The 112,417-nt window shown below is 57.7% G+C and carries 118 protein-coding genes and 1 pseudogene (1 of these 119 cut by a window edge); 35 read left to right on the forward strand and 84 right to left on the reverse strand.

What is annotated here, in order from left to right:
• Nucleotides 1–273: 273 nt before the first annotated feature.
• From KDX37_RS08425 to KDX37_RS08445, 5 genes are all read right to left on the reverse strand, one after another.
• Nucleotides 274–702 (reverse strand): hypothetical protein, encoded by a 429-nt coding sequence (locus KDX37_RS08425; RefSeq protein ID WP_231652218.1) that lies wholly within the window; start codon nt 700–702, stop codon nt 274–276.
• Nucleotides 695–1,594, reverse strand: a complete 900-nt coding sequence (locus tag KDX37_RS08430) for an endonuclease/exonuclease/phosphatase family protein (RefSeq protein WP_231652436.1) — start codon at nt 1,592–1,594, stop codon at nt 695–697. Before KDX37_RS08430 ends, KDX37_RS08425 begins: the two co-directional genes overlap by 8 nt.
• Nucleotides 1,595–1,663: 69 nt before the next feature.
• Nucleotides 1,664–2,638 (reverse strand): hypothetical protein, encoded by a 975-nt coding sequence (locus tag KDX37_RS08435; RefSeq protein WP_231652219.1) that lies wholly within the window; start codon nt 2,636–2,638, stop codon nt 1,664–1,666.
• Nucleotides 2,611–3,315: a hypothetical protein gene (locus KDX37_RS08440; protein ID WP_231652220.1), complete on the reverse strand. Its 705-nt coding sequence runs from the start codon at nt 3,313–3,315 to the stop codon at nt 2,611–2,613. Before KDX37_RS08440 ends, KDX37_RS08435 begins: the two co-directional genes overlap by 28 nt.
• A gap of 749 nt (nt 3,316–4,064) precedes the next feature.
• Entirely contained in the window at nt 4,065–4,691 is a 627-nt protein-coding gene (locus KDX37_RS08445; RefSeq protein ID WP_231652221.1) for a hypothetical protein, read from the reverse strand.
• A 552-nt stretch (nt 4,692–5,243) separates the two neighbouring features.
• On the opposite strand from KDX37_RS08445, the gene KDX37_RS08450 reads away from it, so the two are divergent.
• The gene (locus KDX37_RS08450) at nt 5,244–5,519 is read left to right on the forward strand and encodes a hypothetical protein (protein ID WP_231652222.1); all 276 of its coding nucleotides are present in this window, start codon (nt 5,244–5,246) and stop codon (nt 5,517–5,519) included.
• Between the two features lie 518 nt (nt 5,520–6,037).
• On the opposite strand, the gene KDX37_RS08455 is transcribed toward KDX37_RS08450, so the two are convergent.
• From KDX37_RS08455 to KDX37_RS08585, 27 genes are all read right to left on the reverse strand, one after another.
• Nucleotides 6,038–7,411, reverse strand: coding sequence for a hypothetical protein (locus KDX37_RS08455; protein WP_231652223.1), 1,374 nt, complete (start codon nt 7,409–7,411; stop codon nt 6,038–6,040).
• A gap of 87 nt (nt 7,412–7,498) precedes the next feature.
• On the reverse strand, nt 7,499–8,473 hold the full coding sequence (locus KDX37_RS08460; protein ID WP_231652224.1) for a hypothetical protein: 975 nt from the start codon (nt 8,471–8,473) through the stop codon (nt 7,499–7,501).
• Nucleotides 8,458–9,156, reverse strand: coding sequence for a hypothetical protein (locus tag KDX37_RS08465; protein WP_231652225.1), 699 nt, complete (start codon nt 9,154–9,156; stop codon nt 8,458–8,460). Before KDX37_RS08465 ends, KDX37_RS08460 begins: the two co-directional genes overlap by 16 nt.
• Entirely contained in the window at nt 9,153–9,692 is a 540-nt protein-coding gene (locus tag KDX37_RS08470; protein ID WP_231652226.1) for a baseplate complex protein, read from the reverse strand. The genes KDX37_RS08465 and KDX37_RS08470 overlap by 4 nt, the downstream gene beginning before the upstream one ends.
• Nucleotides 9,689–10,630: a hypothetical protein gene (locus KDX37_RS08475; RefSeq protein ID WP_231652227.1), complete on the reverse strand. Its 942-nt coding sequence runs from the start codon at nt 10,628–10,630 to the stop codon at nt 9,689–9,691. Before KDX37_RS08475 ends, KDX37_RS08470 begins: the two co-directional genes overlap by 4 nt.
• Entirely contained in the window at nt 10,627–11,052 is a 426-nt protein-coding gene (locus tag KDX37_RS08480; protein WP_231652228.1) for a hypothetical protein, read from the reverse strand. The genes KDX37_RS08475 and KDX37_RS08480 overlap by 4 nt, the downstream gene beginning before the upstream one ends.
• Complete coding sequence (locus KDX37_RS08485; RefSeq protein ID WP_231652229.1) at nt 11,052–12,185, reverse strand: hypothetical protein; 1,134 nt, start codon at nt 12,183–12,185, stop codon at nt 11,052–11,054. The genes KDX37_RS08480 and KDX37_RS08485 overlap by 1 nt, the downstream gene beginning before the upstream one ends.
• Complete coding sequence (locus KDX37_RS08490; RefSeq protein WP_231652230.1) at nt 12,185–12,490, reverse strand: hypothetical protein; 306 nt, start codon at nt 12,488–12,490, stop codon at nt 12,185–12,187. Before KDX37_RS08490 ends, KDX37_RS08485 begins: the two co-directional genes overlap by 1 nt.
• 10 nt (nt 12,491–12,500) lie before the next feature.
• A complete protein-coding gene (locus tag KDX37_RS08495) occupies nt 12,501–13,424 on the reverse strand; it encodes a phage tail protein (RefSeq protein WP_231652231.1) in 924 nt (307 codons plus the stop codon).
• 9 nt (nt 13,425–13,433) lie between these two features.
• Nucleotides 13,434–13,958, reverse strand: coding sequence for a phage tail protein (locus tag KDX37_RS08500; protein ID WP_231652232.1), 525 nt, complete (start codon nt 13,956–13,958; stop codon nt 13,434–13,436).
• On the reverse strand, nt 13,951–15,126 hold the full coding sequence (locus tag KDX37_RS08505) for a baseplate J/gp47 family protein (RefSeq protein WP_231652233.1): 1,176 nt from the start codon (nt 15,124–15,126) through the stop codon (nt 13,951–13,953). Before KDX37_RS08505 ends, KDX37_RS08500 begins: the two co-directional genes overlap by 8 nt.
• Nucleotides 15,123–15,440, reverse strand: a complete 318-nt coding sequence (locus tag KDX37_RS08510) for a DUF2590 family protein (RefSeq protein ID WP_231652234.1) — start codon at nt 15,438–15,440, stop codon at nt 15,123–15,125. The genes KDX37_RS08505 and KDX37_RS08510 overlap by 4 nt, the downstream gene beginning before the upstream one ends.
• Nucleotides 15,437–17,464, reverse strand: coding sequence for a phage tail tape measure protein (locus KDX37_RS08515; protein WP_231652235.1), 2,028 nt, complete (start codon nt 17,462–17,464; stop codon nt 15,437–15,439). Before KDX37_RS08515 ends, KDX37_RS08510 begins: the two co-directional genes overlap by 4 nt.
• A 6-nt stretch (nt 17,465–17,470) precedes the next feature.
• Complete coding sequence (locus KDX37_RS08520; protein ID WP_231652236.1) at nt 17,471–17,614, reverse strand: DUF6890 family protein; 144 nt, start codon at nt 17,612–17,614, stop codon at nt 17,471–17,473.
• Between the two features lie 20 nt (nt 17,615–17,634).
• Complete coding sequence (locus KDX37_RS08525; protein WP_231652237.1) at nt 17,635–17,937, reverse strand: putative phage tail assembly chaperone; 303 nt, start codon at nt 17,935–17,937, stop codon at nt 17,635–17,637.
• Between the two features lie 26 nt (nt 17,938–17,963).
• On the reverse strand, nt 17,964–18,449 hold the full coding sequence (locus KDX37_RS08530; RefSeq protein WP_231652238.1) for a lysis system i-spanin subunit Rz: 486 nt from the start codon (nt 18,447–18,449) through the stop codon (nt 17,964–17,966).
• Nucleotides 18,446–18,970 carry a lysozyme gene (locus KDX37_RS08535; RefSeq protein ID WP_231652239.1) on the reverse strand — a complete coding sequence of 175 codons (525 nt, stop codon included), beginning with the start codon at nt 18,968–18,970 and terminating at the stop codon, nt 18,446–18,448. Before KDX37_RS08535 ends, KDX37_RS08530 begins: the two co-directional genes overlap by 4 nt.
• On the reverse strand, nt 18,967–19,173 hold the full coding sequence (locus KDX37_RS08540; protein ID WP_231652240.1) for a hypothetical protein: 207 nt from the start codon (nt 19,171–19,173) through the stop codon (nt 18,967–18,969). The genes KDX37_RS08535 and KDX37_RS08540 overlap by 4 nt, the downstream gene beginning before the upstream one ends.
• Nucleotides 19,170–19,382, reverse strand: coding sequence for a TraR/DksA C4-type zinc finger protein (locus tag KDX37_RS08545; RefSeq protein WP_231652241.1), 213 nt, complete (start codon nt 19,380–19,382; stop codon nt 19,170–19,172). The genes KDX37_RS08540 and KDX37_RS08545 overlap by 4 nt, the downstream gene beginning before the upstream one ends.
• Complete coding sequence (locus KDX37_RS08550; RefSeq protein ID WP_231652242.1) at nt 19,382–19,834, reverse strand: phage protein; 453 nt, start codon at nt 19,832–19,834, stop codon at nt 19,382–19,384. The genes KDX37_RS08545 and KDX37_RS08550 overlap by 1 nt, the downstream gene beginning before the upstream one ends.
• A 3-nt stretch (nt 19,835–19,837) precedes the next feature.
• The gene (locus KDX37_RS08555) at nt 19,838–20,956 is read right to left on the reverse strand and encodes a DUF2586 domain-containing protein (protein ID WP_231652243.1); all 1,119 of its coding nucleotides are present in this window, start codon (nt 20,954–20,956) and stop codon (nt 19,838–19,840) included.
• Between the two features lie 9 nt (nt 20,957–20,965).
• Nucleotides 20,966–21,646 (reverse strand): phage virion morphogenesis protein, encoded by a 681-nt coding sequence (locus KDX37_RS08560; protein WP_231652244.1) that lies wholly within the window; start codon nt 21,644–21,646, stop codon nt 20,966–20,968.
• A complete protein-coding gene (locus KDX37_RS08565) occupies nt 21,633–22,079 on the reverse strand; it encodes a phage tail protein (RefSeq protein WP_231652245.1) in 447 nt (148 codons plus the stop codon). Before KDX37_RS08565 ends, KDX37_RS08560 begins: the two co-directional genes overlap by 14 nt.
• Entirely contained in the window at nt 22,076–22,540 is a 465-nt protein-coding gene (locus KDX37_RS08570; protein ID WP_231652246.1) for a head completion/stabilization protein, read from the reverse strand. The genes KDX37_RS08565 and KDX37_RS08570 overlap by 4 nt, the downstream gene beginning before the upstream one ends.
• Nucleotides 22,541–22,640: 100 nt before the next feature.
• Nucleotides 22,641–23,471 carry a phage terminase small subunit gene (gene gpM / locus KDX37_RS08575; RefSeq protein WP_231652247.1) on the reverse strand — a complete coding sequence of 277 codons (831 nt, stop codon included), beginning with the start codon at nt 23,469–23,471 and terminating at the stop codon, nt 22,641–22,643.
• Nucleotides 23,468–24,496, reverse strand: a complete 1,029-nt coding sequence (locus KDX37_RS08580) for a phage major capsid protein, P2 family (RefSeq protein WP_231652248.1) — start codon at nt 24,494–24,496, stop codon at nt 23,468–23,470. The genes gpM and KDX37_RS08580 overlap by 4 nt, the downstream gene beginning before the upstream one ends.
• 1 nt (nt 24,497) lies before the next feature.
• A complete protein-coding gene (locus KDX37_RS08585) occupies nt 24,498–25,442 on the reverse strand; it encodes a GPO family capsid scaffolding protein (protein ID WP_231652249.1) in 945 nt (314 codons plus the stop codon).
• A gap of 162 nt (nt 25,443–25,604) precedes the next feature.
• Here KDX37_RS08585 and KDX37_RS08590 point away from each other — a divergent pair, with 162 nt between their 5' ends.
• The 4 genes from KDX37_RS08590 to KDX37_RS08605 all read left to right on the forward strand — a co-directional run bounded on the left by KDX37_RS08590 (nt 25,605) and on the right by KDX37_RS08605 (nt 29,829).
• Complete coding sequence (locus KDX37_RS08590; protein ID WP_231652250.1) at nt 25,605–27,677, forward strand: terminase large subunit domain-containing protein; 2,073 nt, start codon at nt 25,605–25,607, stop codon at nt 27,675–27,677.
• The gene (locus KDX37_RS08595) at nt 27,604–28,458 is read left to right on the forward strand and encodes a phage portal protein (protein WP_231652437.1); all 855 of its coding nucleotides are present in this window, start codon (nt 27,604–27,606) and stop codon (nt 28,456–28,458) included. The genes KDX37_RS08590 and KDX37_RS08595 overlap by 74 nt, the downstream gene beginning before the upstream one ends.
• A gap of 77 nt (nt 28,459–28,535) precedes the next feature.
• The gene (locus tag KDX37_RS08600) at nt 28,536–28,796 is read left to right on the forward strand and encodes an ogr/Delta-like zinc finger family protein (protein ID WP_231652251.1); all 261 of its coding nucleotides are present in this window, start codon (nt 28,536–28,538) and stop codon (nt 28,794–28,796) included.
• A 274-nt stretch (nt 28,797–29,070) separates the two neighbouring features.
• Nucleotides 29,071–29,829, forward strand: coding sequence for a hypothetical protein (locus KDX37_RS08605; RefSeq protein ID WP_231652252.1), 759 nt, complete (start codon nt 29,071–29,073; stop codon nt 29,827–29,829).
• 748 nt (nt 29,830–30,577) lie between these two features.
• Here KDX37_RS08605 and KDX37_RS08610 read toward each other — a convergent pair.
• The 3 genes from KDX37_RS08610 to KDX37_RS08620 are packed head-to-tail and all read right to left on the reverse strand — an operon-like array spanning nt 30,578 to nt 32,366.
• Nucleotides 30,578–31,483 carry a hypothetical protein gene (locus KDX37_RS08610; RefSeq protein ID WP_231652253.1) on the reverse strand — a complete coding sequence of 302 codons (906 nt, stop codon included), beginning with the start codon at nt 31,481–31,483 and terminating at the stop codon, nt 30,578–30,580.
• Between the two features lie 5 nt (nt 31,484–31,488).
• Nucleotides 31,489–32,112, reverse strand: a complete 624-nt coding sequence (locus KDX37_RS08615; RefSeq protein ID WP_231652254.1) for a hypothetical protein — start codon at nt 32,110–32,112, stop codon at nt 31,489–31,491.
• Complete coding sequence (locus KDX37_RS08620; RefSeq protein ID WP_231652255.1) at nt 32,109–32,366, reverse strand: Cro/CI family transcriptional regulator; 258 nt, start codon at nt 32,364–32,366, stop codon at nt 32,109–32,111. The genes KDX37_RS08615 and KDX37_RS08620 overlap by 4 nt, the downstream gene beginning before the upstream one ends.
• Here KDX37_RS08620 and KDX37_RS08625 point away from each other — a divergent pair.
• The 3 genes from KDX37_RS08625 to KDX37_RS08635 are packed head-to-tail and all read left to right on the forward strand — an operon-like array spanning nt 32,248 to nt 33,836.
• The gene (locus KDX37_RS08625; protein ID WP_231652456.1) at nt 32,248–32,514 is read left to right on the forward strand and encodes a hypothetical protein; all 267 of its coding nucleotides are present in this window, start codon (nt 32,248–32,250) and stop codon (nt 32,512–32,514) included. The two genes, KDX37_RS08620 and KDX37_RS08625, sit on opposite strands and share 119 nt — an antisense overlap.
• 32 nt (nt 32,515–32,546) lie before the next feature.
• Nucleotides 32,547–33,266, forward strand: a complete 720-nt coding sequence (locus tag KDX37_RS08630; protein WP_231652256.1) for a S24 family peptidase — start codon at nt 32,547–32,549, stop codon at nt 33,264–33,266.
• 18 nt (nt 33,267–33,284) lie between these two features.
• Entirely contained in the window at nt 33,285–33,836 is a 552-nt protein-coding gene (locus tag KDX37_RS08635) for a hypothetical protein (RefSeq protein ID WP_231652257.1), read from the forward strand.
• 38 nt (nt 33,837–33,874) lie between these two features.
• On the opposite strand, the gene KDX37_RS08640 is transcribed toward KDX37_RS08635, so the two are convergent.
• The 4 genes from KDX37_RS08640 to KDX37_RS08655 all read right to left on the reverse strand — a co-directional run bounded on the left by KDX37_RS08640 (nt 33,875) and on the right by KDX37_RS08655 (nt 37,040).
• On the reverse strand, nt 33,875–34,171 hold the full coding sequence (locus tag KDX37_RS08640) for a hypothetical protein (RefSeq protein WP_231652258.1): 297 nt from the start codon (nt 34,169–34,171) through the stop codon (nt 33,875–33,877).
• A 258-nt stretch (nt 34,172–34,429) separates the two neighbouring features.
• Complete coding sequence (locus KDX37_RS08645) at nt 34,430–34,969, reverse strand: hypothetical protein (RefSeq protein ID WP_231652259.1); 540 nt, start codon at nt 34,967–34,969, stop codon at nt 34,430–34,432.
• Between the two features lie 129 nt (nt 34,970–35,098).
• Entirely contained in the window at nt 35,099–35,356 is a 258-nt protein-coding gene (locus tag KDX37_RS08650) for a DUF1654 domain-containing protein (protein ID WP_231652260.1), read from the reverse strand.
• Between the two features lie 64 nt (nt 35,357–35,420).
• The gene (locus tag KDX37_RS08655; RefSeq protein WP_231652261.1) at nt 35,421–37,040 is read right to left on the reverse strand and encodes a recombinase family protein; all 1,620 of its coding nucleotides are present in this window, start codon (nt 37,038–37,040) and stop codon (nt 35,421–35,423) included.
• A 34-nt stretch (nt 37,041–37,074) separates the two neighbouring features.
• Here KDX37_RS08655 and rimO point away from each other — a divergent pair, with 34 nt between their 5' ends.
• From rimO to tsaA, 5 genes are all read left to right on the forward strand, one after another.
• Nucleotides 37,075–38,406 (forward strand): 30S ribosomal protein S12 methylthiotransferase RimO, encoded by a 1,332-nt coding sequence (gene rimO / locus KDX37_RS08660; RefSeq protein WP_231652438.1) that lies wholly within the window; start codon nt 37,075–37,077, stop codon nt 38,404–38,406.
• Between the two features lie 102 nt (nt 38,407–38,508).
• The gene (locus tag KDX37_RS08665; RefSeq protein WP_231652262.1) at nt 38,509–38,952 is read left to right on the forward strand and encodes a GNAT family N-acetyltransferase; all 444 of its coding nucleotides are present in this window, start codon (nt 38,509–38,511) and stop codon (nt 38,950–38,952) included.
• Nucleotides 38,953–39,045: 93 nt separating this feature from the next.
• Nucleotides 39,046–39,756: an rRNA pseudouridine synthase gene (locus tag KDX37_RS08670; RefSeq protein WP_231652263.1), complete on the forward strand. Its 711-nt coding sequence runs from the start codon at nt 39,046–39,048 to the stop codon at nt 39,754–39,756.
• 66 nt (nt 39,757–39,822) lie between these two features.
• On the forward strand, nt 39,823–40,284 hold the full coding sequence (locus tag KDX37_RS08675) for a YehS family protein (protein ID WP_231652264.1): 462 nt from the start codon (nt 39,823–39,825) through the stop codon (nt 40,282–40,284).
• A gap of 13 nt (nt 40,285–40,297) precedes the next feature.
• Nucleotides 40,298–41,005, forward strand: a complete 708-nt coding sequence (gene tsaA / locus KDX37_RS08680; protein ID WP_231652265.1) for a tRNA (N6-threonylcarbamoyladenosine(37)-N6)-methyltransferase TrmO — start codon at nt 40,298–40,300, stop codon at nt 41,003–41,005.
• Nucleotides 41,006–41,051: 46 nt separating this feature from the next.
• Here tsaA and fpr read toward each other — a convergent pair whose 3' ends face one another.
• Nucleotides 41,052–41,831: a ferredoxin-NADP reductase gene (gene fpr / locus KDX37_RS08685; protein ID WP_231652266.1), complete on the reverse strand. Its 780-nt coding sequence runs from the start codon at nt 41,829–41,831 to the stop codon at nt 41,052–41,054.
• Between the two features lie 123 nt (nt 41,832–41,954).
• Between fpr and KDX37_RS08690 the strand changes: the two genes are divergently transcribed.
• A complete protein-coding gene (locus KDX37_RS08690; RefSeq protein ID WP_231652267.1) occupies nt 41,955–42,881 on the forward strand; it encodes a LysR family transcriptional regulator in 927 nt (308 codons plus the stop codon).
• 12 nt (nt 42,882–42,893) lie between these two features.
• On the opposite strand, the gene KDX37_RS08695 is transcribed toward KDX37_RS08690, so the two are convergent.
• The 3 genes from KDX37_RS08695 to KDX37_RS08705 form a co-directional block, all read right to left on the reverse strand.
• On the reverse strand, nt 42,894–43,259 hold the full coding sequence (locus KDX37_RS08695; protein WP_231652268.1) for a diacylglycerol kinase: 366 nt from the start codon (nt 43,257–43,259) through the stop codon (nt 42,894–42,896).
• Nucleotides 43,260–43,343: 84 nt separating this feature from the next.
• Nucleotides 43,344–43,991, reverse strand: coding sequence for a response regulator transcription factor ErdR (gene erdR, locus KDX37_RS08700; protein ID WP_231652269.1), 648 nt, complete (start codon nt 43,989–43,991; stop codon nt 43,344–43,346).
• A 239-nt stretch (nt 43,992–44,230) separates the two neighbouring features.
• Nucleotides 44,231–44,941: a tRNA-uridine aminocarboxypropyltransferase gene (locus KDX37_RS08705; protein ID WP_231652270.1), complete on the reverse strand. Its 711-nt coding sequence runs from the start codon at nt 44,939–44,941 to the stop codon at nt 44,231–44,233.
• A gap of 227 nt (nt 44,942–45,168) precedes the next feature.
• Here KDX37_RS08705 and KDX37_RS08710 point away from each other — a divergent pair, with 227 nt between their 5' ends.
• Together KDX37_RS08710 and KDX37_RS08715 are read left to right on the forward strand one after the other, a co-directional pair.
• On the forward strand, nt 45,169–45,585 hold the full coding sequence (locus KDX37_RS08710) for a quorum-sensing-regulated virulence factor family protein (protein ID WP_231652271.1): 417 nt from the start codon (nt 45,169–45,171) through the stop codon (nt 45,583–45,585).
• A gap of 341 nt (nt 45,586–45,926) precedes the next feature.
• Nucleotides 45,927–47,048: an LOG family protein gene (locus tag KDX37_RS08715; protein WP_231652272.1), complete on the forward strand. Its 1,122-nt coding sequence runs from the start codon at nt 45,927–45,929 to the stop codon at nt 47,046–47,048.
• Nucleotides 47,049–47,050: 2 nt separating this feature from the next.
• Here the strand turns inward: KDX37_RS08715 and recX are convergent, their stop codons facing one another.
• The 3 genes from recX to KDX37_RS08730 form a co-directional block, all read right to left on the reverse strand.
• Entirely contained in the window at nt 47,051–47,518 is a 468-nt protein-coding gene (gene recX, locus KDX37_RS08720) for a recombination regulator RecX (protein WP_231652273.1), read from the reverse strand.
• A 27-nt stretch (nt 47,519–47,545) separates the two neighbouring features.
• On the reverse strand, nt 47,546–48,610 hold the full coding sequence (gene recA, locus KDX37_RS08725; RefSeq protein ID WP_231652274.1) for a recombinase RecA: 1,065 nt from the start codon (nt 48,608–48,610) through the stop codon (nt 47,546–47,548).
• 93 nt (nt 48,611–48,703) lie between these two features.
• Nucleotides 48,704–49,204 carry a CinA family protein gene (locus tag KDX37_RS08730; RefSeq protein ID WP_231652275.1) on the reverse strand — a complete coding sequence of 167 codons (501 nt, stop codon included), beginning with the start codon at nt 49,202–49,204 and terminating at the stop codon, nt 48,704–48,706.
• A gap of 492 nt (nt 49,205–49,696) precedes the next feature.
• Here KDX37_RS08730 and mutS point away from each other — a divergent pair, with 492 nt between their 5' ends.
• Together mutS and fdxA are read left to right on the forward strand one after the other, a co-directional pair.
• Nucleotides 49,697–52,264 (forward strand): DNA mismatch repair protein MutS, encoded by a 2,568-nt coding sequence (gene mutS, locus KDX37_RS08735; RefSeq protein WP_231652440.1) that lies wholly within the window; start codon nt 49,697–49,699, stop codon nt 52,262–52,264.
• Between the two features lie 244 nt (nt 52,265–52,508).
• Nucleotides 52,509–52,832, forward strand: coding sequence for a ferredoxin FdxA (gene fdxA, locus KDX37_RS08740; protein WP_043305397.1), 324 nt, complete (start codon nt 52,509–52,511; stop codon nt 52,830–52,832).
• Between the two features lie 562 nt (nt 52,833–53,394).
• Here the strand turns inward: fdxA and rpoS are convergent.
• The 8 genes from rpoS to KDX37_RS08780 all read right to left on the reverse strand — a co-directional run bounded on the left by rpoS (nt 53,395) and on the right by KDX37_RS08780 (nt 60,624).
• Entirely contained in the window at nt 53,395–54,405 is a 1,011-nt protein-coding gene (rpoS, locus tag KDX37_RS08745) for an RNA polymerase sigma factor RpoS (protein ID WP_231652276.1), read from the reverse strand.
• A 103-nt stretch (nt 54,406–54,508) separates the two neighbouring features.
• Nucleotides 54,509–55,375, reverse strand: coding sequence for a peptidoglycan DD-metalloendopeptidase family protein (locus KDX37_RS08750; protein WP_231652277.1), 867 nt, complete (start codon nt 55,373–55,375; stop codon nt 54,509–54,511).
• Nucleotides 55,376–55,581: 206 nt separating this feature from the next.
• Nucleotides 55,582–56,217 carry a protein-L-isoaspartate(D-aspartate) O-methyltransferase gene (locus KDX37_RS08755; protein WP_231652441.1) on the reverse strand — a complete coding sequence of 212 codons (636 nt, stop codon included), beginning with the start codon at nt 56,215–56,217 and terminating at the stop codon, nt 55,582–55,584.
• Nucleotides 56,218–56,258: 41 nt separating this feature from the next.
• On the reverse strand, nt 56,259–57,008 hold the full coding sequence (gene surE, locus KDX37_RS08760) for a 5'/3'-nucleotidase SurE (protein WP_231652278.1): 750 nt from the start codon (nt 57,006–57,008) through the stop codon (nt 56,259–56,261).
• Nucleotides 56,996–58,054 carry a tRNA pseudouridine(13) synthase TruD gene (gene truD / locus KDX37_RS08765; protein ID WP_231652279.1) on the reverse strand — a complete coding sequence of 353 codons (1,059 nt, stop codon included), beginning with the start codon at nt 58,052–58,054 and terminating at the stop codon, nt 56,996–56,998. The genes surE and truD overlap by 13 nt, the downstream gene beginning before the upstream one ends.
• Entirely contained in the window at nt 58,051–58,524 is a 474-nt protein-coding gene (gene ispF, locus KDX37_RS08770; protein WP_231652280.1) for a 2-C-methyl-D-erythritol 2,4-cyclodiphosphate synthase, read from the reverse strand. Before ispF ends, truD begins: the two co-directional genes overlap by 4 nt.
• 53 nt (nt 58,525–58,577) lie before the next feature.
• A complete protein-coding gene (gene fghA, locus KDX37_RS08775) occupies nt 58,578–59,423 on the reverse strand; it encodes an S-formylglutathione hydrolase (RefSeq protein WP_231652281.1) in 846 nt (281 codons plus the stop codon).
• A gap of 88 nt (nt 59,424–59,511) precedes the next feature.
• Nucleotides 59,512–60,624 (reverse strand): S-(hydroxymethyl)glutathione dehydrogenase/class III alcohol dehydrogenase, encoded by a 1,113-nt coding sequence (locus tag KDX37_RS08780; protein ID WP_231652282.1) that lies wholly within the window; start codon nt 60,622–60,624, stop codon nt 59,512–59,514.
• A 104-nt stretch (nt 60,625–60,728) separates the two neighbouring features.
• Between KDX37_RS08780 and KDX37_RS08785 the strand changes: the two genes are divergently transcribed.
• On the forward strand, nt 60,729–61,625 hold the full coding sequence (locus tag KDX37_RS08785) for a LysR substrate-binding domain-containing protein (RefSeq protein WP_231652283.1): 897 nt from the start codon (nt 60,729–60,731) through the stop codon (nt 61,623–61,625).
• Nucleotides 61,626–61,667: 42 nt separating this feature from the next.
• Here KDX37_RS08785 and ispD read toward each other — a convergent pair whose 3' ends face one another.
• The 23 genes from ispD to rpsB all read right to left on the reverse strand — a co-directional run bounded on the left by ispD (nt 61,668) and on the right by rpsB (nt 87,928).
• Complete coding sequence (gene ispD, locus KDX37_RS08790) at nt 61,668–62,378, reverse strand: 2-C-methyl-D-erythritol 4-phosphate cytidylyltransferase (protein WP_231652284.1); 711 nt, start codon at nt 62,376–62,378, stop codon at nt 61,668–61,670.
• An 11-nt stretch (nt 62,379–62,389) separates the two neighbouring features.
• Entirely contained in the window at nt 62,390–62,668 is a 279-nt protein-coding gene (ftsB, locus tag KDX37_RS08795; protein WP_002554710.1) for a cell division protein FtsB, read from the reverse strand.
• Between the two features lie 187 nt (nt 62,669–62,855).
• On the reverse strand, nt 62,856–64,142 hold the full coding sequence (gene eno / locus KDX37_RS08800; RefSeq protein WP_231652285.1) for a phosphopyruvate hydratase: 1,287 nt from the start codon (nt 64,140–64,142) through the stop codon (nt 62,856–62,858).
• Nucleotides 64,143–64,282: 140 nt separating this feature from the next.
• The gene (gene kdsA, locus KDX37_RS08805; RefSeq protein ID WP_231652286.1) at nt 64,283–65,128 is read right to left on the reverse strand and encodes a 3-deoxy-8-phosphooctulonate synthase; all 846 of its coding nucleotides are present in this window, start codon (nt 65,126–65,128) and stop codon (nt 64,283–64,285) included.
• Nucleotides 65,129–65,143: 15 nt separating this feature from the next.
• Nucleotides 65,144–66,775, reverse strand: a complete 1,632-nt coding sequence (locus tag KDX37_RS08810) for a CTP synthase (protein WP_231652287.1) — start codon at nt 66,773–66,775, stop codon at nt 65,144–65,146.
• Nucleotides 66,776–67,038: 263 nt separating this feature from the next.
• Nucleotides 67,039–68,376 (reverse strand): tRNA lysidine(34) synthetase TilS, encoded by a 1,338-nt coding sequence (tilS, locus tag KDX37_RS08815; protein WP_231652288.1) that lies wholly within the window; start codon nt 68,374–68,376, stop codon nt 67,039–67,041.
• A gap of 149 nt (nt 68,377–68,525) precedes the next feature.
• The gene (gene accA / locus KDX37_RS08820) at nt 68,526–69,473 is read right to left on the reverse strand and encodes an acetyl-CoA carboxylase carboxyl transferase subunit alpha (protein ID WP_231652289.1); all 948 of its coding nucleotides are present in this window, start codon (nt 69,471–69,473) and stop codon (nt 68,526–68,528) included.
• Between the two features lie 128 nt (nt 69,474–69,601).
• Nucleotides 69,602–73,123 (reverse strand): DNA polymerase III subunit alpha, encoded by a 3,522-nt coding sequence (gene dnaE / locus KDX37_RS08825; protein WP_231652290.1) that lies wholly within the window; start codon nt 73,121–73,123, stop codon nt 69,602–69,604.
• Nucleotides 73,124–73,187: 64 nt separating this feature from the next.
• Nucleotides 73,188–73,838 carry a ribonuclease HII gene (gene rnhB, locus KDX37_RS08830; protein WP_231652443.1) on the reverse strand — a complete coding sequence of 217 codons (651 nt, stop codon included), beginning with the start codon at nt 73,836–73,838 and terminating at the stop codon, nt 73,188–73,190.
• Nucleotides 73,839–73,849: 11 nt separating this feature from the next.
• Nucleotides 73,850–74,992, reverse strand: coding sequence for a lipid-A-disaccharide synthase (gene lpxB / locus KDX37_RS08835; RefSeq protein WP_231652291.1), 1,143 nt, complete (start codon nt 74,990–74,992; stop codon nt 73,850–73,852).
• A gap of 2 nt (nt 74,993–74,994) precedes the next feature.
• Nucleotides 74,995–75,771 carry an acyl-ACP--UDP-N-acetylglucosamine O-acyltransferase gene (lpxA, locus tag KDX37_RS08840; protein ID WP_231652292.1) on the reverse strand — a complete coding sequence of 259 codons (777 nt, stop codon included), beginning with the start codon at nt 75,769–75,771 and terminating at the stop codon, nt 74,995–74,997.
• Nucleotides 75,768–76,208 (reverse strand): 3-hydroxyacyl-ACP dehydratase FabZ, encoded by a 441-nt coding sequence (gene fabZ, locus KDX37_RS08845; RefSeq protein ID WP_231652293.1) that lies wholly within the window; start codon nt 76,206–76,208, stop codon nt 75,768–75,770. Before fabZ ends, lpxA begins: the two co-directional genes overlap by 4 nt.
• 109 nt (nt 76,209–76,317) lie before the next feature.
• Entirely contained in the window at nt 76,318–77,373 is a 1,056-nt protein-coding gene (gene lpxD / locus KDX37_RS08850; RefSeq protein ID WP_231652294.1) for a UDP-3-O-(3-hydroxymyristoyl)glucosamine N-acyltransferase, read from the reverse strand.
• Nucleotides 77,374–77,375: 2 nt separating this feature from the next.
• Entirely contained in the window at nt 77,376–77,879 is a 504-nt protein-coding gene (locus KDX37_RS08855) for an OmpH family outer membrane protein (protein WP_002554721.1), read from the reverse strand.
• A gap of 45 nt (nt 77,880–77,924) precedes the next feature.
• The gene (bamA, locus tag KDX37_RS08860; protein WP_231652295.1) at nt 77,925–80,312 is read right to left on the reverse strand and encodes an outer membrane protein assembly factor BamA; all 2,388 of its coding nucleotides are present in this window, start codon (nt 80,310–80,312) and stop codon (nt 77,925–77,927) included.
• A gap of 74 nt (nt 80,313–80,386) precedes the next feature.
• Nucleotides 80,387–81,739 carry a sigma E protease regulator RseP gene (gene rseP / locus KDX37_RS08865; RefSeq protein WP_231652296.1) on the reverse strand — a complete coding sequence of 451 codons (1,353 nt, stop codon included), beginning with the start codon at nt 81,737–81,739 and terminating at the stop codon, nt 80,387–80,389.
• 108 nt (nt 81,740–81,847) lie between these two features.
• On the reverse strand, nt 81,848–83,038 hold the full coding sequence (gene ispC, locus KDX37_RS08870; protein ID WP_231652297.1) for a 1-deoxy-D-xylulose-5-phosphate reductoisomerase: 1,191 nt from the start codon (nt 83,036–83,038) through the stop codon (nt 81,848–81,850).
• The gene (locus tag KDX37_RS08875) at nt 83,035–83,850 is read right to left on the reverse strand and encodes a phosphatidate cytidylyltransferase (protein ID WP_231652298.1); all 816 of its coding nucleotides are present in this window, start codon (nt 83,848–83,850) and stop codon (nt 83,035–83,037) included. Before KDX37_RS08875 ends, ispC begins: the two co-directional genes overlap by 4 nt.
• On the reverse strand, nt 83,850–84,605 hold the full coding sequence (gene uppS, locus KDX37_RS08880; protein WP_231652299.1) for a polyprenyl diphosphate synthase: 756 nt from the start codon (nt 84,603–84,605) through the stop codon (nt 83,850–83,852). The genes KDX37_RS08875 and uppS overlap by 1 nt, the downstream gene beginning before the upstream one ends.
• A 16-nt stretch (nt 84,606–84,621) precedes the next feature.
• Nucleotides 84,622–85,179 carry a ribosome recycling factor gene (frr, locus tag KDX37_RS08885; RefSeq protein ID WP_231652300.1) on the reverse strand — a complete coding sequence of 186 codons (558 nt, stop codon included), beginning with the start codon at nt 85,177–85,179 and terminating at the stop codon, nt 84,622–84,624.
• Complete coding sequence (pyrH, locus tag KDX37_RS08890; protein WP_231652301.1) at nt 85,176–85,919, reverse strand: UMP kinase; 744 nt, start codon at nt 85,917–85,919, stop codon at nt 85,176–85,178. Before pyrH ends, frr begins: the two co-directional genes overlap by 4 nt.
• A 205-nt stretch (nt 85,920–86,124) precedes the next feature.
• The gene (gene tsf, locus KDX37_RS08895; protein WP_231652302.1) at nt 86,125–86,994 is read right to left on the reverse strand and encodes a translation elongation factor Ts; all 870 of its coding nucleotides are present in this window, start codon (nt 86,992–86,994) and stop codon (nt 86,125–86,127) included.
• A gap of 190 nt (nt 86,995–87,184) precedes the next feature.
• Nucleotides 87,185–87,928: a 30S ribosomal protein S2 gene (gene rpsB, locus KDX37_RS08900; RefSeq protein WP_231652303.1), complete on the reverse strand. Its 744-nt coding sequence runs from the start codon at nt 87,926–87,928 to the stop codon at nt 87,185–87,187.
• 303 nt (nt 87,929–88,231) lie between these two features.
• Between rpsB and map the strand changes: the two are divergent.
• The 4 genes and pseudogenes from map to KDX37_RS08920 all read left to right on the forward strand — a co-directional run.
• Nucleotides 88,232–89,023: pseudogene (gene map, locus KDX37_RS08905) on the forward strand (type I methionyl aminopeptidase); the annotation flags it as partial.
• A 66-nt stretch (nt 89,024–89,089) separates the two neighbouring features.
• The gene (locus tag KDX37_RS08910; RefSeq protein WP_231652305.1) at nt 89,090–91,789 is read left to right on the forward strand and encodes a [protein-PII] uridylyltransferase; all 2,700 of its coding nucleotides are present in this window, start codon (nt 89,090–89,092) and stop codon (nt 91,787–91,789) included.
• Between the two features lie 51 nt (nt 91,790–91,840).
• Nucleotides 91,841–93,034, forward strand: coding sequence for a succinyldiaminopimelate transaminase (dapC, locus tag KDX37_RS08915; protein WP_231652306.1), 1,194 nt, complete (start codon nt 91,841–91,843; stop codon nt 93,032–93,034).
• 146 nt (nt 93,035–93,180) lie between these two features.
• A complete protein-coding gene (locus KDX37_RS08920) occupies nt 93,181–94,008 on the forward strand; it encodes a matrixin family metalloprotease (RefSeq protein ID WP_231652307.1) in 828 nt (275 codons plus the stop codon).
• Between the two features lie 106 nt (nt 94,009–94,114).
• Here the strand turns inward: KDX37_RS08920 and KDX37_RS08925 are convergent, their stop codons facing one another.
• Nucleotides 94,115–94,345: a hypothetical protein gene (locus KDX37_RS08925; RefSeq protein ID WP_231652308.1), complete on the reverse strand. Its 231-nt coding sequence runs from the start codon at nt 94,343–94,345 to the stop codon at nt 94,115–94,117.
• Nucleotides 94,346–94,575: 230 nt separating this feature from the next.
• Between KDX37_RS08925 and KDX37_RS08930 the strand changes: the two genes are divergently transcribed.
• Genes KDX37_RS08930 through KDX37_RS08945 form a run of 4 tightly spaced genes read left to right on the forward strand, consistent with a single transcriptional unit; the run spans nt 94,576 to nt 97,672 of the window.
• Nucleotides 94,576–94,923 carry an ArsC family reductase gene (locus tag KDX37_RS08930; protein WP_231652309.1) on the forward strand — a complete coding sequence of 116 codons (348 nt, stop codon included), beginning with the start codon at nt 94,576–94,578 and terminating at the stop codon, nt 94,921–94,923.
• 46 nt (nt 94,924–94,969) lie between these two features.
• Entirely contained in the window at nt 94,970–96,004 is a 1,035-nt protein-coding gene (dapD, locus tag KDX37_RS08935; RefSeq protein ID WP_231652310.1) for a 2,3,4,5-tetrahydropyridine-2,6-dicarboxylate N-succinyltransferase, read from the forward strand.
• 58 nt (nt 96,005–96,062) lie between these two features.
• The gene (locus tag KDX37_RS08940; RefSeq protein WP_231652311.1) at nt 96,063–97,268 is read left to right on the forward strand and encodes an aminotransferase class V-fold PLP-dependent enzyme; all 1,206 of its coding nucleotides are present in this window, start codon (nt 96,063–96,065) and stop codon (nt 97,266–97,268) included.
• Entirely contained in the window at nt 97,265–97,672 is a 408-nt protein-coding gene (locus tag KDX37_RS08945; protein WP_231652312.1) for a SufE family protein, read from the forward strand. The genes KDX37_RS08940 and KDX37_RS08945 overlap by 4 nt, the downstream gene beginning before the upstream one ends.
• Here the strand turns inward: KDX37_RS08945 and tcdA are convergent.
• Nucleotides 97,663–98,493 carry a tRNA cyclic N6-threonylcarbamoyladenosine(37) synthase TcdA gene (gene tcdA, locus KDX37_RS08950; RefSeq protein ID WP_231652313.1) on the reverse strand — a complete coding sequence of 277 codons (831 nt, stop codon included), beginning with the start codon at nt 98,491–98,493 and terminating at the stop codon, nt 97,663–97,665. The two genes, KDX37_RS08945 and tcdA, sit on opposite strands and share 10 nt — an antisense overlap.
• A 187-nt stretch (nt 98,494–98,680) precedes the next feature.
• Between tcdA and dapE the strand changes: the two genes are divergently transcribed.
• The 6 genes from dapE (at nt 98,681) to KDX37_RS08980 (ending at nt 105,011) form a co-directional block, all read left to right on the forward strand.
• A complete protein-coding gene (gene dapE / locus KDX37_RS08955; RefSeq protein ID WP_231652314.1) occupies nt 98,681–99,832 on the forward strand; it encodes a succinyl-diaminopimelate desuccinylase in 1,152 nt (383 codons plus the stop codon).
• Entirely contained in the window at nt 99,832–100,641 is an 810-nt protein-coding gene (locus tag KDX37_RS08960) for a putative RNA methyltransferase (protein WP_231652315.1), read from the forward strand. Before dapE ends, KDX37_RS08960 begins: the two co-directional genes overlap by 1 nt.
• 19 nt (nt 100,642–100,660) lie before the next feature.
• Complete coding sequence (locus KDX37_RS08965; protein ID WP_231652316.1) at nt 100,661–101,038, forward strand: hypothetical protein; 378 nt, start codon at nt 100,661–100,663, stop codon at nt 101,036–101,038.
• 250 nt (nt 101,039–101,288) lie between these two features.
• Nucleotides 101,289–103,781: a glycerol-3-phosphate 1-O-acyltransferase PlsB gene (plsB, locus tag KDX37_RS08970; protein WP_231652317.1), complete on the forward strand. Its 2,493-nt coding sequence runs from the start codon at nt 101,289–101,291 to the stop codon at nt 103,779–103,781.
• A gap of 62 nt (nt 103,782–103,843) precedes the next feature.
• A complete protein-coding gene (locus tag KDX37_RS08975; RefSeq protein WP_231652318.1) occupies nt 103,844–104,248 on the forward strand; it encodes a YbaY family lipoprotein in 405 nt (134 codons plus the stop codon).
• A 73-nt stretch (nt 104,249–104,321) separates the two neighbouring features.
• Nucleotides 104,322–105,011, forward strand: a complete 690-nt coding sequence (locus tag KDX37_RS08980; RefSeq protein ID WP_231652319.1) for a DUF4197 domain-containing protein — start codon at nt 104,322–104,324, stop codon at nt 105,009–105,011.
• A 79-nt stretch (nt 105,012–105,090) separates the two neighbouring features.
• Here KDX37_RS08980 and KDX37_RS08985 read toward each other — a convergent pair whose 3' ends face one another.
• Both KDX37_RS08985 and KDX37_RS08990 read right to left on the reverse strand, forming a co-directional pair.
• Entirely contained in the window at nt 105,091–108,156 is a 3,066-nt protein-coding gene (locus KDX37_RS08985) for an efflux RND transporter permease subunit (RefSeq protein ID WP_231652320.1), read from the reverse strand.
• A gap of 3 nt (nt 108,157–108,159) precedes the next feature.
• Nucleotides 108,160–109,260, reverse strand: coding sequence for an efflux RND transporter periplasmic adaptor subunit (locus tag KDX37_RS08990; protein ID WP_231652321.1), 1,101 nt, complete (start codon nt 109,258–109,260; stop codon nt 108,160–108,162).
• A 91-nt stretch (nt 109,261–109,351) separates the two neighbouring features.
• Here KDX37_RS08990 and KDX37_RS08995 point away from each other — a divergent pair, with 91 nt between their 5' ends.
• Entirely contained in the window at nt 109,352–109,990 is a 639-nt protein-coding gene (locus tag KDX37_RS08995; protein WP_231652322.1) for a TetR/AcrR family transcriptional regulator, read from the forward strand.
• Between the two features lie 30 nt (nt 109,991–110,020).
• On the opposite strand, the gene KDX37_RS09000 is transcribed toward KDX37_RS08995, so the two are convergent.
• Complete coding sequence (locus KDX37_RS09000) at nt 110,021–110,815, reverse strand: class I SAM-dependent methyltransferase (protein WP_231652323.1); 795 nt, start codon at nt 110,813–110,815, stop codon at nt 110,021–110,023.
• A gap of 96 nt (nt 110,816–110,911) precedes the next feature.
• Here KDX37_RS09000 and KDX37_RS09005 point away from each other — a divergent pair, with 96 nt between their 5' ends.
• Nucleotides 110,912–111,535 (forward strand): energy transducer TonB, encoded by a 624-nt coding sequence (locus KDX37_RS09005; RefSeq protein ID WP_231652324.1) that lies wholly within the window; start codon nt 110,912–110,914, stop codon nt 111,533–111,535.
• A 74-nt stretch (nt 111,536–111,609) separates the two neighbouring features.
• Here the strand turns inward: KDX37_RS09005 and KDX37_RS09010 are convergent, their stop codons facing one another.
• Together KDX37_RS09010 and KDX37_RS09015 are read right to left on the reverse strand one after the other, a co-directional pair.
• Nucleotides 111,610–112,299, reverse strand: a complete 690-nt coding sequence (locus KDX37_RS09010; RefSeq protein ID WP_231652325.1) for an extensin-like domain-containing protein — start codon at nt 112,297–112,299, stop codon at nt 111,610–111,612.
• A 2-nt stretch (nt 112,300–112,301) separates the two neighbouring features.
• Nucleotides 112,302–112,417: the 3' end of an isocitrate lyase/PEP mutase family protein gene (locus KDX37_RS09015; protein ID WP_231652326.1), read on the reverse strand. 718 nt of this gene lie beyond the right edge of the window; 116 of the gene's 834 nt are visible here — the last part of the coding sequence; its start codon lies off the right edge, out of view; the stop codon is at nt 112,302–112,304.

Here is a 112,417-nt window from a genome sequence, read left to right on the forward strand (position 1 = left end):
TGAACGTTTGCCAACGGCGACATCGGTAGAGGATTACGAAGCCTTGCTGCCGTGGAACTGCGAACCTCGACTTCACAGCTAAGCGCTTTACCTATCTTTTGCCAGGTGGGGTTTATGGAGCGCTTACGATGGTTACTTTCCTGCAGGCAAAAAAACCGCCTCAGTGGGCGGCTTTAAGATATTGAAAACCTGATCGCTCAGCTCCGGGTCCACAAATATCCAAACCAAAAGTGGAAAAACCCTTTATTCATCTGTATGTTCTTGCTCAACTCTTCATTTTTGATTCATAACTGCTAACAGTTTTTTCCCTACATCCGGTGTACCGAGCATAAAGTTAAAAGCTTTCTCCAGAGCAATTTTATCTTCACAATAAACATCCCCAGCATCCGTGATTATTTCGCAGGGATAGCCGTTTGGATCAGACTTCCAACGTGCAAGTTCTTTTGGCGAAGAACTTTCAGCTAAGGGATTGTACGCTACAACTGCCCAATAGCTTCCTTTAACTGGAGTCTTTGCAGCAGACGCAAAGAAGTCAGCAAGCGGATTGGTCTTTAACTTTATTTCCACTTTAACTTTTCCTGCACTAACATTGCCAAGCTGCACATTCATAGCTTCAATGACAGAATCGATCTCATCTTTGTTGTGCTCTGCCTTTTTGGCGGCTTCTATACCTTTATTAAACGAATCTATAAAATCAACCATTTTGAATAACCTTTTCTACAATTCCATAAACAGGAAGGTGATCGAATATAAAATTAGGATTTTTCACCAATTCTACTAGTTCTGGAATTTCCAGAATCAAATCACAATCGTGATTATAGACCCAATTATCGGAAGTGAGAAATGCTTGAGAAAACATAAGCTGGTCAAAGGTATGCCATTTAGTAACTGCTCCACCTTTGTAGAAATAGCTACCCGACCCATGGTGTCCGACGGTCTGTTTACAGAGGTACCGCCAGAAAGGGTTATACAGAAGATGCTTTTTTCGACGTACCAAATCCACATCCCGACTTCCCATGACTTGCTCGCTGAGAGACTCATCAAAGGGTTCGTCGTTATAGTCGCCCAACATAATCACGTATGGAGTTGGCTCGTCTTCTACGCACATGCTATCAAATGTATCTCTTAGCCTCAGGCCGAAAATATGCCGCCTTGCATCGTGCTGCTCGCACCATAGTCGACTAGGCCAGTGCGAGACTAAAATATGGAATATTGAACCATCCTCTAACACTCCGAGATCTACTCTTTTTGCAATTTTTAAGGTGGAGTTTCCCTTGAGTGAAATGACATCCTTCTCTGAAAGCACTGTGATTTTCAGCTCATTACAGATATAGCAAATATCGAAACTTGATTTTCCAGCTCTAGTTATCCCAGAATGAAAACTATACGAAGGGTGATCACACTCGCCAGCAATGAAATCAAAGTCGTCTTGCGACATCTCACCGAGAGCAATAAAGTCGGCACCTGCTTGATTTATCAAATTGATAATAACCCTACAAGCTATCATCCTTTGCTCAGCGGTGGATCTGCTTTTACCGGAGGGCGCTAAGCTAGTATTCCACCAGGCAAACACAATTTTATTTTTAGAAAACACCAACAAGCAATCCTCCATGAGCCTGCCCAGTAAATAGGAACATCCAACTCAGTCTAAATATACGAAGAATTAGAGAGTAACGCTACCAAGCATCGCTGACATGAGCGCAGCTTTCGCCGCATCTGCCGCGAATGCCCCAGCCTGCGTCGGCACCGGCGACGGCCCGTGCGTATGTGACGCCAGTTCTGTCGCCATCTGTTCGATTAGATCGAGCGTGTCGCACAACACCCGGAAAATGTTCACCCCCTCAGACCCTACGTGGTTTTTCGGCGCGACGAGGCGCTGGCTCATCCCCGCCACACTCTTGCGCAGGCCGGCGATCTTCTCCTGCATGTTGCCGCCCACAGTGACGTTGTGGGTTTTGCCCACGGCCAGGTTGAGGTCACGGCCGGTCGCTTGGTGCATATCGTCCAGGGCGGCCAGCGTGGCGGTACCCGCTGAATTGAGCTTGAGCGCGCCCAGGGCATTGATACGCTTGATGCCCCCCCCAACTTCCTCGGTCGAGTGGTGTTGAACGTCTTGGACATGGCTCTGGTACTTCTCGATGTTGCCCAAGGCTTCTACTTCGCGCTCAATCGCGTGGTCACGGATCTTCCCATCGGTCTGGCGCAACCAGTTGCCGTCTGCGTCGACGCGCTGCTGCACCGCATCACTGTGCTGCCACACCTGGTCACCGTTCGGCACCTTCGGCAGGCTCAGACCGTGCGGCAGGATCGTCTGAATACAGGACTTGCTCGGTGAAGCGTATGCGAAGCACACGACCACCTGAGTGCCTTCCTGCGGAAATGCAAACATACCCATCTCTTCGCCGCCCGAAGGCAGCGGCAGCGGTACGCCGTAGAGCACCGACACCGCCGGATCGGCCTCGCCGTCTTGGCCGAGTACTTCGATATCGACCGCGTATCGAGGCCGGAAATCGTCGCACATGGATGCGCCTGCAGGCGCGTCAGCGATGCCCACCACCCGCGCAAAGCGCGGCAGGTGGTAACCACCGGTGAGTTCAGGGAAAAGGCGTTCTACGCTGCGTTTGATTGCGTCGTCCATCGGATAGCCATCTGTGTGCCGGCAAGCGTGACACTGGTGATCCGCTCGCCCTGGTGCAATGATGCGCCTGGTCGTAACCCGGGCAGTGCCGAGACCATCGCGCTTTGGTTGCCCTGGTAGCCGTCAAACAGGCTGACAGGGAGCTGCAGCGCAGGCCTGCCGCCAAAGAAGCTCTCCGCCCAGGAACCGACGAACACCTCGCCGTCACCCTGCTGCTGCCAGATAAAGTCGGGGATCCCGAACACGCCGCCCATGCTGTCCATCGCCTGGTATCCAGCAGCCAGGCTGTAGAAGAACGGCGCCTTGACCTTCGTGTACGGCTGATCGGGCACCCGGAAGTGCAGACCGGTCTTGCTGCTTATCTCGGTCAGCACCGCGCGCAGGTCGGGATGACGAAGATTCAGCGGCAGTGACTTGCCAAGTACCGCGGCCATTTCACGACAGAAAACCACCTGCTCGATGCCGTTTGCCGCGGTGCATCGCTCGACGTAGCCGATGAAGTGACGCTGCAGTGCGGCTTCGTTGTAATCGATATTGAACGTCACCAGGCCGTGGACCTGCGCGCCGGCCTGGACCGTGAACGTGGCCCGCCCGGGGCTTTTCAGATCGAGGCGCACGTCGTCACTCACCAGGGGCACGAGCACCCCGCCGATCGTCAGCACTTTATGCAACTTCATGCTGCGGCGTGCCCCATGAAACCAGGTGTCAACTTTCTTGATTACAGTCTCAAAGGCGGTCAGTTCATGCGGCTGCGTGCCCCATCCGCTAATGTAATGGGCGTTGGGTAGAAGTTAAGTTTCACCCTTTTATCGATCCTGGTCGGGCCAATTCAGAATCGTCCCCCTTGTCCGGACAACAAGCAGCAGCGTTTATCATCCAGAGCCAAATGCACTGAGGGTAAAGCGGAACCGCACACCCACCACGCAGGGGATTTAACACAGCACTCGTCGTAATTCTCCGCCAAACGCTGGTCATCGTGCGCGCTCGCCGCTAGAATTGCGCACTTTTTGATCAGAGGCGCACCAAGCGCCCAATCGGTGTCTGCGCGCGTATCGCCCAGGCACATTCACGCCGAGGTTCGCCATGTCCACCGTCACCACGCCGTCCGCCCCCAAGGTCGGATTTGTCTCTCTGGGTTGCGCGAACGATACTCTTAATATACTCATCCCCTGACCGCGCCACCGGTCGCTATTGAGACAGAATGAGCACTCATTGAGCCAATGATCGTTGACCCGATACTCAAATTTGAGTAGTCTGGCTACGTCTGGATATATACGGAGTCCGTACATTTGGATGGTTCAGGAGATTTCTTGAATTGTCGGAGTTTACGGATGTTCAGATGCCGCCATTGGTTCCGGCCGTGCCGGTTGATGGGTTAGCCCTAAGGGCATCCGCGGAACCCCCCTTAATTGGGGGGTTTGCTTTTTTAGCGCTTGCCTAGCTTTAAATTGTTGCCTTTATGTCCTCTGACGGGCTCCCCTTTAGCTCGTTTCAAAAACAGTTTCCAAGCCTTTATCTTGTCTTCTTTCTTGAAATTCACTGGCTCATTGTCAGCGTACTCATCACGCACATAGGCACTCTCGATGTGCAACCTCACGGTATTCTTCCGATCTTCCTTTCTGACGTTGAAGTAGATTTCGTACTTGGTATCCGGTGCATACCCAGGAAGGACTGCCCCCAGCTCAAGCGTTAGAAAGTTTTCCTTGCCTGTAAAAAAGCATCTCCGATCCTCAAAGGTGCGGACGATTTCAGGCAGTAGAAACGATAAGGCGTGCCGATCCTCCCTGAACTCTCTTCTGATCTGACGGTGATCAATCACCATTCGCTGGATACCCACAGCATGAAAATCTATTTGCTCCCCTTTTTTTGGACCCCGGCTTACGCAGTGTGAACTGAACTGGACATTTACCGTAAGCAAAACCCGAGGCTGTCCAGCCGATGCGGGAACGTCTACTTGAAAGGAGGTATCGCGCAAATGATCAAGCAGCCAGCAAACGCCATCACATTCAATATGCTTCGCTGATTGATGGTCCGGCCAAAACTTTCCTTGCACGAGATGCTCCTTATGACGGAAGTCAGCAGCATATGGGGAGACGTTGAGGTGTCAAGAGGACAAATGGCGTGTACCACATTTGTGCAAAGAGAAAGGAATTCAGAGACCGGCTGTAGGCCACGGCCTATCTGACTCTCAGCAGTTTCGACTCACTGGGTTAGAACCGGTCAGGTCTACTAGCTTGGGAGCGGCGAATATTTTGAAAATAAGGTGTATTCGGGGTTTTTCATTTTTTCACCCAAGCGGGCTGGGCATTCGGCAACACCGGTAGGCTGCCCCCAACCTGTAGCCAGTATTGCAACGCCATGACATTTGTCTGCAAAACCTTGCACGCCGTGCAATGCGCGCTCCCCTGGGTAACCCCACAGCCGGCGTGGCTTGGAGCGTTAGTTGCACCACACCTGGTGTTTGCATTTTTTTGGGACACAAAGCCCGTCGGCGGGAGGGGGATAAGTGTTTTTCCCGGATGTTTTTTCTTTCCATCGCTATTTTTCGGCGGCGTGCATTTCGTCCGGTGAACTGGAATGACCGCCACAACATGTATTACTGTTCATGCATACAGTATTTTTAGAGCAGGTGGTAATGGACATGCATGCAATCGAACGGACAGCGGCGATCGCCACCTGGAAGGTTTTGCTGAATGACAGCATCGCCCTGCTCGAAAATCCTGGCGCGCAACACAAAGCGCTGCTCAGGACCGCCCATTCGCTGCATCGGTCCCAGGTGATTGATCGTGACGACTTGAGCGATATGTTGGAGCTGGCCGACGGGGCGTTGGAGTATGCCGTCGAGGCACAGCTCGACCAACAAGTTCCCGGAGAAAGGTGATGGGCTATCTGAGTTACAGAGGTCCAGCCGATGTTGTTTTCACCATCAGTGAAGGTGATGTCGCGCTGCCTGGTTTACCCGTCCTGTTTGAACAGACCCATACTGCGACATTTACCCTTATGTTCGCGGATCGCTCGGAGCGGTTGAATTGTTCACATGTGAGGATTTTGCTGCCAAACGGACACTTAGAATACGGCCCGGTCACGTATAGAAAATTCGGCGTTCTAGTGTTTAAAACTGGTGATTAATGGGGTAGGCCCAGAGAACAATTATGAATCTTCGCACAATGGAACGGCCCTATTGGGTACGCACCGCTGTGCTGAGGTTGCTGGTAGCCGTTGAGACAGGCGAGAGTATTCAAGCGGTGAATATGGCGCGCCAGCGGGCTGAAGGATTCGTCTCAGGGCTTGAGACTTCTCACGCGCTCAAGCCCGATATGATTGAATTCTTGTACACAGCTTCGACGCAGCGGCTGCCCAGCAGCGGACAGCCCTATGCGACGTAATGAAAGAGCTTACCTAGCGAGACTGGGAGCCAGAATCCGCTAATTTTTTTGCTGCAATAACTACGTTTTCTATTAAGGGATAGCCTTGCACCGAATAATTAACATGCTCATATTCATATTCGAGCACAGCAAGGGCCATCGCGTAATACATGTACACGCACGTCATCATGTTGCTGAAAAGCTTTTGGGCGGTGAAATTTTTGTCTATCAACGAGCCGTGAGCGGCGGGATGCCTGAGTTCATTCCACACCCTTGCCGACTCAACATCAAAGAGCTTATACAATGTATTTGTGGAACTAGAACTTTTCGCCGAACTCAAACTACCTAAAAGTTTGCTCACAACTCTCTCAGTGAATAATGAACCTGGCTCTTCTCCAAGCCTTTTCAGTTCGGGAATAGCGGCCTCACATTGCGCAACGAAGATCGGGTCAGCAGCGCTAAAAGATTTGAAGTATTGCTCGGCCATCCCATCAACTACAACGCAAGCTGCTAGTGCGGCGGGTTCCAAGCCCGACAGTCGAGCGATGGCAATATCTCTATGATAGTGAAGGAACCGCGGTTTTCCGCCCTCACAAAGCCGCACGATGCTTTGGACCAGACTGATACAGTGAGCGGAATGAAATGGTGCCTGACACTCGACAGGGGCTTCAAGTGACCACATGACTCCAAAACTCTCTACTGCGACAGCATCAATAGTGTATATATCAGGCCCCGTGCTGAGTTTATAAAATGGCTTGATTTCACGACCAGCCACAAACTGGAGTGCTTCTAGACAATAGCCATGTAAAGCCTCGTCAAATGAATCATCGGAATCGGTGGAAAACTCTAGCGTTTTTTCATTAACAGTTAGAGCACATGTGACCTTTCCGATCGTAAAGGTAGTTTTGTTGAGCGACGTACCAGCAAGGCTCGTAGTGGATCCATTTGCTGGGAAGCGAAGCTCATCATGAAATGCTATCGTGCGGACATAATGGCGAGTATTGATAGGCTGGCCATGCAGGGTTACGGAAGCGGCAGTCCCACTAAGAACCACACCTCTGTTATGAGTATCTACCTTACTACCGATCCAGACTCTATCAGCTACCCACACGTCCCCTTCTATCGAAACAGCCTCTACCTTAAAATATCCCGATTCTATTATTTGCCCAGGGAGCAAATGAGAACATAGATAATTCGAGTCAACGAACCCACGAAAAAGATTAACCGTTTCTGGGATCACCGGAAAATGCTGAATATCAAAGTAGCCATCTGGGTTTTGTACTATCCGTCCTGGCCCTCGATAAGTCTGGGTCTCATGGGTCAAAACCATGTTAGGGCAATCGAGCGTGAGCCCAAACGCCTGGACATCATTTATCACACGTTGCGCGGCACTTAACAGTGGCTTCATAGTATTCCGTTCCCTGGGGAAAACTTCTAGAGCAACAGAATGCGTGACAACGGAGACGATTCCTAGTGTAAGAACCGGCTATGACATCTACAAAGTCACAGAGCCCAGTTCTGCCGACAGCAGAGCTGCTTTAAAGGCGTCTGCAGTGAACGCGGCCGCGTTGACTGGTGGCTGCCCTACCTGCGGATGCACATGCGCTGCAATCTGGGTGTTCATCTCCTGCACCAGGTCGAGCAGATCGACCACCACCTGAAAGATGTTCACGTTTCCCGAGCCTACGTGGTTTTTCGGAGCCACCAGGCGTTGGCTGACCTGGCTGACGCTCTCGCGTAGACCCTGGATCCGCTCGGACATATCACCACCCACGGCGGCGTTGTGCTTCTTACCCACCACCAGGTTGAGGTCGCGGCCGGTGGCCTGGTGCATGTCGTCCAGAGCGGCAAGCGTGGCAGTGCCGGCGGAATTCAGCTTGAGCGCGCCCAGGGCGTCGATACGCTTAATACCACCAACCTGCTCGGTCGAGTGGGTGGCCACGTCCTGGTCATGACTCTGGTACTTCTCCTGGTTGCTACCACTGTCGACCTGGCGTTCCAGGGACTGGTCGCTGATCTTGCCATCAGTCAGGCGGGACCAGTTGCCGGCGGCGTCGACACGCTGCTGGGCGACGTCGCTGTGCTGCCAGACGTGGTCCCCCTTCGGCACCTTGGGCAGGCTGAGGCCATGCGGCAGGATCGTTTGGATGTACGGGCAATGCGGCAGGCCATAGGCAAAGCACACCACAACCCGGGTTCCTTCGTGCGGAAAGGCGTACATGCCCATTTCGTCGCCACCAGTCGGTACTGGCAACGGCACACCAGGTAGCAGCGGCATGCTGGCGTCGGGCATGCCGTCGGGCGTCAGCACCTGCAGGTCGACCGCATAGCGCGGCCGGAAGTCGTCGCACATGCCCGCATCAGCCGGCGCATCAGCGATGGCAACCACCTGGGCGAACCTGGGCAAGTGGTACTGACCGGACAGTTCCGGAAATTGTCGCTCTACGCTGCGTTTTACTGCGTCGTCCATTTGATGGCCATCTGTGTGCCGGCGAGGGCCACGCTGGTGATCCGTTCGCCATTGTTGATCGATGCACCAGGGCGCAGCCCGGGAATCGCGGCAATGACCGCGCTCTGGTTGCCCTGGTAGTCGTTGAATAGATCCAGGGGCAGTTCCAGCGCCGATCGGGCGCCAAAGAAGCTGTCCGCCCAACTGCCGGCGAACACCTCGCCATTGCCCTGCTGCTGCCACACAAAGTCGGGGATGCCATAGATCTTGGCCAGGCTGTCCATCGCCAGATACCCAGACGCCAGGCTGTAGAAGAACGGCGCCTTTACCCGGGTGTAATCCTGATCAGGCACCTTGAACGACAGCCCGGTCTGTTTGCTGACCTCGGCAAGGACCTGGCGCATGTCGACGTGGCGCAGGTTCATGGGCAAGGGGTTGGCCAGGATCCCGGTCAGTTCGCGGCAGGCAACTACCTGTTCCGTGCGGTTGGTGGTGGTGCAGCGCTCGACGTAGCCCAGGAAATGCCGCTGCAGCGTGCTGTCGTTGTAGCCGATGTCCAGCGTGACCAGGCCTTTAACCGCTGACTCGGCCTTGATGGTGAAAACGGCTCGCCCTGGGCTTTTAAGGTCGAGCCGTACATCGTTCTTGGCCATCTGGTAGACGGTGCCGGCAATGGACAGCACCTGGTGCAGTTTCATGCTCATTTCTGATCACCGCCCAGCCAACCGTCGACCTTTTTCAACACGTTTTCAAAGCCCGTCAGCTCCGGCTGGCCGCTGCTGCTGCCGTCGCTGCTGGCCACGCTGTCTCCTGGGGCAGTTTGGCTGTTGGTGCCGTTGGCAGCGCGGCGTTGCTCGGTTTTCTCCGGGTTGGACAGCTTCTCAGCCAGGGTGAACTGGATAATCCACTGTGACAGCGTGTCGTCTTCCCGGGCGCTAAAGCTATCGCTGAACTGCGCTTGACGCACGCCGAAGGCCTCGGCCGTGTCGTTGACGACTCGGTAGGTCTTGCGCTGGCCACCGCTCTCTGTCGCCTCGGCCATGCTCATCAACGCCGCCAGGTCCGCCGAGTCCTTGTATTTGATCTTCATCGCGACAGTGAGCGTCTTGGGCTTAAAGCCTTTGTCCGCAGAGTCGGTGGCGCTGGTCTGCCCCGACATGTCGTCACTTTCGATCCGCAGGTTGCCCGTCAGCTTGAGGCTGTGGCCACGGATCTGAGTTCCGTCCAGGAGCAACGTCATAGGCCCATCATCTCCTTTACAAAACTCAGCCCCTTGAGCGAGCCCACGAACATGACGCCCGACGACATGACCCATTCGTGCCCGGGCGTGCTGTCGTCCTCCTCGAGCAGCTGCTTACGCAGCTCGGCGGTGTCGCCCGGCCCGATCATGCGGGCCTGCATGCCAGCGTTGTCCGTGCCACTGTTGAGCACGTCACGCAGCGCGGTGAGCCGATCGGACTGCTCGAGCACTTGCTCGGCCTTCCGCTGGGCCAGCTCGGCCAGGTCGCTGAGTGGCGAGCTGTTGGCGGCGTAGGCCTCCAGGTTGGCCAACTGGGTGCTGAACGCTTGGCTGGCCTCGCGCAGAACCGTGCAGCGCTCCATCGGCGCCGTAAACCAGCGGGGTTGCTCACCTGCAGCTGGGATCTGCCACTTCTCGGTCTCCAATTGCACCAGGTTCTGTGCTCGGCGCTCGGCGCGCTGCAGGTCGCCGATCGGCATCAGTGCGTTGAACTTGCCCAGCAGGCTCGACATGCCGTCGTATTGCGTGCCCAGGAACAGAACAACGACCGCGTGCTGGTCGTCGCCGTCCGGACGATTCGGGTCTGAACTGTCCTGCAGTTTGTCAGCCAGGCGCTGGACGACGCCCGGCGCCGACAGCGAGCACTGATAGCCGGTGCTCTCGCCAACCCCGGACTGGAACGGTGTCACGGTGATACAGCGCGGGATCTCGCCAAACTGGCCGTCCAGGGCCTCGCGACCGATCGCCACGGCGCCCTTGGCGATATCGCCGATAAGACTCAGATCGGTGGTGACTAGATCTGCAATGCCGCTCAGGCGTTCGGCCGTGCTCTGCAGATCTGCGGCGGCCATATCCTTAGCCTCGTCCAGTTTGCTCATCCAGCTGGTGGCCTCCTCGGGCCACTGCATGGCGACGGGCATCCAGTTGAGCGGGATCATGGTTGCTCGTCCACAACAGGCGCCTTGCCGCTCAGAATACGGCTGACGCGATCGGGTGTGAGTAATGGTTCTTCGCCAGTCGACAAGAAGGTGATCACCTCGATCAACCCAGGGTCATTCAATTCAACGTAATCCAGGCGAGGATCCTCCAGCATCTGCAGCAGATCGCCTGCGCCTGGATTCGAATCACGCACAGCGCGAATAGCGGCTCGTTCAGCCAGAGTGAACAGCAGCAGAAATTTCGGCGCGAGGACCTGCGGGCTTTGCCCGTCAAACACCCAGGCACCGTTTTTAAAACGCTGTACCGCGCCGTCTTCCCGGGCAGGAAGTGGCGGCAACGGCGTGCTGTTTTCAAGAATGGTGTAACCATCGTCAGCGCCGATCAAAAGACCGTCCGCATCGAAGATAAAGCGAACTGTCATTACTTGACCCTCACGAATTTGCCAGCGGTGCCAGCGATATACATCCAATCACTCGTCGTACTGTTTTCGGTGTACGTGAGCTGGTTGTAGGTAGTGCCATTGCTCTGAAAAGGAGCTGTAGTGAGAAAGACACCATTGCCAAAAACCGAATAGACCAAACCGTTAATGCCGTTGGGTCGCTGAATCCAATTAATGGCATCTGTGGAAGTCATGGAGCCATAGGCGCTGGAGCCGGTGCAGAGAAAAACACCGTCTCCATAAGCAAGTTGCCCACCGGCATATGTGGAAGGTGTGACGCGAGGGGTCCAAACAAGACCGTCCGGAGACGTAACGATCCCAAACCCGGCGGCGCTGCTGCCTACAGTGGCAACGAACATATTGTTCGCATACACGACAGAGCTGTAGGCCTTGTTTGGAAGTCCTGGAACCTGGGCAAAGTTGACGCCATCGGTGGTGCGAATCATGTTGCCGCCTGGGTTCATTGCAATGACGCAATTTGGCCCAGCCGCTGGGTAATACCCGCCGGCAGGCGTCGCCCTTTGAGTCCAGGTGATTCCGTCCGGCGAAGTCGCACAGGCGGTGCTGTTCGTGAACGCGACAAAAAGCCCAAGCTGATCTGACCAGATTACTGACTGATAGATGAGCGACGGCATAGCGCTTGTTGTCCAGGTAATGCCATCCGCAGACACGCAGCACGTAGAGGCAGCACTACCCCCTTGTGCAGTCCCTACAGCAATAAACTTGGTATTGCCGACGGGGCCACCATGGCAAATGCCATTCCAGAGCAGGTTCGATGTTGTTAATGCGGGAGTCCAGGTGATCCCATCGGTTGAATATAATGAGTCAGAGGAGGTGTTCGAGGGGCCCGACGTCATCATAATGACGAACTTTCCTTTACCGAAAGTTCCGCAGCGCGCGAGAGATGAACTACCCGTCAATGGCTGCGCGACCAAGCTGGTAGTAAACGCATTTCTTCGGGGAAACGCCGCCGACATTTGGGGATACTGCGACCGTTGGATCATTGACCCAGCAGCTTTGAATGCATCACCACTGGCGAATACATCGGCGTAGCCGCCAAGTGGAATGTTCCCACCGGCCGCATTAGATGACGATCGGGTTGATAAGAAGCCCATTATTGATCCTCCGCGCCAAATGCACGCACTGAGACATTCCCCTTGGTAGCCATGGCCCAGATCTTTTCCCCTGGGTCCATACGCATCCCCACGTCCTCCCAGGGAGCGTTGGCATCCACGGTTACACCGGGCGTGATGCACTTTTCAGGACTCGCGGTTGGCCCCATCCATACCCAGTAACTCACCTCTTCGTTGTTCTGGTTGGCCATCCGAATGTTTACCGTGATCGGTGTGGTGCCGGTGTGTTCGTAAATCGATGTGGTGATGTTCGCTGCAAGCAGCGCGGACCCAAAGAATGCGGACATGTCTGTTCCTTCAAAATTGTGCGAAGTAGTAAATGTGGGAACGCTTCGGCATGGCGACCTGGATCTGCTCAGCCAGACCGCTACCGTTGCCGCCGAGCTTCACCACCGTGCGCAGGTCGACGATGGAATTGGCGTTGGGTAGGTGGGCGATCGGCACGACGTAATGCTGGGTGGCAACGCTGTCCAGGTAGTCGGCCAGGCCGGTGCCGAAAACTATCTTCCAGGTGGCCACGACCTCGTTGAGCTGGCGCTCCAAGGCGCAGTCGAGATAAGCAATGGTCGGGAAAGACGGCGGCGCCACGATCACATGTGAGGCGTTTTGAATACGGATGCCTTCGCCATAGGCGATACCCGGAGCGACCTGGTAAGCGCCGGCGATCTTCTCCAGGAGCAACGCGGTATCGAAGAACGCGGCGCGGCCGTAGATATCGCGGTTGCTCAAACGCTCGCGCTGGTCGATACCGAACAGGCGCACGGTGTAATCGAACTGCCAGGTCTTGGCATCAACAGTGACACCGGTCAGGGCCATGGCACCGTCAAACACCACCAGGAAGTTGCGCGTGATGTTATTGCCCGTCTGCAGCGGCGGAACGTTGCGCCGCTTCTGCTGCAGGCCGACGTAGGAGACCGCGAACAGCACGCCTTCATCGGACTGCAGGCCAATCCAGTTGTAGTCCCAATCGCCCACGTCGCTGCCGATCTGGGCGCTGTACACCACCTGGTTGGGGTTCACATAACCGGACGCCCAATCGGGAATGGCCACGGTGTAAACGATGTGTTCAGCCGCTGGCGTGACTTCCGCCCGGTTCGCCGGCGCGTTGAGGGCCAACCCGGGGATATTGGCGAAGATGAACTGTGTGATGTTCAGCGGCAGGTTGGCCGCTTGTTTCTGCGCAATCAGCTGCTCGCCGGCAGTGGTGATGAACTGGGTCATAAAACGTCCTTACAGCCTGGCCACAAGCGTCTGCTGGTCATGGTTGAAATCGATCATGGCCATCTGCATGGTCACGGTGGTGATGGTTACGAAGTCATAGCGGCGGCATGTCCGGCCGTACTGCTGCACTAGGACGCGCAGCAGCTCGGGGTTCTGCGACAGCTGAGAGTCGGAAAGGCGCAGCAGCACCACATCCCAATCCCGATCGGGCATGCGCTCCTCGATCTCGATGTAGCCCACTCCGAGCCGCACCAGGATGCGCTTCAACCCGGCGGTGCTGCCGGCGTCCACGGCGTTGACGAAGGCGTATTTCACCCGCAGCCGGTACAGGCTTTCGGGCTCGCCGCTGAATCGGGTGATGTCGCGCTGCCAGGCCATCAGGTCCAGCACGGTCAGGTGACAGGTCTCCAGATCCAGCTGCAGGAGAGGCCACTGCAGCCAGCCCTCGACCTTTTCCCAGTACGCCTGGGCGCTGGCCTTGAGCTTGGCCAGTTCGCCGGCATCAAGCCAAAAAGGCAGTTCGAGCTTAATCACCGAAAGTCACCTGCAGCGTCTGGATACGGGGAATGGTCAGCTCGGACACGATGTCGCTGTTCAGGAAGCGCAACGATTCGATGCCGGCGAACTGCTGGTGCAGCTCTTCGCCCAGGCGGCTGAACGAAAACCGCGACTGCGGATAGGTCAGCGTCGGCTGATAGTCGCTGTCCGTGCTCTCGCGGAAAGCGGCCCGGATGAACAACTCGACGTTGCCCTTGAGCGTGTCTCGCTCGGCCTGGGCCAGCACAGACTTCGGCCACAGCTTCATGGCGATATCGTTCTGGGTCTCCGGGATGATCATCACCAGGAGATCGTCGCCATGGCCGTGATTACCTTCGTCCATGATCTTGCTGTTGATCTGCACCAGGTACGACTGTGCTGGCACATCGGCCTCAAACAACACGTAGGCATTGGCGGTACCGGGACCACGCGGGGCCCCATGCTCGAAATACACGCCATTGGGCTGCACGCCCTGGAACGCTGAGATCAGGGCGCGGTAAACCGAGTCGGTGTGCCATTGATTCACGGCGCTGAACTGGTTGCGTGTGCGCAGGCGCAGCTCGTCGTCGGGTTCGTCATCTGCGCCTGGCGTGGTCAGCCACCCTTCCGGGTTGGTCACCGCGATAACACCGGCGATCGGCGTGGGCAGCACGCCGTAGTAACCCGGGGCGAGATTGTGGCCGCTGCCAGGCAACGCGGCTTCCACCGGTGCCAGGACCGTGGTCTGCCCGTCAGCGAACTGCGCGGCCGCGCTGGTCACCAGCTGGTACACGTTGCCGTTGATGGGTGCCGACTGCACAACAGTGCCGGCGGGCAGCTGCAGCACGCCCGAGGATCCGGAACGGGTGAACAGCACATTGCCGATCGCCTTGCTCTCACCCTTGCGCGCAATGTCCACCGCCCAAGCAAGGGTGTCGAGCCAAGCGCCGCCGGCCGTCTTGACGAAGAAGTTCGGCAGCACGGTGTCGCTGAAAAACGTCAGGATCCACAGCACCGGCTTGGTCACCAGGGCCGTGACGACACGCCAGAACGGCGAGTAGGCCGACGTATTGGCCACCGTAGCGCCTTGGGCGGTTACTTCCGCCTCCCAGGCAGCACGCAGCGCGGCATCGGTCGTAGGGATTCCGGAGTCGGCCAGGGCCTGTTTGAAGTCGATATCGCTCACAGGATCACCTCTACGTCACCGAACTGCAGCGTTTTGGCGGTGATCAGGTACTGGCCGTTGCCCAGATCTTTTACCCGGGCGGTGCCCGGTACCAGACGCACGTCGGTTTCCACCAGCAGCTCCATTTGCTGGCGGTAGTCGCGCTTGATCAAGTTGCTGCGCTCGGCGACAAGGGAGACCAGCAGACCGCTGTCGCGGATCATGTGGCCGATGTCCTGGGCAATGCAGGCCCTATCGACTACCAATTCCGGCTGTCGGCCGAGATCCAGCACCAGGTCGTTGTCGACGATCAGCAGATCGAGGTATTCGCTCATCCGCTCACCGCCATGCCGACCATGCTTTCCAGTTCAAGCGGGGTCATCGGCTTGTCGTTCTTGATGGTCAGGTTTTCCACATGGATGCCTTGTTGCGTCTGATTGTTGGTGGTGTTCTGGATCGAGCGCAGCAAGCCGCCTGCCGGTACCGCGTTCGGGCGCAGCGGCGAGATGCTGGCGGTGTTAGCGCTGATACGTTCGCGGGTCTGGTCGGCCTGCTCGCCCAGGGAAGGGACGCTGACCAGCTGCGGGACTTGCGGCGCGTTCACCAGGGGCACGGAGATGCCGGGCAGCTCCGGCGCCTTTGGCATGTCGCCAAACGATGCGTCGATCTGCACGCCCGGGATTTTGTTCAGCATCTCGATCAGGCCGCTGATCGCGTCCCGGAAAATCGAAACGATGCCGTCCCACGCTGCGCTGGCCAGGCCGGTCCACCCACCAATGGTGCCGAACCAGTCCGACAGCGCCTGCAGCTGCCCCGCGATCCACTGGAAGGCAGCGGTATTCATCAGGGCACCGGTCCATTCGTCCCAGTAGATGATGGCGGCAGCGACCGCCACGCCAAGGGCAAGGATGCCAGCGACGATCAGCAGAACCGGGTTGGCCAACATGGCGGCGTTAACCAGCCAGATCGCGCCTTGCCAGAGCATCATGCCGACCCGGACCATCCCCATCCAGGTGTACAGGGCGACCAGGCCGACGACAAATGCAGTGACCATAACCGTGTGGAACAGAAACATGGCGATCGAGCGGAAACCGGTCCAGGTCAGCAACTTCCAGATCGTTATCATCGACAGCCAGACCATTTTGCTCATGCCCACGATCAGGGTCATGGCGGACATAGCAGCGATCAGACCGAACACCACCAGCGTGGTGATGCCGATAACCCGGGTGATGTTGGGGAACATCTGGGACCAGCGGGTCAGCGTCGACGCGATGGCCATCAGCTTTTCCATCAGCGGGGTCAGAATCGGAATCAGCGCCTGGCCGAACGAGATACGCAGGGCCTGCACGGCGGCGCCGAACTGCTGCCACGGGTCGACCATCGCTTGGGCCATCTTCTCGGCTGACTCGAGTCCGCGGACTTTACCCAGCTCCGTGATCCCGTGTTTCAGTCGGTCGGTGTCCTTGGCCAGGGCGCCGATCACTTGGGCACCTTCCCCGCCGAATGCGGCCAGCAGCTTGGTGTTCGCCGATGCGGTGGTGAGGTCGCCTAATTTGCCTTCCAGCTTGGCGAGCACGTCCATGATCGGCAGCATGTTGCCCTTGGCGTCGGTCAGCTTGACGCCCAGGGTCTTGGCGCCATTGCCGGCGTTCTCGAAAAACGCTTTCAGGCGCCCGCCGGCATCGCCGCCTTCCATGGTGCTGCTGAGCGTGCCGATCACCGCGAACTGCTCTGCGATGCTCATTCCGGAAGACGTCGCAATGGCGCCCACTTCCTTAAAAGCATCCTTGAGCTGCGCGCCGTCAGTCCGGAACAGCTTCACGACCGTGGCGGTTTGGCCGCCCAGTTGCTCGACCCATTTTTGCTTGCCCATCGCGTCGGCGCCGGACTTGAACACGTTGTACATGGTGCCGACGTACTGCCCCATGGTCTCGGCGTCAGATTTAGTCGCTTTGGCCAACAGGTTGCTGGTGTTGGTGAAGGTGGCCAGCTGGTCGCCGGCCAGGCCTTTGATTGCCCCGCTGATGCTGTAGGCCGATTCCACAAACTCGGCCGCACTGGTGGCGTACTGGACAGAGAACGCCAAGGCCTTCTTGTTCAGTGCGTCCAAAGCGTCCCCCGCTACATCGAGCGATCGCACCTGGCCCAGGGCACGGTTCATCTCAAGCGCCGGTTCCAGGGACTCGGTAATGCCCTTTGCCGAGCCGATTAAGCCGCCCAGGCCTAAGCCCATCTGCTTGATGTTGGCTTCACCTGCAGCAGCCAGGTCGGAAAAGGTGGTTTTCACCTTGCCCAACGGCGCGCTGACCTTATCGGTCAGGCTGAGAATGAAAGCAAGGCGGGCGGAGCGATCGGCCATTAAGGGTTATCCGTTCAGTGCGTGAGCGATGCCGTTAGCGACGGCGATTTCCATGCGGCGCCAGTGCTCGTCCTCCAGCCATTTGGCTGTGCCCATGTTTTCAATGGTGAGGTCGGTACCGGGGAGCCAGCGGGCAGTCAGTGCGATCAACTGCCCCAGGCCGTCCTCGGTCAGGCTGTCAGCGTGGCCAAGGGCTTTTTTACGAGGACTTCAAGCTTCGGCGAGTACTCCTCCAGCAGTGCGCCCGCCAGCTCCATGACCGTGACTGGATTGACCAGGTACGGTTTCAGCGCTGCGCGCTGGTCCTGATGCACGGTGTTGACCAGCAGGTTGTTGGCCGGCGCGACCTTGTTCGCCTGGGTGGTCGAGTTGAAGTACTTCGTCACCACCTGTGGATCGAGCTTGAAGGTGAAGTCGAGGTCGCCGATTTCCAGGGTGATTTCGCGTACAGATTCGTTGTTTACGTCAGTCATGGTGATTTCCGTTGGTTTGAAGTGATTCAGGGTTGTGCCGGCGTGCGCATGCACACCTGGCGGATATGGTCCTGCAGGCCGAGCGTCATTTTTCGGCTGAGGGTAAGCTCGTCGCGGAGGGTGAAATAATCCGATCGAGCGTCTGCAGCGAGTTCGGCGGATCCTGCATCAGCCACGCGGCCGGTGCCGGGCTGGGCTCGCACAACGGGGGCGGCGCAGGTGGCGCGGACGAGCAGCCGCTTATCGCCGCCGTCAACATCACGGCGCAAAATCGCGTTTTCAGCGCGTTCATGGTTCAGTTCCTCGGTGCGTTGCTGGTCGATCTGGTCGCGAGCGGCAAGCATTTCGCTCTTGATGCGGGCGGTTTCGCGCAGGCTCTTGGCTTCGGTTGTGACGGTGTCCAGGGCGCGCAGCGCTGCGTCACGCTGATCGGCGACGTGATCAAGCCAGATCCACCCGAGAAGGCCGACAAGCAAGAGCATCAGGACGAGTCGTAGCGGGCTGATTGTCATTTCAGGCACAGCTCCATTTCTGCGATCCGGCGGTTGTGCAGCCCCTGGACGAACTGCTTGCGACCGTTGCTTAACGTCACGAAGGCCCAGACTGGCGAACCGTCCGGCGCGTAGGCCAGCGCCCTGCACCCTTCAGCGATGCGGCCGGCGTTGATCAGGCCCACGGCCCGACTGGCGCACGTGCTCAGCGTCCCAAAGTTGTGGCCATGGCTGCTCAGCGCATCAAAGGTGTTCTGCCCGATCGCCTGATTCGTCAGGCAATCCGCCAGTGCAAGCTGCCCTTTCGAAACCACAAGGCTTTCCACCTCGGCACAGCGAGCGTCGGACCAGTAGTCACCCACCACGACCGGTACCGGACTGGTGTAACGGGTGATGCCCTTGCATACGGTCGGCAGACCACGGGCCAACTGGTCCGGGTAAACAATGTTCCGGCCGTTTCCTTCCCACTTGCCCAGGAACGCGGTGAACGTGCTGCTGGCCAGCAGCAGCGCGCCGACAGCGATCTTGTTACGCAGGCTCATCCCTTGACCTTCCAATCGCGCAACATCTGGCGGTACTTGGGGATCAGGAGCAGGATCTGAAGCACCATGTAGAAGGCAGTCAGCATGTAGGCGACCGACGACCAATCAACGGCGCCGGTTGCTCCGGTAGCCGCCACGCCAATGGCTGGTGACGCTTTTACCAGTGCAATGGCGGTGTCCTGAGCAACCTGATTCGTGCTCATTTGCGAAGTCCTTTTTCGATAAGGGTCTGGCACGGGACGCACCGCGTGATTCCGCCCAGCGCCTGGCGCGCCAGCGGGATCGCGTTGTCACAGTCCGCGCAATGGGTGAGGCTGGGCCCGGTCGGCCGCGCCAGAGCCAACGCAGCGGCAATGGCCTGGTCACGTTGGCGCTGTTCAAGGGCCTGGGCACGGTCGAACGGGCAAACCATCAGGTCAGGTCCTCGATCTCACTGGCCGCCAGGTACGGAACGTCATCAATCTTGATAAAGTCCGGCGACGTAACATCGAACGGCAGCTTGACCGTGGATTTGGTAGCGCCCTTGGGGTCCAGGCTGAGCAGGCTGGAGATACGGACCTTGCAGCCGAACGCCTCGTACTTGATCTCGTCTTCACCGGCCTTGGCGTAGCAAACGATGTCGAACGGCTCCAGCTCACGGAAACTGCCGGCGGTCGCGGCCTGGTCCTTGATCAGCTTGAAGTTGACGATATCAACCTCGATCTCACCGGCCGCTGCCACGTCTCCGTCAACGTGCCCATTGGGTACGCCCCGGGTTTGGGCGACAGCGGTGTTGTCGGTGATATCGAGGGTGAAGGCCTCGCAGTGAATCTTGGTGTCGCCCAGGGTGATGTCGAAATTCTTACCGCCAATGCGCGCGCCCATTGGTTACTCCGTTTCAGTCAGTGAAAGGTCCAGCGCCAAGTTGGCGGTGATATCTTTCGGGCAATTGAGGGGGCGTAGGGTCAGGTAGGCGACCACTGCGGTTTTGCTGGTCCAGGTCAGCGTGATGGAGTCCTTACCGGGCTGCTCGATCTCGCCCGGAAACACGTTGGCACCTACCTTGGTGGACTTGGCCATAGCGCGCAGCGGGGCCATCAGCGCCGTACGGTTTACTTCCATGCTGTTGGCCGAGCTGTTCAGGCGACGGTCACCGACGCGCTGAATCAGCAGCACACGAACGCGGCGAGCGGCCTTGTCCAGTACGCGCAGGTGCTCGATCACCTCAGCGTCGGAGCCCGGAGCAACCAGCATGTTGCCGTCGGCCCAGTACATGCCCGGGTAGCCGGCATAGGTCTGGGGCACGGACAACCGCGCAGCATCAAGCACGGCGCTGGTCGAGGACTGCCAAGGGATGCCGTCTTTGTCCACGGGCGTAGCGCCCAGGCCCAGCAGCGCGCCGGTGGCCACGCGCATTGGGGTGTCAGCGATACTGACGGCCGCGTTGGCCAGACGCCCGGCCAGAACGCCCAGGTTGTTGCCGTGCAGCTGTGGAACTGCAGTCACGCGATCGGCGACAAGGCCGCTGACCAGGTCACGCTGGGCCGTTTGATACTCGGACCAGGTAGCGGTAGCGCTGTCGATGCCAGCAGTAGCCGCGATGATGAACAGGCGACGGCCGTAGGTGTTCTGCACCGATACGGCGGCGGCGTTCATGCTGGCCAGCTCTGCGGCCGTGGTCACCGGCTTGGTGATCACCGCTGCCTCTACGTCATAGCCATGCTGCTGGGCGTATGTAAACGCGGTCAGCCAGTCGCCATCGGCCGCGATCGGCATGGCCAGGGCGTTCCAACGATCGCCGCCGTTTGCCCGTGCGGCAATGATCTGGGTTTTAAGGTCGCTGGGCGGGATGCCAAGCTGGACGTCCAGGTCGCTTTCGGTATTGAGAGCGATGACCTGGCCGATGTTTTTGGCGCTTGGCCCGATGAAGAGGAACAGACGTTCCACTTCGGTGGCGGTGCCTTGGCCAAGGTTCTGGTTATTGACTGAGACTCTGCCGAGTGCCATGGAATGCCTCTATCGCGGGGATGTGAGTGTTTGGCGCAGCACCAGGTTGACCAGTTGGCTGGTCTCGCTGGGGCTCGCGCCCAGGAATTGGCGGGCAGGCAACTGGATATTCCAAGCCTGCTTACCGGTTGAGGCTTTGTGTTCGGTGTCCAGCACGCGGATCAACAGACCGGCTTTGGTGTATTCCAGGTTTTGCTGAATCCAGGCAATGCTGGGCTTAGAAGGCTTTTTCTTCCCGGGCAGGCGGATCCGGTAGTTGAGCTGACGCAGGCGTTTGGCCTGTTTTTCAGTAGCCGCGGTGCCGGGCGGAACCTTGATCCGCTCGCGCATTTGGTGCGCAGTGACACGTTCACTGCCGCCGTTGTTCTGCTGAGCAGCGACGTACCGGGTCAGGCGATTGCGCCAGCCCAGTTCGGCCTCTTGGTCGCTCAATTTCACGACATCGAGCAGCTTCGCCAGGCCGCTCTCCATTTTCTTTTTCGACTTGCTCTGGCTTTTACGGGGCGCGAATGGCGAGCCGTCCAGGTTCTCCTGGTTGCGCACGCGGCCACGGCTGAGACTGCGCACACGTTTGCTGACGTTGTTCAGCAGACGCCGGCGTTTCACCGGTGGCAGCTCCAATAGGGCCAACAGATCCTGGGCACCCAGTAGCCCGCGAATGTCGATGCTGAGCGGGCTAGAGGCTGTCATTGCGTACCACCTCGCCGCTCTCGGCGACCCACAGCTCAAACGGGACTGCTGACCAGCGCTTGCCGTAAACCTCGATCTCGCCGGTAGGATCCTCGGCCAGGTACTGCGGCTCGCTGAACTGCAGGGTCAAATCGACGTCGGCCAGGTCGTCATCGAGGATGTCAATAGCAAAGACCGGCTGCGCCAGGTCCTCGCGATCTTCGTCATTCGCTTCCAGCCAACTACCCACCAGCGCAATCAGTCGCGCAGGGCTATCGGTGAAACGCTCAAAGGAGATCGTCGCGGTGTAGTTCAGGTCGCCCATGTACATGCCCTTTTCGTCGGGCTTCCATATCAGGTCGACCTGCACCTGGTCGGTCCAGCTGTCGAGCTGCTCGGTGGCCACCAGCTGGCGTTCGATGAGGTAGGCGGTCAGCGCCTTCAACTTGATCACAACAGTGCCGCCGTGATGCGGCCACGGCCTTGCAGCGAACGCACAGCGGCCTGGCTGAAGGCGAGGAAGGTTTCTGACCGCTCCGGCAGTTCCTTGCCCGTGTTCTCGGCGCTCTCACGACGAGTTACGGTGGCGAACTGGGTCAGCAGGCTGGCTTTGGCACGGGTGTAGACGGCGCGCTTGTACAAAGCCGCTTGATAGGTGCGCTCCGGCAGGACGGTGGTGTCTGCAGACTCAACGCATGACACTCCAGCGCCCTGCCATTGCGCTTTTTTCTTAGCCAGATCGGTGTTCACTTCGATCATGGCGTTGGTCAGCTCAGCAACCAGCATGTCGACTAGGTACTCCGCCGGTAGGCGGGACGCCTTCTGGAATTCAGACACAGAGAGGTCCGGCCAAAAGCCGTCGTTCTCGATCGCCTGATCCACAAAGGTGGTGGGTTTACCTGAAAAGCCGCTCATTGCTGGACGCTCAAATAGGGCAGGTAGCCGCTTCAGGCGATGCCGGACGGTCATAAATGACTTGGCTTGCCTTGGCAGTTCCCTGCGGGGGGTGAGTCGGTTAGTCGGTAGCAGCGGTCTCGCTGCTGTCGGTGTTGTCGGTGTTGTCGCCCGATCCGCTGACAGAATCCTGTTCATCCGCGACCGGCAGAACCTCATCCAGCCGTGTCGAGATATAGTCAGTCGATCCAGATGCCTGGGCTTTGAGCAGCGCTTTGCGGGCTCCGGCAAGGCGAGTGCCTACACCGATGCTTTCGTACAGGGCTTCGGCGCGCTCGAAATGCACGATCGCGGCGGTCCAGTCACGGCGGTCCATCGCCAGGAGGCCCAATTGCTTGTGATAGCGGGCGGGGATCCGTTCGAACAACTTCCACTCGCCATCAACCAGGTGCAGCAAGTTGGAGACGTAGGGTTCCGGACTGCGCTTGGCCTTGTATTCGGCTTCCGCCCAGTCGATCACCTCGTCCGCCACAAACGTTTGAATGTTGCGGTTGAATCGCTCGGGCAGCTTCTGGTCCTGGCCCATGGCAAAGTCAGCTAGCTCCAGGCCCTTGGTGAGCTGCACGGTGTCGAACAGCCAGATCAGCACGTAGACGAGCACCGGATTAGCGAAGTTGAGCCCCGACTCACGGTAGCGCTTCACGTAGTCCAGGTACTTGGGCAGCAGCTCGTCACGCTTGAGCAGCTGCCGCTGTTCGCGGCTGTCGATCGCGGCGATACGGTCCAGATCTACCTGCAGGCTTTGCTCCATCAGCTTGAGGTGCTTCTGGGCATTTGCCGGGCTGGCCAGCGCGGTGTCAGCGGAATATGCCTTCGGAGTGGCACCGGCGACGGCAACTACGGCCACGCCCTGGGCGAGAACGCGGCGCTTGTGCGCCAGTGCCAGGCTCACGCTGCTTCTTCCAGGACTGCAACGTTTTCGATCAGGCCGGCTTTTTCCAGCTGCTCGATCACATAGCCTTCGTTACGGCTGTTGTAATCCTCGACGCGGCTGCGCTTCGGATTGTCGATGGTCTGCTTGCGCCAGCTGCTGGCCTGGACGTAGATCGACAGGTTGTCGAAGCTGGTCACCAGTACGGCATTGGCAGGGAAATAAGGCACGCTGAACGCTGGCAAGCCGCCGTAGGTGGCGATCACCTGAGCCGACTCGATGCGCTCTTTTTCAGTCGGAGTGCTGCCCTGCTTCGAATAGAGCTTGGCCTTATCGGCGGCGAGCAAATCCGAACCGATGATGACGATCAGGTCACCAGCATCACGCAAACGCTCGTCGACCAATTGCTTGGCGTCATGCACCAAGGCATCGAGGTTGGCATAGTCGCCAGCTGGGCCCATGGTGACTTTGCCAGCGACCGCTCCTTCTTTCATGACCTGAGCTGGCGCGTTCTCGCGCAACTGCTGCAGCCAGCCCTTGTTAACGTCCTGAAGCATTGGGTAATCGGTCTTGTTGCTTTGCAACGCCGCACTGACGCCGTGGAAGCCGATCATGATGCGGTCCAGTGCGATCTGGCGTTGAACTGCAGCCGAGTACTTGGCGTGGAACTCAGGGAACTTCGCCCAGGCGTCAATCTTCGCGTAAGACAGGCTGACGTCGGACTCAGTAGACGACAGCTCGTAGGTATCGTCATCCAGCGACGAAGCATCGACAGCTTCGCGATCAGTCGTCTTGGTGTTGGTGCGGCCAGTCACTGGGCCGTTGGTGCCCAAGAACACCTTCTGACCTTTGACTTGGTCAACCAGGACGATGTTGATCCGTTCCAGGAAGTCGGCCTGGTGGGTGATCGCGTCGTTCAGCTCCTGTGCGACAGTCGGCTCGACGTTGAACATACGGACAGCGGTATCAACGCCGTAGGTTTCGGCGATGGCCATCTGCAGCTGGGCGTACATTTTCGCCCCGTGATTGCTCAGCGAATACGCCATTTCAGTAGACCTTCTTCGGTTTGTCAGCGTCACCGGCTGTGCGGGTGAACTGGCGGGCCTGTGGGGTGTTCATGGCTTCGCTGAACATTTTTTCAATGCGGCCAAGACTGGTCAGCACTGCCTTGTTGTCAGGGACGCGGCGGCTCAGCTGCTTCTCTTCTTCGGCGGTAGTGATGATCTTGTCCACGGCGGTCTGAACGTCGGTGACGGCGTCAGGGTCAGCTTCAGGTTCAACAGCGGCAAAGCTATCGACCAGGGCTTGAATGCCTGCGGTCACAAGCAGTTGCTGTTCAACCAGGCCCTGTAGTGCCTTAGCTGTTGCTTCATCCATTGGGGGTTTGCTCTCGGTAGGGGTGTCGGTCGACGGGGCCGCTTCCTGTTCTTCTACAGCGAAGCGTTTGAAGAACTGGGCCAGTGCGCCAAACAGGTTTTTGGCTTCGGTGTCCGTGGTCATTTCATTGAAATCCAGAGGAGTGCCGGCGCTGAGACGGCCAGGAGCCTTAGGGCGCTGAGCATTGCGGCTCGGGCAGGTCTGGGCGGTAAAGTAAAGTTCTTGCGTACCGATGCTCGCTGGCTCATCTGTCACAGCCAGGCCGCCCAGATAGTTGCGGCCAGTGCCGGCGAAATTCGGGCGGATCTCGATGCTGCCGAACAGTTTTTCGCCCAGGTCGTTGAGGTGCAGCAGCTTGTCGTTGGGGCGCAGCTTCGCCTCCAGGGCGATCTGGCCAGGCTTCAAATCGGAGGTGTCTTCGGACAAACGCAGTGCATACACGGTCCCGTGTGTGCCGAACTCTCGCTCATGCTCGTACCAGATCGAGGCCGTGTAGAACGCGGTGTCATACGTTTCGGCAAGGTCGATCAATTCCTGGGGATAGATCTCGCGGCCATCGACGGTGGGACCGCTGACAGCAACGCGCTTCCAGGATGAGACAAGGGATCGTGGCATGAGGGGGTACGGCGCTCATCAGGTGATTGAAGCCTCACGATAGGGACGCACTGACCCGCCAACAAATTGTTTAAATCCGTGTTTGTCCGCTAGATGCGTATCGCGGACAAACGCGGATATTATCCCCACGTTTTCCGCTTTTTCGCCGCATAGACTGCGGCCATGCATTATTCAATCGAAGTTAAAGAAGCCGCCAAACGTCTGTTTCTGCGCCGCTACCGGGCCAAGGAAATTCAGGCGCAACTCGGCTTGCCTCACGTCCGAATCGTCTACCATTGGATCCGGCAGGGTAACTGGGACGACATGCTCACCGATGAAGAGCCACTGACTGCATGCAGTCGGCGGATCACCCTGCTCCTGGAGAGCGTGGGCGCCCTGTCTAAAGATGAGCTGAACGAGCTGGAGAGGCTCATCACCTTCCGAGAGCGCCTGCAGAAGCAATCGAACAAAGCTGCGCCGACGGCAATTCCGGATGGCGGCAGCGACCAGGACGACGATGGCCAACGCCGCGAGGGAAAGCAGAAACCGCGCCGTGAGCGCGACGGGAAAAAGCGGGAGAAGAAGTCGAAAAATGACATCGACCATCTGACCGAAATCGACTTCCTGGACAAGTTCACATCGAAGCTGTTCGGCTATCAGAAAGAGCTGTTCGCGGCCAAGCTGAACCCCCTGACCATGCGGATCCGCAACATCCTAAAGTCGCGCCAGGTTGGATTGACCTACTACTTCGCCGGCGAAGCGTTCATGGACGCAGTGCTTACCGGTGACAACCAAGTGTTCCTGTCTGCCAGCCGCGCTCAGTCGGAGATCTTCCGCAGTTACATCATCGGTTTTGCAAAGGAATGGTTCGACATCGAGCTGACCGGCGACCCGATCATCTTGAGCAACGGCGCAAAGCTGCAGTTCATGAGCACCAACAGCAGCAGCGCCCAGGGCTACAGCGGCCACGTCTACGTCGATGAATATTTCTGGATCAGGGACTTTCAGAAATTGAACAAAGTGGCGTCAGCCATGGCGACCCATCACAAGTGGCGCAAAACTTATTTCAGCACGCCCAGTGCGGTCTCCCATCCGGCCTATCCGTTCTGGACCGGTGAGTCGTTCCGCAATAGCAAAAGGCAGAAGAAAGCTGCAGCCGGCAAGGAATGGCCCACCGACAAGGCTTTCCAGGCAGGCGCATTGTGTCCGGACGGGCAATGGCGCAAGACGATCACCATCCTGGACGCCATCGCGGGCGGCTGCGACCTGTTCAACCTGGAGCAGCTGCAGCTGGAGTACGACGATGACTCGTTCGATCAGCTGTTCATGTGCAAGTTTATTGACAGCAGCCAGGGCGCATTCACCCTCAAGGATTTGGAGAAGTGCTACTCCGACCTATCGCTGTGGACTGACTACGATCCCGAGGCCGAGCGCCCCTTCGGCAACAGCCCAGTGTGGATCGGATACGACCCAAGCCGCACCCGCGACGACGCCAGCTGCGTGGTGGTCGCACCGCCCCTGGAACAGGGCGGCAAATTCCGCATCCTCGAAAAGCACTCTTGGCGCGGACAGTCGTTCACTTACCAGGCCGAGCAGATCGAGAAGCTGGTCGGTCGGTTCAACGTCCAGCACATCGGCATCGACACCACCGGCATCGGCTACGGCGTGTTTGACCTGGTGCGAGCGTTCTTCCCCCGCGTCATGTCGATCCACTACAGCCTGGAAACTAAGAACATTTTGGTGCTCAAGGCCCAGGACACGATCCAGAAGGGCCGGATCGAATGGGACGCCGGCTCAAACGACATCTCACAGGCCTTCCTGAGCATCAAGCGCGGCACCACAGGCAGCGGCCAAGTCACTTACAGCGCTTCCAGAACAGACGCCAACGGCCATGCCGACGTGGCCTGGTCGATCATGCACGCGCTGCACTACGAACCACTGAATGTCGGCAGCCGTCGACGCAGCAAATACACACTTACCGGATCATCCCAGAATGTCCAAACGCAAAAATCGCCGTCCAGCAAAGCCAAATCCCCAGCAGCCAGCCCCTCCGCAGCAGCCTATGCGGATGTTCACCTTCGGCGCGCCGGAACCGGTGCTGCAGGACAGCCTCGGCCACTACATCGGCGTCACCGCCAGTCACGACGGTCGTCTGTACACGCCTCCGGTATCCCGGGTCGGGCTGGCAAAGCTGCTCAGGGCGAACGCGCACCACGGCGCTATTCCAGGCTTCAAGCGCAACCTGCTGCTGCGTGAGCTAATCCCGTCCACCGGTATGTCGGAAACCACCATGAGCCACGCGGCTCTGGATTTTATGGTGTTTGGCGAGGCCTATCTCTACGGCGTGCCCAACATGTTCGGGCACATCCTGGAGCTGCAGCACCTGCCTGCCATCAACATGCGCGTCCGGCTGGACGGTGGATTTGTGCGCCTGCTCGATGACGGCAAAGAAGAGGCTTTCGAGGCCCACGAGATCGTGCATATCTTCAACTATGACGTGGAACAGAACGTATATGGGGTCCCGGAGTACCTCGGCGGTATCCAGGCGCTGCTGCTCAACGAGGCCGCAACATTGTTCCGCCGGCGCTACTACAACAACGGTGCCCACGCCGGCTACATCTTCTACACCAATGACCCAAACCTGACCGAGGATGACGAGGACGAGCTGCGCTCCCAGATGGCATCAAGCAAGGGCGTGGGTAACTTTCGCAGTATGTTCGTCAACATCCCAGGCGGTGCTGAGAAGGCCATTCAGATCATTCCCGTGGGGGATTTCCAGGCTAAGGACGAGCTGGAGAAGGTCAAGAACATCACCCGCAACGACATAATCGCGGCGTGGCGCATGAACCCCGCACTTGCCGGGATCATCCCCGAGAACTCAGCCGGGTTCGGAGACATAGAGAAGATTGATCGCGTGTACACCAGCAACGAAATCCGGCCCATCTGTCAGCTGTTCAACAAAGCCAACGAAGTGTTGCGCGAAGACCGGCGATTCAGCTGGCGCAAGATCCCCGAAACAACGGGAAACACTGGATAAAACACCATGTTTGTGGGGCAAAAAACGACCAAACGTGGCAAAATGATGCTATGCAAAAAAGGATTACGGAGGGGTACATGCGCGTTTACTGCACGGTCTGCAACAGCAAAGGAAAAATCCGAACCACCAGGGAACAGACGAAACAGTTTTCCAAGCTGTACTGCCTGTGCCTGAACACGGAATGCAATCACACGTGGGTGGCACACCTGACGTTTTCACACTCACTGACTGCGCCAGTTCGCACTCTGGAAACCCTGCTGCTTGATCAGCTACGGGAAATGCCACCGTCGCAACAGCAGCAGTTGATCGCTCAACTGGTGATACAGCCTGGCAACTGACCGGGCTCCGACCAATCCCGGCCCGCACGCGAGTCCCCCCACCACGCGGGCTAAACATGTGGCTTTCACTGCACCCTGCTCAAGAGCTTGAGGCATATGCAGGCTCTGTTTGGCTAAGAGGGATATGTGGGGGCAAAAATTCTTCACTTCCGCTCAGGAGTGGTACTTCGAATGGACCTCTACTATCAGGCGTGCCACCATGGCGACATCAGGCTAGAAACCTGTAAACCGGATAGATAAAGAATGGAATCACTAAGGGTAGTATGCAAAGAGAATGAATATTCTAAATTTCGTAAAAAGCGCCTCGCCAGAAGCAAATAAATTAGTTATTTACTCATCATCTTTACTACTAATAAAATTATTAATATTCAATAACTACCCCGCTCCATTCTCAGTTTTTTATACCGGCGGCAATATTTTTGAAGCCATTCTTGCATCGGTGATCGCGAGCTACGTGTTTTACCTATTGGCGGTTCATGCTAAAGAAATATCTGACAGAAGAATTCTACAGCCATACCTTGAAACATACTTCCAAAAAATAGTTCAAGAGTGCACGACGCAAATAGCAAATATTTCTTATCAAAGTAAGATAAACCTAGAACTTGAAACGCTCACCTTTACTCAGATACAGGCTGCTTTTGGAGAGCTTCACCCCCTGGGCCCGGCGCCGCTTTCGCTGGGCAATCGAAAGGCGACATGGCTTGAGTACCTACAACATCATGCGGTTAAAACTCAAGGTCACATTAGAAAATTGATGGCGCAGCTGCCGTACCTTCAGCCCGGTGAAATAACAAAAATTACAGATATTGAAGAGTGCCACCACTTCAACATCATGACACTTCTCACGAACCTACCTATAAGAAACGATGACATGTCTGCATTCGCAAAGTCATTTTACGACTACTGTAAACTTTGCGAGCTCTTTGATGAGAAAATGCTATCACATATACCTAAACCCAAAATCACACCATCGGCACCAGGTACGACAAATCTCAACGACATGCTGAGAGAAAGAAATCGGAATGTAGATTAATAATCCATTCAAATAGTTTGGCAAATACGGATAGCTAGCTAGGCAGTGATACGCAACTACCTGAAATTGCATCCTGAACTGGTCGACGATAAGTGACTCCAGTGCGAGGCCGCTGATGCCTGAACGCCAGCACATGCCAGCGCGCTGGCATATGAGCCGCCACACCCCCTTAGACTGTTGACCCTGTCAGTAGCGCGGCGGAACCCGCGCAGCGGCCGGTGGTCTGACAACCTCGCACCCAAAAATCTCAGCCGCGCCGCCCGATCTTGCCCGCGACCGCCGTTCGCAAAGTTCGATCACACCTCGGCGCGCCCGATTACCGCTTTCGACGTCCGCTGGATCCACGGCACTGTGTGCCGGGTATCCAGAGCTGGGTGCAGGGCACTGCCCTGCCGCTGGTGCGGGCGCGCAGCCCGCGATCCTCTGGAGAATTGAGCGAAGCGAGCTGAGCCCTTGGGCGAAGGCATCATAATGTACCCAACACACCGACCTTGTGGACACCTCGGAAGCCTCTTTTTATACCCACCGGGGGTGCTGAGAGGGGTATAAAATTCCATTTAATTCAAAGACCTTCTGGTTGCCCCGCCCACGCGCCGGCGGCGCAGATAAATCGCGCTGTAAACCAGACGTACGCATGGCGGATTGCCGCTACGGTGATGCGCGGCTGGAGGTTGGGTGCTGAGGTAGGGTGTTTTTTCGGCTGCCAGACGTAGCCTGGCCTCGCAGGGGGTGCGATCGCTTAGGGGGGTTAGGTGTTTTTCTTGACCTGGAAGCTGCGCAGTAAGCGCGCCATGGATTCGTCCACTCCGCCAGGCCTGCTGTCGGGCTCCTGGGGAGCCCTGGCGCGACTAGGTGAGTTGCCCTGCTCTGGCATCTCTCCGTGGCTGTGAGCCACCTTGCGTGCCTCACTACGTTCCCAGTTGGTACGTGACTGCTCGCGCCGCAGGGCCTCCAGGGAAGCCTTCTCTTGGCGCGCCATGCGGAGCCCGCTAATGTCGCGTAGCTCTTTTTCACGCTTCTTCAGTGCGGCTTTTTTTGCCCTGAACCAGAGGTACCGCACACCGAGGTCAGCAAAGAACTTTTCAGTGAATCGAACCAGGACACGGGTACGCACCAGGTTAAGTCCGGCTTCGTCCTTTTCGTCCAGGCGGATCTTCTCGACACGCCGGTAGACATAGTCAGCCAGCTCCATGCTGTGCAGCAGGCGATTGAAGGACGCTGCAGATACGCCGCTGTCCTCCGCGACACCGCATTGGGTGTTCAGGAAGAACTGCCCACGTTCGACGTCAAGCCACCCCATAACGCCTGTGGCCAGATCGAGGCGCAGCAGCATCTGCTCGGCAACCTTGGCCAGCGCGTCGAATTTCTCGGAGCGTGTGCGGCGGCCGCCATGGATGGTGTCCAGATCGCGCAAGTACGTGCCGCGCAGGTCACCTATTTGGCTCAGACGCTTGAATGCCATCCGCAGCAGGGGGTTTTTTAGCTGCTGGTCAGTGAGCCGGCGCGGCCCGGAATAACGCGGTGCTCGGGCAGGCGATCGCAAAGCTGCGTGGGGATCTTTCTTGTCGCGATGCACAGCAGTAGGCCGACCCTTTTTGGGGCCGGCCTTGCGGTCGCTCGTTCGCGAGTTGATGTCCTTATCCGGCTGACTCACAGGCGCTAGTTCACCTGGTGCAGGGTAGGTTTCTGATGCTGCTCGAGCAGCACGTCTTCGGCACGCGATCGTAGTTCGCAGCAGCGCGCCTCTACCGATCGGAGTCGATCAACAAAATTAGGTAGCTTGTCTATGTCCTGGACGTCGATATGACCGTCTGCAAGGATCTCGCTTCCCAGGGCTACTGTGTCGCCCAACCGCGCAACAAGTAGACCGAACGCACCCAACGGGTTGCCGTCACCATCCTGCTCGCGAGCACCAGTCAACCCATGACGGCTCGCCAGTTCGTTGATGCAATCGTCTTTGAAGTCGCCATCAAGAGCGTCTACCCACGCCTCCTCCAGCCAGCACGGCAGATCCACCTCACCGTTGAGCCAGCGGCCAACGCGGCGCAACCAAGCACCTGATGCTCTCAGAAACGCTGGCGCGTCGTTGCCCTTGGCCAACTCGTCGAAATCGGGCACATCCTTGCTTACGGCCTTGTCTGGAACGATGCGATGCAGGTTGCTGCTCAGCACCTGGGCAAAGTCGTCCTGGCTGAAACCGGTGCGCGCGATCATTTCAACGGCATGGGCCACCAGCACTTGGTCACGGGACGTGGACATCTGTCCTTGATTGGACGTGTTCATAGGAGCTTCTGCCCAATAACCTGCGAGTCTCGGGCAGCGGTCTCACTCTGGAAGTTGGGATGTGCAAGGGACTTATGAGATGGAAACGGACGCAGCTCATGGCCCGTATAGGAGCCATCATCATGTACCGACACGATGATCCGCCGGCCCAACCTAATCGCCTTATGCACGGCTGCTGGAGTAATCCCGAAGGCTTCTGCAACCGCGGCCTGCCCGATCTGGGCGGCTAATTCGGACAAAGGTATTTGGTTCATAGCGGAGCATCTCTGGCTAGATGCCGATATATTAACCTCAGGTATCGTTAACCGCAACGTAAAAGATACTCAAAGTATCTTTATCTTTTTTGATAAAGAAACTTCAGGTATCTCAGTGACGGGCAAAGACGATCCCGCAGGTAAATAAAATTAATTTACCTCCGGTTTATCATTGCCACTATGAATAAAAAACCACCCCTTCCGTCAGAGCTCCTCAATGAGTGCAAAGCTGCCAATGAGCTTTACCTCTCGAAAAAAAAAGAGCTGAACCTAAACAAGCGAAAGATCGCCGATGAAATCGGCGTGAGTCCTGCTGCGGTAGCTCATTATTTGAGCGGCATCAACGCTCTAAACGTCCGATTCGCTTCTGCCTTAGCGAAGCTTTTGGGCGAGCCTGTCGAAAAATTTAGCCCGCGTCTTGCGGCCGAGATCTCAGGGTTCGCGGCAACCACTGGGCACTCCAACGTCAGCCCGATGCTGCAGCCGTTTCGACAAGCAAAAGAGTACCCGGTAATAACATGGGTCGACGCTGGTCAAGGCATCGAGTCATCTGCCAGTTATCCATCAGGGATCTCTGACGAGTGGCTGAGCTCCACCGAAAACGCTGGTCCGAAAGGCTATTGGCTGACGGTCAAGGGTAAGTCGATGACATCGGATACGCCGCCGACTTTTCCAGAAGGCACCCCGATACTGATACGCCCTGAGGGCTTCGATCTAATCAGCGGGAAATTCTACATTGCCCGTAACACTGTCAGTGGGGAGACCACATTCAAGCAGTATGCGATAGAGGCAGGCGTCGGATACCTGGTCCCGCTCAATACCAGCTATCTGCCTGTGGTATTGGACGACAGTTGGGAAATTATCGGTCGCGCCATAGACGCCAAAATTACAGGCATGTAATGCCGACAATGGACACTTATGCTTATTCCCAAGCCAGCTAATGCAGAGTCAGACTACGTCATCGACTTCTGTCGTCACGTTGTAGAGAACCAGGCTCCCATCGTTGTTACGCATAAGCCGCTTTTCGGCAAGCCAATGATGGATTGTTTCGGCATCATTCCAGAGCATGTCGTCGCTCAAGGCGGAAAACAGCTGATAGGCTGGGCCATCTGGGATACTGCCGGCATATTCATCGAAGCCGAATTTCACGCTATCTGGGAGGACGCGCAAGGGAATCTGATTGACTTGACCCCCCGCCCGATCCCCGATCAAACCACACTCTTCCTTCCCGATCCTCGCCGTGAGTATCGCGGCCGCCAGGTCGACAACATCCGTCGCCCGCTTGTGGATGACAGGGACGTAGTTCGCTACCTCCATCTTGCAGGACGATGTTTTTCGATACTCAACAAGGGCGATTTGGCCGATCAACACGGCGAAATCTACCTTCCTCCGAAAGTCGAGCGGGAATACCGGAATATACAAAAGGAGATGATGCAGCTTCAGCACCGGTACACACGTAGATACGAGTGACGAAACACCGACACCACGAGGTTTGTACGTAACAGTTCTCATGGCCGAACCTTCAACCCGAAGGCTGTCGATGCAGCCTGCTGAGGCGTTGATCCAGGCGGAGCGCTATGCACCACAATGTGTCCCTGGCCAATTTTGAAATTCTTGATCACAGCAATGCAAACGTTCCACGCCTCACGTGCCACAGCTTCACCAGACTCAACTACGTTGCCTTGGTCATCAATGATCGCCAGACGCGCAGGCCGACCATCCGCTGTAGTGAATTTATACCCACTAGTGACGTTGGCAGCGATCCGGCCATTCTCCAGGGTGCCTGTCTCTGGGATACCAATCATGGCCGTGCTCCTTGTTCAACTGCGTCTGTGTATTTGATTACGATCAGGGCGATCGTGTTTGCGTGCGATGACCGATCAATCTGAGCGCTATTGATAGCGCACCAGTTTTCGGAATGGATCGCGGTATCGATTTCCACATTCGCGTTTCTCCAACCTGACACACTGCGGGAAAGCAATTGTTTGTCTTGCTCTGAAAAATCGAAAGTCATAATCATGCCCTCCTCAAGCCGACCAGGATCAACATGAGCTGAGAGGTAGTCATTGCCACTCCTTCACGTCGCGGACGAAATTCGAGAGCAGTTCGTAGGCTTTATAGGGATCCGCAGGCATTACCATTGGTGCCGAGATCCCGGCACCACCTAGTAGAAATCTGAAATATGTCTGATCTGGGTTTCCAGCGGCTGCTGTCACCAATAACCTGAGGTCGTGCATTCCCGACTGAGGCAACAGATAGAGCCCCCGGCGACTAGTTGCAGCATTTCGCAGCAGAAACGCCAGATCACGATCGAGAATAGGCTGGGCGATCCGTTCGTAATGCATGTTCGCCAGCTCTTCTACAAAGCTCTCGACCCTGTGGGCCGTATCGTCGAGAAGCCCAACGGTAAGCGTGTTCACCGTCTCACCCAACCGGACCTGCACAGCAACGTCGGAACCGCATTGCTCAATCGTCAAATGGGCTAGGAGGAAGCTCGGCGCATAGTTGCAAACCAAAGAGACAGGGAAGACGCCGTTTTGTTTGACGTGCTCAGCTAGCTGCGCTCTGGCATCGAGAGAAAGGCTAAAGGTAGAACGAATCATGCGGTGAACCTCCGTTTAAGTCAGGACGCCACGTGACGTTCCTGAATTGACGGACATAGATTAACCGCAGGTATCTTTTTAAATCAATACCTAAGGTAAATAAATCCTTTAGGTATGACTTTATTTTGGTCAGCTAGGATGCTGATTGGTCCAGGTCAGGCCGACCGAGCCGCATTCCAAACGGGTTACCCGTACGCTGTCCTCTACATCGAGCTGCTCAAGCAAGCAGTCCCAATCATCAAGCCTTTCGCTAGAAAGCATGGCGATGATCGTCCGCCTTCGCGTCTGCGCTGCCGAACTGTTTACCTGGCGGTGGATTCGACGAGCGAGTTGCTCATAGGGGGTATGCGACTGCTGAGTACCACCGGAATAGACGCTTTTGGACATAGAGGCTCCTTGCTAATACTGTATGCACATACACTATATGATAGCTACTCGCCGCCATACAAGTTCAGTCCCAATCTTCGCTGGCCACCCACTCACCCGATCGCCTGTTGATCTGCAACAACCGATGTTGACCCGTGCGGGAAATCAGCTGCACATCAATGAACTTGCTCTTACGATCCTCGTCCCCCATCCCTCTCATATAAACGACGATCCGCTGGAACGTGTCCATGACCAACTGGCGCACCTTTTCCCTTGCGCCGTAGTCTCCCGCATTGACCAGGGCAGCAAGCTCAACCCACCGTTCCTGCTGAGCGGGTTTACCAGATCCGGAAGCTGCCGCCAGTTCGTATTCTATGTTTGACACGTTCTTCTCAGCATCGAGCTGCTGCGCCTCGAGCTCGCGAGCTTTGCGCACGAACGAGATCGGCGCGGGGCCGTCATCGTCAGCCAACAGAGCGGCTGTGACTCTTTCAAGCTGCTCCGAGATTTTCTGCACTGCTGCCCGGGCACCCACCAGTTGGTGACGGAGGCCATGACTATCATCACCAACCTGCATCAACCGCTGCAGGTTGAGTTGGTCAGAACAAAAATTGAGAAGCGCCTTCTCGATCGGAACTACGCTGCACGACCCACCAGAACCGCAGCCGTCGTTACGACTGTATGACACGCAGTGCAGACGGCGATGGCCATCGGCAAGCGTGCCGTCAGCTCGGGCGCGGGTCATGTAGTTCTGCCCTATAACGGCGGTCCCGCAGTAACCGCAATATGTCAGACCAATGCCGGTGATGATCCCTGGAATCTCACCTTTCATTCGGCGCCGTAATCGTTGGCTGCCCATGTGCTGCAGCTCTGCCCATTCCGTTTCCGACAAGAGGCGCGGATAGTAGCCCTCTAAGACGAACTCCTCGCCGTTTATAGTCAAACTCTTGGCTCCTCGAAGTGCCTTGAGCTTGATCAGCCGGTAGATCTGCAGAGCGGTAATTCCGACGTCGCTGTAGCTAAGCCCTTCTTCGTGCAGGATACGAATTGCCCGGGCTGCACCCATCCCTCCCAGATACAGCTGCAGGGCTCGACGAACCGTAGCGACTCGCTCAGGAATAAACTCCCAATCAGTGCCATTCCACTTGAGCCATTGAGGGTCTTTACCGTTGCGGATTTGCCCACGATAGGTTCCAGCCTGCCAAGCTTCGCACAGGCGCCGGATCGAGGCCTTAACTCGCTTACTTTTCGTGTCCGACTCTTCATGTGCTCGGATCATGACCAGGAGCGAATAAACAAGGTCCATCGGCTGGGCCTTCAAACCGGCGCGGTTGTATTCACGACCGTCACTGGCGGTTACAACGGTAATGCCGGCATTGATAATCTGCGCCAGTTGGGCTTGAGCCTGGATCGGCTCGGCACGGCTTAAGCGGTCCAGCCCCTCGACCACCAGGACAGAGCCGGAAGCGATGCGTCCTTCCTCAATCGCAACCAGGAACACTCCAAGAGCTCCCTGAGTGATGTGACGTTGGTGATACGCAGACAGGCCTTCGTCACGCATGGATAGCGATTCATCGAGCAACAGGCCTTTTTCGGCGGCCCACTTCTGAGCGTACTGCAACTGACGATCGGCACTGCTGCCAGAGGACTGTCTAGGGTCTGAGAACCGCAAATAGCTGTATACTCGCGCACCGTTTTTAGCCATTAGAAAAAAAGACCCTGATGAGGATCATCCTATGATGACAGTAAAAGCCCCGCGTGTAGGAATGATATCGTTAGGGTGTCCGAAAGCGCTCGTTGACTCCGAACGCATCCTGACCCAGCTGCGCATGGAAGGTTACGAAGTCGTTCCGACTTACGAAGACGCAGACGTTGTTGTCGTCAATACCTGTGGCTTCATCGATTCGGCCAAGGCTGAATCGCTGGAAGTCATTGGCGAGGCTCTGGCGGAAAACGGCAAAGTGATCGTGACCGGCTGCATGGGCGTCGATGAGAGCGTCATCCGCAAGGTTCACCCCAGTGTGCTGTCGGTGACCGGGCCTCAGCAGTACGAACAGGTGGTCAATGCCGTCCACCAAGTGGTACCGCCAAGACAGGATCACAACCCGCTGATCGACCTGGTGCCGCCTCAGGGCATCAAGCTGACGCCGCGTCATTATGCTTACCTGAAGATTTCTGAAGGCTGCAACCACAGCTGCAGCTTCTGCATCATCCCGTCGATGCGCGGCAAGCTGGTCAGCCGTCCGGTGGGTGATGTGCTGGACGAAGCCAAGCGTCTGGTCAAATCCGGCGTCAAGGAACTGCTGGTGATTTCTCAGGACACCAGCGCTTACGGTGTCGATGTCAAATACCGTACCGGCTTCTGGGACGGCCAACCGGTCAAGACCCGCATGACCGAACTGTGTCAGGCGCTGGGTTCGCTGGGCGTCTGGGTTCGCCTGCACTATGTGTATCCGTACCCGCACGTTGACGAGCTGATCCCGCTGATGGCCGCCGGGAAAATCCTGCCGTACCTGGACATCCCGTTCCAGCACGCCAGCCCGAAAGTGCTCAAGCTGATGAAGCGCCCGGCGTTTGAAGACAAGACCCTGGCGCGGATCAAGAACTGGCGCGAGCAGTGCCCGGACCTGATCATCCGTTCGACCTTCATCGTCGGCTTCCCTGGCGAGACCGAGGAAGACTTCAAGTACCTGCTGGACTGGCTGACCGAAGCTCAACTGGACCGCGTCGGCTGCTTCCAGTACTCGCCTGTTGAAGGTGCCCCGGCCAACCTGCTGGACGCGGCCATCGTGCCTGATGACGTCAAACAGGACCGCTGGGATCGCTTCATGGCGCATCAGCAGGCAATCAGTGCTGCCCGCCTGCAAATGAAGATCGGCAAGGAAATCGAAGTGCTGATCGATGAAGTCGATGAGCGCGGTGCAGTCGGCCGTTGCTTCTTCGATGCACCGGAAATCGACGGTAACGTATTTATCGGGCTGGACGACGACAGTACCGTCAAGCCGGGCGACAAGATCATGTGTCGTGTGACCGACGCCGATGAGTACGATCTGTGGGCTGAAACGCTCTAAACCAGCGCTGGCGACTCACCAAAGCCCTGCCCGTAAAACGGCGGGGCTTTTTTGTCTGGATGCGGTGTCCATACACTCACAAGACACAGAGGCAGGCGCCCTATGAATTTCTACACCCCGACCAAAGATGATTACCCGGAACTGACCCGCGTCTGGGAAAGTTCGGTGCGTGCGACCCATGACTTTCTGCCGGACGCCTACATCTCGTTGCTCAAGGATCTGCTGTTGACGCAGTATCTGGACAGCGTGACGTTGTTCTGTACACGCAATACCCAGTCAAACATCACTGGCTTTGCCGGGGTGAACAAGACCCGGCTCGACATGCTGTTTGTGGCCCCGGAGCATCGCGGTGAGGGTTTGGGCAGTTGCTTGTTGAATCAGGCAATTGCGCAATTCGGGATCCGTGAACTGGACGTCAACGAACAGAATCCTCAAGCGCTGAGGTTCTACATCAAACACGGTTTCAAGCGATTCAGCCGGTCGGCCGTAGACGGACTGGGCAACCCCTATCCCATGTTGAGAATGCGCCTGGAGCGCCACGAATGAACTGGATTGCGGAGCAATTGCAATGTTGCCGCGATTAACCGGGCGCAGGCGGTTACAATGTCGCCTTTCTCATCAGTAAGCGGCTTCTTTGTCATGACAGACCCCATTCGCCTTTCCAAACGCCTTATCGAACTGGTCGGTTGCTCCCGCCGGGAGGCTGAACTGTTCATCGAAGGCGGCTGGGTGACCGTGGATGGCGTGGTGATCGAAGAGCCACAGTTCAAAGTGGGCACCCAGAAGGTCGAGCTCAGCCAGGAAGCCAAGGCAGATGCTCCCGAACCCGTCACGATCATTTTGCACAAGCCTGCATCGGCGACCGACGAGAGCGCGCTGGGCATGATCACGCCGGGCACGCTTTCTGAAGAACACAGCTACAGCAAGCGTCCGCTCAAGGGTCACTTTCTACGCCTCGAACCCATCTCTACTCTGCAGGCCAATGCCAGCGGGTTGATGGTATTCAGTCAGGACTGGAAAATCCTGCGCAAACTCACTGATGATCGCAGCAAGATCGAGCAGGAATACATCGTCGAGATTTCCGGCGAGATGGTTGCCCACGGTCTGAATCGCCTCAATCATGGTTTGACCTACAAGGGCAAAGAACTGCCTGCGGTCAAAGCCAGTTGGCAGAACGAAAATCGCCTGCGCTTTGCAATGAAAAACCCGCAGCCGGGCATCATTGCTCAGTTGTGCGAAGCGGTTGGCCTGAAAATCATTTCAGTGCGCCGCATCCGCATCGGTGGCGTGTCCATGGGCAAGCTGCCCGAAGGGCAATGGCGCTACATGACCAGCAAAGAAAAGTTCTGACCCCTCATTCCCGAGCGCACGCTTGACGGCGTGCGCCGCCAGACGACTTACCAGGATTTCCGCATCATGATGAACAACGATGTACTGCGCAGCGTGCGCTATATGCTTGATATCAGCGACAGCAAAATTGTCGAGATTACCAAACTGGCCGACTTCGATGTTTCCAAGACCGATGTCATCGCCTTCATGAAAAAAGAAGACGAGGAAGGCTATCTCGACTGCAGCGACGAGATAATGGGGCATTTCCTCGACGGTCTGGTCTACTTCAAGCGGGGGAAGGATGAGAGCCGACCTGCACCAGCGCTCGAGCTGCCAATCACCAATAACATCGTTCTGAAGAAACTGCGTGTAGCGTTTGAACTGAAGGAAGACGACATGCACGCCATTCTCAAATCGGTAGACTTCCCGGTTTCCAAACCCGAGCTGAGCGCATTGTTTCGCAAGGTAGGTCACACCAATTACCGGGAATGTGGCGACCAGCTGCTGCGCAATTTCCTCAAGGGTCTGACCCTGCGCGTTCGCGGCTGATTCGGCGCGAATCATGACCTACACCGTCTCGCCTGTCGGCTTCATCCGCTCGTGTTTCAAAGAGAAGTTTGCCATTCCGCGCCAGCCACACCTTGCACCTGCTGCTCGCGGCGTGCTGGAGCTGGTAGCCCCCTTTGATCAGGGCGATGCGGTACAAGGTCTGGAACAGGTCAGTCACGTCTGGCTGCTGTTCCTGTTCCACCTGGCGCTGGAAGACAAGCCGCGCCTGAAGGTACGCCCTCCCCGCCTGGGCGGCAATCAGTCGATGGGCGTGTTCGCTACACGCGCCACGCACCGGCCCAACGGCATCGGCCAGTCAGTGGTCAAGCTGGACAAGGTCGAGGCCGGGCGACTCTGGCTCTCGGGCATTGATTTACTCGACGGCACTCCCGTGATCGATATCAAGCCTTACGTGCCATACGCGGACCGGGTAGACGGTGCGACCAATCAAATGGCCGAGGCCGCACCTGCGCTTGTCCCTGTGCACTGGCAGAACGCCGCGTTGGCTCAGGCCCACACGCATGCACTGCGCCTGAACGAGCCACTGGTGGAGTTGATCGAACAATGCCTGGTGCAGGACCCGCGTCCGGCCTATCAGAATCCGACACCCGAACGTCGCTATGGTGCTCAGTTCTGGGATCTTGATGTACGCTGGCACTACCCGCAGGCCGGGGTCATCTGCGTACTTGAAGTGGTCCTCGCAACAAATTCCGCGCACTAAAAACCCGCCTGCCCGGTAAGGGCGAGGCGGGTTTTATCAGCCAGGCTTACTTCTCGACGAATGCACGCTCGATCAGATAATCCCCCGGCTCACGCATGCGTGGCGAAACGGTCAGGCCGAAGCTGTTGAGCACTTCACTGGTCTCGTCGAGCATGCTCGGGCTGCCGCACAGCATGGCGCGATCGTCCTGAGGGTTGATCGGCGGCAGGCCGATGTCGCTGAACAACTTGCCACTGCGCATCAGGTCAGTCAGGCGACCGATGTTTTCGAACGGCTCACGAGTCACAGTCGGATAGTAGATCAGCTTGTCACGCAGCGCTTCGCCAAAGAACTCGTTCTGCGGCAGATGCTCGGTGATGAATTCGCGGTACGCGACTTCGTTTACATAACGTACGCCGTGGCAAAGGATCACTTTTTCGAAGCGTTCGTAGGTTTCGGGGTCCTGAATGACGCTCATGAACGGCGCGAGGCCCGTACCGGTGCTTAGCAGATAAAGATGTTTGCCAGGCTTGAGATCATCGAGCACCAGTGTGCCGGTAGGCTTTTTGCTGATGATGATCTCATCGCCTTCCTTCAGGTGCTGCAGCTGGGAGGTCAGTGGACCATCCGGCACCTTGATGCTGAAAAACTCCAGATGCTCTTCCCAGTTCGGGCTGGCGATGGAGTAGGCGCGCATGAGCGGACGACCGTTTGGCTGCTGCAGACCGATCATCACAAACTGACCGTTCTCGAAGCGCAAGCCTGGGTCGCGGGTGCACTTGAAACTGAAGAGAGTGTCGTTCCAATGGTGGACGCTGAGGACACGCTCGTGGTTCATGTTGCTCATGTACGTAGGAACTCCTGAAAAATTCATGCGCGCAGAGGCATTGCGCTATTGCGCGCCATTCTAGTGGCAGACACAATATCTGTTAAATGAATTATCAAGATATGGGTTATCGGTTATATAGATATGCGATTTACTCTCCGTCAGCTTCAAGTGTTTGTCGCCGTTGCCCAGCAGGAAAGCGTATCGCGTGCAGCGGTCCTGCTCTCGCTCTCCCAGTCGGCCGCCAGCACCTCTATTACCGAATTGGAGCGCCAGTCCAGCTGCCAATTGTTCGACCGTGCAGGAAAGCGCCTGAGCCTCAACGCGACCGGTCGCCAACTGCTACCCCAGGCGGTCGCCCTGCTCGATCAGGCCAAGGAAATTGAAGACCTGCTCAACGGCAAGTCGGGTTTCGGGTCGCTGGCAGTAGGTGCAACGCTGACCATCGGCAATTATCTTGCGACCCTACTGATCGGCGGCTACATGCAGCGCCATCCTGAAAGCCAAGTGAAACTGCATGTTCAGAACACCGCACACATCGTGCAGCAGGTCGCTCACTATGAGATTGATCTGGGCTTGATCGAGGGTGATTGCAGCCACCCGGACATCGAAGTGCAATCCTGGGTAGAGGACGAACTGGTTGTTTTTTGCGCTCCGCAGCATCCACTCGCCAAACGAGCTCACGCCACGCTGGACGATCTGACACGTGAAGCCTGGATTCTGCGGGAGCAGGGCTCAGGCACACGTCTGACCTTCGACCAGGCCATGCGGCACCACCGCAACGGCCTGAATGTAAGACTTGAACTGGAACACACCGAAGCGATCAAGCGCGCTGTGGAATCGGGGCTGGGGATTGGCTGTATTTCCAGGCTGGCCCTGCGCGATGCGTTCCGACGCGGCAACCTGGTCGAGCTGGCCACGCCGGAACTGGACCTGTCGCGGCAGTTCTATTTCATCTGGCACAAGCAAAAATACCAGACCTCTGCCATGCGCGAATTTCTGGACCTGTGTCGCGCATTTACCGCCGGCGTGCAACGCAGTGACGAGATTGTGCTGCCAAGCCTGTATTGAGCGATCGTTCGCTCAACCCAGCAGTACGATGCCCCAGACCAGACCGATCATGCTCAAGGCGATGAGCTGCGCGGCGCTGCCCATGTCCTTGGCGTTCTTGGACAGCGGATGCAGATCCAATGAAATGCGGTCGATGGCCGCCTCGACTGCGGAGTTGAGCAGCTCGACGATCAGTGCGAGCAGGCATACCGCAACCAGCAACGCATGCTCGCCCTTGCTGACATGCAGAAAGAACGAAATCGGGATCAGCACTACATTGAGCAGCACCAGTTGACGAAAAGCAGCCTCACCCTTGAAGGCGGCGGTCAGGCCATCGAGAGAGTAACCTGCGGCATTGAGGATTCGTTTAAGACCGGTTTGGCCTTTGAAGGGCGACATAGAGAGGCTGCTGTGTAAAAAGGATGAGGAAAGCTAAGGCAATAAAGGTCAAAAAAGCGTGAATTAACGCTGCGTAACCCACTTTTAGCTGGCTGAGATCGACTCAAGTTGTTGCAGCAACAACGCAGCCTGGGTTCGTGTTCGCACACCCAGTTTGCGAAAAATTGCCGTCACATGCGCCTTGATCGTGGCTTCGGACACGCTGAGCTCGTAAGCGATCTGCTTGTTCAGCAGCCCTTCGCACACCATGGTCAATACCCGAAACTGCTGCGGCGTCAGACTGGCCAGCCCGGCACTCGCCGCCTTGGCTTCAGCGGACACGCTGATCACTTCATTGACCTGCGGCGGCCACCAGACATCCCCGTCCAGAACTGCTCGCACCGCTTGCTGAATGGACTCCAGGGAACTGGATTTGGGAATGAACCCGCTGGCACCAAACTCTCTGGAGCGAACCACAATGGACGCCTCTTCCTGCGCGGAGACCATCACGACAGGGATCTGCGGGTACTGACCGCGCAGCAGAACCAGACCGGAAAAACCGTAGGCACCTGGCATGTTCAAATCCAGCAGCACCAGATCCCAGTCGGCTTTCTGAGCCAGATGAGATTCCAGTTGAGCAATGCTCTCTGCTTCGACCAGCCGTGCATCGGGGCCAAGCCCGATGGTCAACGCCTGATGCAACGCGCTGCGAAACAGCGGATGGTCATCAGCGATCAGGATGTCGTAGGTCATGTGTTGATCCTGTTTTTATAGTGAGCGGTCAACAAAATCGGCCGCCCAGCAAGGCATCCGCGAGTGCCGGCAAATTCGCGTTGCTCAGGCCAGCGGTACAGCGGCGCCTTATAAAGCCAATCGGCGTCCAAGCGGCGCCAAGCATGCCCAGCAACATCATGACGGTCAAGCACGCAGCGCCCTTGATACAGTCATGAGATGGCAATCGGCCCACTAATACGGTGCGGACCCTTCGGCCATCAAAGAAAAGCTTTCAAATGCGTGTGTGGTACGTCGTCCGGATTAATCGGCTTCTGGTACTTGGCGCCCAGATAATGCGCACTGAAAACGTCAAGATACGCATCAAGCACACCGCTGGCACTGCAATCGTCCGCCAGCTCCAGACACAGCGCAGCCACCTCAGCCGTACAAAAATGATCGTCACGACGCGACCTGCGCAAGCGGTAACGCGATATCTGCTCGGGCTCCAGGCTCAGTACCGGAAACTTGTCCAGGTAAGGGCTTTTGCGGAACATCTTGCGCGCTTCAGTCCAGGTAGCATCCAGCAGAATGAACAGAGGACGCTTGCCATCCTCAAGCACAACCTGAGTGACCACTCGCTCCTGCGCAACAAACTCACCTGGAAAGACGATATAAGGCTGCCACTGAGGATCATCCAGCAGTGCCAGCAACTGCTTGTCGACCTCGATGCGCGACCAGCTGAAAGCATGGGTGTCTTTGATCACATCCGCGATCAGCCACCCTGTATTGGTCGGCTTCAACGGCTCAGTGTCATACATCAGCAGGCACATCCCGGAGTCAGCAGCGACATTCGGACGCCATGCACATAAGCAATGACTGGAAATAACCCTGCATGCAGGACAGCGGGGTGCCCGTGAGCCTCTGGCAACAAAGGGTTTGGTGCTGCGCGCCAGGCGCTCGTCGCGCAAACGGGAAACGGCATGACTCATTGCAGGACACGCCAACTGAAAGAAAGCATCGACACCAGGAAAACTCGACAGGGATAAAGTCGACGCAGTTTATCAGAGCCCCGGCGGTTCAACCTGCTTTCGGCCTAGGCTGTGTCAGGAGTCCTGCCTTATACTGCTCCGCCACTGAAACCCGCAGTCGGCAGGTCGGTCGGAACGCACTTTGATGTCGCGGGTCCAACAGCCAGCCACTTAATCAGGAGAGTTTAATGCTGCGCCTCATCGCCCCTACACTGACACTTTTGCTCATGGCGCCACTGTGCGCACAGGCAGCATCGAAGCAAGAGTTCGAACTCAGCAAAATGCTGGAGAAAGTCGCGAAGGAAAGCAGCGTTGGCACGCCGAGAGCCATCAACGAAGATATTCTTGATCAGGGCTATACCGTCAATGGCAACGAGCTGATCAACCACCTCAGCGTACGTGAGGGCCAGGCCCAGCAGATGCGTGCCAACCCGGACGTCATGCGTAACCAGTTGGGCAACAGCGTTTGCCACAACAATGGCTTCCGCCAACTGATGACCAAGGGTGCCGTGCTCAAGTATCAGTTCACCGAATACAAGACCAATCGCTCGGTGGCGACCCAGACCTTTCAGGCATCGGACTGCACGGTCAAGCCCAAGAAATAAGGCGTTCGCTCTGACTGCCGAGTGCGCCTGCCCGTCAGGCGCACGTCACACCCCTCCCCCTCGCAAGACATCCTGCAACGCATCCGCCTGAAGCAGCACGGAGAATCGATAGCCTTTTCGAGGAAACCGGCACATCATCAATTCGACATGCACCGCTTGTCTTTAACAGGCTATCAGCCGCTGTGCTGTATTTTCAGGCTCAGGGACAACGGGAGTGACACGTCCTTGTGCATTTCTTGACCCAGGGAAACAGACAGAAGCCAGACGAACAGGCCTCGCGTACCTGCAAAGCAGCGCGCTGGTCGACTTGAACGATGGCTCTGCAGGAGGAGAAATCTTGAATGCCGTATGTACCCAATGAACTGCTGTCAGAACATTTTCAAAGCAATGGCCTGGATCTGACCCAAAAGGTGGAAGAGCATATCCATCAGGTGGCGCCAGGCACCGCAAATCTTGCGCTGTACCGGGACATGATACTCACCGTTCTGCGCATGGCCCAGGACGACCGCAATCGCTGGAATGCCAAGATCACGCTGCAGACACTGCGTGAACTGGACGGCGCCTTCCGGGTGCTCGAGCGCTTCAAGGGGCGCCGCAAAGTGACGGTGTTCGGCTCCGCCCGCACGCCTATGGAACACCCTCTGTACGCACAGGCGACTGAGCTTGGCGAAAAGCTGGCTCAATCTGACATGATGGTCATCACGGGTGCAGGCGGAGGCATCATGGCCGCAGCCCATGCCGGCGCCGGGCTGAAGCACAGCCTGGGGTTCAACATTACCCTGCCGTTCGAACAGCACGCCAACCCGACCGTGGAAGGCACTGAAAACCTCCTGCCTTTCCACTTCTTCTTCACTCGCAAGCTGTTTTTCGTCAAGGAAGCCGATGCATTGGTGCTTTGCCCTGGCGGTTTCGGGACACTTGATGAGGCGCTGGAAGTCTTGACGCTGGTGCAGACTGGTAAAAGTCCGCTGGTTCCCATTGTGCTATTGGACACGCCCGGCGGCAGTTTCTGGCAGGGTGCACTGGACTTCATCAAGAGCCAACTGCAGGACAATCACTACATCCTGCCCGCCGACATGAAGCTGATGAGACTGGTCTACAGCGCCGACGAAGCCGTCGAAGAGATCAAGCAGTTCTACCGCAACTTCCATTCAAGCCGCTGGCTCAAAAACAAGTTCGTGATCCGCATGAACCATCCCCTGACTGACCAGGCAATGGCGCACATGCAGGAAGCGTTTGCCGACCTGTGTGTCAGCGAGAATTTTCACCAGCATGGCTATCAAGGAGAGGAACATGACGAAACTCAGTTCAGCCACCTGACTCGATTGGCTTTCACGTTTACCGGACGCAACCAGGGACGCCTTCGTGAACTGGTGGATTACATCAACCTGCCAGAAAATCACGCGAACGACTCAAGTACCCTGCTCGCAGCCCAGCCAAACGAGTCGCTGAACGCGACCTGATTTCAATCGTCCATACACCGGCCGCTTAACAAGCGGCCGATCATGTCCAGCGGAAATCCCCGATAGCTGAGAAACCGCCCTTGCTGAGCACGTTCGCGAGCGTCGGCAGGCAGTTTCCCGGCGAACTTGCGCTGCCAGGTCTCCTGAAGCTTTTCCTGCCAGTCTACACCGCACTCCCTGAGTGCCTGATCGATGTCGCTTCGTTGAAGGCCGCGTTGGCTCAACTCTTCTCGAATGCGCACGGGCCCATAGCCCGAACGTGATCGGTAAGAGACAAAGCTTTCGAGATAGCGGGATTCAGAGAGCAGCCCCTCTTCGATAAGACGATCGAGGGCGGCTTCAATAAGCTCGGGAGGGGCGCCGCGCTGACGCAATTTACGCGTCAGCTCGACTCGACCATGCTCGCGTCTCGCGAGCAGGTCCATTGCTGTTCGCCGGACGGCGACTGGTGTATCAAGGACAGCAGACATGGGTATCAGATAGCTCAGATATCAATATCAGATATCAACGTCTGCTTCGGCCATGTCATCGGCGGCGGCAGGCTCACGGGAACCGACGGCTTTGGTGTCAACACCCGGAGTCAGCAGCTTGTCGCGGATCTGCTTCTCGAGGCCTTTGCCGATTTCCGGGTTATCTGCCAGGAACTTGGCCGAGTTGGCCTTGCCCTGACCGATCTTGCTGCCCTGATAGCTGTACCAGGCACCCGACTTCTCGACGAAACCGTGCAGAACCGCGAGGTCGATGATCTCGCCGTTCAGGTAGATACCCTTGCCGTAAAGAATCTGGAACTCAGCCTGACGGAAAGGCGGCGCTACCTTGTTCTTCACAACCTTGACGCGGGTTTCGCTGCCGACTACTTCGTCGCCTTCTTTCACTGCGCCGGTGCGACGGATATCCAGACGTACCGATGCGTAGAACTTGAGTGCGTTACCGCCGGTGGTGGTTTCCGGGCTACCGAACATCACACCGATTTTCATACGGATCTGGTTGATGAAGATAACCAGGCAGTTGGCGTTCTTGATGTTACCGGTGATCTTGCGCAACGCCTGCGACATCAGACGCGCTTGCAGACCCACGTGCATGTCGCCCATCTCGCCTTCGATCTCTGCCTTTGGAACCAGGGCAGCAACCGAGTCGACCACGATCACGTCGATGGCGTTGGAGCGCACCAGCATGTCGGTGATTTCCAGCGCCTGCTCACCGGTGTCAGGCTGCGAAACCAGCAGGTCGTCGACATTGACGCCCAGCTTGCCAGCGTATTCCGGATCGAGGGCATGCTCGGCGTCGACGAATGCGCAGGTCGCACCCATCTTTTGAGCTTGTGCAATAACAGAAAGCGTCAGCGTCGTTTTACCCGAAGACTCAGGGCCGTAGATTTCCACGATACGGCCTTTCGGCAGACCACCGATGCCCAGTGCGATGTCCAGACCCAGCGAACCGGTAGAGATGGCAGGGATTGCCTGGCGATCATGGTCGCCCATGCGCATCACGGCACCTTTACCGAATTGACGCTCGATCTGACCCAAGGCCGCAGCCAAGGCTTTCTTCTTGTTGTCGTCCATTGAAGTCCTCACGTAATCAAATTCAATTAGGGCCGTAGCGGCCACAATACCTGTATAAGTAGACAGTATTATTCCACAGGGATCAGCTCACGCCTACCCCTGATTTGGCATTTCTCCCTGCGCCAACCGGATAAGCCCCTCCAGCGCGGTATTTACCGTTTGTCGGCGCACTTGCTCGCGATCGCCGTCGAACCAACGCCGTTGCGCGATCAGGTTCTGCCCGTCCCCCCAGCATACCCAGACCGTGCCAACCGGCTTGTCGACCGAGCCGCCGCCAGGCCCGGCGACTCCGCTGACAGCGACGGCGAATCGCGCTCCGCTCTCAACCTGAGCACCGCGCGCCATGGCCTCTACCACCGGCTGACTGACCGCCCCAACCTGCGCGAAAAGTGCTTCAGGCACACCCAGCTGCCGAGTCTTTTGGGCATTGGAGTACGTCACATAACCGACCTCGAACCAGCCAGAGCTACCGCCTATACGGGTAATGGCTTCAGCAATGCCGCCACCGGTGCAGGACTCAGCCGTCGTGACCTGCTCACCAGAAGCCAGCAGAAGTGTGCCCAAGGAGACTGCGAGTCGGGTTGTTTCGTCCACGGTGTGCTCCGTTCAGTCAATTGATTCACAAACCGGCCTTGGCTCCGAATGCATCAGAATGCAACTGCAAACGCAGTTGCATCGGGGTCAGCCTTCAATCCTTTTTCTTCGGCCCAGGCTTTCTGATCGTTTCGACCGTTGTTTCTCTCGGTCTGCGCCGTGCTTCTTCCAGCGCAATGAAACGTCCATTGACCGCATCCCTTGCTCGTTTGTTCGTCATATAAAAGTCCTTTTTTATAAGCCGCCTGCCGGGTATCGGTGACAGCGATGGAAGTCTATACAGCAAATCGAGGTTTATGGACGTTCAGAAACGCAACGTGACGATTGAGGCACCGCCAAGCCAGACCTGCGTCCCTGCGACGTGCGTGATAACCTTGCGCGCATCGCGACCATTGAGCAGACAACCCTCGAAACCCAGAGGGTCTTTCCGTCGTACGCTAGGGTTTGCCCCATCTCCTCAAGAACTTGCCTGAATTACTGATGAATAAAGCAATTTCCGACCTTTCTTCACACACCCCCATGATGCAGCAGTACTGGAGGCTGAAAAACCAGCACCCGGACCAGCTGATGTTTTACCGCATGGGTGATTTCTACGAAATCTTCTATGAAGACGCCAAGAAAGCCGCCAAGTTGCTGGATATTACCCTGACGGCACGCGGTCAGTCGGCCGGGCAAAGCATCCCCATGTGCGGCATCCCTTATCACGCTGCCGAAGGTTATCTGGCCAAGCTGGTCAAGCTGGGAGAGTCGGTCGTGATCTGCGAGCAGATCGGCGACCCGGCCACCAGCAAGGGCCCGGTCGACCGTCAGGTCGTACGCATCATCACCCCTGGCACTGTCAGCGACGAAGCATTGCTCGACGAGCGCAGGGACAACCTGATCGCAGCAGTGTTGGGTGACGAACGTCTGTTCGGCCTTGCGGTACTGGACATCACCAGCGGCAACTTCAGCGTGCTGGAAATCAAGGGCTGGGAAAACCTGCTGGCCGAGCTTGAGCGTATCAATCCGGTCGAGCTGTTGATTCCGGATGATTGGCCACAGGGCCTGCCTGCTGAAAAACGCCGCGGGGCAAGACGTCGGGCGCCGTGGGATTTCGAGCGGGATTCGGCTCACAAGAGCCTGTGCCAGCAGTTTTCGACGCAGGACCTGAAGGGCTTCGGCTGCGAAATGCTGACGCTGGCAATCGGTGCAGCCGGTTGCCTGCTGAGTTATGCCAAGGAAACCCAGCGCACTGCTCTGCCGCATTTGCGCAGCCTGCGTCACGAGCGACTGGACGATACGGTGATTCTGGACGGCGCCAGCCGCCGCAACCTTGAACTGGATACCAACCTGGCGGGCGGCCGCGATAACACGCTGCAATCGGTCATGGACCGCTGCCAGACGGCCATGGGTACGCGTCTGCTGACGCGCTGGCTGAATCGCCCGTTGCGGGACCTGACCATTCTTCAGGCGCGTCAGACCTCGATCACCTGTTTTCTGGAGCGTTACCGATTTGAAAGTCTGCAACCGCAACTCAAGGAAATCGGTGACATCGAGCGGATCCTTGCGCGTATCGGCCTGCGCAATGCCCGTCCAAGAGACCTTGCCCGTTTACGCGATGCGCTGAGCGCCCTGCCTGCCTTGCAGCAGGCAATGACCGATCTGGATGCGCCGCACCTGCAACAGCTGGCGAGTACTGCGAGCACCTATCCCGAACTGGCTGATCTGCTGCAACGCGCAATCATCGATAATCCGCCTGCAGTGATCCGTGACGGTGGCGTCCTCAAGACCGGTTACGACGCCGGGCTGGACGATCTGCAATCGTTGAGCGAGAACGCGGGCCAGTTTCTGATTGATCTTGAAGCGCGCGAAAAAGCTCGCACTGGTCTCGCCAACCTGAAAGTCGGCTACAACCGCGTGCATGGCTACTTTATCGAGCTTCCCAGCAAGCAGGCCGAACAGGCGCCCGTCGATTACATTCGCCGTCAAACGCTGAAAGGTGCCGAGCGATTCATCACGCCGGAACTCAAGGAGTTCGAAGACAAGGCGCTGTCGGCCAAGAGCCGTGCACTCGCCCGCGAGAAAATGCTCTACGAAGCGTTGCTTGAAGACCTGATCGGTCACCTGGCACCACTTCAAGATACCGCTGCAGCGTTGGCCGAGCTTGATGTACTGAGCAATCTGGCCGAGCGCGCGCTGAATCTTGACCTCAACTGCCCACGCTTCGTTGCAGAGCCGTGCATGCGTATCGAGCAGGGTCGCCACCCGGTTGTAGAGCAGGTGCTGTCCACACCTTTCGTCGCCAACGACCTGGCACTGGACGATCAGACCCGCATGCTGGTCATCACCGGTCCGAACATGGGCGGTAAATCGACCTACATGCGCCAGACCGCGTTGATCGTGCTGCTGGCGCACATTGGCAGCTTCGTTCCTGCCGCCAGTTGCGAGCTGTCACTGGTGGACCGCATCTTCACCCGGATCGGCTCAAGTGACGACCTGGCGGGTGGCCGCTCCACGTTCATGGTGGAAATGAGCGAAACCGCGAACATCCTGCACAACGCGACCGATCAAAGTCTTGTGCTGATGGATGAGGTCGGACGTGGCACCAGTACCTTCGACGGCCTTTCGCTTGCCTGGGCTGCGGCAGAATGTCTCGCCCAGCTGAGAGCCTACACGCTGTTTGCCACGCATTACTTTGAGCTGACAGTCTTGCCGGAAAACGAGACGCTGGTCAGCAACGTGCACCTGAACGCCACTGAACACAATGAGCGAATCGTGTTCCTGCATCGGGTGCTGCCAGGCCCTGCAAGCCAGAGCTATGGCCTCGCCGTGGCCCAGTTGGCGGGCGTTCCAGGCAAAGTGATTACGCGTGCAAAAGAGCATCTGCAACGCCTGGAAACGACCAGCCTGCCCCACGAACAACCTCGAACCAAGCCGGGCAAGCCAGCAGTACCGCTACAAAGCGATCTGTTCGCAAGCTTGCCGCACCCGGTGCTCGACGAGCTGTCGAAGATCAAGGTTGATGATCTGACTCCACGTCAGGCGCTGGATTTGCTTTACACATTGCAAACTCGCCTGTGACGCGGGCCGTTACATGCTGTTAGAATCCCGCGCGGTCTGGGATGCTCTCAGCTTTTAGCCTGGCTGAGCAGCCGATCGAGCCGCGTGAAACGCAGCGAACCAAGGGTGAGTGGCAGGCGACGCAGTCAGACTGCCTCAAGGCCACTTATCAAAAGCACGTGATTTCACAGGGCCGGGAAACGTCCCGAACCTGGCAACCCTGTCTGGAAGGGCTCTGCCGCATCGCCTGAGGAGAGAATTAGAAATGACCTTCGTCGTCACCGACAACTGCATCAAGTGCAAGTACACCGACTGTGTGGAAGTCTGTCCGGTGGACTGCTTCTACGAGGGACCAAACTTCCTGGTCATTCACCCGGACGAGTGCATTGACTGCGCTCTCTGTGAGCCTGAATGCCCTGCTCAGGCAATCTTCTCGGAAGACGAGATTCCTGCCGGGATGGAAAACTTCATCGAGCTCAACGCCGAGCTTGCCGAGGTGTGGCCTAACATCACGGAAAAGAAAGACGCTTTGCCCGACGCGGCAGAGTGGGACGGTAAAAAAGACAAGATTGCCGATCTGGAACGCTAGATTCCAGACAACAAAAAAGGCCCTTCAAGGGCCTTTTTTGTCAGGTGTTCAAAAGCATGTGAAGCGATAAAAAAGGGGCGGTATGACCCGCCCACACTCATTCCATTGTCCCTGTATTCCCTGATCATCGTCCTGATGAATGGCATCCTGCCATGTCCTCGACTGTCATCCTTGACGGCCTGCGCCGATCCCTTGGCACAGCTCCGATATTAGTCATTTGCTGAGCAGAGGCAAGCGCCAGCGCGCAGCAAAATATTTCCGCCCGACAGTGACCGAAAATAATAATTCTATGTATATCAGAACGTTAATCACAGTCAGGTAGGCATTGAGTGATTACTCTCACCTTCAAAACCAACATGACTTACAGCCTATGTGCGCAATAACCTACATGAGCCGCACGTTTTAAACCGCAGCACTCAGCCGCACGCCCGCGATGCGAATCATCGGGGCTGGGCAACAGAGAATCTGAAGCAACACACGGTTACATGATGCAAGACATATAAAACAGCCGATATGAACACATCGTGTCGATATCGGCTGTAGTGAGAGCTGGCTGGGGGGATTACTGAAAGAGCGACTCGCTCGAAAGACCATTCTTTTCCAGGATCTCACGAAGGCGCTTGAGGCCCTCTACCTGGATCTGACGAACACGCTCGCGGGTCAACCCGATCTCAAGGCCTACATCCTCAAGTGTACTGCTCTCGTGGCCGCGCAAACCGAAGCGACGTATGACCACTTCACGCTGCTTTTCGGTCAGCTCGGAAAGCCACTGATCAATGCTTTGTGACAGGTCATCGTCCTGCAGTAGCTCGCAGGGGTCCGTTGGCCGGTCATCGGTCAACGTATCCAGTAGCGTCTTGTCAGAGTCTGGCCCAAGAGAGACATCCACCGAGGAAACACGCTCATTGAGCCCAAGCATGCGCTTGACCTCGCCCACCGGTTTTTCCAGCAGGTTCGCGATCTCTTCAGGGGACGGTTCGTGGTCAAGCTTTTGCGTCAACTCCCTGGCGGCGCGCAGGTAGACATTGAGTTCTTTGACGACGTGAATCGGCAACCGGATAGTCCGGGTCTGATTCATGATCGCGCGCTCGATGGTCTGACGAATCCACCAAGTGGCGTAGGTAGAGAAGCGGAAGCCGCGTTCAGGATCGAATTTTTCAACAGCCCGGATCAAGCCCAGGTTGCCCTCTTCGATCAGATCCAGCAATGACAGACCACGATTGACATAGCGTCTGGCGATTTTGACCACCAGCCGCAGATTGCTCTCAATCATGCGTTTGCGCCCAGCCGGATCACCACGTTGCGACAAGCGCGCAAAGTGGACCTCTTCTTCCGGGGACAACAGCGGGGAAAAGCCTATTTCATTGAGGTACAGCTGCGTAGCGTCGAGCGCCCGAGTGTAATCAATATATTTGTGTTGTTTGAGCGATGCGGCGTGCTTTGCTTTCGTGCGCCCAGTAGCAGCAGTAGACGGCTGCTTCTCTTTCGGCGCTTCCCCCAGGACAATGCCAGCGTCCATGAGGAGCACGTCATCATCGATGTCAAACTCCGGCGCTTCGTTGCTAAGAGCCATTGTTATAGTCCTTTGGTGAGTTCGACCTCAAGCTCCAGCGACGCCTATATCCGTGGCAACGCTTGAGCCTGTTCCTTCTGCGCCAGGAACAGGCTGGCAACTATCAGCGGCGTGGCAAAAATCCCAGTGGATCTACAGGCTTCCCTTGTCGGCGAATCTCAAAATGCAGCTTCACCCGGTCAGTTCCTGTCGACCCCATTTCGGCAATCGTTTGCCCTGCCTTGACCTGTTGCCCTTCCCGTACCAAAAGCCTGCGGTTGTGACCGTAGGCGCTGACGTAGGTATCGCTGTGTTTGATGATGATCAATTCGCCGTAGCCCCGTAATCCACTTCCGGCGTAAACAACTGAACCATCAGACGCTGCCAAAACAGGCTGTCCCAAATCACCAGCGATATCAATTCCTTTATTCAAACTACCGTTTGAAGAAAATTTTCCTATCAATATGCCGCTTGAAGGCCACGTCCAACCCGACGGCGACTTGCCAGCCGGGCCCGTCGCGGTGGTTGCAGATGGAGGTATTACTACCGGTACAACGGCAATCGGCTTTGAAATGACCGTGGTCTTGACCGAGCCGGAGCTGCTGGTACTGGTCGAAGTCGTGGTGACAGGAGTGCCGCCGCCGGAGCTGGACGCCACTTCCGGCGACGAAGACGAGCGCCCGTCAAAGCGAATGGTCTGACCCGGTTTGATCGTGAACGGCTCTGGAATCTGGTTACGGGCAGCGAGGGCTTTCCAGTCCCAGCCGTAACGAAACGCAATGGAAAAGAGCGTATCGCCACGCCGGACTACATATTGCCCAGTGGTAACTGCGGGACGTTGAGCGACCGTATTGCCATTGCGATCAACAACACGAACACCGCCCGAAGGCGAGCTGGAGCAGCCCACCAAAAGGACACTGAGAGCAATGCCAATCAACAGACGCTGATAACTTCTTGAAGACCTGAGCTGCTGAATGACTGCGTGACTCACCCGCCACTCCCTTTACTGGTGACTGAATTCAAAAGGTGCCTATTGTGCCGCAAGCGCGGCGGGCAGCCAGTGGTTAACTGCGTCATAAACGATGACATGCACGGATCTCAAAACAGATACGATGCATTGCGACACTTCATCAATACCGGCAGACGGTTGTAGACCCGCGACCGTCGCCAGAATTCACTCGTTATCCGGGACGACTTTCACGCGATAGGCCCGTTCAACAAAGGCACAAACCTTACAGCGCCCAGCACATGGCGTGAAAATCCGTTTTCCTCGCGAATGATCAGCATCAACTGCTGAACTTCTCCAGAGCCTACCGGGATGACAAGACGGCCCCCAGGCGCCAGTTGGTCGAGCAATGCCTGTGGTACATCGGTCGCCACTGCGGTAACAATTATCCCGTTATAGGGCGCCAGAGCAGGCCACCCTTCCCAGCCGTCGCCCCAGCGAAAGACAACGTTACGCACATTGAGCTCGACCAGACGCTCCTTGGCACGATCCTGGAGCACCTTGATGCGCTCTACCGAAAACACGCGTTCCACCAGTTGCGCCAGCACGGCGGTCTGATAACCCGAGCCTGTGCCGATTTCCATGACCTTGTCCAACGGGCCGGCAGCCAGTAGAAGCTCGCTCATACGGGCGACCATGTATGGCTGCGAGATGGTCTGGTTGTGACCAATAGGCAGCGCCGTATCTTCGTAAGCCCGGTGCGCCAGCGCCTCATCCACGAACAAGTGACGAGGGGTCTTGCGAATCACATCCAGAACGCGGTCATTGGACACACCTTCTTCAGACAAACGCTGAATCAAGCGCTCGCGAGTGCGCTGCGAGGTCATCCCGATCCCGCGTCGTAACAGATCATCTTGCTCGCGCGACATCAGCGCAGACCCTCCAGCCAATGATTCAGGCTGCCAAAACCATCCTGATAGGTTCGATCCAGCTGCAACGGTGTAATAGAGACATATCCTTGCATGACCGCATGAAAGTCAGTACCCGCACCACCGTCTTCGACATCTCCGGCGGCGGCGATCCAGTATCCGGCACGACCGCGAGGGTCAACCATCTTGACCGGCGCTGCGGCACGGGCACGATGCCCGAGGCGTGTCAGTTGAACGCCTCGCACATGCTCCAGTGGCAGGTTCGGGATATTCACGTTCAACACCGTGCGCGGCGGCAGGTCGAGCTGTTCATGAGCCTCAACCAGCAGACGTGCGTAATGCGCGGCAGTGGCCAGATTTTCCACCTGACGCGACAGAAACGAAAAAGCAAACGACGGACGCTGCAGAAAGCGTCCCTCAAGCGCTGCGGCAACTGTGCCTGAATACAACACGTCATCACCCAGATTGGCGCCCAGATTGATACCTGAAACAACCATGTCCGGCTCCTGCTCCAGAAGCCCGTTCAGCCCCAGATGAACGCAATCGGTCGGCGTGCCGTTCAAACTGATAAAGCCATTGCCCAGCGTCTGCGGATGCAAAGGCCGGTCGAGCGTCAACGAGCTGCTGGCGCCGCTTTTATCCTGGTCAGGTGCAATTACCACGCACTCAGTGTAGTCCGTCAGCGCCGCATACAGCGCTGCAAGACCGGGAGCATTCACCCCGTCATCATTTGAAATCAGAATACGCATGAGCTGTCCGTCTGCCCAACCGGCACCAGATCGACGAGTTCGCGCACCAAAACAGTGGCGAAACATCCGGGCGGCAGGACGAATTCCAGTTGCAGAATGTCAGGCTCGGGATAATGCCACGTCAGCCGCCCAATGGGCAGCCGAAGGATGCGACGTTCGTGCTCCATTCCAGCCCTGACCAACCAGTCGCGAAGTGATGATTCTTCAGCAGCAATGGCATTTTCGAGCTCAGCGGTCGCGCCAGCAGCTGGCGATGGGCCTTCACCCCATTGCGGACCCGTCGGATGCACATCCAGAATGGCCAACCGTGGATCGCTGCACTCGTCGATACCGGCCGGAAAAAAACTTCGACTGTCGGTAAACGCCAGCAGGTCACCGACCTGAGCACGCTGCCAACTGCCGTCGGCGACTCGCGCTGCCAAGGCACGGTTGAACAGGTAACTGCGCGCAGTCGAAAGCAGCCTGGAGCGCACTGCCCGCTGCTCCGGCAGCGCCTGGCGTGCAGCATAATCGCGTGCCTCACCCAGGTTTCCGCCCAGATAGCCGAACCGCTGCGCACCAAAATAGTTGGGGATACCCGAGCGGGCAATCGACTCAAGGCGCTGATTCAAGGCCTCCTTGTCAGCCTCCAGTTGAGTAAGCCTCAGGGTAAAACCGTTGGCGGCATGCGCGCCGCGTTGCAGCTTGCGCGAATGGCGGCTGCTTTTGAGTATCTGCAGCGTCTCATCCTGCGCGGCCGACAGATCAGGATCAGCTTTGCCAGGCAGCTGAATGCTGAACCACTGGCGGGTCAGCGCCTGGCGGTCCTTGAGACCGGCATAGCTGACAGTGCGTAACTGAACGCCCGCAGCGCGAGCCAAGCGACGGGCAGCTTCTTCAGTATTGAGCCCACGTTTTTCGACCCATAGCCACAAATGCTCGCCACTGCCAGACAGGGGTATGTCGAGCACTTCATCCACTTGAAAGTCTTCAGCCGTTGCCTTGAGAACGGCCCGGCCCAACGCATCGCCATAGGCCCTTGGGCCCAGCAGTTCGAGTTCGGTCATGCGCGCAGCAACAAAGCAACAGCATGCACGGCAATGCCTTCTTCACGACCCACGAAACCCAGCTTTTCAGTGGTGGTGGCTTTCACATTGACCTGGTCCAGCTCAACCTGAAGATCTTCGGCGATAAGCGCCCGCATGGCGTCAATATGCGGCGCCATCTTGGGTGCCTGAGCCACGATGGTGGCGTCGACATTACCCACTTTCCAGCCCTTGATTTGAACCTGTTTGAGCACATGACGCAGCAGTACGCGGCTGTCGGCACCCTTGAATTGTGGATCGGTATCGGGGAAATGCTTGCCGATGTCCCCAAGCGCGGCAGCGCCCAAAAGTGCATCACTCAGCGCATGGAGCAAAACATCGCCATCAGAATGAGCCAGCAGGCCGAAACCGTGTGCAATCCGCACGCCGCCCAAGGTAATGAAATCGCCTTCTGCGAAACGGTGCACATCATAGCCATGGCCAATACGCATAAAAAAACGCCCCGAAAAAAGTCAGGGCTTGATTCTACCTGCTTTGGAGCACGTTAGCTGTTCAAGGCTTCGCCATGATGACGCAGATGGTCCTCGATGAAGCTGGCTATGAAGAAATAGCTGTGGTCGTAGCCAGGCTGCATTCTCAGGGTAAGCGGGTACTGCACCGCCTTGGCTGCCTGAGACAACGCTTCGGGCTTGAGCTGATTGATCAGAAAATCATCCCGGTCACCCTGGTCGACCAGAGTCGGCAACTGCTCGCTGGCCTCTGCGATCAGCACGCTGGCGTCCCATTCACGCCAGCGTGAGCGATCCTCGCCCAGATAACGGCTGAAAGCTTTCTGCCCCCATGGACAGTCCATCGGGTTGCTGATTGGCGAAAACGCCGACACCGACTTGTATCGCCCAGGGTTGCGCAATGCGCAAACCAGCGCGCCGTGGCCGCCCATCGAATGTCCACTGATGCTGCGCGCCTGGGAAGCCGGGAAGTGCGCCTCGATCAGGGACGGCAGCTCTTTCACGACATAGTCGTGCATCTGATAATGCCGAGCGTACGGCGCTTCAGTGGCATTCAGATAAAAGCCGGCACCCAGGCCGAAGTCCCAGGCATTGTCCGGATCATCCGGCACATCAGGACCCCGCGGGCTGGTGTCAGGCGCTACCAGGATGATGCCCAGTTCGGCCGCAATACGCTGAGCAGCGGCCTTCTGCATGAAGTTCTCATCGTTACAGGTCAATCCTGACAGCCAGTAAAGCACCGGCAGCCTGGCGCCCTGCTCTGCCTGCGGAGGAAGATAAACGGCGAACACCATGTCGCAGCCCAGCACCTGAGAGTGATGCTTGTAACGCTTGTGCCATCCGCCAAAGCTTTTTTGGCAGGAAATGTTTTCCAGGGTCATGGTCGTCGACTCCCAACGTCAAACCTTGGCCTAGACTGCAAAAGACTCTGTGGACTTCTGCAATCAATGGCCAACTGTTTGTCGCTGCTTAGAAATGAATGACGGTGCGAATGCTTTTGCCTTCGTGCATCAGGTCGAATGCCTTGTTGATGTCTTCAAGGCCCATGGTATGGGTGATGAAGGTGTCCAGCGGGATTTCGCCGGTCTGTGCCATGTCGACGTAGCTCGGCAGCTCGGTGCGACCACGAACGCCACCGAACGCCGAACCGCGCCAGACGCGGCCGGTGACCAGCTGGAACGGACGGGTGGAGATCTCCTGACCGGCACCCGCAACACCGATGATCACTGACTCGCCCCAACCCTTGTGGCAGCTTTCCAGCGCTGCGCGCATCAATTGCACGTTGCCGATGCACTCAAAAGAGAAATCGACACCGCCATCGGTCATGTCGACGATGACTTCCTGAATCGGGCGATCGAAGTCTTTCGGGTTGACGCAATCAGTGGCGCCGAGTTGTTTGGCGATTTCGAACTTGCCGGGGTTGATGTCGATGGCGATGATTCGCGCCGCTTTGGCCTTGACCGCACCAATCACTGCTGAAAGGCCGATACCGCCCAGACCGAAGATGGCCACTGTGTCGCCCGGCTTGACCTTGGCAGTATTGAGCACGGCGCCAATGCCAGTGGTTACGCCGCAGCCCAACAGGCAGACCTTTTCCAGTGGTGCTTGCTTGTCGATCCTGGCGACGGAAATTTCCGGTAGCACGGTGTACTCGGAAAAGGTCGAGGTGCCCATGTAGTGAAAAATGGGCTCGCCTTTATAGGAGAAGCGAGTCGTGCCGTCCGGCATCAGGCCTTTGCCCTGCGTGGCGCGGATCGACTGGCACAGGTTGGTTTTGCCCGAACGGCAGAATTTGCACTGACGACACTCCGGCGTGTACAGCGGAATGACGTGATCACCGACAACGACCGATGTCACGCCTTCGCCAACGGCTTCGACGATCGCACCACCTTCATGACCCAGAATCGACGGGAAGATGCCTTCAGGATCTGCACCGGACAAGGTGTAAGCGTCGGTGTGGCAAACGCCGGAAGCCACCACTCGCAGCAGGACCTCACCGGCCTTCGGCATGGCGACATCGACTTCAACGATTTCCAGGGGCTTCTTGGCCTCGAAGGCAACAGCAGCGCGTGACTTGATCATCAATCTTCTCCAGCGGATAAAAACAAGGTTTGCAGTGTAGTACAGTGCCAATTGACGAGTAATACCGTTAAAAGCAAAACATTAATGCTGTACAGGGACAATCAATGCATACCAATCGCTGGGAAGGCCTGGACGAGTTTGTCGCGGTGGCTGAGTGTGGCGGCTTCACAGCAGCAGCGCAGCGGCTGGGTGTGTCGTCTTCACACGTGAGCCGCCAGATCGTGCGTCTCGAAGAACGGCTGCAGACCCGCTTGCTGTATCGCAGCACTCGCAAGGTCGCGTTGACTGAGGCAGGTCAGACATTTCTACATCATTGCCAGCGTTTGCAGGATGGCCGCGAGGAAGCATTGCGGGCGGTCAACGACCTGACCAGCGAGCCCAAAGGGTTGTTGCGCATGACCTGTGCAGTGGCTTACGGAGAGCGGTTCATCACCCCGCTGGTGACGCGCTTCATGGATGTCTATCCGCATTTGCGCGTCGACATCGAACTGAGCAATGACACTCTGGACCTGGTCCACGAAGGCATGGACCTGGCGATTCGACTGGGCCGGTTGCAAGATTCGCGACTGGTTGCCACCCGGCTGGCACCACGGCAAATGTACCTGTGCGCTTCACCCTCTTACATCGAGCGCTACGGCAGACCTCACAGCTTGTCGGAACTCAGTCGCCACAACTGTCTGATCGGAGGCAGCGACACTTGGCTGCTGCAACAGAACGGCCGAGAGTTTTCGCAACGGGTTCAGGGCAATTGGCGCTGTAACAGTGGGCAGGCCGTACTGGACGCGGCTTTGCACGGGGTCGGTCTGTGTCAGTTGCCAGACTATTATGTGCAGAAGCATCTGAAGAGCGGCGCGCTGATCTCATTGCTGGAGGCGCATCAGCCGCCCAACACGGCGGTCTGGGCGCTGTATCCCCAACAACGGCATCTGTCACCGAAAGTCAGAAAGCTGGTCGATTACCTGAAGCAAGGCCTGGCACTGCGCGATGAATACCAGTCGTAGCCTGAGCAGACCAGCAGCCTAGTCAGCACTATTTGATCAGAATCAACGCCCGAATTCGCTGCGCCGAAGGCGAAGCCATTCGAGGTCTTCTGGTCGGGTGACCTTGATGTTATCAGAGCGGCCTTCGATCAGACGGGGCGATTGCCCTGCCCACTCGATGGCCGAGGCTTCATCGGTAACGCTCACGTTTGATACCAGGCTGTCGGCAAGCGCGCGATGCAAGGCACCCAGACGGAACATCTGCGGCGTATAGGCTTGCCAGATCAGGCTGCGATCGACCGTTTCAGTCACTCGCCCCTCAGCGTCTGCACGCTTGAGGGTGTCGCGCGCCGGCACCGCCAGCAAGCCGCCTACCGGATCGTCAGCCAACTCGCTCAGCAGCGTGTCGAGATCACTGCGCGCCAGATTCGGACGTGCGGCATCGTGCACCAGCACCCAATCTTCATCGCTGGCACCGTTCGCATGCAGGTGCAGCAAGGCATTGAGTACTGACCCCGAGCGCTCCTGGCCACCCTCCACACGCTGAATACGCGAATCCAGGGCACACGGCAATTCAGGCCACCACGGATCGTCCGCAGCCAGACTCACGACCAGCCCCTTTAAGCGCGGGTGATCGAGAAAGCAAAGGAGACTGTGTTCAAGGATGGTAAGGCCGCCCAGTTGCAGGTACTGCTTGGGACGGTCAGCTGCCATGCGGGCGCCAACACCCGCCGCAGGTATCACTGCCCAGAAGGCAGGAAGGAAATCTTTCATGGCACCAACTTTTATTGCGCCAACTGGTAAAGGGTTTCGCCGTCCTTGACCATGCCCAGCTCATGCCTGGCACGCTCTTCAACAGTCTCAAGGCCCTTCTTCAATTCCATGACCTCAGCATCGAGCACGCGATTTCGCTCCAGCAACACCTCATTCTCGGCGTGCTGATCCGCGATTTGCTGAGTCAGGCTGGCCACTTGTGCGAGGCTTCCGTTACCCACCCACAGGCGATACTGCAAGCCGGCAAGCAACAGCAGCAGGACGAGGAACAACCAGTTAGGACTGCGCATTGAAATATCAGGTACCCAGTAAAAAGACGGCAGAGCCAACACGATAACAAATGACTGAGGGCATTGAGCCTGACATAAGCCAGGCTCAATCACTCCAGACTACAGCGGAGCGTCAGCATCAACGCTGCGGGAGAAATCAGGTGCATCGACTTTTCCGCAACGTTCTGCGTCTTTTACCACCTATGGCTCAGCCGCGAAACTCGGCGCGACCACGATACACAGCCTTGGAACCCAATTGCTCTTCGATACGCAGCAGTTGGTTGTACTTCGAAACACGGTCGGAGCGGCACAGCGAACCGGTTTTGATCTGACCGGCAGACGTGCCCACGGCCAGGTCGGCAATGGTCGAATCTTCGGTCTCGCCGGAACGGTGAGAGATCACTGCAGTGTAACCAGCGGCCTTGGCCATTTGGATGGCTTCCAGCGTTTCGGTCAGCGTACCGATCTGGTTGAACTTGATCAGGATCGAGTTGGCGATTTTCTTGTCGATGCCTTCTTTCAGGATCTTGGTGTTGGTCACGAACAGGTCGTCACCTACCAGTTGGATCTTGTCGCCGATCTTGTCGGTGAGGATTTTCCAGCCATCCCAATCAGACTCGTCCAGGCCATCTTCAACGGAAATGATCGGGTGTTTGCTGACCAGGTCAGCCAGGTAATCGGCAAACCCGGCAGAGTCGTACTCGCCTTCTTCGCTGAGTGTGTACTTGCCGTTCTTGTAGAACTCACTGGCCGCGCAATCAAGCGCCAGGGTCACGTCAGTGCCCAGCGTGTAACCGGCATTGGCCACGGCTTCGGCGATTGCGCTCAGTGCTTCTTCATTGGACGCCAGGTTCGGGGCGAAACCACCTTCGTCACCAACCGCGGTGTTCAAGCCACGCGCTTTGAGCACAGCCTTGAGGTGATGGAAAATCTCGGTACCCCAGCGCAGGCCTTCGGCAAAGGTCTTGGCGCCGACCGGCTGGATCATGAATTCCTGGATGTCGATGTTGTTATCAGCGTGCTCGCCACCGTTGATGATGTTCATCATAGGTACTGGCATCGAGTAGACACCCGGTGTGCCGTTCAGGTTGGCAATGTGCGCGTACAACGGCAAGTCCTGGTCCTGGGCAGCAGCCTTGGCAGCGGCCAGAGAGACAGCGAGGATGGCGTTGGCGCCCAGTGTTGCCTTGTTCTCGGTCGCGTCGAGCGCGATCATCGCGTGATCCAGTGCCTTCTGGTCGACCGGATCCTTGCCCAGAAGCAGGTCACGAATCGGGCCATTGATGTTGGCGACCGCTTTCAGCACGCCTTTGCCCATGTAACGGCTCTTGTCGCCATCACGCAGCTCGAGCGCTTCGCGCGAGCCGGTTGAAGCACCGGACGGCGCGCAGGCCGAACCGATGATGCCGTTGTCGAGGAGCACATCGGCTTCTACGGTTGGATTGCCACGGGAGTCGAGAACTTCACGACCTTTGATGTCGACGATTTTTGCCATTGTTGTAAACACTCCAAGATTGACGAAAACGACGCAGCTGGAAAAAACAATGTTCGCAATCAGACGCGTGAACGGGCAGGCCTGAATGCGACAACCCCGTCACGAATGACGGGGAACGGCACTTTACCGGAGAACCCTGCTCAAGCGGTCTCTACAGTCGGAAAACTTTTAACCAGGTCATCAAGCGTCTTGAGCTGGGCAAGGAACGGCTCGAGCTTGTCGAGACGCAACGCACAAGGGCCATCGCACTTGGCATTGTCCGGATCCGGATGGGCCTCGAGGAACAGACCGGCCAGGTTCTGGCTCAGGCCAGCCTTGGCGAGATCCAGCACCTGCGCACGACGACCACCGGCCGAATCGGAGCGGCCGCCCGGCATTTGCAGGGCATGAGTCACGTCGAAGAACACCGGGTATTCGAACTGCTTCATGATGCCGAAGCCGAGCATGTCCACCACCAGGTTGTTGTAACCGAAGCTTGAGCCACGTTCGCACAGGATCAACTGATCGTTACCCGCTTCTTCGCACTTGGTCAGGATATGTTTCATTTCCTGAGGCGCGAGAAACTGGGCTTTCTTGATGTTGATCACTGCGCCAGTCCTGGCCATGGCGACCACCAGATCAGTCTGTCGGGACAGAAAAGCCGGCAATTGAATGATGTCGCAGACTTCGGCGACCACGGCGGCCTGATGCGGCTCATGCACATCGGTGATCAGCGGCACATTGAAGGTGCGCTTGATCTCTTCGAAAATACGCATGCCTTCTTCAAGGCCCGGGCCACGGTACGAATTGACCGATGAGCGATTGGCCTTGTCGAAGCTGGCCTTGAATACATAGGGGATACCGAGCTTTTCGGTAACCCGTACGTACTCTTCGCAGACCTGCATGGCCATGTCACGGGACTCAAGGACGTTCATGCCGCCAAACAGAACCATGGGCTTGTCGTTGGCGATCTCGATGGAGCCTACGCGGATGATTTTCTGAGCCATGTGCTGATATCCCTGTCAGGCGTTTTTCTGATGTTGAGCCAGTGCCGCTTTGACGAAACCGCTGAACAGCGGATGACCGTCGCGTGGCGTGGAGGTGAACTCCGGATGGAACTGGCAAGCAACGAACCAGGGATGATCCGGGGACTCGACCACTTCAACCAGCGCGCCGTCACCGGAGCGACCGGAAATCTTCAGACCGGCTTCGATCAGTTGCGGCAGCAGCTTGTTGTTCACTTCATAGCGATGACGGTGACGTTCGACAATCACGTCTTTCGCATAGCAGTCATGAACCAGAGAACCGGCTTCCAGTTGGCATTCCTGCGCACCCAGACGCATGGTGCCGCCCAGATCGGAGCTTTCGGTGCGGGTTTCAACAGCGCCGGTAGCGTCTTCCCACTCGGTGATCAGACCCACGACAGCGTGCGCGCTGGTGCGGTCGAATTCAGTGGAGTTGGCGTCCTTCCAGCCCAGCACGTTACGTGCGAACTCGATGACCGCAACCTGCATGCCCAGGCAGATACCCAGGTACGGAACCTTGTTTTCGCGAGCGTACTGAACGGCAGTGATCTTGCCTTCGACGCCACGCAGACCGAAGCCGCCTGGCACCAGAATCGCATCCACGCCTTCCAGCAGGCCGGTGCCCTGATTCTCGATGTCTTCGGAATCGATATAACGCAGATTGACCTTGGTGCGGTTGGTGATACCGGCGTGGCTCATGGCCTCGATCAACGACTTGTAGGCGTCGAGCAGTTCCATGTACTTGCCGACCATCGCGATGGTGACTTCGTGCTCAGGGTTGAGCTTGGCATCGACGACCTTGTCCCATTCGGACAGATCGGCGCCACCGCATTGCAGGCCGAAGCGCTCGACGACGAAATCGTCCAGACCTTGCGAGTGAAGGATGCCAGGGATCTTGTAGATCGTGTCGGCGTCTTCCAGCGCAATCACTGCGCGCTCTTCGACGTTGGTGAACTGCGCGATCTTGCGACGCGACGAGATGTCGATCGGGTGATCGGAACGGCAGACCAGAACATCTGGCTGCAGGCCGATGGAACGCAATTCCTTGACCGAGTGCTGAGTCGGTTTGGTTTTGGTCTCGCCCGCAGTCGCTATATACGGAACCAGCGTCAGGTGCATCAGCATCGCGCGGCGTGCGCCGACTTCGAAACGCAACTGGCGAATGGCTTCAAGGAACGGTTGCGACTCGATGTCACCGACCGTACCGCCGATTTCGACCAACGCAACATCAGCATCGCCTGCACCCTTGATGATGCGGCGCTTGATTTCGTCGGTGATGTGCGGAATGACCTGAATGGTCGCCCCCAGATAATCACCACGGCGCTCTTTGCGCAGGACGTGTTCGTAGACACGGCCGGTGGTGAAGTTGTTGTTCTGGGTCATGGTGGTGCGGATGAACCGCTCATAGTGACCAAGGTCCAGGTCGGTCTCGGCGCCGTCGTGAGTGACGAACACTTCACCGTGCTGGAACGGGCTCATGGTGCCTGGATCCACGTTGATGTAGGGGTCCAGTTTGAGCATGGTGACTTTGAGCCCCCTCGCCTCCAGGATGGCCGCCAATGAAGCCGAGGCAATGCCTTTCCCCAATGAAGAAACAACACCGCCCGTGACGAAGATGTAGCGCGTCATGAAAAACCCTAGAAGTCTGCGTTAAAGCGGTCAGAGCCGCCGGGGAAAGCGAAGGAAGGCCGAAGCCCCCGATTACCGACAAAATTCACGGTGCACTCCCGAAACTGCTGCGTTGAAACCGACCGGCCGAAGCCTGTCCATTGCGCGCCACATTTTAAGAATCACCCAGTAAATACGGGTTGGTAACCGGCAACTTGCGTTGTTTCAGAAGAACCAACATAAGCTGTATCAAGAAGGGAGCGTAGTCTACCTGAAAGGGCCTTTCAGCTCAAACTTTGGTCGCTCGTCGGTGCAATCCAGCGCAAACGCCAGTGTTCATTGGCCAAACCGTCCAGCCCGGCGAGGTTGGCAACCGCCAGCAACTGGTCATCCCGGTACAGCAGCGGCAATCTGCCGCGCATGAAGGCCGGCACGCCCTGCTCGTTGAGCAGACGTTTGAGATCGCGATGGCCGCGTCCGGCCAGCAGCAGGGCCTCCTTGCCCTGGCGGTAACGCACGTTCAAGGGGCCGGCCGGCGCATCACCCTCGATCATCACCTGACCGTTGCCCGCAAGGCTCAACACCTCGCGCGCATTGATCCAGAACGACGTGCCGTTCACGGGACGAAGCCAGCTTCCGGACAACCACCAGATATGACCCTGAGCGCGATGCAGTTCTCCATCGGCCAGTCGCCAGACCGGCGCAGCGTCCTCCGCTGCATCACGCAAGGTTTCCCAGCTTGCCCAATGGTCGGTGTCCGGCAAGCGTGTCAGTGGCGCAAGCCAGTGGCGCAGGGCGTTACGCTGTCGTGCGGCAGACAACGCCGCCAAGGGCGTCAGGGCCAACGCAGGAATGCCCGCCCAGGCAAACTCGGTCACCGGCCTTGCATGGGTCAGGTCCTGCTCGGCCAGCTCGTCCAGCAGCAGTTGGGCTTCCGCCAGGTGGCTGGCGGTACGTGCCATGCCTATGGCAACCTGCGGCCAGCGGGAAGTCAGCAACGGCATGACCTGCCTGCGCAAAAAGTTACGTGAGAACCGAAGATCATCGTTGCTCGGGTCTTCAACCCAGCTCAAACCCTGTTCGCAGGCGTAACTCTCGAGTTCTTCACGGGACACCGCCAACAACGGTCGCAGCAAATGTCCAGGCCCTAGCACACGAGCCTCAGGCATGGCGGCAAGCCCACGCACTCCGGCACCACGCAGCAGACGAAACATCAGGGTTTCAGCCTGATCATCGCGGTGTTGCCCGGTCAGCAAGACATCACCCGGCCCCAGCCTTCGAGTAAATGCGTCATAGCGAGCCCGACGAGCGGCCTGCTCGATGCTCGAGCCCGGCTCGATATGTACGTAGACCGTTTCAAAAGGCACATCAAGAGCCTGACAAACCTGGCGACAATGCTCCGGCCATGCATTGGCGACATCCTGCAGACCGTGATGAACATGAATGGCACGGAGCGCAGGCAGTATTTCCCGCTGAGCGAGCCGAGCCAGAAGATGCAGCAGAACAGTGGAATCCAGGCCACCGGAGAAACCGACATGCCAGACCGGGGCATGACGCCAGGGTGCCAGGGTTTGAAGAAGCCTTGCGGGGAGATCATGACCGCTGTGTGGTGACGTGGTCATCGATAGAGGTCGTTCGGTGGGGGGCGATCAGAAAGCCGTGCAAACCAAGTCGCCTTCGCGGCCAACCGGAGCACTGCACCGATTGCCGCAAAGGGCAGAACGCCTGGTAACCAGCCCATTGACTGGGCGATCACGGGCGAGACGATCTGTCAGAGACCGTAGCTCATCAGGCGGTCATAACGGCGGGCAAGCAGCGCGTCATTGTCAAACTGCTTGAGCATCGCCAACTGGCTGCTCAGCTCTTCGCGGATCGAGGCAGCCGCCGCAACCGGATCACGGTGTGCACCGCCGAGTGGCTCGCCGATCACCTTGTCAACGATGCCCAGACCTTTCAGACGGTCAGCCGTGATGCCCATGGCTTCGGCAGCATCCGGTGCCTTCTCGGCGGTTTTCCACAGAATCGACGCGCAGCCTTCAGGGGAAATAACTGCGTAGGTCGAATACTGAAGCATGTTCAGCTGGTCGCAGACACCAATGGCCAGCGCGCCGCCCGAGCCACCTTCACCAATCACAGTTGCGATAATCGGCGTTTTCAGACGAGCCATGACACGCAGGTTCCAGGCAATCGCCTCGCTCTGGTTACGCTCTTCAGCGTCGATACCAGGGTAGGCGCCCGGCGTGTCGATGAAGGTCAGGATCGGCATCTTGAAACGCTCGGCTATTTCCATCAGACGACAGGCCTTGCGGTATCCCTCGGGACGCGGCATGCCAAAGTTGCGACGTACCTTCTCGCGCACTTCGCGGCCTTTCTGATGACCGATCACCATGACCGGCTGACCTTCCAGACGCGCGATACCGCCAACGATGGCGGCATCGTCGGAGAAGTGGCGATCACCGTGCAGCTCATCGAACTCGGTGAAGATATTTTCGATGTAATCCAGTGTGTAAGGGCGACGTGGATGACGCGCCATGCGCGCAATCTGCCAACTGGTCAGGTTACCGAAGATACTTTCGGTGAGCGTATTGCTCTTGTCTTGCAGCCGGGAGATCTCGTCGCCGATGTTCAGCGAGTTGTCGTTACCCACCAGGCGCAGTTCTTCGATCTTGGCCTGCAAGTCAGCGATAGGCTGTTCGAAATCAAGAAAATTCGGGTTCATAGGCATCCGTCTTGGGTAGACGGCCAAGAGGCCGGCCGGTTGATCCGTCTGCGCCTTTCCCTCGGGAAACAGGCGCGGTCAGGTCGAAATTAAAATTCAGGGCTGAGCGCAGGTCCAGCCTGCAGCGTTCAACGATACTGGAGAAAGACGTTCTCACGTCCGAACTGGTCACGAAGAGCTTGAATCAAGCTGTCTGCCGGATCAATTCGCCATGCTTCTCCGAATTGCAGTAATGCTCTGGCGTCCTGCCCCGTGTAATCCACTGTGACCGGACAAGCACCCCGGTGGCGCTTGCACAAGTCGCCCAGCCAGCGTAGCCGATCACCCTTGAGCGCGTCGGCATGCACCGTTACACGCAGGCTTTCGGCCAGGTTGGTCCGTGCATCTTCGATACTCATGACACGTTTGGCACGTAACCGCAGGCCGCCGGAGAAGTCATCATTACTCACTTCACCTTCGACCACCACCATAGCATCGGTCTGCAACAGTGACTGAGCCGAATGAAACGCCTCGGCAAACAACGATGCCTCGATACGCCCAGAGCGGTCATCCAGGGTAATGAACCCCATCTTGTCGCCCTTCTTGTTCTTCATCACACGCAAGGCAATGATCAGACCCGCTACTGTCTGTGTATCTCGGGCAGGCTTGAGATCAATGATGCGCTGACGAGCAAAACGACGAATCTCGCCTTCGTATTCGTCGATCGGGTGCCCGGTCAGGTAAAGCCCCAGCGTTTCCTTTTCACCACGCAAGCGGTCCTTGAGACTCAGCTCGCGAGTCTTGCGATGGTTGGCGTAGACATCTGCATCCTCTTCGACGAACAGGCCGCCGAACAGGTCCGAGTGCCCGCTGTCGCGACTGCGAGCGGTCTGCTCGGCAGCCTGAATCGCCTCTTCCAGCGCCGCCAGCAGCACCGAGCGGTTACGGTCGATATTGGCCTGATACGCCTTGGGCTCCAGTTCGAAGTACGGACCGAGGCGGTCCAGAGCACCACTGCGAATCAGGCCGTCCAGCGTTCTTTTGTTGACCCGCTTCAGGTCCACGCGAGCACAGAAGTCGAACAGATCCTTGAACGGACCATCAAGACGCGCTTCGGTGATGGCCTCGACCGGCCCCTCGCCCACCCCCTTGATCGCGCCCAGACCATAAAGAATCCGGCCATCGTCGCTGACGGTGAACTTGAAGTCAGACGTGTTCACGTCCGGCGCGTCGAGGCGCAACTTCATCGTGCGCACTTCTTCGATCAAGGTCACGACCTTGTCGGTGTTGTGCATGTCCGCCGACAACACAGCAGCCATGAACGGCGCCGGGTAGTGGGTTTTCAGCCAGGCGGTCTGGTACGAAACCAGGCCATAGGCGGCCGAGTGGGATTTGTTGAAGCCGTAGCCGGCAAATTTCTCTACCAGATCGAAAATGTTACCGGCCAGGTCCGGGTCGATGTTATTGGTCTTGCAGCCATCAATGAAACCGCCACGCTGCTTGGCCATTTCTTCGGGCTTTTTCTTGCCCATGGCACGACGCAGCATGTCTGCACCGCCAAGGGTATAGCCCGCCATGACCTGAGCGATCTGCATCACCTGTTCCTGATACAGGATGATGCCGTAAGTCGGCGCCAGTACAGGCTTCAAGCCTTCATACTGATAGTCAACGTGCGGATAAGACAGCTCGGCACGACCGTGTTTGCGGTTGATGAAGTCGTCAACCATCCCTGACTGCAGCGGCCCCGGACGGAACAGAGCCACCAGCGCAATCAAGTCTTCCAGGCAGTCGGGCTTGAGCTTCTTGATCAGCTCTTTCATGCCACGCGACTCAAGCTGGAACACTGCCGTGGTCTCGGCGCGTTGCAACAGCTGATAGGTCGGCATGTCATCCAGTGGGATGAAAGCGATGTCCAGCGGCTCTTCGTCGACCTTGGCGCGGTCGCGGTTGATGGTCTTCAGCGCCCAGTCAATGATGGTCAGGGTCCGCAAGCCCAGGAAGTCGAACTTCACCAGCCCGGCCGCCTCGACATCATCCTTGTCGAACTGCGTTACCAGACCGTCGCCCGCCTCGTCGCAATAAATGGGCGAGAAATCCGTCAGTTTGGTCGGCGCGATAACCACGCCACCGGCGTGCTTGCCGACGTTACGCACAACACCTTCAAGCTTGAGCGCCATCTCCCAGATTTCAGCGGCTTCTTCATCGACCTTGAGGAAGTCGCGCAGAATCTCTTCCTGCTCATAAGCCTTTTCGAGGGTCATGCCAACTTCGAACGGGATCATCTTGGACAGGCGATCCGCCAGCCCGTAAGACTTGCCCTGCACCCGCGCCACGTCACGCACCACCGCCTTGGCCGCCATCGAACCGAAGGTGATGATCTGGCTGACCGCGTTACGGCCGTATTTCTCGGCCACATAGTCGATGACGCGATCTCGACCGTCCATGCAGAAGTCGACGTCGAAGTCGGGCATGGAAACCCGTTCAGGGTTCAGGAATCGCTCGAACAGCAAATCGTATTCAAGCGGATCGAGGTCGGTGATCTTCTGAACGTAGGCAACCAGCGAACCGGCACCCGATCCACGACCCGGGCCTACCGGCACGCCATTGCTCTTGGCCCACTGGATAAAATCCATAACGATCAGGAAGTAACCGGGGAAGCCCATCTGGATGATGATATCCAGCTCGAAATTCAACCGGTCAACGTAGACCTGACGCTTGGTCTCGTAATCCTCGGTGGTGTCCTTGGGCATCAGAACGGAAAGCCGCTCCTCCAGCCCATCGAACGAGACTTTGCGGAAGTACTCATCGATGGTCATGCCATCAGGGATCGGGAAGTTGGGCAGAAAGTGGGTGCCCAGCTTGACGTCGATATTGCACCGTTTGGCAATTTCGACGGTGTTCTCCAGCGCTTCCGGCAAGTCGCTGAACAGCTCCGCCATTTCTTCAGGGCTTTTCAGGTACTGCTGATCGCTATAGTTGTGCGAGCGACGAGGGTCATCTAGCGCCCGGCCTTCGCCAATGCACACGCGTGTTTCGTGCGCCTCGAAGTCGGCCTGTTTGATGAAACGCACATCGTTGGTCGCAACCAGCGGAGCACCATGACGATCGGCAAGTGCCACAGCGGCGTGCAAATGCTCTTCGTCATTGGCGCGATTGGTGCGCTGCACCTCGACGTAGAAACGGTCAGGGAACACAGACATCCATTCGCGCAACAGTTCATCGGCCTCGCCCGGATTGCCACCGAGCAATGCCATGCCGATCTCGCCTTCTTTGGCCGCTGACAGGGCAATCACACCTTCGCTGGACTGCGCGACCCACTGACGCTCAATCACGATCTGACCGTTGCGCTGACCTTCGATAAAGCCGCGAGAAATCAGCTCGGTAAGGTTGCGATAGCCTTGTGCATTCATGGCCAGGAGGCTGATACGGCTGAGTGCCGCGTCTTCGTCCCTGCCAGCCAGCCAAAGATCGACGCCACAAATGGGCTTGATACCCGACCCCTGTGCTGCCTTGTAGAACTTGACCAGCGAGCACATGTTGTTCTGATCGGTCACCGCCACTGCGGGCATGCCCATGCCGGTCAGGGCCTTGATGAGCGGCTTGACCCGCACCAGACCATCGACCAGAGAGTATTCGGTGTGCAGGCGCAGATGAACGAAAGAAGCCGGCATGGTGATCCTATAGCGCGAAAACAGAAAAACGAGGGCGGGATTGTAGCGACCCCTGATGGAAACGTCAGTCCTGCAACAAGCTTGCTGACAAAGAAGCCGATCCCATGATCATCATCGCGCGGGCTTCATAGGCAGCACGAACCGGGGCAAACGAGCGACGGTGAATAGGCGTAGGTCCCAGACGAGCCAAGGCCTCGAGGTGCACTGGAGTCGGATAACCCTTGTGCCCGCCCATCCCGTAACCCGGGTAGATGAGCTCGAAGGCAGCCATCTCGCGATCGCGACTGACCTTGGCAAGAATCGAGGCCGCCGCGATGGCTGGAACCTTGGCATCGCCCTGCACCACCGGCGCTGAGGGCACGGACAGTTGCGGGCAACGATTACCGTCAATGAGTGCCAGTTTCGGGGTGATACTCAACCCTTCGACAGCACGTTTCATTGCCAGCATGGTGGCATGCAGAATGTTCAGCGAGTCGATTTCCTCGACTTCAGCGCGAGCGATAAACCAGCACAGGGCTTTTTCCTGGATTTCGTCGAACAGTTTTTCGCGCCGGGCCTCGGTCAACTTCTTCGAATCGTTGAGCCCGAGAATGGGTCTGGCCGGGTCCAGAATCACGGCAGCTGTCACCACAGCACCACAAAGAGGACCCCGGCCCACCTCATCGACGCCTGCGACCAGATCTTCGACGAGGGTGAAATCCAAACCTGTTTGCATCATGGTCACACTCACAATGAAGACGTATGGCCAACCAGGCTCAATACCGCATCGGCCGCCTGATTGGAAGCATCACGACGCAACGTCCGATGAATTTCGTCGAAGCCTTCGGTCTGCGCCTGTCCGCCATCGATCAGCGGCAGGAGAGTATCAGCCAGCGTCTCAGAGGTAGCCGCATCCTGAAGCAACTCGGGCACCAGCAAGCGTTGGGCCAGCAGATTCGGCAGCGACACGTAAGGACTTTTGACCAGCCGTTTCAGTATCCAGAACGTCACGGGGGCGAGGCGATAAGCGACCACCATGGGGCGCTTGTAGAGCAAGGCTTCCAGTGTCGCAGTGCCAGACGCGATCAACACCGCGTCACAGGCTGCCAGCGCAACATGTGACCGACCATCGAGCAACGTCACGGGTAACGACCGCCCTTGCAACAGGCTTTCAATCTGGGCTCGCCGCTGAGGACTGGCACATGGCAGGACGAATCGCGTGCCCGGACGCTGGGCCAACACTCGTTCGGCAGCGTCAAAGAACAGACCACCCAGCCGCCCGACTTCTCCGCCGCGACTGCCGGGCATCAATGCAACCACCGGTCCGGTACCGTCAAAACCCAACTCGGCACGGGCCGCATCCCGATCGGACTCCAAAGGGATGGTGTCGGCCAATGGGTGCCCGACAAAACGGACCGGGACGCCCTGATCTTCGTAAAACCGTGCTTCGAAGGGCAGCAGTGTCAGCATCAGGTCACAGCCTTCACGGATCTTGAGCACACGTTTCTGACGCCACGCCCATACTGAAGGACTTACGTAATGAACCGTCTTGATCCCGGCTCTTCGCAGTTGAAGCTCGATATTGAGCGTGAAGTCCGGCGCATCGATACCGATGAAAACGTCCGGCTTTTGCTCGACGAGGGTCTGCACCAGAAGCTTGCGACGGGCCAGCAACTCGCGCAGACGTCCGAGAACCTCGACCAGCCCCATGACCGACAGACGCTCCATGGGGAACTGGGACTGCATGCCTTCGGCCTCCATCAGCGGCCCGCCCACCCCGATGAACTCGACATTGGGGTGACGAGCCTTGATGGCACGCATCAGGCCGGATCCGAGGATATCGCCGGAAGCCTCACCAGCCACCAAAGCGATACGCAGTAGATTCGTCATGGTTAGCGGGTAATGCCGCGTGTTGAGTTCTGGATCGACTGCAGAAACACAGCCACCTCAGGAAAACGCGCCGCTGGCTCTGCAAGATCGGCAATCGCCAGGTCGATGGTCAGGCGTTGCCGATAGACCGTCTTGTAGGCTTTGCGCAACGCGTGAATGGCCTCATCAGAAAACCCACGACGGCGCATGCCTTCGAAGTTCATGCTGCGCGCTTCTGCCGGGTTGCCGAATACGGTCACGAACGCAGGAACGTCCTTGCCGATTGCAGTGCCCATGCCCGAGAAACTGTGCGCACCAATGTGGCAGAACTGGTGAACCAGGGTGAACCCCGAGAGGATCGCCCAGTCATCCACGTGCACATGCCCGGCCAGCGCTGTGTTGTTGACCAGAATCACGTGATTGCCGATCACGCTGTCATGCCCGATATGGGCATAGGCCATGATCAGATTGTGATCGCCCAGCGTGGTCTCGGCGCGATCCTGAACCGTTCCACGGTGAATGGTCACGCCCTCGCGGATCACGTTGTGATCGCCGATCACCAGACGAGTCTCCTCGCCCTTGTATTTCAGATCGGGGGTGTCCTCGCCTATCGACGAGAACTGGTAAATACGATTGTGCTTGCCAATCTTCGTAGGCCCTTTGAGGACAACGTGAGGACCGACAATTGTACCCTCGCCAATTTCCACACCAGGTCCGACGATCGACCAGGGGCCAACCTCAACGTTGTCCGCCAGGACGGCCGTCGGATCGATGATTGCGCGAGAGTCAATCAAACTCATAGTTTGCGTTCCGCACAGATGATTTCAGCAGAGCATACCGCCTTGCCGTCAACTGTGGCCTTGCATTCGAATTTCCAGATCTGGCGCTTGGAGCTCAGAAAGCTCGCTTCCAGAACCAGCTTGTCGCCGGGCAGAACGGGCTGACGGAAACGCAGCTTGTCTGAACCCACGAAATAGTAAAGCGTGCCGTCTGAAGGTTTTGCGTCCAGCATCTTGAATGCGAGGATACCGGCGGCCTGCGCCATGGCTTCAATGATCAGAACACCCGGCATGATCGGATGCTGAGGAAAGTGACCCTCGAAAAAGGGCTCATTGACGCTGACATTCTTATAGGCGCGAATGGTTTTGTTCTCGATATCCAGCTCAGTCACGCGATCCACGAGGAGGAACGGGTAACGGTGAGGCAGGTATTCGCGAATTTCTTTGATGTCCATCATTTCGAGGGGAAGCCTGTAGTAAAGATTAGGAGTGCGTCGCGACTGCGCAGCACTCCCCTACATCAAGGAGGCAGTTTATCGACTGTGCACGCTTGATATTAAAAAGGTATCAGCCATCAGATGAAAGATTACCCGCGCTGGTCACTGTCTCTACAACCTTTTCGAGCTTTTGCAGACGCCGTGCCATGTCATCGATCTTGCGAAGACGCGCTGCGCTCTTGCGCCATTCAGCGGCTGGCTGCATGGCCGTACCCGATGAATATGAGCCAGGCTCGGTAATGGAGTGCGTGACCATGGTCATACCTGTAATGAATACGCCATCACAAATCTCGATATGCCCTACCAGTCCGACACCACCTGCGAGCATGCAATGCTTGCCGATTTTCGTGCTGCCTGAAATACCGACACATGCGGCCATGGCAGTGTGATCGCCAATCTGGACGTTGTGTGCGATCTGAATCTGATTGTCCAGCTTCACGCCGTTGCCGATGCGCGTATCAGCCAGCGCGCCGCGGTCAATGGCGGTATTCACGCCAATTTCCACGTCATCACCTATCGTGACGCCACCGATCTGGGCGATCTTTTGCCAGACACCCTTTTCATTGGCGAAACCAAAGCCCTCTCCGCCCAGTACGGCACCCGACTGAACGACCACACGTTTACCGATGCGGACATCGTGATAAAGCGTGACACGTGGCGCCAACCAGCCACCTTCACCGATCTCGCAGCGCGCACCGATGAAGCAATGCGCACCTACCGTCACATTCGCTGCGATCCGGGCACCGCTCTCGATGACTGCAAAAGCACCGACGCTGGCAGTAGCATCAATCTTTGCATCGTCAGCGACGACCGCTGTCGGATGAACACCAGCAACCGCTTTCGGCTTGGGATCGAACAGATGAGAAATACGGGCATAGGCCAGATAAGGATCCGGCACCAACAGCGCATCACCTGAAAAACTATCGGCGTCGGCAGGCTTCAGCAGCACTGCAGCAGCCTGAGTGTCTGTCAGGAATTTACGATATTGAGGATTTGCCAGAAAACTGATCTGACCAGGGCCGGCCTCTTGCAAAGTGGCCAGCCCGGTAATGTTCTTCTCTCGGTCGCCACGCACTGTGGCGCCAAGAAACTCGGCCAGTTGGCCGAGTGTGATGGTCGTGCTCATGGTTACTTCAGCTGGTTCATGCGCTCGATGACCTGGCGAGTAACGTCGTACTGAGGCTTGACGTCAATCACTGCACCGCGCTCGAATACCAGGTCGAAACCGCCCTTCTTGATGACTTCTTCAACAGCCTGATCCAGCTTTGGCTTGAGCTGCTTGAGCATTTCACGGTCTGCTACAGCCTTGGCTTCGTTCAGTTCCTTGGACTGGAACTGGAAGTCACGGGCCTTTTGCTTGAACTCAAGCTCCAGACGCTCGCGCTCAGGTTGAGCCATTTTGTCGCCGCCGCTTACCAGACGATCCTGGATGCCTTTGGCGCTGCTTTCCAGGCTTTTCAGCTTGGTCAACTGCGGGCCGAATTTCTTCTCGGCATCAACAGCATATTTCTTGGCAGCATCAGATTCCAACAGGGCCATCTGGTAGTTCAGAACCGCAATTTTCATGTCAGCAAAAGCAGGGCTGGCAACCAGAACGGTGGCCAGCAGTACCAATTGAGTCAACTTACGCACAATACAACTCCTACAGAATTCGTTGCGTTATCAAAGATCAGACGCTTAGAAGGTCTGACCCAGGGAAAATTGGAACACTTGAGTTTCGGAATCGTCGTCCGGCTTCTTGATCGGCATGGCCAAGGCGAAACTCAGAGGACCCAGTGCAGTGATCCAGGTCACGCCGACACCGACGGAACTGGCCATACCCGACAGGTCGATGTTGTTGCACTCGACTTTCCTGGCAGCGCTCGTCGTTGTGGCTGGGATCGTCCTGTCGCTGCAATTGGTGTCAAACACGTTACCCACGTCCCAGAACACAGAAGTCCGCAGCGAACGCTGGTCCTTGATGAACGGCAGCGGGAACATCAGTTCTACGCCACCCTGAACAAGGGCGTTACCACCAAACGGCAGTGGATCCTGATCCGGGTCTGCTGCTGTTCCGTTTCGAGAACCGTTGCTCGGCGTACTGCGAGGACCAAGCGTGCTGTCCTTGAAGCCACGTACCGAGTTGAAACCACCTGCGTAGTAGTTCTCGTAGAACGGCAGGCCGTCAGTCGAACCGTAACCATCACCAAAGCCCAGCTCTGTATGCAGACGCAGGGTGTACTTGTCGGTGATCGGGTGGAAGTACTGTGCACGGTAGTCAATCTTGAAGAACGACAGATCACTGCCCGGCAAGGTCGATTCCAGCACCAGACTTTGCGAGTGACCACGGGTCGCCAGAACACCTTTGTTCAGCGTCGACTCGGACCAGCCCACGGAGGCCTTGAAGTTCAGGAAGCTGGTGCCTTCACGATCGATGAAGTCAAAGATTTCATCAACGGTGTAGGTACCGGTCTTGATCTTGTCCTGCTGCACGTTCAAACCGTAGGTCAGACGCGATGTTTCGCTGATCGGGTAGCCTAGGCTGATACCAGCACCCAGGCTGTCAACTGCATAGCTTGCAACGTCGACGTCAAGGTCGTCGTAGTTGGTCGTGCGGTAGAAAGCGTTGTAACCCAGGCTGACACCGTCTGGCGTCCAGTACGGATCGACATAGCTGAAGTTGTAACGGCTCTGGTATTCGCTTCGGGTCAGGCCAATGCTGACCCTGTTACCCGTACCCAGGAAGTTGTTCTGGCTGATCGAGCCACCCAGAATCAGACCCGCGCTCTGTGCGAAACCGACGCTGGCGGTGATCGAACCAGACGCCTGTTCTTCAACGGCGTAGTTCACGTCAACCTGGTCGTCGGTGCCAGGAACAGCTGGCGTCTCGACGTTCACTTCCTTGAAGAAACCAAGGCGGTCCAGACGGGTTTTGGACTGATCGATCAAGTAGGTCGAAGCCCAGCCGCCTTCCATCTGGCGCATCTCGCGACGCAGCACTTCGTCTTCCGACTTGGTGTTGCCACGGAAGTTGATGCGGTTGACATAGGCACGCTTGCCCGGATCGACCACGAAAGTGATGTCAACCGTGTGATCTTCGTTGTTCGGGGTCGGCACGCCGTTGACGTTGGCGAACGTATAGCCTTCGTTACCCAGACGACGGGTGATCAGCTCGGATGTGGTAGTCATGACCTTGCGCGAGAAAACCTGACCCGGTTGAACCAGCATCAGGGACTTGACCTGATCTTCCGGAACCTTGAGGTCGCCGCTGAGCTTGACCGACTTGACGCTGTATTTTTCGCCTTCGTTGACGTTCACAGTGATGTAGACGTTTTTCTTGTCAGGCGTGATCGATACCTGAGTCGAGGCGATATCCATATTGATATAGCCGCGGTCCAGGTAGTAGGAACGCAGACGTTCCAGGTCACCGGACAGCTTTTCACGGGCGTACTTGTCGTCATTCTTGAAGAACGAGAGCCAGTTCGAAGTCTTGAGCTCGAACAGGTCGATCAGATCCTCGTCCGGGAACACCGTATTGCCCACCACGTTGATGTGCTGGATGGCAGCTACGGTGCCTTCATTGATGTTGATCTTCAGGCCAACGCGGTTGCGTGGCTGAGGAACCACTTCAGCGGCAACCTCGGCGGAGTAACGGCCCTGGGCAACGTACTGACGTTGCAGCTCGTTACGCACACCTTCGAGCGTGGCGCGCTGGAAAATTTCACCTTCAGCCAGACCGGACTGCTTGAGGCCCTTCATCAGGTCTTCGGTGGAAATAGCCTTGTTGCCTTCGATCTCGATACTCGCAACCGAGGGACGCTCGACCACGGAGATGACGAGGACATTGCCATCGCGACCCAGTTGGATGTCTTGAAAGAATCCGGTTTTGAACAACGCACGAGTAGCATCGACCAAACGACCGTCATCCGCCTGCTCGCCGACGTTCAGCGGCAAGGCACCAAAGACACTACCGGCGGAAACCCGCTGGAGGCCGTTGACACGGATATCGGAGATGGTGAAGGACTCGGCGTGAACTTCAGCGATCATCAGTGCGGCAAGAACCGCAGTTAGCAGCAGACGTTTCATGAAGTCCTTTCTTATTCCAACTGGCAATAAACAAACTGCCGCAAAATGCGGCAGATTCGCAACTCAACAACCCTTTACAGACGACCCAGATCATTCACCAGCGCGAGCAACATAACGCCCACCACCAGACTGATACCGATCTGCGCCCCCCAACCTTGAACCTTTTCCGAAAGGGGACGACCACGCGCCCACTCGATCAGATAAAACAGCAAATGCCCCCCGTCCAGCACGGGAATGGGCAATAAATTCAGAACCCCTAGGCTTATGCTCAGATAAGCGAGGAAGTTCAGAAAGTCTCCGATGCCCGACTGGGCCGAAGCGCCCGCCACTTTAGCAATGGTTATCGGTCCACTCAAGTTTTTTACCGAGAGCTCGCCGAACAACATTTTCTTGAGCGAATCCAGCGTCAGTACACTCATGGTCCAGGTGCGCTTCACGCCTTCTGCCATCGCAGCGAAAGGCCCGTAACTCACCTCTCGCAACATCTCCGGTGGCCAATCGACACCCTTGACCCCTGCCCCCAGGTAACCGGCAGCAGCCTTGCCCTCACCACGAGCCGCGAGACTGACAGGAACATCCAGTTGCGCGCCATCACGCTCTACGCGCACCGACACTTTTGCATCAGGACGCTCACGCACCCAGTCGACCACCTGCTGCCATTCACCGAGAGGCTGGCCATCCATCGAAATCAGACGGTCACCCGTCTTCAGCCCTGCAGCCTGAGCCGGTCCTTTGGGATCAATTTCTGCCAATACAGGCGGCAAGACAGGACGCCAAGGGCGAATACCGAGCGACTTGATCGGATCAGGCTCTTCAGCACCCTGAAGCCATTTGTCGAGCACCAGCTCACGGGGAGTATCAACCGTCGACCCTTGCTCATGCAGCTTGACGTGGATAGTGCCAGTCTCGCCCAAACGACGGACCAGTTGCAGATTGACAGCGGACCAGCCAGAGGTAGGTTCTCCATCAATGGCGACGATTTCCTGCCCGGACGTCAGGCCTGCGCGCTGAGCAATGCTGCCTGCCTCTACCGCACCAATGACCGGACGAACCTGCTGACTTCCCAGCATCGCCAGGATCCAGAAAAACACGATCGCCAGAAGAAAATTCGCAGTCGGACCGGCAATGACGATGGCGATGCGCTGGTAGACGGTCTTGCGGTTGAAGGACTGATCGGCGAGCTCGGGCGGCACATTGCCTTCACGCTCATCCAGCATCTTCACGTAACCGCCCAGCGGAATCGCGGCGATCACATACTCTGTACCCTGGCGGTCGTGCCAGCGTACCAGTGGAGTGCCGAAACCGACCGAAAAGCGCAGCACTTTTACGCCACAGCGCCTCGCCACCCAGAAGTGGCCGAATTCGTGAAAAGTAACCAGCACACCCAGCGCAACCAGGGTGCCGACAATCATGTATAACGCGCTCATCGACTTTCTCCGGGTACCGACGTGTCGGCAAGTGTGTTTATCATCGCAGACCTGGTGACCTGCCCCTGACGCACCCTGTCAGTCCCTTCATTGCTGTGTTGTGTACCGTTATCGAGCGTTGTTGTCGAGCCATTGACCCGCAAGAACCCGTGCACATGCATCAGCCGCAAATACGGCATCCAGATCATCAACGCGGGCTGGCGGTTCAAGATCCAGCACATACTCAATGATACTGGCGATATCCAGATAACCGATACGCTGATCCAGAAACGCAGCCACGGCCACTTCGTTAGCCGCATTGAGCATTGCCGGCGCACTGCCACCCGCCTCTGCTGCCTGTCTCGCAAGCCGCAGACACGGGAAGCGCTCTTCATCGGGCTGTTGAAAGTCCAGCTGGCCGATGCGAAACAGATCAAGCGGAGCGACGCCAGAGTCTACACGTGCAGGCCAGGCCAGTGCATTGGCAATGGGCGTACGCATGTCGGGATTGCCGAGCTGGGCCAGAACCGACCCGTCGACATAATCGACCAGAGAGTGGATGACGCTCTGAGGATGGATAACCACTTCAACCTGAGCGGGACGAGCGTCGAACAGCCAGCAGGCTTCGATCAGCTCAAGCCCCTTGTTCATCATGGTGGCAGAATCGACAGAAATCTTGCGCCCCATCGACCATACCGGATGGGCGCATGCCTGGTCAGGCGTGACGTCGTGCAATTGCGCAAGTGGAGTCTGACGGAACGGGCCGCCCGACGCCGTCAGAAGGATGCGCCTGACGCCAACCGCCCCGAGACCGCGGGCGAAGTCGCTGGGCAGGCACTGGAAAATCGCGTTGTGTTCACTGTCGATCGGCAGTAGCACGGCACCATTCTGACGAACGGCCTGCATGAACAGCGCACCGGACATGACCAATGCTTCTTTATTGGCCAGCAGGACTTTCTTGCCAGACTCGACTGCTGCCAGCGTAGGCCGCAGACCTGCAGCACCAACGATGGCCGCCATCACCGCATCAACCTGAGGGTGGGCGGACACTTCACACAGCCCTTCTTCACCCACCAGCACCCGTGTATCAAGGCCAGCAGCAGAGAGGTCATCCTGCAATTTGCGAGCAGCAGCCTGCTCGGGAACCACAGCGAACTGCGGTGTGTGCTTTACGCACAACGCAAGCAGTTCGTTCAGGCGCGTAAAACCGGTCAGTGCAAACACCTGATACAGAGAAGGATGCCGTGCAATAACGTCCAGCGTACTCAGACCGATGGAGCCAGTCGCCCCCAGCACGGTTATCTGTTGCGGACCACTCACATGACACCCCAGTCGGCAGCCCAGAGAAGCACTGCAAACACTGGAATGGCTGCGGTCAGACTGTCGATACGATCCAGCACGCCGCCATGACCGGGCAGCAGATTGCTGCTGTCTTTCACTCCAGACTGCCGCTTGAACATGCTTTCAGTCAGGTCACCGATCACCGAGATGAATACAACGACCGCAGCGCCCAGGAGACCAGCAATGAACTGCGCCACCGACCAGTCACGCGAAAGGCCTACAGCCGCCGTGATGCCCAGGCTGACCACAAGACCGCCGTACACCCCTTCCCAACTCTTTCCAGGACTTACCTTGGGTGCAAGTTTGCGCTTGCCAAAAGCCTTGCCGGAAAAATAGGCACCGATGTCAGCAGCCCAGACCAGGACCATCACAGCAAGGATCAGCCAGTTGCCCAGCGGCCACTGCTTGATCAACACCAGCCCCTGCCAGGCGGGCAGAAGAATGAGCAGGCCGATCACCAGCTTGCAGGCCGCACTCGCCCAATGCTCGCTGGACTCGGGATAGGTGAGCACCAGAAATGTAGCGACTGCCCACCAGATAACCGCCGCGCCAAGCACCCAAGGCTCCAGCCCCGGCACCAGATACATCAGGAAAAGCAATACGGCCACGACGGCCGCATAGCCGACACGCATGGACTGAGTCACAAAGCCTGCCAGACGGGCCCATTCCCAGGCTCCCAGCACTACGACCAGGCCGATGAACAGGGCGAAGTAAGCACCGGTCAGCAGGAAAAACCCGCACAAGGCAATCGGCAACAGAATAAGCGCGGTGATGATTCGTTGTTTCAGCATTAAGCACGGGCTCCAGCTTCTACCTGTTCGCTGGTTTTACCGAAGCGACGTTGGCGAGAGGCAAAATCAGCCAGCGCAGCGCGCATGGCATCGTGTTTGAAGTCCGGCCAGAACAGGTCGGAGAAGTACAGCTCGGCATAAGCCAGCTGCCATAGCAGGAAGTTACTGATCCGGTGTTCGCCACCTGTGCGGATACACAGATCCGGCAACGGCAGATCGCCCGTTGCCAGACAGGTCTGCAACAGCTCGGGCGTGATGTCTTCCGGCTGCAAATGACCCGCTTGAACCTCACGAGCCAATCGCTGTGCTGCTTGCGCGATATCCCACTGACCACCGTAGTTGGCAGCAATCTGCAGGACAAAACGATTATTGCCTGCAGTCCGCTGCTCTGCCTCACGCATGGCTGCCTGAAGCTCGGGATGGAAGCGGGACCGATCTCCAATGATGCGCAGGCTGATCTCGTTCTCGTTCAGGCGCTTGGTTTCACGACGCAACGCGGTGAAAAAAAGCTCCATCAGCGCACCGACTTCTTCAGCCGGGCGCTGCCAGTTTTCACTGGAGAACGCGAACAACGTCAGCACTTCGACCCTGGCTTCCGCGCACACCTCGATAACGGCGCGCACAGCGTCCACGCCTGCTTTGTGACCCGCAACGCCTGGCAGCAGGCGCTTCCTGGCCCAGCGATTATTACCGTCCATGATAATCGCAACATGACGCGGCACCGAGGGCGATGCAGCCGGTTTTATCTTTTCCATGAAAGCGTCCGAAACCTTATACAGCCATCAGATCTGCTTCTTTCTGCTTCACGGCAACTTCGATTTCCGCCACGAACTTGTCGGTCAGTTTCTGGATATCGTCAGCCGCGCGACGCTCTTCGTCTTCGCTGATTTCCTTTTCCTTGACCAGATCCTTGAGCTGGCTCAAGGCGTCACGGCGGATGTTGCGGACTGCCACACGACCGTCTTCAGCGGCGTCACGCGCCTGCTTGGTGAAGCCCTTGCGGGTTTCTTCAGTCAGGGCAGGCATCGAGATCAGCAGCAGCTCACCGAGGTTGGTCGGATTGAAGCCCAGACCGGAGCTCTGGATTGCCTTGTCGACAGCGGCAAGCATGTTACGCTCGAACGCCACGACCTGAAGGGTGCGGGAGTCCTTGACCGTCACGTTGGCGACCTGGTTAAGCGGGGTATCGGCGCCGTAATACGGGACCATCACGCCACCCAGAATGCTCGGGTGAGCCTGACCTGTACGGATTCGGCTGAACGCATGGGCCAGCGACTCCAGGCTCTTTTGCATACGTGCCTGAGCATCTTTCTTGATTTCGTTGATCATTGTTGGGCTTCCTCGATCAGGGTTCCTTCAGCGCCGCCATGGACGATATTCAACAGGGCGCCAGGTTTGTTCATATTGAAAACGCGCAGCGGCATCTTGTGGTCGCGGCACAGACAGATTGCTGTCAGGTCCATGACACCCAGCTTGCGATCCAGCACTTCATCGTAAGTCAGATGATCGAACTTCTCGGCATTGGGGTCCTTGAACGGGTCAGCTGTATAAACACCATCGACCTTGGTTGCCTTGAGCACCACATCGGCGTCGATTTCGATGGCACGCAGGCAGGCCGCCGAATCGGTGGTGAAAAACGGATTACCGGTACCAGCAGCGAAAATCACCACTTCCTTGGAGCTCAGGTGACGCATGGCCTTGCGACGGTCGTAGTGATCCGTCACGCCCATCATCGAAATGGCAGACATGACGATGGCGGTGATGTTAGCCCGCTCCAGCGCGTCACGCATTGCCAAGGCGTTCATCACAGTGGCCAGCATACCCATGTGATCGCCTGTTACCCGGTCCATGCCAGCAGCACTCAAGGCCGCGCCACGGAACAGGTTGCCACCACCGATGACCAGCCCGACCTGTACGCCGATGCCGACCAGTTGGCCGACTTCAAGCGCCATACGATCAAGGACCTTGGGGTCGATGCCGAACTCTTCCGAGCCCATGAGGGCCTCGCCGCTAAGCTTGAGTAGAATGCGTTTATAGCGAGCCTGATAACCACTGCCCTGCTGAGCCATTGCGAATCTCTCCTGCGGCGTTTTCTGAAAAAAATCTGTGCGGGCTATTGGCAGCCTGCGCTTACTTTAGCTTGACGCTCCGTGAGCGTCGGGAGAATGCAGCCTTGTGAGCCAATTCTCCAAGGAAAATTTCCTTGCCTCTTTCGACAAAGAGGCCGCACGCGTAAGCGGGCAGCCTCTTTGGGGCGACAGTTGGAAAACCGTCTTACTTCTTGCTTGCAGCTACTTGAGCAGCGACTTCTTCAGCGAAGTTGTCGACTGGCTTCTCGATGCCTTCGCCTACTTTGTAGTAAGTGAAAGAAACGATTTCAGCACCGGCTTTCTTGGCCAGCTCGCCGACCTTGATTTCTGGGTTCTTGACGAACGCCTGCTCAACAAGGCTGGCTTCAGCCAGGAACTTGGTGATACGACCGGCAACCATTTTTTCAACGATTTCGGCTGGCTTGCCTTTGATCTTGTCTTCGTTCAGTTGCAGGAAGACACCCTTCTCGCGCTCGATCGCTTCGGCAGAAACTTCCGAAGGCAACAGGAATTCAGGGCTGCTGGCAGCAACGTGCATCGCGATGTCTTTGGCCAGTTCAGCGTCGCCGCCTTTCAGGACAACCACAACACCGATCTTGTTACCGTGCAGGTAAGCATTGACCACGTCGCCTTCGATGCGGGCAAGGCGACGAATGTTGACGTTTTCACCAACCTTGGCGATCAGGGCGGTACGCTCTTCTTCCTGAGCGGCGATCAGCGGAGCTGCGTCGGTCAGTTTGTCAGCGAATGCCTTTTCGATGCTGCTGGTGACGAAGTTCTTGAAGTCGTCCTGCAGAGCCAGGAAGTCGGTCTGCGAGTTGACTTCGATGATGACAGCGGATTTGCCGTCTTCAGCGACTTTGACAGCGATAGCGCCTTCAGCAGCAACGTTGCCTGCTTTCTTGGCGGCCTTGATCGCGCCGGAAGCACGCATGTCGTCGATTGCTTTTTCGATGTCGCCGCCAGCCTTGGTCAAGGCCTTTTTGCAATCCATCATGCCTTCGCCGGTACGCTCGCGCAGTTCTTTGACCAACGCTGCAGTAATCTCTGCCATTTCAAAATCCTCTTGGATAGGTCTTCAACCATTCCACCCGACAGGTCGGGCGTGCAATTCTTGAAAATTCAGGGTGGCAGCCGCTCATGACAACAAGGCCATGATCACGCGCCAGCAAATCATTTCCGAGGTGGCAAAAAGGGGGCTAAGCCCCCTTTTCGCGTACTGAGTAAACGCCAGGCGTTTCTACTCAGCCTTCTACAGCTGCTGCAGCTGGAGCTTCTTCGACGAATACGTCGGTGCCGCCAGCAACATGGTTACGGCCACGGATAACAGCGTCAGCCATCGAACCCATGTACAGCTGGATAGCGCGGATTGCGTCATCGTTGCCTGGGATGATGTAGTCAACGCCTTCCGGGCTGCTGTTGGTATCGACGACGCCGATGACCGGGATACCCAGCTTGTTGGCTTCGGTGATCGCGATGCGCTCGTGATCAACGTCGATAACGAACAGTGCGTCTGGCAGACCGCCCATGTCTTTGATACCACCCAGACTGCGATCCAGTTTTTCCAGATCACGGGTACGCATCAGAGCTTCTTTCTTGGTCAGCTTGGCGAAAGTACCGTCTTCAGCTTGCACTTCCAGCTCGCGCAGACGTTTGATCGACTGACGAATGGTCTTGAAGTTGGTCAGCATGCCGCCCAACCAGCGATGATCGACGTACGGCGAACCGCAACGTGCTGCTTCTTCAGCAACGATCTTGCCAGCGGAACGCTTGGTGCCGACGAACAGAATCTTGTTTTTGCCCGACGCCAGGCGCTCAACGAAAGTCAGAGCTTCGTTGAACATTGGCAGGGTTTTTTCAAGGTTGATAATGTGAATCTTGTTACGCGCGCCGAAAATGTACTTACCCATTTTCGGGTTCCAGTAACGGGTTTGGTGACCGAAGTGCACACCGGCCTTCAGCATATCGCGCATATTGACTTGGGACATGATAGTTCCTTGATAAGTCGGGTTAGGCCTCCACGTATCCCAATGACCAACCAGTGGCATGAGCCAAAGGCACCCAGGTCATCGTGTCGACACGTGTGTGGGTTTAAGCTTCCAGGACGGACCTTGGAAAGCGGCGCATTTTATATCACAAAAGGAATGATAACGGAACTCCCATCAAGTGCTTGTTTCGGCTTGCTTTTCGACACAGGCCGATTGCATATAAAGGAAGCGATGGACACTCACCCTGTGACGGTCTGATAGAATTGCGCCTTTACGCACCAGCCGCGTGCCAGACACGCCGAGAGATCACGTATGACCATCACCCTCAAGACGCCGGAAGACATCGAAAAGATGCGCATCGCCGGCCGCCTCGCTGCCGACGTTCTGGAAATGATCGGCCCGCACGTCAAGCCCGGCGTAACCACCGAAGAGCTTGACCGCCTCTGCCATGACTACATCGTCAACGAACAGAAGGCGATCCCTGCCCCACTGAACTACAAAGGCTTCCCCAAGTCGATCTGCACCTCGATCAACCAGGTGGTCTGCCATGGCATTCCGGGCGAGAAGCCCCTCAAGAATGGCGACACACTGAACATCGATGTAACGGTCATCAAGGACGGCTACCACGGCGACACCAGCAAGATGTTCCATGTCGGCACTGTTCCAGTGTGGGCGGAGCGGCTGTCTCAGGTCACCCAGGAATGCCTCTACAAAGCCATCGAGATCGTACGTCCCGGCACCAGGCTCGGCGACATTGGCGCAATCATTCAGAAACACGCCGAGAAGAACGGCTTCTCGGTCGTCCGCGAATTCTGCGGCCATGGCATCGGCAAGGTGTTTCATGAAGAGCCGCAGATCATGCACTTTGGCGAGGCCGGTACCGGTATCGAGTTAAAGGAAGGGATGACGTTCACCATCGAACCAATGATCAACCAGGGCCGTGCCGAAACAAAAATTCTCGGTGATGGCTGGACGGCGATCACCAAGGACCGCAAGCTCTCGGCCCAATGGGAGCACACGCTTCTGGTCACGGCGACCGGCTACGAGATCTTTACCCTGCGCAGTGACGACACGATCGCTCGCACATCGCCCTGATCCACAAAGCTCCAGGCGAACGCTCGACCGCACATTTGTACAGCCCGACATGAGGAAAGCTGTTCCATGCCGCAGGTAGACCCTGATTTGTTCGACCGTGGCCAGTTCCAGGCCGAACTGGCCTTGAAAGCCAGCCCGATCGCTGCTTTCAAGAAAGCCATCCGCAATGCGCGGGAAGTACTTGATGAGCGCTTCAGCTCGGGCCGCGATATTCGTCGCCTGATCGAGGATCGCGCCTGGTTCGTGGACAATATTCTGCAACAGGCATGGGATCAGTTCGACTGGAGCGAAGACGCTGACATCGCGCTTCTGGCTGTGGGCGGCTATGGACGCGGCGAGCTGCATCCCTACTCGGACATTGACCTGCTGATTCTGCTGGACAGTGCCGACCATGAGATTTTCCGCGAACCCATCGAGCGTTTTCTGACGTTGCTGTGGGACATCGGCCTGGAAGTCGGCCAAAGCGTGCGCTCTGTCGACGAATGCGCCCAAGAGGGCCTGGCCGACCTGACGGTGATTACCAACCTGATGGAAAGCCGAACGGTTGCCGGCCCCGAGCACCTGCGCCAGCGCATGCTCGAAGTCACCAGCCCGCGACACATGTGGCCGAGCAAGGACTTTTTCCTCGCCAAACGTGCCGAGCAAATAAAGCGCCACCACAAGTACAACGACACCGAGTACAACCTGGAGCCGAACGTGAAAGGCTCGCCGGGTGGACTGCGTGATATCCAGACCATTCTGTGGGTTGCCCGACGCCAGTACGGCACGCTGAACCTGCACGCGCTGGCCGGTGAAGGCTTTTTGCTCGAAAGCGAAAACAACCTGCTGGCCTCCTCCCAGGATTTTCTGTGGAGGGTGCGCTATGCGCTGCACATGCTGGCCGGGCGCTCCGAGGACCGCCTGCTGTTTGACTATCAGAGCCGTATCGCCGGGCTGCTGGGCTACCAGGACAGCGATGCGAAGCTGGCCATTGAGCGCTTCATGCAGCAGTACTACCGCGTGGTCATGAGCATCGCCGAACTGAGCGACCTGATCATCCAGCACTTCGAAGAAGTCATTCTTTCGGACGATGACAGCGGCACGCCGCAGCCGATCAACTCGCGCTTTCAGTTGCACGATGGCTACATTGAGGCGACCAACCCGAACGTCTTCAAGCGAACCCCGTTCGCCATGATCGAAATTTTCGTGCTCATGGCTCAGCACCCGGAAATAAAAGGGGTCCGCGCCGATACTATTCGCCTGCTGCGCGAACACCGTCACCTGATCAACGACGATTTTCGCAACGACATTCGCAACACCAGCCTGTTCATCGAGCTGTTCAAGTGCGAGGTCGGCATTCACCGCAATCTGCGCAGAATGAACCGCTACGGCATTCTGGGCCTTTACCTGCCTGAGTTCGGCCATATCGTCGGCCAGATGCAACACGACCTGTTCCACATCTATACGGTCGATGCGCACACGCTGAACCTGATCAAACACCTGCGCAAGCTTCAGTACACCGAGGTTTCCGAGAAATTTCCGCTGGCCAGCAAGATCATGGCTCGTCTGCCGAAACCGGAACTCATCTATCTGGCCGGTCTTTACCACGACATCGGCAAAGGCCGTGGTGGTGACCACTCGGAACTGGGCGCGGTGGATGCTCAGGCCTTTGGTGAGCGCCATCAGTTGCCTGCCTGGGACACCCGGCTGATTGTCTGGCTGGTGAGCAACCACCTGGTCATGTCGACCACGGCGCAGCGCAAAGACCTGTCCGATCCACAGGTCATTCATGACTTCGCGCAGTTCGTCGGCGACGAGGTGCACCTTGACTACCTGTATGTGCTGACCGTCGCAGACATCAACGCGACCAATCCGACCCTGTGGAACTCGTGGCGTGCCAGCCTGCTGCGCCAGTTGTACACCGAGACCAAGCGTGCGCTGCGCCGCGGTCTGGAAAACCCGGTCGATCGGGAAGAGCAGATTCGCCGTACACAGATCGCAGCGCTGGACATCCTGGTGCGCAACGGCACTGACCCCGACGATGTCGAGCAGCTCTGGTCAGCGCTTGGGGACGATTACTTCCTGCGTCATACCGCCGGCGATGTGGCGTGGCACAGCGATGCGATCCTGCAACAGCCAGCCGACGGCGGCCCGCTGGTACTCATCAAGGAGACCACTCAGCGCGAGTTCGAGGGCGGTACGCAAATCTTCATTTACGCACCCGACCAACATGATTTCTTCGCGGTGACCGTGGCGGCCATGGACCAGTTGAACCTCAACATTCATGACGCACGCATTATCACCTCCAGCAGCCGGTTCACACTCGACACCTACATCGTACTGGACAACGAAGGCGGCTCGATTGGAGACAACCGCGAGCGTACCCAGGAAATACGCGACGGCCTGACCGAAGCGCTGCGCAATCCGGACGATTATCCGACCATCATCAAACGGCGGGTGCCGCGTCAGCTCAAACACTTTGCCTTTGCTCCGCAGGTCACTATCCATAACGATGCCCAGCGCCCGGTGACGGTGCTGGAGTTGCTGGCCCCGGATCGCCCAGGCCTGCTGGCGCGTATCGGCAAGATTTTCCTGGAGTTCGACCTGTCGCTGCAAAATGCCAAAATCGCAACGCTGGGCGAGCGTGTGGAAGACGTATTCTTCATTACCGACGCCAACAATCAACCGCTCTCCGACCCGCAACTGTGCAGCCAACTGCAGGAAGCCATCGTCAAGCAACTGAGCGTAAACACGCAATCCAGCGGCGACTTGCGAATCAGCATATGAAGACCTGGCCAAACGAATCGACTCGACGTAGATCAGTGAGAACCAAGCACCATGAATAGCGCCATGCAACTGCTTCAACCCTACCCGTTCGAGAAGCTGCGCGCCTTGCTGGGCAGCGTGACGCCCAACCCGGAAAAGCGTCCGGTTGCGCTGTCGATTGGCGAGCCCAAGCATCGCTCACCGGAGTTTGTGGCCAAAGCGCTGGCCGACAACCTGGATCAGATGGCGGTGTACCCGACCACGCTGGGCATTCCGGCATTGCGTGAAGCAATTACCGGCTGGTGCAATCGTCGATTCGGCGTACCCGAAGGCTGGATTGATCCGGCGCGCAATGTGCTGCCCGTCAACGGTACCCGAGAAGCTCTGTTTGCGTTCACGCAGACTGTGGTCAATCGCAGCGATGACGGCCTGGTAATCAGCCCAAACCCGTTCTATCAGATCTATGAAGGTGCGGCCTTTCTGGCTGGCGCACAACCGCACTACCTGCCCTGCTTGAGCGACAACGGTTTCAACCCGGACTTCGATGCGGTCACGCCGGATATCTGGAAACGCTGCCAGATACTGTTCCTGTGCTCGCCCGGCAATCCGACCGGCGCATTGATTCCTGTAGAAACCCTGAAAAAACTCATCGCACTGGCCGATGAGTACGACTTCGTGATTGCTGCCGACGAATGCTACAGCGAGCTGTACTTCGACGAGAGCACGCCGCCGCCAGGCTTGCTGAGCGCCTGCGTCGAGCTGGGCCGCAAGGATTTCAAACGCTGCGTGGTGTTCCACAGCCTGTCCAAGCGTTCCAACCTGCCAGGCCTGCGCTCGGGTTTTGTGGCGGGCGACGCCGATATCCTCAAAGCGTTCCTGCTGTACCGTACCTACCACGGCTGCGCCATGCCGGTTCAAACCCAGTTGGCGAGCATTGCAGCCTGGAACGATGAAGCCCATGTACTCGCCAACCGTGACCTGTACCGGGAGAAGTTCGACGCCGTGCTCGACATCCTCGCTCCAGTGCTTGATGTGCAGCGCCCGGATGGCGGGTTTTACCTTTGGCCGAACGTAGGCACCGATGATGCTGCCTTCTGTCGCGACCTGTTCGTTGATCAGCACGTCACCGTTGTGCCGGGCTCGTACCTGTCACGCGAGGTCGATGGTGTGAACCCTGGCGCGGGCAGGGTTCGCCTGGCACTTGTCGCGCCACTGGCGGAATGCATCGAAGCTGCCGAGCGAATTCGCGCTTTCGTCAGCCGCTGAGCCCTGTATCCCGCCGCGCGCAAGGTGCGGCGGGACTGCGCGAACGCAATAACTACTTAACACCTGGTCGCCCGCTCACCTCTTTATCTTCGTGCTTCATTTGCCTGGACCCGATCCGGCAATTTACTCATACGAAGGTTATCAACATGTCGACACCCCCTAACTTGCCACCTCTGCCGATGCTGTGCTCAATGAAGGATGCACAGGACTACCAGGCATCTTACGAAACAGCCATTCACGAAAACCCGGCCAATGCCGCCATCACTCCGACATATGAATCGGAGACGTCCTATACCACCGACGACAATAACCGCGAACCCCGCATCCTGGTCGCCTTCAATAAATACTGGGCACGCGGACGAACGCTGAAAATACGCTTTATGAAAAATCCACCTGCGCCGCTCATCCAGCCGGTGATCGATGCAGCCTGTAAATGGTTGCCGCACATCAACCTGAAGTTCGAGTTTGTCACCAGCGGGCATAGCGATATCCGCATCGGCTTCAACACCACGCTGAACTGGAGTGAACTGGGTACCGACGCGCTGCTGATACCGCAGGAAAAGCCCACGATGGAATTCAACTTCCACGAGCTTTACGAGACAGGCCTGCGTCCCAAGGGCGAGCTTGAGCGCATTGTTCTGCACGAGTTTGGCCACGCTCTGGGCGCCGTGCATGAACATCAGCACCCTGATGCAAGGATCCCGTGGAACGAGCCGGTACTGCGGGCACTGTTGACGTCGGCGGGCTATGACGAGCAGCTCATCGCGCGAAACTTTCTGGATCAGTATGAAGCGGCAGACTTCAGGTACTCGGCCTACGATCGGGACTCGATCATGCACTTCGACATTCCCGACGGGCTGACGCTGGGTGATTTTGAGGTGATCAACACGGGCAAGACGCTCAGCGCCAAAGACATCGCGTTCATGGGATCAATCTATCCGGACCGCCAGAACTCAAAATTCACGACACCCTAGACATCCAAGGCATTCGCCCGCGAAAAGTATCGACACCTGCCCCGGGCGCAGGGCGCGCCGTGTTCTCCTGGCGGTAACGACAGGGCGCGCACTTGATCAGACATGCTTACATTTTGGCCCTCAGAGTTTCGGCTATCCAGCCTACAGCCCAGCTCACAGGATCGTGTGAGCGCATCGGCATGAGCGGTTTACCCTCTCGCGCAGCCATGCGCCCCTCAGCTTCCGCCTCGCCATGTATCCAGATTGTGTTTTGCTTGAAACCCTCTGCGCGTTGACGTTCCCTGTAATAACGCTGCCGGACAAGCGCATCCTGACGCTTCTTCTCTTGTTCAGACATAACGCACCCAAGGTCATCGTTTGGAGAACCGCAATCATTGCCCGACCCGGGCTGGCGCTCAAGATCATCAGGGTGAAATGTTCTTCATGAATGATTAGTCATGTTAACCATCATCAGAAGAACCCGTACAGCCGAAGCGCAGAAGGCATTGACGTGGCATAATCACCGGCTAAATTTCCGGGGGAGGCGTTGGGGAGTACCGGGCAATACCTGTCACCCCATGTAAAACAATGACTTGCACCTTATTCGGCATCAAAGCCTGTGACACTATGAAAAAAGCTCGTACCTGGCTCGACGAACATACCGTGAGCTACGAGTTTCATGACTACAAGGCTGCGGGTATCGACCGGGAGCATTTGACGCAGTGGTGCGACGAGCACGGCTGGCAAGTGGTGCTGAACCGGGCCGGTACTACGTTCCGCAAGCTCGACGACGGACAAAAGGCCGATCTCGATCAGGCGAAAGCCATTGAACTGATGCTTGCACAGCCCTCCATGATCAAGCGCCCCGTTCTTGATCTGGGGGATAAAACCCTGATTGGCTTCAAACCAGACCTGTACGCAGCGGCTTTTCAGTAAGCCATAGCGCCACTGATAGCCCCTTGAAAAGTTAAGAGGTATTTACATGTCCACTACCCTGTTCAGCCTGGCCTTCGGCGTTGGCACTCAAAACCGTCAAGGCGCCTGGCTGGAAGTGTTTTATGCCCAGCCACTGATCAACCCGTCGGCAGAACTGGTCGCCGCCATCGCGCCGGTTCTGGGTTACACCAACGGCAACCAGGCCATCACCTTCAACGTCGATCAGGCTTACAAGCTGGCTGAAGCAGTCAAGGCTGTCGATGCTACTCAAGCCGCACTGCTGACCCGTCTGGCAGAAAGCCAGAAGCCATTGGTTGCAACACTGCTCGCCGAAGATGCGACCCTGACGTCGACCCCTGAGGCCTACCTCAAGCTGCACCTGCTGTCGCATCGCCTGGTCAAGCCGCACGGTCTGAATCTGGCTGGCATTTTCCCGCTGTTGCCAAACGTTGCCTGGACCAGCCAGGGTGCAGTCGACCTCGCCGAGCTTAATGAGCGTCAGCTGGAAGCCCGTCTGAAAGGCGAGCTGCTGGAAGTCTTCTCGGTCGACAAATTCCCGAAAATGACCGACTACGTGGTACCGAGCGGCGTACGGATCGCTGACAGTGCGCGCGTGCGCCTGGGCGCCTACGTCGGTGAAGGCACCACCGTCATGCATGAAGGTTTCGTCAACTTCAACGGTGGCACCGAAGGCCCAGGCATGATCGAAGGTCGAGTATCGGCTGGCGTATTCGTCGGCAAGGGCTCGGATCTGGGCGGCGGTTGCTCCACCATGGGTACGCTGTCTGGTGGCGGCAACATCATAATCAAGGTTGGCGAAGGCTGCCTGATAGGCGCCAATGCCGGTATCGGCATTCCGTTGGGCGACCGCAATACCGTAGAGTCCGGTCTTTACGTCACAGCAGGCACCAAGGTCGCTCTGCTGGACAGCAACGACCAACTCGTCAAGGTGGTCAAGGCACGCGAACTGGCAGGCCAGTCTGACCTGCTGTTCCGTCGTAACTCCCAGACCGGCGCGGTGGAATGCAAGACCCACAAGTCCGCCGTCGAGCTGAACGAAGCACTGCACGCTCATAACTGATGCTGTATGCGGGTTCGAGGCCTATAACTTCGGACCCGCTCAACAGTCTGGATGAACAATGCCCCTCTTCTCTCCATGGCGCGCTGACTTTCCTGCCATCGCAGCCCTGCAACGGCAAGGCCAGACCTATCTGGACAATGCCGCAACCACGCAAAAGCCTCAGGCACTGGTTGATGCCCTTTCTCATTACTACACCAATGGTGCCGCCAACGTGCACCGCGCCCAGCATTTGCCCGGCGCCCATGCCACGCAGGCGTTCGAAGACAGCCGCCTCAAGGCTGCCCACTGGCTGAACGCCGGTGACAGCGGACAGATCATTTTCACCCACGGCGCGACATCAGCCCTCAACCTGCTGGCTTATGGGCTGGAGCACGAGTGTACTGCGGGTGATGAAATCGTCATCAGCGCGTTGGAACACCATGCCAATCTGCTGCCATGGCAACAGCTGGCGCAACGTCGCAATTTGAAACTGGTCGTGTTGCCGATCGACGCCCAGGGTGTGATTGATATTGAAGCCGCTACTACACTGATAAATCCCCGCACGCGCTTGCTGGCGGTCAGTCAGTTGTCCAATGTGCTTGGCACCTGGCAACCGCTGCAACGCCTGCTGGCACTGGCCAAGGCGCAGGGCGCGATGACTGTTGTCGACGGCTCGCAAGGTGTGGTCCATGGTCGCCACGACGTGCAGGCACTGGGCTGCGATTTCTACGTGTTCTCCAGTCACAAGCTGTACGGCCCTGAAGGCCTTGGCGTGTTGTATGGCCGCAATGATGCACTGCCATGCCTGACTCACTGGCAGTACGGCGGCGAGATGGTCCTGACCGCCGACTACCAGCACGCCAAGTTTCGTCCCGCACCACTGGGGTTCGAAGCAGGCACACCACCCATCGCCAGCGTGATCGGCCTGGGGGCTACTCTGGATTACCTGGACAGTCTTGATCAGCACGCCGTCGCAGAACATGAACATGCGTTGCACCGTCGATTGCTCGAAGGCCTGCAACAGCGTGACGGTATACAAGTGCTGGGATCACCGGACGTGGCATTGGTCAGTTTCGTTGTTGAAGGCGTGCACAACGCTGATCTGGCGCACCTGTTGACCGAGCAGGGAATTGCAGTGCGCGCGGGTCATCACTGCGCAATGCCGTTACTCAAGAGTCTCGGCTTGCCCGGCGCGATCAGGGCTTCCCTGGCGCTGTACAACGATTCAGACGACCTGATCAACTTCTTCGCGGCGCTGGATCAATCACTGGAGCTGCTCGGATGAGCTTGCCTGAACCCGCGAAGATTGCGCTGGATGCATTCGGCGAACTGAAAGGCTGGGAACAGCGCGCACGTCTGTTGATGCAATGGGGCGATCAGCTTCCGGCTTTCAGCGAGTCCGAGAAGTCGGACGAGCATCTGGTGCACGGCTGCGAAAGCAAGGTCTGGCTCACCGGAGAGATCAGCGATGGCGTGTGGCAGTTTCGCGCCAGCAGCGATGCGCGATTGATACGTGGACTGGTCGCGCTGCTGCTGGCTCGCGTCAATGGCCTGTCAGCCGAGGCACTACAGGGCATCGATCTGCCCGAGTGGTTTAACCAGTTGGGGCTGGGCCGCCAGCTTTCATCCTCGCGCAGCAATGGTCTCAACGCCGTGCTGCAAAAAATGCGTCAACTGACTCAGGCCTGATCGGCTGTCGCAACCGGCGGCTTGATCCGCTCCGAAGGCCGCCGTGTACCCGCGACCAGCTTGTCCACAGCACGGGTGGCCGCCACCATGCCGAAGGTGGCAGTTACCATCATCACTGCACCAAAGCCACCGGCGCAGTCCAGCTTGACGCCTTCACCGACAAACTTCTTTTCCAGACAAATGCTGCCGTCCGGCTTGGGATAGCGAAGCTGCTCGCTGGAAAACACACACGGCACGCTGTAGTGGCGGTTGGGCGTTCGTGAAAAACCGTAATCGCGGCGCAGGGTCGAGCGCACTTTGGAAGCCAGCGGGTCGTTGAAGGTGCGGTTCAGGTCAGAGATCTGGATCAGCGTCGGGTCAATCTGACCGCCCGCGCCCCCCGTGGTCACCATCTGAATCTTGCGCCGCTTGCACCAGGAGATAAGCGCAGCCTTGGCATTCACGCTGTCGATGCAGTCGATGACGAAATCAAGCTCCGGGGTGATGCACTCGGCCATGGTGTCGCGAGTCACGAAATCCGCCACCGCATGCACGACGCAGTCCGGGTTGATCGCCCTGATACGCTCGGCCATTACCTCGACCTTAGGCCGCCCGACGGTAATGTCCAACGCGTGCAACTGGCGGTTGCTGTTGCTGACGCAGACGTCGTCCATGTCAAACAGCGAAATCTCGCCCACACCGCTGCGCGCCATGGCCTCTGCCGCCCAGGAACCCACGCCGCCGATCCCGACCACCGCCACATGCGCTGCGCGCAGACGGGCCAGGCCCTCGATGCCGTACAAACGGGCGATACCGGCGAAACGTGGATCTTCTGCACTCATGATCAATACCCCAAAAACCGGCGCGCATTATAGGGTGAGTTGCGCGTCGAGGCATCAATCCGTGCCGACGCCCCGTCAGAAACCGCTCATCAGGCCGTTGATCGTCATATCCAGACGTTAACGTCAGCGTTTTGCTTTAAGATAGCGGCCTTTTCGCGCCCAACGTCTTGCTACCGGAGTTCTGTACATGACTGCCCCAGCTGGCCTTTCGCCTACCCTCCAACTCGCCTGCGATCTGATTCGTCGACCTTCTGTCACGCCAGTCGATGCCGATTGCCAGGCCGTGATGATGAAGCGCCTGGGCGATGCCGGTTTCAAGCTGGAGCCGATGCGTATCGAAGACGTGGACAATTTCTGGGCCACCCATGGCACCACCGAAGGCCCTGTGCTGTGCTTCGCCGGTCACACCGATGTGGTGCCGACCGGCCCGCTGCACGCCTGGCAAAACGACCCGTTCGATGCGTTGATCGACGAGCAGGGCATGCTATGCGGACGCGGTGCGGCTGACATGAAAGGCAGTCTGGCGGCAATGCTGGTCGCAGCCGAGCGCTTTGTCGGCGATCACCCGAACCACAGAGGCTCGGTGGCTTTCCTCATCACCAGCGATGAAGAAGGCCCGGCGCACCATGGCACCAAAGCGGTCGTCGAGCGTCTTGCGGCGCGCAACGAACGTCTTGACTGGTGCATCGTCGGCGAGCCTTCGAGCACCACGCTGGTGGGTGACGTGGTCAAGAATGGTCGTCGTGGCTCGCTGGGTGCAACACTGACCGTACGCGGCAAACAAGGCCACGTGGCCTATCCGCATCTGGCGAAAAATCCGATCCACCTCGCGGCGCCAGCGCTGGCCGAGCTCGCCGCAGAGCACTGGGATCACGGTAACGATTTCTTCCCGCCGACCAGCTTTCAGATCTCCAACCTCAATTCCGGCACCGGTGCCACCAACGTCATTCCAGGCGATCTGGTTGCGGTGTTCAACTTCCGGTTCTCTACCGAGTCGACGGTTGAAGGCTTGCAGCAGCGCGTCGCGGCCATTCTGGACAAGCACGAGCTGGACTGGCACGTCGAATGGGCGCTCTCAGGCCTACCGTTTCTCACTGAACCGGGTGCCTTGCTGGACGCGGTTTCGGCCAGCATCAAGCAGATCACCGGACGTGACACGCTGGCCTCGACCAGCGGCGGAACCTCGGACGGTCGCTTTATCGCGACCCTGGGCACCCAAGTGGTAGAGCTTGGCCCGGTCAATGCAACGATCCATCAGGTCAACGAACGTATTCTGGCCAGCGATCTGGATGTCCTGACCGAGATCTACTACCAGACCCTGGTCAAGTTGCTCGCCTGATGCTGACCTGTCCGATCTGCTCAGCACCGCTCAGCGCGGCTGAAAACGGTGTGGTCTGCCCGGCGAACCACCGTTTCGACCGTGCACGTCAGGGTTACCTGAACCTGCTGCCCGTTCAGCACAAGAACAGTCGCGACCCCGGTGACAACCAGGCCATGGTCGAGGCCCGACGAGACTTTCTGAACGCAGGCCATTACGCGCCCGTCGCCCAGCGGCTGGCCGAACTGGCTGCCGAGCGCGCACCCGCGCACTGGCTGGACATCGGCTGTGGCGAGGGTTATTACACTGCGCAGATCGCCCAAGCGCTGCCAACGTCGGATGGCTATGCACTGGACATCTCCCGCGAGGCCGTCAAGCGGGCCTGCCGTCGTGACCCAAAGCTGACGTGGATGGTCGCCAGCATGGCCCGCGTGCCGCTGCCGGACGCCAGCTGTCAGTTCCTGGCTAGCGTGTTCAGCCCGCTGGACTGGCTGGAAGCCAAACGCCTGCTGACCCCGGGTGGCGGGCTGATGCGGGTCGGGCCGACCAACGAGCATTTGATGGAGCTGCGTCAACGGCTGTATGACGAAGTGCGCGACTATGCTGATGACAAACATCTGGCACTGGTGCCTGAAGGCATGCAACTGCAACACAGCGAAACTCTGCGCTATACGCTGAAGCTGATTGACGGTCAGTCGCGCGCCGATCTGCTGGCCATGACACCTCACGGTTGGCGTGCCAGTGCCGAGCGCCGGGCTGCCGTCATCGAACAACCAGGACCGTTCAAGGTCACCGTTTCCATGCGCTACGATTATTTCGTGCTGCAGTAAGCATTCAAATGAGGCACCCATGCGCCAACCTGATATCGAGATTTACCTGAAAGACGACGATGTAGACCACAAGGCCATTTCCCAATGGCTCAGTGCCGCGCTCGGCGAATGCAGCGACTGGGTCCAGCGCGGCCAGACCTGGAAGTGCAAGGCTGGCAGCGTGCCCGTCACCTGGCTGCCCAAGGCAGTGGGCAAATGGAACAGCCTGTATCTCGAAAGCGACCAGACGCCCTGGGAAGACGACATTGCCTGCGCTCGCGCGGCTTTCGCCGCCTTGAACGTTGAAGTACGTTGCGCGCCAGGTACCTGGGTCGAAGAGGAAAGCGACGAAACCGCCGACCGCTGGATGCGCATCAGTGCCGACGGTGAAGAAGAAATTACCTGGCGCACATCCTGAGCGTCCGATCCACGTTTGTTGCGGACCCGACATGTCCGCAGCAACTGATTGCATGAAGGCAGAACGCGCGGTAACGGGTCGCATTGCTCCGTTGCCCACCGGCAATACGCTTCGTCCCGCAAACTCCCACATAACCTGTCTGTAAAGTGGACAGCGAAGTCGAACGTTGTCCTTTTGCTGATCGTCTCGAGATACGTCACACTGGCGCCCATCTCGGGCAGCCGCCCCTCCTTCATTCAGCAGAAGCCGTATGACCCGCTCCCCGTTCCGTCGTCTTGTGTTCGGCACCCTGCGCCGCTTGCTGTATCTCTGGGTTCGCTCGGAGACCATCAATCAATCATCTTTCACGCTCAATCTGGACCGCAGCCGCCCGGTGTTCTATGCCTTGCAGTCGCCGTCGATCAGCGATCTGGCCGTCATCGACACCGAATGCCGCAAAGCCGGCCTGCCACGACCAGTGCTGTCGGTCGCCGTGGGCAACCTGATGGAGCCAGCAGCATTTTTCTACCTGACACCCGGGCCTGACTGGCTGGGCCGGCAGGACAAACGTGGCGCGCCGCCAACGCTTGAGCGCCTGGTAGCGGCGGTCAGCCAGAACCCGACCGAAGACGCGCAGATCATTCCTGTCAGCGTTTTCTGGGGACAATCACCGGATCGTGAATCCAGTGCCTGGAAGCTGCTGTTTGCCGACAGTTGGGCGGTCACCGGACGCTTGCGTCGTTTGGTGAGCATTCTGATTCTGGGCCGCAAGACCCGGGTGCAGTTTTCGGCGCCCATCCACGTGCGCGAGCTGGTTGACGAAAACAAGGGTTACGAACTGACCCTGCGCATGACCCAGCGCCTGCTGCGGGTGCATTTTCGCAACCTGAAAAGCGCGGTCATCGGGCCTGATGTGTCGCACCGGCGCAATCTGGTCAAAGGTCTGCTGGACGAGCCGCTGGTCAAGCAGGCTATCGAGGAAGAAGCCGAGCGCGAAAAGATCCCACTCGACAAGGCCCGCAAGCGTGCGCTGCATTACGGCAACGAGATTGCCTCGGACTACACCTATTCGGCCATCCGCTTCCTGGAAGTGGTACTGAGCTGGTTCTGGAACAAGATCTACGACGGTATCAAAGTCAGCCACATCGAGGGCGTACAAGAGGTCGCGCCGGGGCACGAGGTGATATACGTCCCCTGCCACCGCAGCCACATCGACTACCTGCTGCTGTCCTATCTGCTGTTTCGCAACGGGCTGACGCCACCGCACATTGCAGCGGGCATCAACCTCAACATGCCGGTCATTGGCAGCCTGTTGAGACGTGGCGGCGCGTTTTTCATGCGTCGCACATTCAAAGGCAATCCGCTCTACACGGCGGTGTTCAACGAATACCTGCACACCCTGTTTACCAAGGGCTTCCCGGTCGAATATTTCGTCGAAGGCGGTCGCTCGCGTACCGGCCGCATGCTGCAGCCCAAGACCGGAATGCTGGCCATCACTCTGCGCAGCTTTCTGCGCAATTCGCGAATGCCGATCGTCTTCATCCCGGTTTACATCGGTTATGAGCGCGTGCTCGAAGGCCGTACCTATCTGGGCGAGCTGCGCGGTGCGACCAAGAAGAAAGAGTCCATTTTCGATATTTTCAAGGTCATTGGTGCATTGAAACAGCGCTTCGGACAGGTGTCGGTGAATTTCGGCGAGCCGATCAGACTCGCCGAATTTCTGGATGGCGAGCAACCCGACTGGCGCGCTCAGGAACTGGCGCCACAGTTCAAGCCTGACTGGCTCAGTGGAACCACCCACCGGCTGGGCGAGCGCGTCGCACAGCGTCTCAACGAAGCCGCCGCGGTCAACCCGATGAATCTGGTGGCCGTTGCCTTGCTGTCGACGCACCGGCTGGCGCTGGATGATCAGGCCATGGAGCGCGTGCTTGATCTGTACCTGACGCTGCTGCGCGCAGTCCCCTACTCGCCCCACACCACGTTGCCGGAAGGCGATGGTCGCGCACTGATCGAGCACGTCAAAGGCATGGATCTGCTGGCCGAACAGAAAGACGCACTGGGCAGGATCTTGTACCTGAACGAGCAGAACGCGGTGTTGATGACGTATTACCGCAACAACGTCCTGCACATTTTTGCACTGCCCTCACTGCTGGCGAGCTTCTTCCAGAGCTCGTCGCGCATGAGCCGCGAGTTGATTCTGCGTTACACCCGTGCGCTTTACCCTTACCTGCAATCGGAACTGTTCATTCGCTGGTCTCTGGACGAGCTGGACGCTGTGGTTGACCAGTGGCTTGGCGCATTCGTCGAACAGGGGCTGCTGAGCGTGAAGGATGAGGTTTACACCCGTTCGGAGCCAAGCTCACGCGAGTTCGTAATGCTGACCCTGTTGTCACGGGCCATTGCCCAGACCCTGCAACGGTTTTACATGGCCATCGCCTTGCTGCTCAACAGCGGCCAGAACACCCTCAGTGCGCAAGAGCTGGAAGACCTGTGTACGGTAATGGCGCAACGCTTGTCGATTCTGCACGGTCTGAACGCCCCTGAGTTCTTCGACAAAAGCCTGTTCCGGCATTTCATCCAGACGCTGCTGGACCTTGGCGTATTGCGCAAGGATGCGGCTGGAAAATTGAGCTACCACCCGTTGCTGGGCGAACTGGCCGAGGGCGCAGCCAAACGCGTACTGCCCGCCGAGATCAGGCTGTCGATCCGGCAAGTGGCTTTGCATCAGAACGAAAATGTAACCGAAGCAGAACCCACCAGCTGAATACGCTACATTCCTGCCGACCACACCGGGGTACCTCCTGGGTGGTCGATACGGAGATCCCCATGAAACGACTCACTCTGCTCCTTGCCACCTTACTGCTCGCAGCGTGTACGGGTATAAGCACGCCCAAAGCCACTGTCGTGGGTGAAGTGTTCTACGTGCAACGCATCGCGCTGCCTCCTTCCGCAATCCTGACTGTCAGTCTCCAGGACGTGTCACTGGCAGATACCACAGCTCCGCAACTGGCACGCCAGAGCGGCCCCGTAAACGGTCAGGTCCCCCTGCCGTTCCGGCTCGAATATCACCGCGAACAACTACAGCCGGGCCATCGCTACGCGGTCAGCGCCCGCATCGAAGCGGACGGAAAACTGCTGTTCATCAGCACCGGACAACACGGCGTCAAACTGGACGGCACCGATCCTCAACCGCTACGCGTCAGATTGAACCCTGCACGGTCGCTTCCCTGATACCCTCTTGTCTCAGGTAGCGCAAAAGTTCTCCTGCGCGCTGCCCTCCAGAATTATTCAAAAGGATGCTGCCATGCTTCGCCCTACGTTTACCTTTGCTGGTCTGTGCGCAGGCCTGCTGTTGTCGGCCAACGCGTTCGCCCTGTCGCTGGGCGACCTGTCGCAGTCGGACGCGACTGGCGGGCTCAAGGATGCCCTGACCCAAGGCGCACAAGTTGCGGTCAAGCAATTGGGCGTGCCAGGTGGTTTCAGCAAGAATGAAGAAGTACGTATCGAGCTGCCGGGCAAGCTGGGTCAGGTCGCCAAGAAGATGAAAATGCTCGGCATGGGTACTCAGGTCGATCAACTGGAAACCAGCATGAACCAGGCTGCCGAGGCCGCTGTACCTCAGGCACAGGCACTGCTGGTGGACGCCGTGAAGAAAATGAGCGTCACCGACGCCAAGGCCATCCTCAGCGGCGGCAAAGACTCGGCGACTCAGTACCTGAACAGCAGCAGTCGGGAACAGATCCGGGCCAAGTTTTTGCCTATCGTCAAGAAAGCGACCGATCAGGTAGGCCTTGCGCAGAAGTACAACGCCTTTGCCGGCAAGGCAGCCGCACTGGGCGCACTCGACAGCAAAAGCGCAAACCTCGAAAGCTACGTGACCGAACAGGCGCTCAACGGCCTGTTTGAAATGATCGCCAAGCAGGAAGAAAGCATCCGCGCCAACCCGGCAGCTGCAGCGACCGGCCTTGCGAAGAAAGTGTTCGGCGCGCTGTAAAACCTGCGCTGATGTTCGTGCCCGAACGGGGCACGAACATCAACCAGGCGCTGGCGGCGTGCCGGGTGCACGCCTCAGCTCAAGCCTCGACCTTCTTGACCCTGAACCAGGCCGCATACAACGCAGGCAGGAACAACAGGGTCAGCGCAGTGGCAACGATCAGCCCACCCATGATCGCCACCGCCATCGGGCCAAAGAACAGGCTGCGCGACAGCGGAATCATGGCGAGCACCGCGGCCAGGGCCGTCAACACGATTGGCCGGAAACGTCGCACGGTCGCCTCGATAACGGCCTCCCATTGGCTCAGCCCCCCGGCGATATCCTGCTCGATCTGATCCACCAGGATGACCGAGTTGCGCATGATCATTCCCGACAGCGCAATGGTGCCCAGCATTGCCACGAAGCCAAATGGCTGATTGAAGATCAGCAGAAACAGCGTCACGCCGATCAGGCCAAGCGGCGCGGTGATGAACACCATCAACATCCGCGAGAAACTGCGCAGTTGAATCATCAGCAAGGTCAGCACCACTACCAGAAATAACGGCATGCCGGCATTAACCGAGTTCTGGCCGCGTGCCGAGTCCTCAACCGTACCGCCGACTTCAAGCAGATAACCGTCCGGCAGCTCGGCACGCACCGACGCCAGGGTCGGCATGATCTGGCTCACCAGCGTCGCCGGCTGCTCCTTGCCATAGATGTCAGCACGCACCGTCACGCTTGGCAGGCGATTGCGGTGCCAGATCACACCTTCTTCAAAGCCGTAGTCCAGCGTCGCGACTTGAGAGAGCGCAACGCTGGTGCCGTTTTGCGTCGGCACCGCCAGGCTGGACAGCGCCTGGAGTTGCTCGCGCTCGTTGCGAGTGCCCCGCAGCATGATGTCGACCAGCTCATCGTCTTCCCGATACTGGCTGACGGTCGAACCGGTCAGTGAATTACGCAGGAAAGCCGAAAGGTCTGCCGTGGTCACCCCCAGGGCCCGCGCGCGGTCCTGATCAATGTTCAGGTGTACGACCTTGCTTGGCTCTTCCCAGTCCAGATGGACATTGGACACATGCGGATTTTCACGCACCTTTTCACGGACCTTGCGCGCCAGCTCTCGGACAACCTCAATGTGCTCACCCGTCACCCGAAACTGGACTGGATAACCCACAGGCGGGCCGTTTTCCAGACGCGTCACCCGTGAACGCAGCGTCGGGAATTGCTCATTGAGATGACTGATCAACCAGGTGCGCAGTGCCTCGCGCTCTTCGATACTGCGTGTCAGTACTACAAATTGCGCAAAGCTCGGTGCTGGCAATTGCTGATCCAGCGGCAGGTAATAACGCGGCGAACCGGTGCCGACATACGCCACGTAGTTGTCGATGCCCTCATGCCCCTTGAGCATCTGCTCCAGACGCTTGACCTGCTCCGCGGTGTTGGTCAGTGACGAACCTTCCGCCAGTTTCAGATCAATCATCAGTTCAAGACGCCCCGACGCCGGGAAGAACTGCTGCGGCACGAACTTGAACATCACCACCGACAATACAAAAAGTCCCACGGTCGCCACGATGACGGTCTTGCGCCGCCGCACACACCAGCCCACCAGGGCACGCACGCGCTTGTAGAAGGGTGTGGCGTAAGGATCGGGAGCGTGAGAGCCGTGTTTGGCCGCATGCTTTTTGGCGAGGTCAGGTAACAGGCGATCACCCAGATAAGGGACGAACATCACCGCCGCTATCCACGAGGCGATCAGGGCAATGGTCACCACTTGAAAGATCGAGCGCGTGTATTCACCGGTACTCGACTGCGCCGTGGCTATCGGCAGGAAACCGGCTGCGGTGATAAGGGTACCGGTGAGCATGGGGAACGCCGTGCTGGTCCAGGCAAAACTGGCAGCCTTGAGGCGGTCATATCCCTGTTCCATCTTGATCGCCATCATCTCGACAGCAATGATTGCGTCGTCCACCAACAAGCCCAACGCCAGCACCAACGCACCCAGCGAGATCTTGTGCAAGCCGATGCCCAGGTAGTACATGGTGGCAAAGGTCATGGCCAGCACCAGCGGAATGGCCAGTGCGACCACCAGCCCGGTGCGCAACCCCAGCGAGAAGAAACTCACCAGCAACACGATGATCAGCGCTTCGGCCAATACCTGAATGAACTCGCCAACGCCGGTTTTCACCGCAGCGGGCTGATCCGAAACCTTGCGCAATTGCATGCCGGCAGGCAGGTTCTTTTGCAGGCGGGCAAACTCCGCCTCAAGCGCGCGCCCGAGCACCAGGATGTCGCCGCCGCTTTTCATTGCCACTGCAAGACCGATGGCGTCTTCGTCCATAAAGCGCATGCGTGGCGCGGGCGGATCGTTGAAACCCCGATGCACGTCGGCCAGGTCACTGATACGCAACGTGCGATCACCGACCCGAATCGGGAAGTTGCGGATTTCGTCCACGCTCTGAAAGCGGCCGCTGACGCGCAACTGAATGCGCTCGCTGGGCGTTTCGAAGAAGCTGGCGGATGATACGGCGTTCTGTGCCTCAAGTGCCTGCTGCACGTCCTGCAACGGCAGCCCGAGGGTCGCCAGCTTGACGTTCGACAGCTCGATCCAGATCTTTTCGTCCTGCAGACCGATCAGCTCGACCTTGCCGACGTCCTTGACCCGCTGCAGCTGAACCTGAATACGGTCGGCGTAATCCTTGAGCACCGCGTAATCGAAGCCTTTGCCAGTCAGGGCATAAATGTTGCCGAAGGTGGTGCCGAATTCATCGTTGAAAAACGGGCCTTGAATACCCGGCGGCAGATCCTGACGGATGTCACCGATCTTCTTGCGGATCTGGTACCAGAGTTCGGGCAGATAAGCCGAGAAGATGGAATCCCGCGCAACGAACGTGACGGTCGATTCGCCTGGTCGGGAGAACGAGCTGATGCGCTCGTATTCGCCGGTTTCCATGAGTTTCTTTTCAATGCGATCGGTGACTTGTCGAGCCACTTCCTCAGCGCTCGCCCCCGGCCAGATGGTCCGAATGATCATCGCCTTGAAGGTGAACGGCGGATCTTCGCTTTGCCCAAGCTTGGTGTAAGAAACCGCGCCCACTATGGCCAGCACGATCATCAGATACAGTACGACCTGGCGATGACGCAGCGCCCATTCGGAAAGATTGAAACGCATGGTCTACTCCTTGGCGGCCAGTTTCACGGCACGATTGCTGCGGTCCACTGGACGAACAGGTTCGCCCTCGCGCAGCACATAGCCGCCCGCCGCCACGACCCAGTCAGTCTCTTTCAGCCCCTGAAGCACCGGCACTGACTCCTGACCATAGGGCCCTACGGTCACTGGTACGCGAGTCACCGTGCTGTCAGGGCTGACCCGCCATACAAACGTTGCTCCGTTTTCTGCCGTCAATGCAGAGAGCGGCACGGCCAACGGCACCGCGAGGTCCGAGGAGATGAACACCCTGGCGCTCTGCCCCAGGTCGGCTGGGATCTGCCCACTGGCGAACGAAACCCGAGCAGCAAAGGTGCGTGATCGCGGATCGGCAGACGGTGACAGCTCACGGATACGGCCCGGGAAGCGCTGATCGCGCGAGGTCCACAGTTCGACCGAGACCGCCTGACCGGTCTTGAAACGCGCAAAGTTCTGCTCAGGCAGGCTGATCAGCACCTCACGCTCGCCATCAGTGGCCAGAGTGAATGCAGTTTGCCCGGCTGACACCACTTGGCCCACCTCGATCAGGCGTTTGGCGATCACGCCGTCCTGGGACGCCCGCAATACCGTGTAACCGGTCTGGTTGTCGGCCACCGTCAGCTCTGCCTTGATCTGCTTGACCCGGGCCTCGCCTGCGCGATAGAGGTTTTCGGCATTGTCGTATTGCGAGCGGCTGACCATCTGCCGATCAAGCAGGGTTTTGTAACGATCACGCTCGGAGCGCACCAGTTGCAGATTGGCGTCGGCTGCCGCGACCTGAGCGCGGGAAGCTTCCAGTTGCAGCCGCACGTCCTGGGCGTCCAGCTCAGCCAAGGGCTGGTTTGCCTTGACCCGCTGACCCTCTTCGACAAGCCGCTTGCTCACCTTGCCCGAGATACGAAATGCCAGATCTGGCTCATAACGGGCGCGCACCTCGCCAGGATAACTGTCCATCGACTGAGACGCTGGCAGCGGCTGCACGACCATGACAGGGCGAATGACCACAGGGGCCGTGACGTCCTGACCGCAGGCGGTCAGGACGGAAATCAGGCACAACGGCACGGCGAGGGACAGGGCGTCGCGAAACATGATGTGAACCTTCATGAAAACAGGCTTGGAATATTTGTACTGGCGAGTATATTTAAAAATATCAAACTCACCAGTACATTATTAAGCCCTTATGCCTGAGACTCCCTTGACCAACGGCCCCGGACGTCCAAAAGACCTCGAAAAGCGCAAAGCCATTCTGGACTCGGCAAAAAACCTGTTCTTGAGCAACGGCTACGCCAACACCAGTATGGACACGATTGCCAGCGAGGCAGGTGTTTCCAAGCTCACGGTGTATAGCCACTTCAACGACAAAGAGACGCTGTTTTCCGCTGCAGTGATCGCACGCTGCGAAGAACAGATGCCTTCAGTACTGTTTCGTCTGGCGGAAGGCGCCACCGCCCAGACCACACTGCTGAATATCGGACGCGCCTTTCAGTGGCTGGTCAACAGCCCGGAATCGCTGGATTTGCACCGTTTGATGGTCACCCTTGGCACCCAGGACCCTGCGCTTTCAAAAATCTTCTTCGAGGCAGGTCCGCAACGGCTGATCAGCGAAATGGAAAGCGTGCTGACTGATATCCACAAGTCAGGCGGCCTGCGGATCGATTACCCGGCCCACGCCGCAGAGCATTTCTTCAGCATGATCAAGGGCCTGCGAAACTTTAGGCTGCTGGTGGGCTGTGCCGGAGTGCACGACGCGAACGCGGCAGAGCGACATGTGCAGGAAGTGGTGACGTTGTTCATGCGCGCCTATCAGCCCGATAACTGACTGACAGGCGACGTATCGCGAGGGCTTGGCTCAATCGATGGGCTTGGGCTTCAGGGCTTTCTTGGGATAAACGTCATAGCGGCTGGATTTGCCGTCCAGCGCGTAGCCCGGTTTCGGGCCTTCGATGCACGGAGCCTTGCGAGGACGCTTGACCACCACGCGGTGCGATGCAAGCGCCAGCGCTGCCTCCAGCAAGGCGGGTGCGTCCATGTCGTCGCCAACCAGCGGACGGAACAGACGCATCTCCTTTTTGACCAGTGCGGTTTTTTCCCGGTGCGGGAACATCGGGTCAAGGTAGATGACCTGAGGCGCTTCGTCCTGCCAGCCGCGAATAAGCTCGATAGAGTTGCCGGTCAACAAGCGCATCCGGGCAATGATTGCTGCCACGTCATGATCATCACGGCCGCGAGCCAGGCCGTCTTCCAGAAGAGCAGCAATGATCGGCTGGCGTTCGATAAGGCTCATCGAGCACCCCAGACTTGCCAGCACGAACCCATCCTTGCCCAGCCCCGCCGTGGCGTCCAGAACGCTGGGACGCACTCCGGGCTGTATGCCAACTGCCTTGGCGATCATCTGACCGGTACCGCCGCCGAACAGGCGACGATGGGCCACGGCACCCTCGGCAAAGTCGACCCGCACTGCACCGGGAGCATCTTCACTCAACTGCTGTAACTGCAAGCCGCTGTCGGTCACCTGCAGCGCAAAATCAGCCTCATCGTCCTGCAGCGGCAACCCGAGACGCTGCGCCCACTGCGCCGCCTGTTCCTGTCCACCGACTGCCAGGGCTTCAACCCGGATGCGACTGCCTGCTTGCTGCTCGATCATTACGTCCACACACTCAAAAATTGTTAATGATCGGCAAAATCTGCCGATAACCAAGTATCCGGCATTTTGCCAGACCCAACGTCAGTACTGATCGCTATGTCAGAGATTGTTCAATCATCCATTGGCTATTTGTCGCACTCAGGCGACTTTAGCGTCCGCAACAGCCGCACACTCGGTGGTGTGACCCAGCTGTGGTCGGATGCGTTTGCCCGGGTGATGGCAGAGCAGGTCAGTGAAAGCGCACCGCTCCCGGTTCATCCGACCAGCGTGGAAGTCGATGTTGAAACCGGCGAACCTGTCGCCGGTGCAAAAACCCTGAGCAAGATTGTCGAGCAACGTGATTGCCCTGTCAGCGACACTGAGGTCAAACCACCAGAGCCGCTGTTCCTGCCGATCGCCGAATTTGAACTCGACCTGTTACCGCCGCCTGCCGAACCGTTCAGCATTGCCGAGATGATCGAGCAGCAACGCGGTCTGGAATTCGAAAGTCACTGGGTCCGCCCTACCGTGATGCACACTTACAGCGACGGCGCTGAGCCGGGCCCGGCTCCGCAACCACGTCCATTGCACTTGCCGATTGCCGAACTGGAATGGGAGCTGGCCGACAAGCCTGCGCTGCCTCTGGATGCGCAAACCGTGGCCACCCAACAGCGCCAATTCGATTATGAAAACGTCTGGGCACGCCCGTTGATTCTGCAAAACCTGCGCATGGCCGCCTGATCCAAACAGCCTTTCAAATACTTCATCGCACTCTCTATTGAGTCAGGACTTGCCTGCAGCTCTGGTACCCGGTGTTATCGACACACCTGCCAGCGCCCCATGTCCATGTGAAAATGATTGCGATGCGCCGCGTTGTACTCTGGTCCCAGTACGGTACTGAAGTTTTTGCACGCGCCATCGCGCACCAGCCGCAAAAATCGTCCCTTGTCGCCAGCATTGTCCCAGTCCTTGAGCAAATTGATGCGCTGACCATCGGCCAGACGAAAGCCAGCAATGTCGAGCGCGTTGGCCGTGGCGTGTTGGCTGAGCCGGCTGTTGGCGCGGTTATAGACATTTCGGCAGGCAAAGCTGCCCAGGTGGTCGACTCGCGCAACCCGCTGGCCAAAAACGGACTGAGCGGCAGGCTGCAAGGTATGGATATCGAACAACACATACGCCACGGCCAACGGACAACTCGCCAGAAAGCTGCTGCTCAACGCCACGTCGCCGCCCAGTACGCGCAATGTATTCTCAAGCGGACATTTGGCGGAAGGATCGCTGTCGGCCTGACGACTGAAGCGCAGACCCGAGTCATCCAGTACCTGATCGCACAACGCAGGATCGTCACGCAGCCGCGCCAGCTTATAAGGCGTCAGCAGATTGGGCTCGGCCCTGACATCCAGCGGTGCCCACGGATTCCATTGCGCAGGGATCTCTACCCAGCCGCGCCAGACCGCCATTACTGCGCCTGCACACAGCACAATCAGTAGCAGAAACACTCGCATCCCTAACCCTTGAACAGATCGTTGAGTGAATCGAAGGGCAACGCCTGACCCGCATAGTTGAAGGTGCCGTAATTACAGATTTCCTCGGCGGCCCGATGCAGACCACCCAGCGCTGCGC

Source organism: Pseudomonas californiensis (assembly GCF_021147775.1).
In the GTDB taxonomy this organism is placed as follows: domain Bacteria; phylum Pseudomonadota; class Gammaproteobacteria; order Pseudomonadales; family Pseudomonadaceae; genus Aquipseudomonas; species Aquipseudomonas californiensis.

Excerpts from the sequence above, each read along its gene's own strand:
- rpsB (WP_231652303.1), bottom strand. The coding sequence starts at position 87,928 with ATGTCCCAAGTCAATATGCGCGATATGCTGAAGGCCGGTGTGCACTTC.
- KDX37_RS08945 (WP_231652312.1), top strand. The coding sequence starts at position 97,265 with ATGAGCTTGCCTGAACCCGCGAAGATTGCGCTGGATGCATTCGGCGAA.
- KDX37_RS08535 (WP_231652239.1), bottom strand. The coding sequence starts at position 18,970 with ATGAGCCTGCGTAACAAGATCGCTGTCGGCGCGCTGCTGCTGGCCAGC.
- KDX37_RS08695 (WP_231652268.1), bottom strand. The coding sequence starts at position 43,259 with ATGTCGCCCTTCAAAGGCCAAACCGGTCTTAAACGAATCCTCAATGCC.
- KDX37_RS08785 (WP_231652283.1), top strand. The coding sequence starts at position 60,729 with ATGCATACCAATCGCTGGGAAGGCCTGGACGAGTTTGTCGCGGTGGCT.
- tsaA (WP_231652265.1), top strand. The coding sequence starts at position 40,298 with ATGACCTACACCGTCTCGCCTGTCGGCTTCATCCGCTCGTGTTTCAAA.
- dapD (WP_231652310.1), top strand. The coding sequence starts at position 94,970 with ATGTCCACTACCCTGTTCAGCCTGGCCTTCGGCGTTGGCACTCAAAAC.
- KDX37_RS08960 (WP_231652315.1), top strand. The coding sequence starts at position 99,832 with ATGCTGACCTGTCCGATCTGCTCAGCACCGCTCAGCGCGGCTGAAAAC.
- KDX37_RS08450 (WP_231652222.1), top strand. The coding sequence starts at position 5,244 with ATGCATACAGTATTTTTAGAGCAGGTGGTAATGGACATGCATGCAATC.
- dapC (WP_231652306.1), top strand. The coding sequence starts at position 91,841 with ATGAATAGCGCCATGCAACTGCTTCAACCCTACCCGTTCGAGAAGCTG.
- rseP (WP_231652296.1), bottom strand. The coding sequence starts at position 81,739 with ATGAGCGCGTTATACATGATTGTCGGCACCCTGGTTGCGCTGGGTGTG.
- ftsB (WP_002554710.1), bottom strand. The coding sequence starts at position 62,668 with ATGCGCAGTCCTAACTGGTTGTTCCTCGTCCTGCTGCTGTTGCTTGCC.
- KDX37_RS09000 (WP_231652323.1), bottom strand. The coding sequence starts at position 110,815 with ATGATCGAGCAGCAAGCAGGCAGTCGCATCCGGGTTGAAGCCCTGGCA.
- KDX37_RS08705 (WP_231652270.1), bottom strand. The coding sequence starts at position 44,941 with ATGAGTCATGCCGTTTCCCGTTTGCGCGACGAGCGCCTGGCGCGCAGC.
- plsB (WP_231652317.1), top strand. The coding sequence starts at position 101,289 with ATGACCCGCTCCCCGTTCCGTCGTCTTGTGTTCGGCACCCTGCGCCGC.
- bamA (WP_231652295.1), bottom strand. The coding sequence starts at position 80,312 with ATGAAACGTCTGCTGCTAACTGCGGTTCTTGCCGCACTGATGATCGCT.
- kdsA (WP_231652286.1), bottom strand. The coding sequence starts at position 65,128 with ATGGCTCAGAAAATCATCCGCGTAGGCTCCATCGAGATCGCCAACGAC.
- KDX37_RS08580 (WP_231652248.1), bottom strand. The coding sequence starts at position 24,496 with ATGGCGTATTCGCTGAGCAATCACGGGGCGAAAATGTACGCCCAGCTG.
- tsf (WP_231652302.1), bottom strand. The coding sequence starts at position 86,994 with ATGGCAGAGATTACTGCAGCGTTGGTCAAAGAACTGCGCGAGCGTACC.
- KDX37_RS08605 (WP_231652252.1), top strand. The coding sequence starts at position 29,071 with ATGAATATTCTAAATTTCGTAAAAAGCGCCTCGCCAGAAGCAAATAAA.
- KDX37_RS08480 (WP_231652228.1), bottom strand. The coding sequence starts at position 11,052 with ATGACAGTTCGCTTTATCTTCGATGCGGACGGTCTTTTGATCGGCGCT.
- lpxD (WP_231652294.1), bottom strand. The coding sequence starts at position 77,373 with ATGAGCACGACCATCACACTCGGCCAACTGGCCGAGTTTCTTGGCGCC.
- KDX37_RS08665 (WP_231652262.1), top strand. The coding sequence starts at position 38,509 with ATGAATTTCTACACCCCGACCAAAGATGATTACCCGGAACTGACCCGC.
- surE (WP_231652278.1), bottom strand. The coding sequence starts at position 57,008 with ATGCGTATTCTGATTTCAAATGATGACGGGGTGAATGCTCCCGGTCTT.
- KDX37_RS08635 (WP_231652257.1), top strand. The coding sequence starts at position 33,285 with ATGCTTATTCCCAAGCCAGCTAATGCAGAGTCAGACTACGTCATCGAC.
- KDX37_RS09005 (WP_231652324.1), top strand. The coding sequence starts at position 110,912 with ATGTCAGAGATTGTTCAATCATCCATTGGCTATTTGTCGCACTCAGGC.
- KDX37_RS08975 (WP_231652318.1), top strand. The coding sequence starts at position 103,844 with ATGAAACGACTCACTCTGCTCCTTGCCACCTTACTGCTCGCAGCGTGT.
- erdR (WP_231652269.1), bottom strand. The coding sequence starts at position 43,991 with ATGACCTACGACATCCTGATCGCTGATGACCATCCGCTGTTTCGCAGC.
- frr (WP_231652300.1), bottom strand. The coding sequence starts at position 85,179 with ATGATCAACGAAATCAAGAAAGATGCTCAGGCACGTATGCAAAAGAGC.
- KDX37_RS08490 (WP_231652230.1), bottom strand. The coding sequence starts at position 12,490 with ATGTCCGCATTCTTTGGGTCCGCGCTGCTTGCAGCGAACATCACCACA.
- rnhB (WP_231652443.1), bottom strand. The coding sequence starts at position 73,838 with ATGCAAACAGGTTTGGATTTCACCCTCGTCGAAGATCTGGTCGCAGGC.
- KDX37_RS08655 (WP_231652261.1), bottom strand. The coding sequence starts at position 37,040 with ATGGCTAAAAACGGTGCGCGAGTATACAGCTATTTGCGGTTCTCAGAC.
- KDX37_RS08470 (WP_231652226.1), bottom strand. The coding sequence starts at position 9,692 with ATGACGTTGCTCCTGGACGGAACTCAGATCCGTGGCCACAGCCTCAAG.
- KDX37_RS08650 (WP_231652260.1), bottom strand. The coding sequence starts at position 35,356 with ATGTCCAAAAGCGTCTATTCCGGTGGTACTCAGCAGTCGCATACCCCC.
- KDX37_RS08980 (WP_231652319.1), top strand. The coding sequence starts at position 104,322 with ATGCTTCGCCCTACGTTTACCTTTGCTGGTCTGTGCGCAGGCCTGCTG.
- lpxB (WP_231652291.1), bottom strand. The coding sequence starts at position 74,992 with ATGACGAATCTACTGCGTATCGCTTTGGTGGCTGGTGAGGCTTCCGGC.
- KDX37_RS08545 (WP_231652241.1), bottom strand. The coding sequence starts at position 19,382 with ATGGTTTGCCCGTTCGACCGTGCCCAGGCCCTTGAACAGCGCCAACGT.
- KDX37_RS08995 (WP_231652322.1), top strand. The coding sequence starts at position 109,352 with ATGCCTGAGACTCCCTTGACCAACGGCCCCGGACGTCCAAAAGACCTC.
- rimO (WP_231652438.1), top strand. The coding sequence starts at position 37,075 with ATGACAGTAAAAGCCCCGCGTGTAGGAATGATATCGTTAGGGTGTCCG.
- KDX37_RS08475 (WP_231652227.1), bottom strand. The coding sequence starts at position 10,630 with ATGATCCCGCTCAACTGGATGCCCGTCGCCATGCAGTGGCCCGAGGAG.
- KDX37_RS08930 (WP_231652309.1), top strand. The coding sequence starts at position 94,576 with ATGACTTGCACCTTATTCGGCATCAAAGCCTGTGACACTATGAAAAAA.
- fghA (WP_231652281.1), bottom strand. The coding sequence starts at position 59,423 with ATGACCCTGGAAAACATTTCCTGCCAAAAAAGCTTTGGCGGATGGCAC.
- KDX37_RS08670 (WP_231652263.1), top strand. The coding sequence starts at position 39,046 with ATGACAGACCCCATTCGCCTTTCCAAACGCCTTATCGAACTGGTCGGT.
- dapE (WP_231652314.1), top strand. The coding sequence starts at position 98,681 with ATGACTGCCCCAGCTGGCCTTTCGCCTACCCTCCAACTCGCCTGCGAT.
- eno (WP_231652285.1), bottom strand. The coding sequence starts at position 64,142 with ATGGCAAAAATCGTCGACATCAAAGGTCGTGAAGTTCTCGACTCCCGT.
- KDX37_RS08630 (WP_231652256.1), top strand. The coding sequence starts at position 32,547 with ATGAATAAAAAACCACCCCTTCCGTCAGAGCTCCTCAATGAGTGCAAA.
- KDX37_RS08810 (WP_231652287.1), bottom strand. The coding sequence starts at position 66,775 with ATGACGCGCTACATCTTCGTCACGGGCGGTGTTGTTTCTTCATTGGGG.
- KDX37_RS08465 (WP_231652225.1), bottom strand. The coding sequence starts at position 9,156 with ATGAGCATGAAACTGCACCAGGTGCTGTCCATTGCCGGCACCGTCTAC.
- recX (WP_231652273.1), bottom strand. The coding sequence starts at position 47,518 with ATGTCTGCTGTCCTTGATACACCAGTCGCCGTCCGGCGAACAGCAATG.
- KDX37_RS08675 (WP_231652264.1), top strand. The coding sequence starts at position 39,823 with ATGATGAACAACGATGTACTGCGCAGCGTGCGCTATATGCTTGATATC.
- KDX37_RS08540 (WP_231652240.1), bottom strand. The coding sequence starts at position 19,173 with ATGAGCACGAATCAGGTTGCTCAGGACACCGCCATTGCACTGGTAAAA.
- fdxA (WP_043305397.1), top strand. The coding sequence starts at position 52,509 with ATGACCTTCGTCGTCACCGACAACTGCATCAAGTGCAAGTACACCGAC.
- KDX37_RS08425 (WP_231652218.1), bottom strand. The coding sequence starts at position 702 with ATGGTTGATTTTATAGATTCGTTTAATAAAGGTATAGAAGCCGCCAAA.
- KDX37_RS08985 (WP_231652320.1), bottom strand. The coding sequence starts at position 108,156 with ATGCGTTTCAATCTTTCCGAATGGGCGCTGCGTCATCGCCAGGTCGTA.
- lpxA (WP_231652292.1), bottom strand. The coding sequence starts at position 75,771 with ATGAGTTTGATTGACTCTCGCGCAATCATCGATCCGACGGCCGTCCTG.
- KDX37_RS08555 (WP_231652243.1), bottom strand. The coding sequence starts at position 20,956 with ATGGCACTCGGCAGAGTCTCAGTCAATAACCAGAACCTTGGCCAAGGC.
- KDX37_RS08645 (WP_231652259.1), bottom strand. The coding sequence starts at position 34,969 with ATGATTCGTTCTACCTTTAGCCTTTCTCTCGATGCCAGAGCGCAGCTA.
- KDX37_RS08625 (WP_231652456.1), top strand. The coding sequence starts at position 32,248 with ATGATCCGCCGGCCCAACCTAATCGCCTTATGCACGGCTGCTGGAGTA.
- pyrH (WP_231652301.1), bottom strand. The coding sequence starts at position 85,919 with ATGGCTCAGCAGGGCAGTGGTTATCAGGCTCGCTATAAACGCATTCTA.
- fabZ (WP_231652293.1), bottom strand. The coding sequence starts at position 76,208 with ATGATGGACATCAAAGAAATTCGCGAATACCTGCCTCACCGTTACCCG.
- rpoS (WP_231652276.1), bottom strand. The coding sequence starts at position 54,405 with ATGGCTCTTAGCAACGAAGCGCCGGAGTTTGACATCGATGATGACGTG.
- KDX37_RS08455 (WP_231652223.1), bottom strand. The coding sequence starts at position 7,411 with ATGAAGCCACTGTTAAGTGCCGCGCAACGTGTGATAAATGATGTCCAG.
- KDX37_RS08560 (WP_231652244.1), bottom strand. The coding sequence starts at position 21,646 with ATGACAGCCTCTAGCCCGCTCAGCATCGACATTCGCGGGCTACTGGGT.
- tcdA (WP_231652313.1), bottom strand. The coding sequence starts at position 98,493 with ATGAGTGCAGAAGATCCACGTTTCGCCGGTATCGCCCGTTTGTACGGC.
- KDX37_RS08585 (WP_231652249.1), bottom strand. The coding sequence starts at position 25,442 with ATGCCACGATCCCTTGTCTCATCCTGGAAGCGCGTTGCTGTCAGCGGT.
- KDX37_RS08965 (WP_231652316.1), top strand. The coding sequence starts at position 100,661 with ATGCGCCAACCTGATATCGAGATTTACCTGAAAGACGACGATGTAGAC.
- ispD (WP_231652284.1), bottom strand. The coding sequence starts at position 62,378 with ATGAAAGATTTCCTTCCTGCCTTCTGGGCAGTGATACCTGCGGCGGGT.
- KDX37_RS08515 (WP_231652235.1), bottom strand. The coding sequence starts at position 17,464 with ATGGCCGATCGCTCCGCCCGCCTTGCTTTCATTCTCAGCCTGACCGAT.
- truD (WP_231652279.1), bottom strand. The coding sequence starts at position 58,054 with ATGACCGAACTCGAACTGCTGGGCCCAAGGGCCTATGGCGATGCGTTG.
- KDX37_RS08570 (WP_231652246.1), bottom strand. The coding sequence starts at position 22,540 with ATGAGCGGCTTTTCAGGTAAACCCACCACCTTTGTGGATCAGGCGATC.
- KDX37_RS08755 (WP_231652441.1), bottom strand. The coding sequence starts at position 56,217 with ATGACCTCGCAGCGCACTCGCGAGCGCTTGATTCAGCGTTTGTCTGAA.
- KDX37_RS08530 (WP_231652238.1), bottom strand. The coding sequence starts at position 18,449 with ATGACAATCAGCCCGCTACGACTCGTCCTGATGCTCTTGCTTGTCGGC.
- KDX37_RS08510 (WP_231652234.1), bottom strand. The coding sequence starts at position 15,440 with ATGAGCGAATACCTCGATCTGCTGATCGTCGACAACGACCTGGTGCTG.
- KDX37_RS08875 (WP_231652298.1), bottom strand. The coding sequence starts at position 83,850 with ATGCTGAAACAACGAATCATCACCGCGCTTATTCTGTTGCCGATTGCC.
- KDX37_RS08690 (WP_231652267.1), top strand. The coding sequence starts at position 41,955 with ATGCGATTTACTCTCCGTCAGCTTCAAGTGTTTGTCGCCGTTGCCCAG.
- KDX37_RS08780 (WP_231652282.1), bottom strand. The coding sequence starts at position 60,624 with ATGATCAAGTCACGCGCTGCTGTTGCCTTCGAGGCCAAGAAGCCCCTG.
- KDX37_RS08640 (WP_231652258.1), bottom strand. The coding sequence starts at position 34,171 with ATGATTGGTATCCCAGAGACAGGCACCCTGGAGAATGGCCGGATCGCT.
- uppS (WP_231652299.1), bottom strand. The coding sequence starts at position 84,605 with ATGGAAAAGATAAAACCGGCTGCATCGCCCTCGGTGCCGCGTCATGTT.
- ispF (WP_231652280.1), bottom strand. The coding sequence starts at position 58,524 with ATGCGTATTGGCCATGGCTATGATGTGCACCGTTTCGCAGAAGGCGAT.
- fpr (WP_231652266.1), bottom strand. The coding sequence starts at position 41,831 with ATGAGCAACATGAACCACGAGCGTGTCCTCAGCGTCCACCATTGGAAC.
- KDX37_RS09010 (WP_231652325.1), bottom strand. The coding sequence starts at position 112,299 with ATGCGAGTGTTTCTGCTACTGATTGTGCTGTGTGCAGGCGCAGTAATG.
- KDX37_RS08920 (WP_231652307.1), top strand. The coding sequence starts at position 93,181 with ATGTCGACACCCCCTAACTTGCCACCTCTGCCGATGCTGTGCTCAATG.
- KDX37_RS08525 (WP_231652237.1), bottom strand. The coding sequence starts at position 17,937 with ATGACTGACGTAAACAACGAATCTGTACGCGAAATCACCCTGGAAATC.
- KDX37_RS08485 (WP_231652229.1), bottom strand. The coding sequence starts at position 12,185 with ATGGGCTTCTTATCAACCCGATCGTCATCTAATGCGGCCGGTGGGAAC.
- recA (WP_231652274.1), bottom strand. The coding sequence starts at position 48,610 with ATGGACGACAACAAGAAGAAAGCCTTGGCTGCGGCCTTGGGTCAGATC.
- KDX37_RS08615 (WP_231652254.1), bottom strand. The coding sequence starts at position 32,112 with ATGAACACGTCCAATCAAGGACAGATGTCCACGTCCCGTGACCAAGTG.
- KDX37_RS08910 (WP_231652305.1), top strand. The coding sequence starts at position 89,090 with ATGCCGCAGGTAGACCCTGATTTGTTCGACCGTGGCCAGTTCCAGGCC.
- KDX37_RS08435 (WP_231652219.1), bottom strand. The coding sequence starts at position 2,638 with ATGGACGACGCAATCAAACGCAGCGTAGAACGCCTTTTCCCTGAACTC.
- KDX37_RS08710 (WP_231652271.1), top strand. The coding sequence starts at position 45,169 with ATGCTGCGCCTCATCGCCCCTACACTGACACTTTTGCTCATGGCGCCA.
- accA (WP_231652289.1), bottom strand. The coding sequence starts at position 69,473 with ATGAACCCGAATTTTCTTGATTTCGAACAGCCTATCGCTGACTTGCAG.
- KDX37_RS08495 (WP_231652231.1), bottom strand. The coding sequence starts at position 13,424 with ATGACCCAGTTCATCACCACTGCCGGCGAGCAGCTGATTGCGCAGAAA.
- KDX37_RS08940 (WP_231652311.1), top strand. The coding sequence starts at position 96,063 with ATGCCCCTCTTCTCTCCATGGCGCGCTGACTTTCCTGCCATCGCAGCC.
- KDX37_RS08600 (WP_231652251.1), top strand. The coding sequence starts at position 28,536 with ATGCGCGTTTACTGCACGGTCTGCAACAGCAAAGGAAAAATCCGAACC.
- KDX37_RS08620 (WP_231652255.1), bottom strand. The coding sequence starts at position 32,366 with ATGAACCAAATACCTTTGTCCGAATTAGCCGCCCAGATCGGGCAGGCC.
- KDX37_RS08715 (WP_231652272.1), top strand. The coding sequence starts at position 45,927 with ATGCCGTATGTACCCAATGAACTGCTGTCAGAACATTTTCAAAGCAAT.
- tilS (WP_231652288.1), bottom strand. The coding sequence starts at position 68,376 with ATGACCACGTCACCACACAGCGGTCATGATCTCCCCGCAAGGCTTCTT.
- KDX37_RS08925 (WP_231652308.1), bottom strand. The coding sequence starts at position 94,345 with ATGTCTGAACAAGAGAAGAAGCGTCAGGATGCGCTTGTCCGGCAGCGT.
- KDX37_RS08460 (WP_231652224.1), bottom strand. The coding sequence starts at position 8,473 with ATGGACGACGCAGTAAAACGCAGCGTAGAGCGACAATTTCCGGAACTG.
- dnaE (WP_231652290.1), bottom strand. The coding sequence starts at position 73,123 with ATGCCGGCTTCTTTCGTTCATCTGCGCCTGCACACCGAATACTCTCTG.
- KDX37_RS08440 (WP_231652220.1), bottom strand. The coding sequence starts at position 3,315 with ATGAAGTTGCATAAAGTGCTGACGATCGGCGGGGTGCTCGTGCCCCTG.
- KDX37_RS08550 (WP_231652242.1), bottom strand. The coding sequence starts at position 19,834 with ATGGGCGCGCGCATTGGCGGTAAGAATTTCGACATCACCCTGGGCGAC.
- KDX37_RS08590 (WP_231652250.1), top strand. The coding sequence starts at position 25,605 with ATGCATTATTCAATCGAAGTTAAAGAAGCCGCCAAACGTCTGTTTCTG.
- KDX37_RS08990 (WP_231652321.1), bottom strand. The coding sequence starts at position 109,260 with ATGTTTCGCGACGCCCTGTCCCTCGCCGTGCCGTTGTGCCTGATTTCC.